This window comes from Variovorax sp. GW458-11-26-14-LB1, assembly GCF_059423965.1.
On record NZ_JBWKYW010000013.1, the window covers coordinates 1 to 115343 of the forward strand.

A 115343-nucleotide genomic window follows, 5' to 3' on the forward strand; every position below is an offset into this window, starting at 1 on the left:
CGCCCCATGCCCGCCCTCGCCCTGATGTTCAACGCCTTCGTGTGGGGCGTGTCCTGGATTCCCTTTCGCCAGATCGCCAGCCACGGCCTGCATCCGCTGTGGACCACCTGCCTGATCTACCTCGTCATCGCCACGGCGATGGGCCTCGTGCGCCGGCACGCCTGGAAGGCCTTCGCCGCGTTCCCGATGCTGGTGGCACTGGGCCTGGCGGCGGGCTTCACCAACGTGGGTTTCAACTGGGCCGTGACGCAGGGCGACGTGGTGCGCGTGGTGCTGCTGTTCTACCTGATGCCGCTGTGGAGCGTGCTGCTGGCCTGGCTGCTGCTGGGCGAGCGGCCCACGGGCGGCGCGCTGATGCGCGTGGCGCTGGCGCTCACGGGCGTGGTGGTGGTGCTGAAGGCGCCGGGCACCGACTGGCCGGTGCCCTCGAGCCTGCCCGACTGGCTGGGCGTGGCGGCGGGCTTCGGCTTTGCCGTGACCAACATCGTGCTGCGCCACCTGCGGCATGCGCCGGGCGAGTCGCGTGCGCTGGCGATGTTCTGGGGTTGCACCGTGGTGGCGGGCGTCGGCGCGGTGAGCGGCACCGCGTTCGGCGGCATCGATTCACCGCTGCTCGCTTCGCCCGGCTGGCTGGGCTGGGCCGCGCTGCTGGGCACGGGCTTCATCGTCGCCAACGTGTGCCTGCAGTACGGCGCGCCCAAGCTGGCGGCCAGCGCGACCTCCGTGATCATGCTGTCGGAAGTGCTGTTCGCCAGCGTCTCGTCGGTGGCGCTGGGCGCGTCCACCATGAACTCGCGCATCCTCGTCGGCGGCGCGCTCATCGTGCTGGGCGCGGTGTGGTCGGCGTTTGCGCGAACCCCGCCCGCGCGCGATGATGGCGTTTCCGCGTCCACCTGAGGAGCTCTCTCCATGACCAGCGTCTACGACTTCCAGGCCACCCGCATCGACGGCAAGCCGGTGAAGCTCTCGACCTTCCGCGGCAAGGTGCTGCTGATCGTCAACACGGCGAGCAATTGCGGCTTCACGCCGCAGTTCGAAGGCCTGGAAGCGCTGCACGAAAAGTACGCCGGCCAGGGCCTCGCGGTGCTGGGCTTTCCCTCCAACCAGTTCGGCGGGCAGGACCCGGGCACCAACGAGGAAATCGGCGCCTTCTGCATGACCAACTACGGCGTGAGCTTCCCGATGATGGAGAAGATCGACGTCAACGGCAGCAACGCGCTGCCGCTGTACCAGTGGCTCACCAAGGAAAAGCCGGGCCTGCTGGGCAGCACGGCCATCAAGTGGAACTTCACCAAGTTCCTGGTCGGGCGCGACGGCGCGGTGCTCAAGCGCTATGCGCCGCTGGACACGCCGGCTTCGCTCACGCGCGACATCGAGGCAGCGCTGGCCGCCGGCTGAATTCAGAAGCGGAAGTCGGCGCTCTTCGGCGCGCCGCCGACCGTCACGGTCTGGCTCTTGGTCTCGCCCGTCGACGTGCTCACGTCGATCACGTAACGCCCCGCCGGCAGGTCGATGAGGCACACCGGGCCGGTGGCGATGAAGGCCATGGCGGCGGACGAATTGGCATCGCCGCCCTTGATCGCGACATTCAGGTTGGCCAGGTAGGCGCCGTCGGCGCGCGCGAACAGCAGCGACAGTGGATGGTTCTTCATGGCGGCGCGCATGGCGTTCGACTCGTCGGAGCCGATGCCGCCGCACACATAGCGCGTGGCGCCGATGCCCTGCCAGGGCGGCAGGGCCGACGGCGGCTGCTGCGCCTGCGCGGCGACGGTGCCTGCGATGCAGGCGGCAGCGAGCAACGCACGGCGCAGCGAAAAAGCAGAAACGAAAGACATGGCACGAACTCCTTGCAGCGTCTTCGGTTCGCCATGATGCGCCCCGAACGCGCGGTGCGCACGTCGGACGGCAACGTGCCCTGCCGTGCGCGCGCGCCCTACCCTGCGGGCGTCTGCAGCGCCGCGTCGAGCAGCTCGACCCAGTGCCGCACGGGCGTGTCGCCGCTGCCGCTTTGCAGGTGCGTGATGCAGCCGATGTTGGCCGAGGCGATGGTCGTGGGCTGCAGCTGCTTCAGGTGGCCGAGCTTGCGGTCGCGCAGCGGGTAGGCCAGCTCGGGCTGCAGCACCGAATACGTGCCGGCCGAGCCGCAGCACAGGTGCGATTCGTTCATGGCCACGCGCACGTCGAAACCGAGCGCGCGCAGGTGCGTCTCGACGCCGCCGCGCAGCTTCTGGCCGTGCTGCAGCGTGCACGGCGGGTGGTAGGCGATCACGCCTTCGGGCGCGCGCACGCGGCCCTGCAATGCGGGCACGAGGTCAGGCAGCAGCTCGCTCAGGTCGCGCGTGAGGGCGCTGATGCGCGCGGCCTTCGCGGCATAGGCCGCGTCGTGCTGCAGCAAGTGGCCGTACTCGCGCACGGTGACGCCGCAGCCCGAGGCGTTCATCACGATCGCCTCCACCTCGCCGCGTTCGACGAAGGGCCACCACGCGTCGATGTTGGCGCGCATCTGCGCCTTGCCGCCGTCCTGGTCGTTGAGGTGGAACTTCACGGCGCCGCAGCAGCCCGCCTTGGACGCGATCACGGCCTGGATGCCGGCCGCGTCGAGCACGCGCGCGGTGGCGCTGTTGATGTTCGGCGCCATCGACGGCTGCACGCAGCCCGCGAGCATCAGCACCTTGCGCGCATGCGTGGCGGTGGGCCAGCGGCCGGCGTCCTGCTTGGCGGGCACCTTGGCTTTCAGTCCTTCGGGCAGCAGCCCGCGCACCGATTGGCCGAGCTTCATCGCGGGGCCGAACAGCGGCGATGGCAGCGACTCCTTCAGCAGCCAGCGCGTGGCCGACTCCATGGCGGGGCGCGGCACTTTCTCGTCGACGATCTTGCGGCCGATGTCGACCAGGTTCCCGTACTGCACGCCGCTCGGGCAGGTGCTCTCGCAGTTGCGGCAGGTCAGGCAGCGGTCCAGGTGCAGCTGCGTGCTGCGCGTGGGCGCATGGCCTTCGAGCACCTGCTTGATGAGGTAGATGCGCCCGCGCGGGCCGTCGAGCTCGTCGCCGAGCAGCTGGTAGGTCGGGCAGGTGGCGGTGCAGAAGCCGCAGTGCACGCACTTGCGCAGGATGGCTTCGGCTTCGCGGCCCGCATCGGTGTCGCGGAATTCGGGGGCTAGTTCGGTTTGCATCGCGGGGTGGTGTCGTTTCTTTTCTTATTGGTCGTCTGCGAAGAGCCGGCCGCGGTCGAAGACCCCGTGCGGGTCGAACTCCTGCATCAGCGCGCGATGGATGCGTGCCACCGGCGCGCTCAATGCATCGAAGCGCGGCACGTTGCAGTCGGCCGCTTGCGCTGCGGGCACACGGAACAGCGTGGCATGGCCACCGGCTGCCTGCGCAGCCTCGCGCAGGCGCGCGGCCTGCGCGGGCGGCGCGAGGTACCAGCGCTGCCCGCCGTGCCATTCGACCAGCGGCGCGGCGCAGCCCTCGATGGCGATCACCGGCGCGGTCTGCGGCACCGACAGGCGCCACAGCGCCAGCGCACCGTCGGCATCGAGCGCGAACCACGGCATGCGCTGGTCGCGCAGCGCGGCCCAGCCGGCGGCGGCGCGCACCGGGTCCTGGCGCTCGCCGCCGAGCTGCGTGCAGGCGGCTTCGACGGCCGCCACGGCGCCGCGCAGCCGCAGGCGCAGCACACCCGCGCCAGGCGCGTGTTCGAACCAGCTGCTCGCGTTCAGCGGCAGCGGGCGTCCGCCCCACTCGTTGAGCAGGCGCAGCGCATCGGCCTGGCTGCAGGCGAAGGCGAGCGTGGCCTCGGCGGGCGCCACGGGCAGCACCTTGAGGCTCACTTCGGCGATCACGCCCAGCGTGCCGAGCGAACCGGCCAGCACGCGCGAGACGTCGTAGCCGGCGACGTTCTTCATCACCTGGCCGCCGAAGCTCAGCATCTCGGCGCGGCCGTTGATGAGCGTGGTGCCGAGCACGTAGTCGCGCACCGCGCCCACGCTGGCGCGCGACGGGCCGCTGAGGCCGGCAGCGACCATGCCGCCCACCGTGCCGCCATCGGCAAAACACGGCGGCTCGAACGGCAGGCACTGGCCCTGTTCGGCGAGCGCGGCTTCGAGCTCGGCCAGTGGCGTGCCGGCACGCACGGTGACGACCAGTTCACTCGGCTCGTAGCTCGTGATGCCGCCGAGCGCGCGCAGGTCGAGCAGCTCGCCGCGCGGTGGCTGGCCGTAGAAATCCTTGGTGCCGCCACCGCGCAGGCGCAGCGGCGTGGCATCGGCCGCGGCGGCGCGCACGCGCTCGACGACCTGCTGGAGGGCGGTATCCGTGTTCATGAAGCTCTCAGAATCTCGGCAGGTCAGGATGCGCCAGCCGGCCGCCGCGCACCACTTCCTTGCCGTACTCGGCGCAGCGCTGCAGCGTGGGAATCACCTTGCCGGGGTTGAGCAGCCCGGCGGGGTCGAAGGCGCGCTTGATGCCGAACATCTGCTCGTTCTCGGCCGCGGTGAACTGCACGCACATGCTGTTGAGCTTTTCGACACCCACGCCGTGCTCGCCCGACACGGTGCCGCCCATGGCGACGCTGGTCTCGAGGATGTCGGCGCCGAACAGCTCGCAGCGGTGCAGCTCGTCGGGGTCGTTGGCATCGAACAGCACCAGCGGGTGCAGGTTGCCGTCGCCTGCGTGGAACACGTTGCAGCAGCGCAGGTTGTATTTTTTCTCCATCTCCTGGATCGCCAGCAGGATGTCGGCGAGCCGCTTGCGCGGGATGGTGGAGTCCAGGCACATGTAGTCGGGGCTGATGCGGCCCGACGCCGGAAAGGCGTTCTTGCGGCCGCTCCAGAACTTCATGCGCTCGTCTTCGCTGGTGCTCACGGCGATGGCGGTGGCGCCGCAGCCACGCAGCACGTCGGTCATGCGGCCGATTTCTTCCTCGACCTCTTCCGGCGTGCCGTCCGATTCGCACAGCAGGATGGCGGCAGCGTCGAGGTCGTAGCCCGCGTGCACGAAGTCTTCGACGGCGGCGGTCATGGGCTTGTCCATCATCTCCAGGCCGGCCGGGATGATGCCTGCGGCAATCACCGCCGCGACCGCGTCGCCGGCTTTGCGCACGTCGTCGAAGCTGGCCATGATGCAGCGCGCCAGCTGCGGCTTGGGCACGAGTTTCACCGTGACCTCGGTGGTCACGGCCAGCATGCCTTCGCTGCCGATGGCCAGCGCGAGCAGGTCGAGCCCCGGCGCATCGAGCGCCTCGCCGCCGAACTCGATCGCTTCGCCCTCGGCCGTGAAGCCGCGCACGCGCAGCACGTTGTGCAGCGTGAGGCCGTACTTCAGACAGTGCACGCCGCCCGAGTTTTCGGCCACGTTGCCGCCGATGGTGCAGGCGATCTGGCTCGACGGGTCGGGCGCGTAGTACAGGTTGAAGGGCGCGGCGGCCTCGCTGATGGCGAGGTTGCGCACGCCGCACTGCACGACGGCCGTGCGGCTCACGGGGTCGACCTTCAGGATGCGGTTGAACTTGGCCAGCGACAGCGTCACGCCCAGCGCGTGCGGCATGGCGCCGCCCGAGAGCCCGGTGCCGGCGCCGCGCGCCACCACGGGCACGGCCAGCGCATGGCAGGCGCGCAGCACGGCGGCCACCTGCGCCTCGGTCTCGGGCAGGGCCACCACCAGCGGACGCTGGCGGTAGGCCGTGAGGCCGTCGCACTCGTAGGGCGTGGTGTCTTCGGCGTGCCAGATGAGCGCATGCGCGGGCAGGTGCGCCTGCAGCGCCCGCACCACCTGCGCCTGGCGCTCCGCCTTCGACAGCTGCGTGTGCTGGTCGGTCGTGACGGGAGCATTCATGGCGGGAACAACTTTCAGCGGACGACCATCAGGGTGAATGGCCACACATAGGCCTGCAGCGTCACGTACAGGCCGACCAGCGAGGCCAGCGCGATCGAGTGGAAGAACACGTAGCGCAGGATGTCGCCTTCGTGATTGAACCACCGCGTGGCGGTGGAGGCCACCACGATCGACTGGGCGTCGATCATCTTACCCATCACGCCGCCCGAGCTGTTGGCCGCGCCCATGAGGTTGGGCGCCAGGCCCAGCTGCTCGGCCGCGACCTTCTGCATGCCGCCGAACAGCACGTTCGAGGCCGTGTCGGAGCCGGTCATGGCCACGCCGATCCAGCCCATGAGCGTGCCGAAGAAAGGATAGAACACGCCGGTGTTGGCGAACGCCAGGCCCAGCGTGGTGTCGGTGCCCGAGTAGCGCGTGAGCGTGCCCAGCGCGAGCATCAGCACGATGGTCATGAGCGAGTAGCGCACCATCCAGAGCGTGCGCACGAAGGTGCGCACGATCTCGACCGGGTTGTACTTCATGAACAGCGCGCTCACGATCGCCGACAAGAGGATGCCGGTGCCCGTGGCCGACAGCAGGTTCAGCACGTACACCGCGCCTTCCTTCGTGGGCGCGGTGACCACCGGCGGCATCTTCTCGATCAGGTTGTGCAGCCCGCCCATCGGGAACGAGGGCGCGAAGACGCCGTTGAGCGCGGTCTTCACCGACGGCAGGCCCCAGATGAACACGAACACCGAAAGAATCACCCAGGGCATCCATGCGCGCACCAGCGCCTCGCGGCTGTGCACGACGATGGCGGCCGGCGGCTTGGCCTCGTGCGCGCTCACGTCCTTGCCGCGCAGCGAGGGCGAGCGCCACACGTTCTTCGGCTGCCACACGCGCAGGAACAGCACCAGGCTGGCCATCGACACGATGGCCGCGATGATGTCGACCAGCTCGGGGCCGATGAAGTTCGACACCAGGTACTGCGGCACCGCGAACGACACCCCCGTGACCAGGATGGCGGGCCACACTTCCATCATCGCCTTGCGTCCGGCGAAGGCCCAGACCAGCCAGAACGGCACCAGCAGCGAGAAGAACGGCAGCTGGCGCCCGATCATCGCGGTGACTTCCATCAGGTCGTAGCCGTGCACCTTGGCCAGCGTGATCACCGGCGTGCCGAGCGCGCCGAAGGCCACCGGCGCGGTGTTGGCGATCAGCGAGAGGCCCGAGGCGGCCAGCGGCGAGAAGCCCAGCCCGATCAGGATGCCGGCCGTGACCGCCACCGGCGTGCCGAAGCCCGCCGCGCCCTCGAAGAACGCGCCGAAGCAGAAGGCGATCAGCAGGAGCTGGATGCGGCGGTCTTCGGTGATGCCCGAGAGCGAGTCCTGCAGCACCTTGAAGCTGCCGTTCTGTTCGGCCAGCTGCTGCAGGAAGATGATGTTCAGCACGATCCAGCCGATCGGCAGCAGGCCCGTGAAGCCGCCGAAGAGCGCGGCGCGCCCGGCCATCTCGGCCGGCATGCCGTAGGCGAACACGGCGACGGCCAGCGCCGCCAGCAGGCCCAGGCCGGCGGCGATGTGGGCCTTGATGTGGAAGAAGCCGAGGCACGCAAGCATCACCACCACCGGGATCGCGGCGAGCGCGGTGGAAATGATCATGTTGCCGAACGGGTCGTAGATCTGCTGCCAGGTCATGCGTTGTCTCCGGGGAGGCTGTTGTTGTGCCCCGCACTCTAGGGAGAAGCGCGCCGTCCGGATTGAAGGTTTTTTGCCCGGACCTTGATAAAAATTTGTCGGGCCGGCGTGTCGGTCAGTGCAGCGTCTGAACGATCCAGTCGACGAAGGCCGCGCATTCCCAGCGCTCCAGCGTGCCCGGCTGCCAGCAGATGTAGTGGCGGTGCGGCGAGGGCACGGGCCGTTCCGACAGCGCCACCAGCCGGCCCGATTCGAACCAGGCGGCGCCCAGCTTCTGTCGCACCAGCGCCACGCCGAAGCCGCTGGCGGCTGCGTCGTAGACCAGGCCCAGGTCGTTGAACTGCGCGCCCAGGTGCGGCTCGGGCTGGTCGATGCCGCAGCTCGCGAACCAGGTGCCCCAGGGCTCGAGCGGGCTGCGGATCAGCCGGGCGCTGGCGATTTCGGCCGCGGTGCGAAAGCCGTCGAAGGGCCCGAACTCGTTGAGGTAGCTCGGGCTGCAGGCGGGCACCACGTCCTCGGCGATGAGCAGGCGGTGCTCGCAGTCGGCGTACGCGCCGATGCCGTAGCGCACCTGCAGGTCGGTCTGCTCGGCGGTGACATCGAGCAGCGGGATCGACACATGCAGCGCCAGCTCGATGTCGGGGTAGATGTTGCGAAAGAGCTCCAGCCGCGGCATCAAAAACTGGCGGCTGAAGGTCGGCGTGACGGCCACGCTCAGGCGCGGTGCGCGCAGCGCCGCGTCACGGCTGCCCGGCGTGGCCTGCTGCAGCGCGGCCAAGCCGACGCGCACGTTCGCCAGGTAGGCCGCGCCGTCGGCCGTGAGGCTGAAGTCGCTGCGCCCGAAGAGCTTGAAGCCCACGTGCGCCTCGAGCTGGCGGATGCGGTGGCTCACGGCGCTGGCCGTCACGCACAGCTCGTCGGCCGCGCGGCCCGCATGCCGCAGGCGCGCGACGGCCTCGAAGGTCAGCAGGCATTGGATCGGGGGGATGTGGTGCAGGGCCATCCTCGGCAGCGGCCCGACTCAGTCTTCGAAGAAATTCACCGGCAGGCCCGGCGTGTCGACGCGCATCGAGAGCACGGTGCCCGAGGCCGGGCGCTGCACCAGCTCGTCGGCCGGGCGGCCCTTGCGCCCGCTGGTGACGAACAGGGTGCGCAGGTCGTCGCCGCCGAAGCAGGGCATGGTCGGGCACTGCACGGGCACCGCGATGGCCGCCACGCGCTCGCCCGTGGGCGCAAAGCGCAGCAGCTGCGCGCCTTCGAACATCGCGACCCAGTAGTGGCCGGCGGCGTCGACGGTGGCGCCGTCGGGGCGGCCGTCGTAATGCGTGGGCGTGCTGGGTACCCAGCCCGCGGGCTTGGGGTCGAACTGCTGGAACACGCGCGCATGCGACAGCGTGTTGGCCTCGGCGTCCCAGTCCCAGGCGCGCACCACGTGCGCGGCGGTGTCGGCCCAGTACAGGGTGCGGTTGTCGGGCGAGAACGCCAGGCCATTGGCGGTGGTGACGTGCTCCAGCATCGACGTGATGGTGGGCGAGACGTCTCCCGGGCGTGCGTCGAAGCAGTAGAGCGCGGCGTTGGCGCGGTCCTTGGCCTCGTTGAGCGAGCCGGCCCAGAAGCGGCCGAGCGCGTCGCACTTGCCGTCGTTGAAGCGCATGGTGCGCACGTCGTGCTCCGCGCGCGCCATCGCGACGAGGCTGCCGCCCCACTCGCGGGCCCGGTAGATGCCGTCGCGCAGCGCGATCACGAGGCCGCCGCTGCGTGCCGGCGCCATGCAGCCGGGCTCGGTGGGCAAGGCCCATCGCTCGACCGTGGCCGTGGGCGAACCGATCTCGCCGCGCGTGCGCAGCACAGCGCGGCCCGGGATGTCGAGCCAGTAGAGCGCGCGTTCGTGCGGATGCCAGAACGGCGATTCACCCAGTTCGCAGAGGCTGTCTTCGATGGAGGTCCACATGGTGGGGCGATTGTGCCCCCGGCCATGCGGGCCGCGGGCAAAAAAAAGCCCGCTGACGCCGAAGCGCTCGCGGGCTGAACATCCAAAGGAGACTCGCCTGAAAAAACCGGGCGTCGTTGTTCTTCTTTGTATCGAAAAAGGGGGTGGTGATCTTGGAGGAGCGGGGGCCGGCGCCGTGCCGGGCCACCCGCTGTCTGTGTGCGAATCAGCGGTTGTAGGCCGTTTCGCCGTGCGAGGAGATGTCGAGGCCTTCGCGCTCTTCTTCTTCCGACACACGCAGGCCGAGGGTCAGGTCGGCGATCTTGTAGGCGATGAACGCGACCACGCCGGACCACACGATGGTGAACAGCACGCTCTTGACCTGGATCCAGACCTGCGCGCCCATCGAGAAGGTGTCGGGGGTCAGGCCGCCGGTGCCGCCCAGGCCCTTGGCGGCGAACACGCCGGTCAGGATGGCACCCAGGATGCCGCCCACGCCGTGCACGCCGAACACGTCGAACGCGTCGTCCGCGCCGAGCATGCGCTTGAGACCGCCCACGCCCCACAGGCAGACCAGGCCGGCCAGCAGGCCCATCACGATCGAGCCCATCGGGCCGACGAAACCGGCGGCGGGCGTGACGGCCACGAGGCCGGCCACGGCACCGGATGCGGCGCCCAGCATCGAGGCCTTGCCCTTGTGCAGGCTCTCACCCAGGATCCACGACAGGGCCGCGGCGGCGGTGGCGAGCACCGTGTTCACGAAGGCCAGGCCGGCGGCGGCGTTGGCCGCACCTGCCGAGCCGGCGTTGAAGCCGAACCAGCCGACCCACAGCAGCGAAGCGCCGACCATGGTGAGCGTGAGCGAGTGCGGCGTGAAGGCTTCCTTGCCGTAGCCCACGCGCTTGCCGACCATGTAGGCACCGACCAGGCCGGCGATACCGGCGTTGATGTGCACCACGGTGCCGCCGGCGAAGTCGAGCGCGCCGTCCTTGCCCAGCAGGCCGCCGCCCCACACGATGTGGGCCATGGGCACGTAGCTGAAGGTGAACCAGATCACCGAGAACAGCAGCACGGCCGAGAACTTGGCGCGTTCTGCAAAGGCGCCGACGATCAGCGCCACGGTGATGGCCGCGAAGGTGCCCTGGAAGGCGAAGAACACGTATTCGGGAATCGTGGTCAGCGCGCCGAAGGTCTCCTGCGTGATGCCCTTCATGAAGATCTTGTCGAAGCTTCCGAAGAAGTTGCCGTCGCCCGTGAAGGCCAGGCTGTAGCCGTAGATGGCCCACAGCAGGCTGATGAGCGAGAAGATCACGAAGACCTGCATCAGCACCGACAGCATGTTCTTGGAACGGCCCAGGCCGCCGTAGAACAGCGCCAGGCCGGGGATGGTCATCAGGATCACGAGCAGGGTCGAGGTGAGCATCCAGGCGGTGTCGCCGGAGTCGACCTTGGGCGCGGGGGCGGCAGCCGGTGCGGCGGGCGCGGCCTCGGCGGCTGCGGGTGCTGCAGCCGCGGGAGCCGCTGCAGGCGCGGGTGCAGCAGCAGCAGGTGCCGATGCAGCCGGTGCCTCAGGGGTGGCGGCGGGTGCCTGGGCCAGCGCCGAAGTACCGGCGGCGAAGACGCTCAAACCGAGCGCAAGAGAGACAAGAAGTTTTTTCATAGTCGTTGTTCTTTCGGGCCAGGACTCGATCAGAGGGCTTCGCGGCCCGTTTCGCCGGTGCGGATGCGCACGACCTGCTCGAGGTTGTAGACAAAGATCTTGCCGTCGCCGATCTTCCCGGTGCGCGCGGCGCCTTCCACGGCCTCGATCACGCGGTCGACCAGCTCGTCGGAGATGGCCGCCTCGATCTTCACCTTGGGCAGGAAGTCGACCACGTACTCGGCGCCGCGGTACAGCTCGGTGTGGCCCTTCTGGCGACCGAAGCCCTTCACTTCCGTGACGGTGATGCCCTGCACGCCGATGGCCGAGAGCGCTTCGCGCACCTCGTCGAGCTTGAACGGTTTGATGATGGCTGTGACCAGCTTCATGATGAGTTGCTCCTTCTGGATGGATGAAAGGCGGCGCGGCAACGTGGGCCGCGCCTGGTTGTTGTGTCGATTACAGCGTCTTCGTCAGCGTGAGGATGAAGCGTGCCTTGTTGGGCGAGTAGTAGGTGGTGCCGAAGGTGCCGAAGTCGGGGATCTCGATACCCGGGTAGGCCACGACCTGGTAGTTGGACTTCTTGTTGGCGCCCTGCACCGAGCCGGTGAGCGTCAGGCCGCTGCCGAAGTCGTAGGTGGCGCCGATGTTGTAGTCCACGTAGCTCTTGTAGCCCAGGCTGCGGATGTCGCTGGACATGTTGGTGAAGCCGACGGCGGCCTTGAGCGTGACCTTGGGCACGATCTCCTTGCTGTAGGCCAGGTTCAGGTAGCCGGTGTTGCGGCCCTTCAGGCCCGAGCCGGTCTTGGCACCGGCGTAGCCGAAGTAGTCCTTGGACACGGTGTGCGAGTACTTGGCCGTGAACGAGCCGAAGCTGTCGTTGGCGTAGGTGGCGCCCACGTACAGCTCGGTGGTGTTGCCCACCGAGTTGCCCGGGTAGATGTAGGTGAGCGCACCCACGTCCATGTCGACCGGGCCGGCCTTGAACTTGTAGCCGCCGTACAGGTCGCTCTCGATGCTGTTGCCCTTGAGCCAGTTGACGCTGGAGTTCCAGTTGCCGACGTAGAAGCCGCTGTCGCCGAAGGCGTAGTCGAAGCCGCCCTGGATGGCGGGCTTGAAGCCCTTGGTCTTGGCGTAGTCGTTCTTGCCGATCATGTCCTGGTCCTGGCCGCGGAACTTGTAGTTCGTGGTCAGCGAGACATTGCCCGTGAGCAGGGGCGCGGGCGCCGGTGCGGCGGCGTCGGCGGCCTGGGCCATGGCGGCGCCCGAGGCGGTCAGTGCAGTGGCCAGAACGATCAACGCCTGGGCGGCGGTACGGTGCGTCATCAGGGAACTCCTCGCAAGTGTGTTGTTGGACCTGAGCACCCTCAAAGCAGGGAGCGTGCCAAACTGCACGAATACCGCCCCGGCCAGAGGGCGCAGGTGTCCGGCGATGAGCGCCAAATCGTTACAAGCCCTGTTTCCGGCAGTTGCACACGCTTGCACGCTGCACGGTCCTGGGCTTGCACGTCGCAGGCGCACCAACTTGGGGAGAGGGAGAAAAATGAGTCTGTCTTTGGTGCAAAGCCGCGCCTTGCTCGGCCTGGAGGCCGCCGCCGTCACGGTCGAGGTGCATCTGGCGAACGGCCTGCCGAGCTTCACGCTGGTCGGGCTGGCCGAGACCGAGGTCAAGGAGGCGCGCGAGCGCGTGCGCTCGGCGATCCAGAACGCCGGGCTCGAATTTCCGACCAACAAGAAGATCGTGGTCAATCTGGCGCCCGCCGACCTGCCGAAGGATTCGGGCCGCTTCGACCTGCCCATCGCGCTGGGCATCCTCGCGGCCAGCGGGCAGATCGAGAACGCCCGCCTCGCCGGCCACGAGTTCGCCGGCGAGCTGTCGCTGTCGGGCGAACTGCGGCCCGTGCGCGGCGCGCTCGCGATGGCCGTGGCCACCTACACGCAAGGCACGGCCGTGCGGCTGGTGCTGCCCCTGGACAGCGCCCAGGAGGCCGCGCTGGTGCCCGGTGCGCAGGTGTACGGCGCCCGGCACCTGCTCGACGTGGTGCGCCAGTTCGTCGCCGGCGGCGGCGGGCCCGTCGACGCGACCGACGACGGCTGGACCCGCGTGCGCGCCGCGCCCGGCGACGGCGCCCCGCGCTATGCCGACCTGGCCGACGTCAAGGGCCACACGGGCGCCAAGCGCGCGCTCGAGATCGCCGCAGCCGGCGGCCACAGCCTGCTGATGGTGGGCGAGCCGGGCTCGGGCAAGTCGATGCTGGCGCACCGCTTCGCCGGCCTGCTGCCGCCGATGAACGTGGACGAGGCACTGGAAAGCGCAGCCATCGCCAGCCTCGACGGCCGGCTGGCGCCCGAGCGCTGGATGAGCCGCCCGACAGCCACGCCGCACCACACGGCGAGCGCGGTGGCGTTGGTGGGCGGCGGCTGTAAGCGCGGTCGAAAAACGCGAACGCATTTAAATAAATGCGAATCTGCGGCTTCTTCAGGATTTAAATGAGAACAGCCTCGGAAGAGGCCTCCAAAACTGGGCCCAGGCTCTGTATGAACATACAGATTCGAGTGCTCTAGAGTGGCCTTCCGGCTGCGCTAGCGAAGGACTGAGGGAAGCTCGCGGCGGAGCAAAGCCGCTAGCTTGTGATCTGGAAATCTATCCACTGCCGCCTTCCACACGCGACTTGCCTCTTCCGGCTCTCTGGCGTTCCAATGCACGCCGCCCATGTTGAACCACGCCGATGCGCAGTCGGGATTCAACGCGATGCACCGCAAGTAGGCATCGATCGACTCGCGAATGCGCCCCAATTTCTCATAGGCTACTGCGACCTGGTACCAACTCAGATCATCCGGTTGAATCGTCTCAGCTTGTGGCAACAGAAGCGGCAAGCTCTCCTCGGGGCGATCGAGAAAATTCAGCGCCGTGCCGAGGCAGTAGCCATAGTGCCCGCCCGCGAGTTCATATGCGACCCGGAAGCACCGCTGCGCCTCCTCCCAGTTTTCGTCTTCCTGCGCCCAGTGCCCCAGACGATCCCACAGGAGGGCGGCGGCCTCGCCCTGCAGATGCCGGATACCGGTCTCGAATTCAGTCTTGAACGCGAGATAGGTCATGTCTGCTGCTCGACCTTCCGACCGGAGGTACAGCTTGCTCAACAACCGCTCTCCCACTCCGCGGGGACAGTTCGGATGCACCGTTAGATATCGGTCCCAGAAAGGGATACTCAGCCTTGCGTTCTCCGGTGCGGAGCGCCCAAAGCTGGCGACTTGCCGAGCACACCATGGCCAAATCCAAGCCTCGTTTCCCGCATCGCCGAGCAGCATATTGGTTTCACGAAATGCCGCCCTTGCATCGCCCAGGTTGAATAGGACATTTATTCGCCAACCCATTACCGATGTCTGTTTTCCGAGCGTACCTTCGGCAAAGACCACCTGATCGAAGTGTGCGAGCGCCTCTTCATACTCTCCATTTCCAAGGCAATGATGTCCTAGGGCGCAATGCGCTTCTGGAAGTTGGGGGTTGTGTCGCAGGGCCACGCGGAAGGACACGGCAGCCTTTTCTCGATAGTTGAGCTTCTCGTAGCTGGAACCGAGGTTCTTGTAGCACTGCGCGAGCAGCGTCGTATCTTGGTCGGGAATCAAGTGCTCAAGCGCAGTCTCATATGCCTTGGCGGCTTCCTCGTCGCGGCCAAGCGCAGAAAATCCGTTTCCTATGTGTAGTGAATACTCCCGCTCTGAAAGCGGCCAGCATCGATCTGGGATGCAAAGAGTGAAATTCCATCCTCGATGCGGGCTACATTGCAACTCAATCCCGCCATACCGAGATTTATCTCGGCCATGTAGCAGTAGATCATCGCTTCATGATCCCGAAGGACGGCCGCGAACTTCTCAAACGCGGCGCTGATCACATCATTCGCATCGCGGTGATACAGCTTTCTAAGCATTGCATCGGCCTGCACAACACTTTCCGGAACATGCAGGTCTGGACGGATCGCTTTCACGATGCCGGGCAGATCCTGGGGACGCGCGATTGTTTGTGCGATCCGCGCGTCTCGAGATGACGCCGCCCCCGCCCTTGCCAAAGCTGCAAGAGACTTCAGGCGTTCATAAGTCAGGATCTCCGAAAAAACCACCGTGAGCGTTTGCTGCTGAGTCCAACTCTTCCCGCTGTGCTCGTATTGACGCAATACGGCATCGGCGAAGCAGAACCGCAACGTGTCGGTCGGAACGTGATAGCAGACGAAGAAGGAATAGGGCTGCGCCAGCAGATAGTTGAGATTGAACCGTTGGATCTCGACACTGATCGAACCGTCCGCGTTTGGTGCCCCTTCCGTTCCCTTCAACTGGACATGGCTCCTGACATTGGTTGCACACTCGCGATCGACGACCTCGATCTGACAGTCAGCCCCATAGTCCTCTCGATCCGGAGCCTGCAAGACAAAGTCGCTGGAATTCGATAGCAACTTCTCGAATGCGGCTACAGCTTTGCTTCCCGTTGCATGGTTCTTGTGACGTTTTGGTAGATCGTCGAAATGTTCCATCTTCTTCCGCCAGAGCACTGAGTACAGATGCATGGTACTTCGGCGACCATGCAGCAGTGCTTTGGCGATGTGATGGATCTGGTGCTTTTCAGGAGAGCCCCAGCGAATCCTGAGAGCCGCTTTACTCCGCCAGGATGCGCCTCTTGAACTCGCCCAAAACCCAGGCCGCAATCTCCTGAGGGCTCAACTCGTCGGCCAGCGCGTTCAACTCGTCCGTCGTCCAATAGGCGATCGTCGCACCCGTGTCTCGGTTTACCTCGGAAGGCATGGGAGAAGTCCAGCAGGGCTCGAATAGCATTCTCCCAACTTGCTCGATGGCCGGCTCCCTGGCCCCCAAGAGCTGCGCCACCACCTCCACGCTGATCTGACCTTCCGGGAACTCGGCGACACCCAGGGCCGCACATCGCATGACGCCTCCCGTCGCCCGGTATTCGACGATCGTGGAGAGCCAAACCCAAAGGTCAGACCACGACGCGACACCGGCCGGTGCCGGTACTGCCATGCGACGTGAAACCTCACCATCCTCGAACGGACAGAACTCCCACCCGGGCAGGCAGGCGGGCAACGCTTGGCGCAAGGCGGCCAAGAATGACGGCTCAAGTCTGCGTTCATCACTGTCACTCTGAGCTCCCATGATCTCCGCCGGCGGCAGTCCTGCAGCGTCCGAGGGACCGATCGCATAGAGATCCGCGTCCTCACCTTCGGCAGCGGACCGATTGGCGTGAAAAGACGCATGCGACGTTCGGTGAATCGAGGTTCTCTTGAGATACGGAAAGGGATCCCCGTCGTCATCGTCGCTATACACCTCGAGCGCCACCTGGCTTCTGTCCGCCCATTGGTTCACGATCTTCGGCTTCTTCTCCTTCTTCTCACCTGGCCCGCGCTCCTTGCGCTCCCCCGACACCGGTGGCCGAGTCCGCAGCAGACCATCATCGATGCTGTAGTTCAGGCGCTCGAAGGGATGAGGGTAGGTGCACCTGATCAGGCGCAACGCAACGAAGGTTCGTTGCCCAGGCGTATCCAGCCAGAGCCCGTCGACGGTGAGGTTCGTCTTGCCCGTGAAGGGAAAGCCCATCCGAGGCTGCCAGTCGGTCTTGTTCAGCCTGGCGATGCGCCCGCCTTTGACCAATGTGAAGAATGCCTTCTTGGCCTCGTCGTCCAGTGCGATGCGTGCAACCGTCGGCGCAGCCGCCGCCGGCATCCCCATCCCCAGAACAACGTTCGCCGCATTGCTGACCCGGCTGATGTACGCGGCGTGATAGAGCCTCTGCTCAGCATCGCCACCCGACATGACGCCCTCGAGTACCGATCCGGTCGCGCCGAAGTAGAAGCGAAACAACTCCAAGCTCGGCACGACCAGCACGGTGTCGGGATCGACCTGGACACGGGCGACCCAGGACCGCGTGTGTTCGTTGTGGGCGTTGAACGCATTGAAGGGAAGGATGTACGAGATCGACTCTCCCGCAGGCGAATACGGGAGACCCGAAGGCAGGACCTCGGAGGTTTGTTCGTCGACGGCCATTTCCTTGAAGAGCATGCGCGTCAACGGCGCCGACTCGACACGAACTCCATCCTTCCAGACCTCCCCGAGACGAATGTGCGGTAGGACCGCGATCGGGATTTCGATCTCCTGGCGCTCGTCGCTACTGCGCAGCATCCATCCCAGACCGGGACGCCAGAGCGAGCATGACACTTTCAGTGTGCGTTGCTCGGGCCCGAACTGCAGTGAGTTGCCGACGTTGCCAAACCAATCGATGCGAAGCGCGGCGCCGCCCTGACGTGCCAGTCCGTCGAAAACATCCATCATCCCCCCTACGTTTCCCTCTATTGGGTCGATGGTAGCCGCGCTTGGTGTTGCAACATCGGCCTTTCCAGACCACCCGACTTGAACGAGCATGAGTACGACAAAGGCTTCGCAACCAATGCACAGACTGCAGGCAACTTTGTCTGGGCACAAACACGAGCTACTCGCAGCTTTTGCGCGCTCTGCCGCTCACAAGCTACCGGCCTCCAAGGGGAGGCTCCGCGAAAACGCAGTCAGTCGTTTCCTTGCAACCTGGATACCGAGGCGGTTTTCTCCAGTGTCGAATGTCTTCGCAACGGACCCGCTGCTGGGAGAGTTTGAGAGCGAGCTGGATCTCGTTCTGCACGACTCACATGATGGTGCTTGCTGGCCTCTCGACAACGATCAAGAGAACTCCATCGTGACGTGGAACGACGTCAAGGTCGTTTTCGAGGTCAAGTCGACGCTCGATGAGAAAACTTGGACGAACGCTTGCAGCGTCATGACGAGACTTGCGGCATGGGTAGGAACGGATAACGCCAACCCGCATCCCTTGCCCCTTCGAGTCCTGTTCTGCTTTCGCACAGACGATGCTTTCGCTCATACCTTCCATGAGCACTGCGTCTATGGATCAATTCGCTCCATACCATTCGATGCAATCGTTCTTCTTGATCAAGGTGCAACGTTTGGACCACGCTTGGAGGAGCTCGAAGTCGGACTGCGATACGGCCTTGTCCCAAGCCAAGTCGCCAATGATGGTCCTTCCCAAGACAAGCTGCTGATGCGGCAACTCATAGAAACACGCATCCCTCACAAATTTCGTTCTTGCGGCGAAACCCCGGAGGAAGGTTTGATGGCGCTTGCAGCACTGGCGTCGCTCGCTTGCTCGGGGGAAGAAATTACGAAGTCGCTGCTCTCGGCGCTGCGCGAAACACGCTACAACCCGATTTTCTAGCCGCCCGCGTTCCCAGCCTAAAACACCGGGCTTGGCGCAAGCCCGAAGTTCTTGCGAACGAGGTTCCAGTCGATGCTGGGCTCCCGAGGCTCGGGCTTTGCAACGAGGCGAGTACGCGCCCTCAGGCAGGCGCACAGATAGGAATCGGCTTCCTCCACGGAGAGCATGCTGACAACAGCCTCGAGCATCGCCGCCTTGCTCCATCCACTCACCCCGCGCGCCACGCCCCCTTGTTTGAGCTTCGCCGCCAACTCCTCCCGGCAAAGCAGAGAGCACATGGCATGAACGCTGCGATCGGGATTGAGCCCCGCGGCTCGAGCCTGATGCAACTGCAGATCAGTGCGACGGCCCGTCGGCAGCATGACGCCCCACCACGCCGGCACCAAGTCGAGCACCGCATCGAGGTGAGCAGGCACTGTGACGATGTTCACCCTGGCGAATACTTTGCCATAGCCAGCGATTTGGCGAGGCAGGCGCGTCAGGCGGTCAGCGCCAGCCTTGATCTCGTAGCCCACGAGCTCTTCTCCAGCCGCAGCAAGGTCCGCCCGCACCGTGTTGCCTGGTAGGCAGAACTCGTCCACGACCAAAGCATCAGCGGCGATCAGCCCGCTTCGCTTCAAGAGCGTCCGCAGCTGGCAGTCCGAGGCGACGGACCACGTATCCAGCGGCAGTCCCATGTACGAAGAGCAGAGGTAGTTCATTCATGCACTATGCAATAATATTTGCATGACCGTCAATGTTGCACTCCGACAAATCGAGAACTACATGGCTGAGCACAATCTCACCCAGATTGAGCTTTCTCGAATGACAGGAATTCCTCAACCGACGCTCAGCCGGGCATTGCGCTCCCCACGCCGACTCACGAATACGCACAGGCGTCTATGCAGATATGCAAATATCACGCTAAGCGTAGACGATCCAGACTCGACAGCGAGCAAGAGATTGCAGCAGACCATTGCCGATGTCTGGGACGGCACCGAGCGCCACGCCGATGCGCTCATCCGGCTGCTGCGGGCCGCCTCCGATATCTCGAGCGCATCAAGGGGCTAGACGCCGGGCCAACGTTCGGGACGCGCGATGTCGCTGAAGCAGACGCCGCCTTGGCCGAGCTGGACAGCCTGGTTGGACAAACGGCCCCGAGGAGAACACCATCGCCGGCTGATCACCCCTCAGGGAGCCAACGAGAGAGCGGCCCGAGCCGCAGTCAGAACGGGCGGGGGCCAATGTCGACATGTCGGAGATCGAAGAGCAGCTCTCGCTCTGGCCATTTCACTTCAAACCACTTGAAGACGAGCTGCTGAGCATCTGGCTTATCCGTCTGGCTCACACGCATGGCTACAAGGTGGAGCAGTTGTGCACCATGCTGCTCGGCCGCGGTCGCCGGCTGTGGAACTCGGACGTCGACAAGTTTCAGCCCCCGCTCCTGAGGGATGCACTCAAACGAGTGACCGGCATCACCGATGCCCAACTGGATGCGGCGAGCCTGCACTCCTTCGAAGGGTACATCTCCGACTACTTCAACGCGCAAGGCGGCAGCTGCTGGATCGTGCCCCTTCACATCTACCACCGAAGCCGCAAGAGTCCAGGCCTGAGCTATTGCCCCGCCTGCCTGGCCAGCGATGGCGTGCCGTACTTTCGCCGTGCCTGGCGCCTGTCCTTCATGACGGTCTGCCCGCGCCATGGGGTGCAGTTGTTGGACGCCTGCCCCGAGTGCGCGGCGCCGCTCGCGCCACATCGCGTGGACATCGGGCCCGACGGTTTCATGCCTGGGCCGGACCGGATCGTGTACTGCCCGACGTGTGGGCATGATCTGCGCAAGGCAGCACCAGGCGCAGCTCAGCCCCTCCTGATGGATTGGACGACACGGCTTCTTGCCGCAAGCCGCGAGGGCTACATTGGCTGGGGCTCGCGCGACGACATGCACTCGATCTTGTTCTTCAACGGCTTGCGCAGACTGGTCGCCGCAATCAGGAAACGGGTGGCGCATGCCGAGGGGGGCGGGTCGCAACCGAGAAATTTTGACTTCCTTACCGTCGTGCAACGACGCGAGACAATGGCCCACGTCGCGGCCGCCATCGCGCAAGGACCTGAAGGACTGCAGGCCTACGCCCGCACGCACGGCATCAATCTCAGTGATGTTCTGCACTCAGGGACACAGCTCCCATTTTGGTTGGCCGAGGCGCTGATTCCGATCACGCGCGCCCAACACCCCAAGCGATCAAAGGAAGAAGTCACCGAGATCGCCCGCGTCGCCCGCAACCTGAGCAGCACGCCGCTGACGCAGACACAGATATGCCTGAAGTTCGGGGTAAACGTGGATGACGAACGCGCGGATGGCTTGCGCCATTTCGTCAGCGACGATGCATACAGGCTGCTGATGGCGAGTGTTGATCGCAGGATTTCCCTGGAACGAAAGCCACAGGAGCGGATGGCGCTCCTACAGGACAAGGTGGTTCTCGCGCTGATGCGGGTGATGGGGTGGCCAGCCAGGCGGATCTGCCGACTCACGATCAGCGAGTTCGCGACGCTACTGCCACGGCCAGAAGAGACGTGGCCCGTAGACCTTGCGACGCCCCCTCTCGACGTCGCGTCCGTCTGCTCGCACTCGTGGTGGTTCGTCGAGTCGATTCGGCCGCACATTCCTGGCGCCCAGGCCTCGGATCGCCTTGTTGTCTCTCCCACGACCGGAAGGCCACTGGGCGGGAATGCGATGTGGCTGCGCTTTCATCGCGCCGTTGCGGAAGCGTCTCTCACGGCGGAGATTCCGGATCTCGTTGCGTTCAAAAGGCGCGCTCACCAAGCGATCAGCTCCACTCGTGGATCAGGATAGGAGCCACGCTGAATACGGCATCCGTCGTGCAGAACTCAACTGCAACCCCCTCGGTTTCTTGCTCCTATTGAACAGCGCTTCATGGACAGTTTGGCATCACCGGGTTCAGGTATTTCCAACGCGTCCCCAGGCTTCAGAAATACAGCAACTTGGGACACGCATGTCCAGAGCGAGACTACTTCGACCGTCTTTCGGCTCCAGCAGTTTGGACTGGCCCGTACACTCTTTCAAAATAGGAATGGGGACGAGGAAACAGCCCAATCGGCAGTTCAGGGGAGATGCCTCGACCTCTAGCGGTAACAACATCAACTAGTTGAGGGCGATCAATGGCGACGAAAGCCAGGGCACAAACAATCAAGGATGAGGTTTTCCAAAGGCTGCACGCCATCCGAAGCCGGAGCACTTCCTATTCGTTTCGCTTCGTGCAAGCTGCACTGAAGGACGCCGGCATGCCCTCTGCGACCGGCTGGCACCCTCTCTTAAACAAGTACGAGGGCTTGGACTATGCGGATCCCGCAGCGGACTGGCCCACGAGACTGGCAGCGCTCGATGAGTTGTATGCCCATTCGTACTTGGTTGGAACCACGGCCGTCTGGACGTTTGAAGGCGATGCTGCGGACATTCAAGCGATCCTTGCCAATCCGGCGGCGTTGTTTGATCGAGACTCCCCTTTCCACGCGCCATTTCCGTTCCCGGTTTCCGAAGACGTCTTGGAGAAGCAGCCGTTCGAAGTGAAGCTCGTCGCCGCGCAAAAATTGGGCCGTGATGACGTGGCAATCATCGGTTGCGGCAGGAGGGCATATCGAGAGCGGGAGCAGTACGACGCATCCGATCTGGACGACGCCTTTGACGTCTTGGGGCGATTTGAGGAAATCATCGTCGTGCGCGCCGGATGGACCCAGGCGTTCGATCGATGGGTTTTCAGACCCCGAAGCGGGCGCGTCGAACTCCATGTGGACTTGTGCTGCCCGCTCAATGCAGACGAGCTCGAACAGCTGCAGGTTCGGCATGTCGACCTTCTGAAGGCGAAGGCACATGCGGCAGCCGGCTTGACACTTGATTGGCTGAACAAGCCCAGAAATTTGTTTCCCTATATTCGAAAACTGTATAACGCGAAGGATGGCTTCGTGCTCGCGCTCGGACATGCGACTGGGACCAAGTCCATCAAGGAAGAGCGAATGAGAGGGCAACGCCTTGACCTACGCGACGAGCTTTTCCACAAGCACGGGATCAAGGCAATCAAGGGGACTGAGGCGTACTCGATCAAGAAAGGTTGGCCGGTACGGATAGGAAAGAATGTGCCTTCTGTCTATATTCCAGGGCACTTCTCCAACGCAGGAGCTCCCAATGCTGCCGTTCGGCGTGCGATCATCGAGAACTGTGCCTCCCTCGCAGACTTTGAACTGGTCATCAAGAAATTGACGTAACGCAAAGTGGATAAGGCGACGCTTTTTGAACGGATGAAGTCGGATCTCGAAGAAGATCCAGGGCTTCTGCGCGCCTGCGATGCCGTCGTTCGTCACCTGGAGCTTCAACCCGTTGACGCACTGCAGTTCATCACATTCGGCACCCTAAGCCATGCCGCAGGCATGGCTGACCCTTACGATGCCCTGCCAGTTGCGCAATACCTCTCAAGCGCGCGGGCTCATTTGCTGGACCGATGCTTCCTCTTGATCGTTGGTGATGATGAGTTCGACATATCTGAAGAGGAGGTCGAAACTGCTCGCAAAGAGCGGGTTTTGTACCACCCCGACTTGGGCGAACCCATCCCCAACTTCGAGCAATCCCTGCTCGTGTATTTCACTGTCAGCGATGACGGCAAAGAAATCGTGGGGAAAGCTCGTTGACACGCATCGGGTCTCTGACGATTTCGCAACTGGAGCAGCTTGGGGATTTGCGCCCCGATCTCGCGCTAATGGGAAAGCGCCTCATGGTCACATCCTATGAGCGCTTTGTGGAAGTGCTTCACGAGGATCTTGATGCATGCATCCGCTACATCGAAGAAGATCCCAAAATTCGGCTGAAGGATGGGGAGGATCGGTTGACGTCTGAGCTCATCGGAATGCTTCGCAGCAGGGGCTACGATGCATCACATGACGAGACCATCGGAGGTCACTCTGACATCGTGGTGCGCCACTATTCCCAGTACCTCTGGGTCGGTGAAGCGAAGATCCATGGTTCGTATCCCTACCTGACGGAAGGCTTCAACCAGTTAACCACGCGTTATCTGCGAGGCACGCCCAACGCGGACCAAGGCGCGCTGCTGATCTACATCCGCAATATGAACGTGGCGTCGGTCGTGTCTAAATGGAAAGAGACAGTACAGGGGTTTGGGCTGGACGCGTACGCCGAACAAGAATGTCCTGTCCGCCAAGAACTGGGCTTCTATCACACGCAGACGCACATTGGCTCCGGCCGACAGGTCAAGATTCGCCACATTGGAATCGACCTGCACTGGGACCCCACCACGTAGCGGGCCCGCGGGGGCAAGCGAATGGCGATCACGCTGTCGTTCTGTGGCGCAAACTCATGTGGCACTCGCGCGTTTCAAAGTGTGTTGCAATCGCGCTTCGAAAGGCGTTAAGCCACGGCAGCAAGGCTTGACCGGTTGGCCACGCCGTGGCCAAATCGAGGCACCATGATTCAGAGCAAAAACGCCACATCCGCGACGAAGAAGCCCGCTTCTTCCGCCAAGGTGATCTATCTTCCGCGTCAGGTGGAGAAGGCCGCGGACGAGTTGCGTCGGACAATTGAGGACGCCTGCAGTACTTTCGAGACTGCAATGGGCAATGGCGACAAGGACTACCTGCGGGCCCTGCACATACAAGCAAAGTATGGCCAGGGCGGAAACACCGCCCGGACTGCGAAGGTGCTTTTCGAGAAGTACCGCTCACGCTTTCGCAATGGATCGGAAATCGATCCCTCGAAGATCAAGCCCGTGCTCAAGTTCGTCCAGCGAAACGAGGAGTGGAGCGACCTGTTCTATGCGACCCGCTCGATGTGGTCGATGCCCTATAACAAAGGATATGGGCGCCGTCTTCGTTTCGTCGTCTTCGATGAGCATCACGAGGCCGTGATCGGCATCATTGGCCTTCAGTCACCGCCGGCAGATCTCGCAGCGCGGGACGGCCTCTGGAACTACCCCGAGGAAGAAAAGCTGGCGCTGGTTAACTGCACGCTGGATGCATATGCCGTGGGAGCCGTCCCTCCGTACTCTTTTCTGCTTGGAGGCAAGTTGTGCGCTGGCATGATTTCTTCGGATGCAGTACGCCAAGCCTATTGGCGGCAATACGCAGGTAAGAAGACTCGCATGCTGGACAAGCATATCCAACAGCCACTGGCTGCTGTTACGACAACCAGCGCGTTCGGCCGTAGTTCACAGTACAACCGACTGAAGTACAAGGATCGCTTACTGGCCGAACCTATCGGCTACACGATGGGCTTCGGCACTATTCATCTGGAGCACCTGTACCCCGAACTCTGCTCTTACTTGAAGATGGTCAACGAGTTCACGCAAGGCGGTTTCGGCAATGGCCCGAAGGTGCGCTGGCAGAACATCTGCCGAGCCTTGGTGAGGCTGGGATTGCCGAACACATTGCTTCAGCATGGTGTCAGGCGCGAGGTGTTCCTCTACCGACTTGTCGATCAACTCGACGAGGGCATGGGCGGCAAGGGGTTCGGATCGCCCTTCTCGCTGCCCGAAGCGGATTTCGCCGAATTTTGGCGTGAGCGTTGGGCGGTTCCACGCGCGCAACGCTTTCCAGAATGGAACCAAGGGGAAGACGTCGAACTCCTCAGGCAGACGCTGGCCAGTGCGATTCCAACGCCCCCCGTCACTCCCGCTTAGGCGCTGGCGATTTGCGTGAGCGCGTACTGCGTTGCCTTGGGCAGGTTTTGCCGGACAAGTAGTTCATTGATCTCGACAAGCAACGCAGTTCCTCCGTTCGGGAAAACTCCGTCCACCAGGCGCGGAACCTGGGCGTCTTCCAACGGATTCGCGACCGACAAGATGACAGGCTTGCCTGTCGCGCTTGTCACCAGGATGGGCTGGCGGTGCGGCTTGAGCTGATCGTCCACGAGGTCGCCAAGCAGAACCGGAGCCAAATAGGGCTTGTCATGGCGCAGCAGATCAGTAAACAGCGAGTCGGTCGCACTCGAGATTCGACGCGCCTCGAATGGCCTGAGCTTCCCTTCAAGCAGGTACTCCAAGAGAGCGATGCCAGTGAAGCGGTCCAGAGCACCATGATCCAGACGGTTTCGGAAACTGCGCAAGCACCGATAGCACGACAAGTCGCAATGCTCCGCGCACGATTTCATGATTTCAAGGGCCTTTTCGAAAAGCGCGCGCCCCTTCGCCGCCGCAGCGCCGGAGAAGCCCGCACCGCCAGGCAGCGTGTCGTAGAGAAAGAGCTCGGCTTCCAAGCCTTCATTGCCTAGCGGGGTGACTGCGGGGCGGTACTCGGCCAGAATCTCGCCGGGTTCGATGCCCAGCAAGTCAGTCGCGGCTCGCGCGAGTGCCTCGCTCACCGTGCGCAGGGCGACACGCGTGATCGACTCAGCGGCATACAGGCGGATCGGATCCTCAAGGCGGAAGGAAAACAGAGCCACATCGGTCATGAAATCGGTGCCCAGCACGACGTTCCTGGATGTCGCATTTCCTTTGCACATCTGATCGGCAGGATCGGGATAGGGCTTCGAGTGCTCGTTCGCGTGCGTCAGCGGGCTATTGGGGGTCGTCGCGGCTTCGATGCGCCCGCACCGCGCGCAGTAGGAGTACCCGAGCTGACTGGGACCAGTGTTGGACACCAGCAGGTGTGTTCGAAGCGTTAGGTGACGAATGCGCGGGGACTGCACCACCCACCTGGAATCATCGGGACTCTCCATGATCAACTTGGCCCGGGTGGCGTAGCTGGTCTCGGGAATATCATCCGGGGAAGTCACCTCCGGCTCGGTAACCGGGTGAGCGAATCCTGTGGGGCGCATCCAGTAGCGTGCTGGTCCCAGGGTCTGGGGGCCCTGGCAAGCGGGGCAGTCCATTACGTCGTCGCGGCTAAGCCCGGTGTTCACCGGCTGTGTACGGGCGAAGCCGCAGCGCGTGCACTCCACATGCAGTTTTCTGTTTTGCCATTGTTCGAAGCGATCATCGGGCATCGCGGTATAGATCGCCTTCGAGGTGTAGCACTTGCCGGCGATCCAGACCTGCTTGCCAGGCGCATATTGAGTCAATGCCACTGCCAGTCCCTGAGCCGGCGCGAACTTGAGCTTGGGTCGCCTCTTGCGCAAGGTGCCCTCGGCATCGAACACATGGAACGTGGCGACGTCGGTCGGGAATGCGTAGCGGGGCAGCACCCCCTTGTAGAGCAGAGTGTCGAGCAATGAGTTGGGGTTGAGCGGGTTAACTGGCGTTTCGTCGTCCACTTCCGCCTGCATCTCGGATTGCCCTGCATCATCTTCGTCGGTGGCTTGAGCCACTGCGCCGATGAGCGGGGCGCGTGTATCTGCGGCCTCCTGGATCGCTGCTTTGATCGCATCAACGCAGTCACTGATCATCTCTTCCAAGAGCCCTTGCCGATCTTGCTGGGACAGCTCGACGGGAATCCATGAGTCGACACGAGCTCGCAAAGCCTCTGCGTTGGCCTTCAGCCAGGCCTCGAGATCAACATTGCTGAGAATGCTTTGTGGCTGGAGGAAATCTCCCACCGTGCCCAGAACGGAGAACAGGTTACCGTTGCTACTGCCCTGTGAATTCGGCGGAATCTTTGCCTGATGGTAGGACTGCAAAAGAAAGGCGCGGATGTGGCGGCGGACAATTTCCGGGTTATCAACGCTCAACGTCGGATCAACCACCTCGCCGGAAATCATCTGCGCCGGCCTTGAGAAGAAGTGCTCGTCGTGGGTATCCGAGCCGCCGAAGGCCACCACGGTCGCGATCGCGCTGGCCCGCCGGCCAGCTCGACCGGCTCGCTGCTGGTAATTTGCGCGGCTAGGCGGCATGTTGCGCAGCGCGACACCGGAGAGTTGGCCGATGTCGATCCCCACTTCCATCGTCGTGGTGCTGGAGAGCACGTCGACCGCCGTAGGGGCAGACCGAGCGTTGCGCACGGGGATGTCGACATCCTGGAAGAGCAACTCGTTTTCCTCTGCCTTGGAAAACACATCGTCGTTCTCCGCAGAATTGAGCTGTGCCGTGTGCTCTGCCGCAATGATCGAGACCGGCGCTTGCGGCTCGGGCTGCAAGGCCGCCAGCACTGCATTGCGGTAGTAGCCCTTGCGCTTCATGAAGACATCATCCGCGTTGGGATCGAGCTCGAAGACCCTCGCATGGCCGCAGTCGAGACATACAGGCAACAGCCTGACGGGCCTGTGCACCGACTTGCAATCAGAGCAGCGCACCCATTTCCCGCCGAGCTCGAGTGAGAGACGACGTCCCTCCAACTGATATCTGCCGGCCTCCATCTTCGATGTAAACAGCTCGAGCAGCTTGGGCAGCCATTTTTCCTTGAAGGACTTCCTTGCTGCGGTTGATCCCAGCCTGCGCTCGAAGCGCTGGAATTTCCCTGTTCTTGAGGTGATGCGCACCTTCTTGTCCGGGTGGATCAGGTACCAGCGCGACGGCATACAGCGAAGCCCAAATCCAGCACCACTCCACTCCCTGAGCCATGCTCTCGCGAGTTCCAGGCGATCCTGCGCTGTCTCCGTGATACCCGCAATGTTCGGCAACGCCTCGACGCCGGCGCGCCTGTCTTGGTGCTCCACGATGGACGCAAAAGCCAATGCCTCGAGGCCGAGCAACCGGTCTCGCATCGTAGTCATCAGGTCGGCCAGGAACGCCTCTGGCGGCTCGCCGGGGACAAGCTGAACACACAACGCTCGCAGTTCGTCATCCGAAACATCCACGCCAGGCTTGACGACGTTGTCCACTTCGATGAAGTCCTGCAGCTTTTCTTGCGCGGTCACTTCCGGTCGAAACCGAACGCCCAGCTCGCTCGCCGCAATCAATACGGCGACGTACAAGTGGTCCAGCGACAAGGCGAGCTTCGGGATTTGGGCAAGGCGCGTCCATCCGCGCACCAGCAGGGGCCTCAATGTGTCTCGGGCCGAGTACATCTGCAGGTTGGGCGCGAGGCGGGCCGCAACCTGCCGTGAATCGGAAAAGGCAAGGACCTTGCGCCCCCGCAGCGGAGCGAAGCTCGTCGCGGGCTGCGGACCGGGGGGCTGTACTTGGATCTGGCGACTGACGAGGACCTGGAAAGGCTGATCGCCCTTGGTCTCATGGTCTTGCACCGAAGAGCGCCCTTGGTAGCTCTTGCGCTCACAGACGCCGCACTGATGGAAGATCCCCGCTGAGGCGAAATATCCCCCACTGTTGCCGTCGTCGTCGTCATCGTCCTGAACGGCCTGTGCGACACGATGTGGCGGCAGGTAGACCTCCCGCTCACGTTGGTTCTTTAACGATGAATTGATCTGACCAGTCGTCAGATCGAAGCAGGCCACCTCTGCAAGTTCCGAGCTGCTCGGCTTAGTCAGCAAGATGTCGAGAGCATCGAGTTCTTCGACTTGGTCCTGAGACATCCGAAGAGGCGCCCCCGCCTCGCTCCAGATGACAGATGGGTTTTCGACGTTGTTGCAATAGCCGCGCGCGTAGGCGCTGCCGCAAACCCGACATGTGAAGAGCTCGAGGACCCGTGCATTGCAGGCAGCGCACAAGTCTCGTGGTTGGGTATAGAGCTTGCCAACGGTTCCCCTGAGCGATTCATGGATGCCCGTGCAATTCGGATCCATGCATGCCCACAGTCCTCGTAGCCCGCGGAAGAAATTGTGGACGCGGCATGGCAAGAGACTGGGGTCGTCGGGCCTCCGCCGCGCACTAGTCGCCAGTGCTGCCAGATTGGTCAGCGCCAGATCCGCGACAGGCTTGGGTGAACTGGGGAAGACCTGCACACCGAGGTCTTCGACCGGCTGTGCATCGCCCATGGTCTTGTTCACCAGTGCGATCAGGGGTGCAAAGTCGTGTAGGGCATCAAACAGCGATCGATCGATGTGCGCAGGATCTTGTGGTACGGATCGAGCTTCGAGAAAGGGCGCCACGGATTGCGCACGCCTTGTGGCTTCCTCAGAATAGAAACCACTCATGTCGAGACCGGCCAGGAGGAGAGCCTGTTCCGCGCTACCTTGTGCGCCGTTGGGACGCATGAGCAAGTCCCCTTCGATCACGGTGAACGACTCGGGTGGCGCACCCGTCAGTTCTGACGCGAATGCAGGCGCGTAAGCCGCGTTCTCGAAACTGGCGGTCGCGCAAATCACCTGAAAGCGCTCGATCGGGATATCCAGACGATCTCGAAGCCGCCGCAACAGTAGCCCGACCTCTGCTCCTGCGGCGCCACGGTACAGATGCGATTCGTCGAGGATCAGAAGAAATTTCTCGTTCGGATTGGCTGCAAGTCGTTCTTTGGACTGGTCGAAGATCGTCCGCTCGATGGGGCGCATCAGCATGTATTCGAGCATCGAGTAGTTCGTCACGAGCAGATCCGGAGCCGCGATCTGTGATTCATGTCGCGTAAGCAACTCGGAATCCTCGGGCAATGTCACGGCTCGGATGAAGTTGTCGTCGGCGTCTTTCCAGCGGCCTCCTTTCGATCCCTTGTACCAGCGCGCGAGATCCGGTTTGGCTGGCCACTTGCCGCGACTCGCGAGGTCCTCGATCATCTGGGCGGCGGCGGCCGCACCTTCGTCGTTGCTGTTCGCCCGCTCCAGTGCCCCCACATAGAAGTCACCGAACTGCTTGAGCTTCGCCTGATCTTTTCGCTGGAGCCGTACCCCCGCATAGGGTGTACGGCTCGTGTATCGCGCGAAGCGCGGTGGCCTGCCCGCCATATCCATAAATGTCTTCACGAGCCTCGGATCTCCAAAGATCCCTCGCAGTCGCCCGAGTTGGTCGTTAACCAAGGCGTTCATGGGATACAGGATCATTGCCCGCATGCCACTTTGCGTCTTGAACGCATCTGGATTGGACCCGGCTTCCTGAGCAAGCATCCCTAGTATCGGCATTAGAAATGACTCGGTCTTGCCCGAACCAGTTCCAGTCATGATGAGTAGGTTCTTGCCCTTGACCAAAGTCTCCTCGATGGCCTTGCTCTGATGGGTGTATGGCGGGTCGTAGAGGAGGTGCTTGCCTTTGGACGTGGGTTGCGAAAGCTTCTCGAACAAGGCGCTCGCGGCCTGGGATAGTCCATTGATCTCGTGAAACTTTCTTCCTGTCTGGTACCGGGGTGTGGACTCCAGAAACGGCGACTGATGAATGACGCCGATCTCCTCAAGCAGCGCGCGGCGCTGTTTGAGCAATGCGGGATCGCCAATATGGTAGGTCGCCTCGATGTACTCAATGAGTGCCTCACGCAATTCGGAAGCCACACCATGGATCGTCTTTGTCATTGAATGTCCTCTGAGTTTTGTTGAGGGGCGTACCAAAAGTGATCTTTCAGGAAAGACTCTTCTTGCCGCAACTGTGAAGCTGGCAGCCAAAAGGAAAAGCCACTCGGACCACTTTTTCCGTTACGGCTTCCCAGAAGAGTCAACCTGCGCCGCGCCGCCATGGGCAAAGGGAAATGGACGTCAAGGTAAGCACCTTCGCCATCTGGATCGATCCGCGTTCGCATGGCCGCCGGAAATCCTTGCCTCGCATCAATTGCCAGTTGGATTTGCCATGCGATATCGCATGCTCTGGCTGCTTGCTCTGGCAGTGGCAGCAATAGGCTGCGCTGCACCTGGCCCTCCTGGAGTTCGCACAAGTACCAGAGCGGCGCTCCGTATGGGTGGGGATGACGTCCGATAAAGGTCCCGGTCTCATCCTTGGGCGATGTCCAGCGTTGGCGATAGGTCAACGCGGTGGCTGTGGCATGACGAAGAATGGAGATTTCCGGTAACTCCCCTTTGACACCGTCTTGCTGCAGGCGCTTTGTCATACGTCCAATAAACTTGTCTGGCGCCTCGGCGTGATGCGGGATCAGCCACGCCGCGTCGCTGATCTGCCGAAGCCCCAGTCCATGCAGTACATCGACAAGTGGTGCCGCGTCGGGTGCGTCGATGTAGCGAGTTGCCCCCAGGTGGTGCACCTGCGCAAGTACTTCGCCGGGGAGAAAAACGGCGTCGTCCGGTGCCACACCAAATACATAGATGCGACCGTCCGCTCTTCTGACAAAGCTGGGCGGTGCGCAAAAAAGCCAAGTGGGATGGTCCTCGGCACCGACCGCAGTAACCTTGGAAAACTCGATTAGATCTCCCGAGATCATCAGGTCCTCGATAGAAATCTCCACCTGATCTGCGACGTCCGCCCATGTTTCCGGGTAAAGCGTCAACGAGCGAACTGCAGCCCGGGCAAGGGCAAACTTCGGACATGGGCACATGAATCCGCTCAGGCGTCTGACGACAGCGGCAACGGTTGCCTCCACTTCGCCCTCGAAAGTCGACGGCCGCAAATGAAGATCACGCTTCAGGCGTTGGAATACCTCCATCTCGCTTGCGCGGACGGCGCGGGCAGTCATCCTTGCACCCTCGCATATTCGCGTTCATGTTCTCGACATAGCAACAGCAGCCGCGCACCGCGCACTAGCACTGCGAAGATATCCGCGCTGGCCCCCACCGGGTGTAGATCGCCATCAAGCAAGAGAGCTGGATTGAATGCGAGCAGCCATGCGGTGCGCACGGCTGCCAAGTCCTGCGAGACGCGAAAGCCCATGGATTTTTCCCGGTGAATGTTCTCGAGCGCCTCATCGGAGATGTTGGCCGCAGCATTGCACGCTCGCCCAAGGCCCACCGCATACGAGATCGGCTGGGCAACTGCGGCATCCAGCAAGTCCCAGCTATCTGGAGTCGCGTTACTCGCCAGACGCTTTTCCGCTTTCGCCCAGGGTACGCCGCACACGACTGCGATCAACTGATCGTGGATGTGATCGAGCACGCGCGCGCGCTTCATGCGCGATATCGCACCACACGTACGAGCGCTCGCCCAGAGCGCATAGGCGTCGACCAGTTTCTTGTCGTCTTTGCACTGCCTCATCGCTTGCTCGTCCAACTGCACACCGAACCAGTCGAATCCCTTCCCCACACTGGTGGAAGACACAACGGCCGCATAGCTACGGCCCTCGGCATGGGCGACGAAAAGGCCGTCTGCCTTTTTGGTGTCGATGCCGATGCGGGCTTGAGCAGGGTCTACTGAGGCTCGCTTTATCGGCTGCGAGAAAGAGAGCCGCTCGACATGCAGCGGCTTGTCGAAGCCGTCATTGATGAGTCGAAGCGTGGCGGAAATCCTCGAGACCGACATACCCCAACGAAGAGGCTCTGGGTGGTGCAGAAGAGCGACCCTATGTTCCCCGAGGTCCTCGGCATCGACGCGGATATAGCCCCCCGCAGCTTCCAGATAGGTTTGCTCGTCCGAGGATCGATTCAGAAACGTGCTGAGCTTCTCATCCCAAAGCTCGGCGGTCACCGGCAAACGCTCATTTTGAACAATGGCGTGAGAGGACAGTATTTCGTTTGACGCATCCGTGAGGACAAGCGTGCAGGTCGCACGTCGTGCCTGATCCCCGATCACCGTCAGGACAATTTTCCCTCTTAGCAGGTCATCAATGGTCGGCGCAGGCGGGTGCACGTCCACGATCATCGCGTTGATACCGAGCTTGCCAGGCATCCAGGCAGTCGGCGGACGGATATACAAACTCAGCTCAATGCTTCGTTCGGTCTGGAAATGCGAGCCAGTACGCGTGGCGATAGATACGCGAGTCGCGATGGCGACCTTGTGCCGCCCCACGGATAGCCCGTCGAGCATGAAGCTCATACTGAGCGCTTCGCGGTCGCACGCGAAGGTCTGGATCTCGCCGTCGTCGATCGCGAGCTGGTAGGCATCGAACTCGTGGTCGCGGGTGATCGTAAAGCAAGGTGTTTCGCTGGTGAGCCATACACCGAGTCCATCTTCTCCCCATTGACGCGGAAGCAGGCCGAGAGGAGAGACCCGAAGGCTCGAATGAAAGGAAATTCCTGCTTGCAAGAGAGCCGTCTTCTGCGCCTCTGCAATGACCGCGCCTAGTCTCAGCTCGACGCAACTCATACCCGCGCAATGCAGCGGAACAGCCGGCCCTAATTTTTCGATCAACGAGGGCTCTCGCGCTGCTACCAGGTAGCTCTCGCCCGGAATGACATGAGTCGTTGCGATGTTTCTGGCAGTTCCGTCCTCGTTCAATCGGAAGAGCCAGACCTTTGCGGGCCACATCTGGCATTCGGGGTTAACGATTCGGTCGAAAAGCGTGTCCGAGCCATCGAAATTCAGAACACATTGCCTTTGGGCGGGCCAGTTCAAGAGGGTGTACTGCATCCCGCGAGAGGACAACAGCGTGCGCCCCAAGAAAAGGGCAGGACCATGCGCTGGCACCGAATACCGGACCCGCTCCAAGTGGGGCCTCAGCTCCGGCTGCGAATCAACCAAAGGTTGGAATGATGGAACGCAAAGCACCGCGTGCCATTCAGCCGATGCAGTGCGTCGTAGTTCGATGGTTGGTCGAAGCAATACCCCCTGTCGATCAGTGACCGCAACTACACCCGGGTCTGGCGTAGCAGTGTGCGAGAGCGTCTGCGCCCAGTAGTTCTGCTTGATCCCCGGCAGCTGAAATTGCAGCTTCGCATACTGTTTCCGCGCATCGCTGAGCCACGCTCTCGCGTTCCCGCGTGAGTTCAAATCTGCGGTGATTCTCCGCAAGGTCGAGGGATAGATTGACGTCTGACCACCATCATCGCCTTGCAGCAAGGTATGCACGAGTCTACCGACCAGGTCATGTTGCTGCAGCAGAAACCGGAATCTCGATGTTGAGACGTAGGAGTGCTGGGCGATCAGCTTGCCGGTAGCCTCCGGAGGAAGGTGGACAACAGTCCTAAGCTGATAACGTATGTTGTAGATCGACTGCGCAAGCTGTTCCTGCAGGTCGCGAGGAAGCAAAGCGTTCGCGATTGGCCATGCAATGTACTTATAGTGTTTGGCCCATTCACCCTGCGGTCTGACTCCAGAAAACTCTGCGCAAAAAGCCCTGAACCAGTCACGTAGACGTTTTCGATTTCCCCAGAGCTCCCAGTTGGCCGTTCGCTGAGCAAATGAGTGCCAGTACTCCTGCCCATCGAAGTTGTACCCCTGCTCCGCGGCATGCACGACCCATGAGACCTTGAATTCGGCGACCATACCGCGTTTGCCGAGGCTCTTTCCGAGCTGCGCCGACAGAGTCTTGACCTCTTCAGGGTCGAGACAATGCTCCAAGGCAAAAAGCCGATGCCCATCCGCGGCTTTGGAATCGGCGAGTTGAGAGAAATGAGCTCGAAGTCGTTTTTCGAACAAGTCAAGCAGTTCACTCATGGCGAGATCCTGCGACGTCGAAAAAGCTCTCGGAACTTCTCAAGTCCAGAGTCGAAGTCTCCAAAAGCTGCCGCCAGCCCAAGTGGCAACTGCATTTAGCGTGTGCCCATAGGGTCAGCACGAATACCGCTTCTGCTTCGTGTTTTCTCCGCCCTCATGCGGATCGAGCTTCCCTTTTCCACCGCTCCTCCCTGCTTTCGCTACGCGTATCGGTAACAGCGCCATGCCCTAATTCAGCACGCCTTCTATTTTTGTATCAGAATTTAACTGGACATAGGTGCACTCTGGCACGGTGTTTGTACGAATTTTTTCACCAGGTCCTGACATTTCGCGAAATTGCAGCGTGTCCGTCGTCAGCAGTTCGCTTCGGTCGTCCTTGTCTTTCGACTGATCACGAGATCGGTGGGCCTCTTCTTTTTCGGCGTTGTGTGAGTGAGTCTCCCGTTGGAGAAGGGCCCATCACATAGGGCGTAGCAGGCAGTAGCTCCATACCGTCTGCAAGTGCCTACGCGAGGCTGGACGACTTCCAACTACACGATGCTCCTGCACTCCGCCTCCCGCGCGCGCTTTTCTGCGATCCACTCGTTCAGGATCTCGTCGGTGATGGCCTCGGTTTTGCTCCGGATGGCTCGAACTGCGCATTCGCGGATCATGGCTGCCGTACCTCCAATCTGTTGCCCACTTTCGCCGTAGATAAGCGCGGCCAGTTCCGATCTATGGAGATTCGAAGCCGACCGCAAGGGCAGCGTGGCCTCGAACCACGCCAGCAGTTTCTGGTAAGCGGAATCGTTCTCCCATGACGCCAGTGGCCACTCTGGAAAACGTCCAATGAGTTCTTCATCGGTAGATAGGGCCTGTCGCGCGGCGGCAGTGCCGGCGAGCACCAGTGAGATCTGAGTCTCATTGCTGATGTACTTGATGAGGTTCATGATGTACGACGTCTTCTTGGAGGCGCCCGCCAGCATCTGGTGCACCTCGTCGATCATTAGGATCCTGGTCTCGACCTTCTCGAGAGCGTCGACTAGCCGCGGGATCTTCTCCACCGGGGTCATGCTGCGGCGGGGAATGATCCCCAACTGAAGCAACGCTTTGTCGAGCAGAATCGCCTCGAACGGCCCGGGTGGTGCTTGCAGATAGAACGCCGGCACATGAATCGCATCGCCGTCGGGACGGACGTTCGCCGGATGCAACCTTCGAAACTTTTGAAGGAGTTCGGTCTTTCCCGAATCGGTCGCACCGAGGATCAGGAGATTGGGCGGGCGAAACACCTTCGGGCGCGTCATCAGGTCCTCCATCTCCGCCAGAATCGCCTTGACGCGCGCAGGCTCATAGAACGAAGTCTTTCGGATGTGGTGGATGCGAGCCTCATCAGAGGCATTGAGCAGTTCAATTGCGGCATCCGAGAGGATGCGCTTCGCGGGTTCAGTCATATGCGCTCCCAAGTTCTGACAGGAGATCGTCGCCGGGCACATACTCCGGCTCCACGGGTACACATGGTTCAGCGGCTGTGCTTCGCGAGCGCTCAGGCGGTGGCACAAAGGCCTTTGCGGCATTCTTTTTCTGATCGACCTCAGCATGGCGGAGTCGCTGCGCTGTGCGCCGTGCGGACGCCTTCGACTTCTGCGCATCGAGCACGATCTTGCGCATGTGCTCGATGGCCTTGAAGATCAACGGCTCGTTAGTCGTCGGCTTGCCTTTATCCTGCAGGCTGCGCTTGGCAGCCTTGACCTGCCACAAAGTGGTCGGTGGCCGGGTCATGTCGCGATAGGGCACCTCGATGTAGACCTTGCGCCGGTCGTCCTCGTGCCGATCGTCATAGAGCCAGATCTTGCTCAGATCCCGTGGGTTGAAGCGGCAGATGAATTGTCGCGCCCGTCCGTCGGGCCCGGTTGTCCCGATGAGCGCGCGAATCCGGTTGGAGAACCAGTCAATGCTCCAGTTGCGGATGCCGTTTCGCTGGACCGTCCCCTTGAAGAACGGAAGCAGGTCCAGTCGCAGCCTCTCGACATTTTCGATTGCCGGCGGAAGTCCCAGAGGAGGCAGCCCATTCATTCCTTCGAGGTGGAACTTCTCCCACTTGTAGTGGGGAGACATATCGTTCTCGTTGCCCCTGTGCTTGCCCTGATGGTAGATGCCCAGCACATAGAGCGTGAACCACCGCTCCAACTCTCCAAGCGTCATGACGGCATGACCTTCCGAGTCGTAGTTCACCTTGTCATGTACGCTGGAGAAAGTCGTGCCTGGGACCTCTTCATGGATCTTTTTCATGAAGGTGCGAAAGGCTCGCTCGACGTGACCTCCGTAGCGCGCCTTTCCCTTGGGGCGCAGTTCCGGCACGATGTCGTACTCTGCGCAGGCATGCTGCAGCATGTGCCCACGGAATTCTGCCGCGTTGTCGGTGTGAATCTTGCGCATGAGGCCACGGCACGGCCAGGTGAATTCCGGCGGGATATTCTTTTCCTTGAGCCAGTCATCCTTCGGTAGGATGGACAGGAGCAAACACTGTCCCGTGGCATAGGCTCCAGGTCGCTCCAGAGAAATCGCAAATCCGAGAATCATCTTGGTGCATACGTCGATCGCGATCGTGAGATATGCACGCCCGATCGGCTTTCGCTCCTCATCGTCGACCAGGATCGCATCCATTGGCGTGTGGTCCATCTGCACCACCGCCAGGGGATAGTCCGCGTTGGGAAACGATCCCATCTGAGGAAGGAGCTTCTCGTCAGCACGCTTTTTCCCGTACCGGCGTGTCTCGACCACCGCAGGATCGAGTTGGTCAATGCGGGTGCGCAGGGATGAGATATGCGGCACGTGCAAGCCTCGCGCCAAGCAAACCATCTTGACTTCGCGAGAAACCGAGGCCACAGACTTGCGGTTCTCTGTCAGGTAGTGCTTGTCGATGCACTCGTCCATCACGGCGAGGACCTCGGCATCGAGCCGGCTTTTTCCTGCATCTTCACGCTGCGGCCGCAGCAGGCACGAGAGCCTTTGCGACTTCTTGTACTTTTCAATCCAGCGATAGATCGTCGAATGGTGTCGCTTCATCACCTTGGCCGTCTTCTGCACTTCCTTGAGCGTGCGTTCGGCCTCGGGCAGCTCCAGCAGGTACTTGATGTTTCGATAGATCTCTCCCGCCCGCTCCCACTTGGAGGGGTCGATCGACACGAGATCGATCTTGCGGTCGCGCCCGATGTGTCGCATGGGTCGCACCTCATTCAGGTGCTTGGTGACGTAATCACCCTCTCTGGTCTCGAGTACCAGATGCTCCAGGTCAACGTAGTCGACTACCTCGAGGACATCTTTTCCCAGAAGGACCCGCGTTCCAATCGGCGTTCGAAACTCGGCGACTGCGCTCATGTCAAGCTTCCTCGGCCGGAAGCCAGAACAAGGTGTTCAGGCGAATGGCCTGGGCGATATCGAACTGGATACGCTTGCGCGCCACAAGGCACCACCAGGTCCAGATGATCGCGCTTCGACGCGAAGCCGTCGGGCGCAGGTGGTCGGTGACCATGGCCAACGACGCACGCTGAAGGTGTGCAAGCGCGCCAAGGACCGGAGCGACCTCGTGCTCGTACATCGTCGCGTGCCGGTACGACCAAAGAAAGCGGATGTTGTCCAGCTCCGGGCCGCGAATCGCATGCTCATCCAGCACCATCCAATCCCACCCGCGGGATTCGCAGTACGACTTCGCAGCCCTGAATTTGCGTCGCAAACGCCGCCATTGCGTTGCCAGTTCATCCCGGTACTTGATCTCGCACAGAAGGGGGCGACGCACAGGCACACCGTTGCGTGAAACGAAGGAGGTCAGCACGTCCGGCGTATAGGGGATTCGGATACCCGGCGCGACCTCGTACTCCAGCGTCAGCGGCTGGGTGACGAACCATTCGACCTCGGACTCCCAGGCCATGCGCATCAGAAAGTCGCGCTCGAGCGCTGACTCGTACCCCTGTCCGTTCAATTTCCCCGTCATGCTGATGTCGGAGATGGGAATACGCCGCGATGGCTGGGGTGGTTGCATGACGAACTGCGTTGATTGAAGACCTCGCTAAAGGATCGCAAATCAACAGCTCAGTCCGCTAGGTTGACGGCATGCGCATCTGTAAGGATTTGCTTCATGCGCTGAGCGTGTTGAGGCTTCGGCCTTCGCTTCACCGGCTGGTCACCTACATCGGGGCCCGGCTCTTGGCATTGACGTGCAGTAAAGCTGCGTCGGGCAGCGACCGTCAGCCGGCGGAGCAAGTTCGCCCCCGTGTCCACAGCGCGGCAGAAGTCCGAGCGCGCTCTCGGTGGTGGCTCCAGCGGATAGCCGGCGCGCCTTTACTTGGTACGTGCTGAGCCGTCCAGGTACTTGAAGAACTCAGATGGCTTCATTTCCAGGCCCGTCACGATCCGCATGATGTTCGTTAGCGACAGATTGCGTTCGCCTCGCTCGACACCGCCCATGTAGCTGCGGTCAATGCCGATGTGATCGGCAAATGCTTCCTGTGAATAGCCTCGAGCCTTACGTTCGGCGCGCACCCCGGCACCAAAGACCTCCTGGGGATTCTGTGCGACCGCTCGCGTCTTCGTAGTCATCCCGCGATATTCGGAGTACGCGGCCTAAAGCACTACGGACAATAGGTACGCGGACTTTTAGAACGCGGACTATAAGTATCTTTTTGATATGATTTTTACCGCCGCTTCCGGGCCGAGGCGCTGAGGCGCGCAGACTCACCGGAAGATTCATCGCGATGGATACGGGGCCGCCCCCGCAACAGGAATATCCGACCATGACACTCCCGCTGCTGCTGGTGCTCGCAGTCGCACTGGTTCTCTTCTACTGGGCCTGGATCGCATCGCCTCGTGCGATCCAGAGCGGGCGAGAGCAGATGTTGCGGGAACAAGGGCAGGCATCCGGTGCTACCTTCTTCCCGGTCGATCCTCGCCGAATGCTGGGCGATTGGGACGGGACCTGCATCCTGTTCGATCCCGATGCCCGCAAGGCCTGCATCGTCAGTCGCGGAAAGAGGGCTCAGACGGTCGACTTCGACTACTTCCAGACCTGGCAGCTCAAGTGGACCGAATATCCCGGGAATCCGGTGTTTCGCTTTCAGCACGTCCACTTGCTCTTCGAGACCAGCGACTTCGATCGTCCGACGATCCGGGTCGCCGTGCCCTCCAGGTCCGATGGCGAGGCCTGGAACGCCAAGCTCTCGATCCTGATGCCCTGAATGCGCTGCTGAAGAAATGGGCCTACCGATGTGAAGCTGCTCATCCTCTCGGACCTGCACCTCGAGCTCGGCACCTTTCTCGCCCCGAAGGTCGACTGCGACGTCGTGATCCTTGCCGGTGACATCTCCGTGCCCGGCTCCAAGGCCATGCGCTGGGCCCGGCGGGAGGAGAGCTTCGGAGAGACGGTCCCGATCATTCTTGTCCCAGGCAATCACGAGTTCTTTGAGGGCGTGCTGCAAACTACGCTCAAGGAAATGGCGCTCACCGCGAGGTCTTGCAACGTGTACCTCCTGGCGCCCGGCGAGGCTGTGATCGCCGGCGTCCGGTTTCTGGGCTGCACGCTGTGGACGGACTTCGAACTGCCGATCCAGACCAAGACAGGGTTGCTGGTAGACACCAAGCGGGCCATGAAGGCGGCCAAAGTCCATCTCAACGACTACTCATCGATCCGGTGGATCGAGGCGAAGGATTTCTCCGACGCACCGGCGGTAGCAGCCAAGTCAAAAAAGCGCCGCCTGGCACCCGAAGACACGCGGGCGCTCCACCAGAGTGACCGCGCCTGGCTGGCCCAGAAGCTGGCCGAGCCCTTCGATGGTCCGACAGTGGTCGTGACCCATCACGCCCCGCATCGGAGCTCTCTCGCGCCGTGCTACCAGTCCGACTGGCTGTCCGCGTCCTTTGTGAGCGAGCTCCCAAGCTCCTTCTTCGATGTGCCCTCCCTCTGGGTTCACGGCCACCTCCACGCGAGCCTGAATTACGAAATCGGCAACTGCCGAGTGGTGTGCAACCCCCGGGGGTACTTGCGGCATGGCCGTGACCAGGAGAACACGCAGTTCAACCCCGAGCTCGTGGTGGAGCTATGAGCGACATCCAGCCATCTACCCGCACGATCCAGCAAGTGTTGGCTGCCGCGACTGTGGTCGCGGGTGGGGACCTTGAGGCGGCCATCCTCTGGTACAGGAACGAGCCACTCGCGCCGTTTGACAACGGGACCGCCGAGTCGCTGGTAGCCGAGGGGCGAGCTGCCGATGTGCTCAATCTCCTTGAGTCCTTCCAGGTGGGGTTTGTTGGATGACGAAGCCCTGCACTAGCCGTCTATCCATGGCCGAAGCGACGCTGACCCATGATGCCTCCGGCCGCACGGGCGATTCCAGCGATCTGCTGTTCCTGGATGTCGATGGTGTTCTTCATCCTGTCGGCGTGAACTACTCGTTCAGCAGCAGATTCTTCAGCCATTTGCCGCGGCTGGAAGAGCTTCTTCGAGAGTTCGACTCTATCGACGTCGTCATCTCGTCGGATTGGCGACTGGCCGAGAGCATCGAACAGCTGCAGCGCTATTTCAGTGCTGACATCCAGCATCGGATCATCGGAGCGACGCCGCAGATTGCCCCCCATGTAGTGCTCCACCACCGGCGTCAGTCGGAAATCCAGGCCTGGCTCGACGGGAATGCCCGCGGCGGCGCGGAATGGGTCGCGCTTGACGATTGGCCCTCGAGCTTCGAAGCGGGCTTTGCGCGGCTCGTGCTCACCGATCCCACGCGGGCATTCGATCAGGACTGCTTCCAGGAGCTGCGCTCGCACTTCCTGCGGTTCGCGGCTGGACGATGAACCACCATCGACATGTGAAATGAAACCGCTCATCTCGTCGGACCTCCATGCGCGATCCGAGCACAACCAGTCGAAGCCCAAGCTGATGTTCTTCGGCGACCCGCACGGCGATCTCGATCCGGTGATCGCCGCGGTCGAGCGTTCTCATCCTGAGGCGATCGTGCTGCTGGGTGACATCCAGGCACGCCGACCTCTGCACGTCGAACTGAGGCCAATCCTGGATCTCACCGAGATCTGGTTCATCCCCGGGAACCACGACACGGACTCCGACGCCGACTACGACAATCTGTGGGGATCGGAGCTCGCCACCCGCAACCTGCACGGGCGGATCGTCCAGATCGCCGGGTTCAAGGTCGCGGGCCTGGGCGGCATCTTCCGCAGCAAGATCTGGGACCCGCGGCGGCCGATCGATGAGGCGGCGTTCCAATCGAGCGACGCCATGCGCCGCGCCATGAAGCGCGAGGAACGGTGGCGCGACGGCATCTCCCGCAAGCACCGATCCTCCATCTTCCCGGATGAGTACCAGCGGTTGCTGCGCAGCGGACCCGCCGACATCCTGGTGACGCACGAGGCACCGACAGCGCACCCACATGGCTGGCAGGCGATCGACGAGCTCGCCGAGGCGCTCGGCGTCCAACTGGTGGTCCATGGTCACCATCATCAGAACATCGACTACCTTGCCGAGGGCTTGATGACCGCAGCTGCACCGTTTCGCGTCTTCGCGGTCGACATGGGCTCGCACCTGGCGTGGCCACCTGCTCCCCAGGACGGAACAGAGTCGGAAGTTCTTCCACAAGATTTGCTGGAACTCGCCACTCAGGTCTTCGGTGCTGGGGCGCAGGCTTGGCTAGACAAACCTCACGAGTTGTTTGATGGTCAGACGCCAGCCGCGTTCGCTGCCAACGGTGGCTCGGACAAGGTGCGATCGATGCTCAACGCCATCCAGTATGGCGGTGTCGTATGAGGCCTGATGAGCATGGACTGTGAGGCCCGGAGTGATCCTGTTTCTCGACTTTGACGGCGTGCTTCATCCCGAAGGGGAGGATCACACCCTCAACGGTGGCGTCGACTTCTGCTTCCTGCCCCGCCTGGAGGCGCTGCTGCGCGAGTTTCCCCACGTGAAGATCGTGATCAGTTCATCCTGGCGCGAGCAGCTTCTCTATGAGACCTTGCTGAAGCCGTTCTCCAGCGACCTCCGCGCCCGGATTCTTGGAGCCACGCCTCATTCGGGCTTTGGCCTCCCGTCGCCGTACAGAAAGCGTGAAGGAGAGATCCTCGCCTGGCCCAGATCCATGATGCGGTTGACGAGCCCTGGGTCGCGCTCGACGATGCCTACTGGCAGTTCGATTGCTGCAAGGACCATCTGGTGGTGTGCGGCTCGTTCACCGGCTTCGACGACAAGGCCAGCGCCGAGCTTCGCGCGCGCTTTGAAGGGGCATGTCAATGAAAGTACTGGTCCTCTCCGACATTCACCTCGAGTTCGCACCCTTCGAGCCGGTGCCTGATCTTGAGTTCGATGCTGTCATCCTCGCCGGCGACATTCATTCGCCAGCGAAGCGCGCCGTCCAATGGGCGGCGGATCGCTTTCGTGGCAAGCCGGTGATTTATCTGCTTGGAAATCACGAGTACTACGACGGTCGAACTGACACGACACTGGCCGAAGCGCGCCGTGAGGCCGAAGGAAGCAATGTCCATCTACTCGACGGTGACGAGCTGGTGGTCGACGGTGTGCGCTTTCTCGGTGGGACGCTGTGGACCGATTTCGCGCTCGCCATCGAGACCCCTGAAGGGCCGGTCAGCGATGTCGGGCGCGCCATGAAGATGGCGACCAATCTGCTGAACGACTACGCGCTGATCCGCACGGTCGACGAGGCGGCAGAGCCCGATACCTGGCGCTACAAGCAAGGAAGAAAGCTTCAAGCAGCCGACACGCTTCGCATTCATCAGGCGCAGCGCGCGTGGCTGCGAGACAGGCTTGCGGAACCATTCGTCGGACCGACAGTTGTCGTGACGCACCACGCGCCTCATCGCGGCTCACTGGCGCAGCGCTACGCCGCTGACTGGTCCTCAGGCGCCTTCGTCACCGAGCTCCCGGGAACCTTCTTTGATGTGCCCGTACTCTGGGTGCATGGGCACACGCATCAGCAGTTCGACTATCGAGTCCGCTCTTGCCGAATCGTGTGCAATCCGCGCGGCTATGTGAACTGGAGCGGCAGGATCGAGAACAAGGCGTTCGATCCTGCCCTGATCATCGACGTGAAACCCTCCGCCATTGAAGCAGTTCGTGGGGTTATCCAATCATGACTAGGGGTGCGTCCAGAATGACGCGTCTGACCTCGCAGGCAACCGATCTGCTGCCTGCGAAATCAACGTCCGTCTGGACCGTGGCAATCGGATCGAAGGAGCTCAAGAAAGAAGACTTCGTCAGTCTTTTCAAGAAAGATCCCCTCGAACACGTCGGACTAGTCAAACACGGAGTGCCCGCACTCTTGATCGAGTTGGTAGCCGGTGAAATGGGCGTGTCGAAAGACAAGCTGCTCGCCATTCTTGGCCTGCCGCGCGCGACCATTCATAGAAAGGCCAGGAAGAATCAGCCTTTGTCGACCGAAGAGTCGTCCAGGGTGCTGGGAATCAGTCGCCTCATTGGGCAGACACAAGCCATGGTCGAGACATCCGGAAATCCCGATGGCTTCGATGCAGCAGCATGGATGGCTCAGTGGCTCGATCAGCCCCTATCCGCTCTCGGTGGGCGACGACCAGCGGAGCTGATGGACACCGCAGAGGGGCAGGCCATCGTATCGAACATGCTCTCCCGTACCCAGAGTGGCGCCTACGCATAACGTCAGCGCTATGGAGTCTCGGAACTGATACTGCCGATCTCACCGCCGATGACATGACAGGCAAACGCGCCGAGATCACAAGTGCTCAGCCAGGGCGAACAGTTCCTCCAGCAGCGGCCCGACTCGCGCCAAGCGCTCCTGGCATCGTTCGGCGAGTGGGCGAGGCACAGTTCGATCGCTCGAATTCTGTCTTCATATGAATACCTGAACTACCTCCTGGTAGCCCAATTTTTTATTCGCCTCCCTCGGGTCAGAGATCGATGGAATCCAACAGTCGCTCTTTTAAATGTTGAACACCTCAACTTCGGGGGGCTCGCCTGACAGAACGCTTAGGCAACTATTTTGGCTCGCGACAAAGTACTCGAAAACGCCCTGCCCCTTCTCCCGCGTAAAACCCTGACGAGTAGTCTCAAGATCAAACCAGCCATTCTTCTTTATCAAGAAGAGCCAACCATTTAACGCACTGCAGGCGGGCCAAAACTCGAGCAAATCCCCCTCATCGAGCAGCCTAAAACCCACGACCCAGGGAAACCGCACGATTGCAACTTTCTTGTCCTCACCGGAAAGTAATGTTACGGCGAGCTTGCCCCACTCAAACCTCACATCGGAAATATTCACAACCGATTGAAATGTGTGAGCATTCTCAATAGCCTCGGCATCAACGCTTGGCATTGATCTCTCTCCTTACTTCAGTTCCGCGGATAGCGAATCTTATCCAGTGGTTTGCCCCGAGGATTTTGTATCTCAATCGTGGGAACGTTGCCCGATCCTTCTGAACTTCCCGGCCGAACGATCGTTCTTCCACCATCTGACGCTACCCCAACGCGAACCCCGTTCCCCTTATCGCTTACGCCATCGCCGTTGGGAAAAAGCTTGTCAAAGTCATCATTTGCATCGCCAACGGGATCATCCGATGGCTTGTCCCAAATCCTGGGGCCTCCTCCAATTCGGTCTCCACCAGTTGCGCCTGGGATTGGGGCTTCTCGTGTCCCGTTACCTGCCCCGTCGCCACCATCCGAAAACATCCGGTCCCTCACCCAATCAACGGCTCGCCCGCAAGACCGGGCGATGCCATTCACTGCATTTCGGCAGCCAGCGGACAACGAACAGCCGACACCGAGAACACCAGCCCCCACAGGTGCCAAGATCTGAGCGACTTGTCCGCGTGGGTCCACGTATTTCAGCGGATTTCCGTCTACGTAGCCGAACCTGCTCCATCCTCCATCCAACCCGATCGGATCCGGCTGGCTGTATCGTCCCGTTCTGCTGTCGTAGCTGCGGAAGTAGTTATAGAACAGCCCACTCTCTGCATCCGCATACTGCCCCGGGTAGCGCAGGTTGAAGACGATTTCGGCCGCTGATGTGCTGCCCGTGCTGGGCATGGTCTCCGGCCCGGTAAACCGCTTCGCAGCCGTCGTCGGCATCTCCTCGCCGAACGCGCTGTAGCGCCATTGCCAGACTGGCTGACCCGCGTCATTGCTCAATCGTCTGGGGGTGTTCAGATGGTCGCTATGCACTGCATGCTTCGCGCCGTTGAGCACGGTCGCGACCGGCAACGGACCATTCACCGTGGGCAGATAGATGTATTGGCTCTGTCCCGAGCTTTGCGCGCCACCGCTGCCCACTTCCGCGATCAGCGTTCCTTGCTCGTCGTACACGTAGGCGTAACCAAGTTGCTCCGCCTCGCTGGTCGCCGGACTCCAGAGCTTTGTGAAGAAGGCGACCAACCCGCTCCAGAAGCCCGGGTCGGTCTCGTCGCCCTGCGCCGGCGGGAACTGTGGTTCGGTCTTGAAGACACGCTGGCCCAGCGCGTTGTGGGCATAGCGCGTCGTGGGACTGCTGTCGGTGGCGCCTGTGGTGGCAGTGCTCAACCGCCCCTCGGCGTCATAGCCATACGTACGCAATCCATCGCCCGTGAGATCGCCGTTGGCGTTGTAGCCGTAAGTGACCGTGGTATTGCTGGCGCCGTTGATGGTCTGGCTGAAGCCCGCGAGGCGGTTGCTGCCGCCGAGCACCGTGTAGTTCCGTCCGGTTGTCTGGCCGTTGCCCACCCGAGTGCTGCTGGTCCGGTTGCCGTTCGCGTCGTAGCCGAAGCTGGCGGTGTCGGTCGCCCCAGACGTCGCGTCGAAGCCGGTGATGCGACCAGTACTGTCGTACCCCACGCTCCAAGTGACGCCGCCGCCGACGATCGTGTCATGGGTGGGATCAGTGTCCGCCGGCCCATACAGGTACTGTGTCAGACCCGAGATGCGGCCAGCGGCGTCATACACATAGCTGGTGGTCTCTGTGGCGATAAGCCGCCCGGCCGTGTCGTAGCTACGGCTGGCCGCGAGCTGTGGGCTGCTGGTAGTGAAGGCCCAGGTCCAACCCGTCGCCTGGCCGAGCGGATTCCAGGTGATGTTGGTGACCAGTGGATTGCCATTCCAGCTCAGACTGTTGATGCGGCCCGTCGTATCGTACTGGTAGCCGAGGCTGGCCCCATTGGGGTAGCCGACTCCCGCCAGTGTGCCGCTGGGGTTGTAGCTGTAGCTAACCTGCTGAACGCTGCCGTTGGCCAGGGTCTGCTTTTTGAGGATGACGCGGCCGAAGGCATCCCGGGTGTATTCGGTGGTGCCGCTGCGATCGATGATCTCCGACAGGTAGCCCTTGCTGTTCGCCGTCAGGTCGTAGCGTAGGGTTGTGGTCTTTGCATCGGCGAAGACCAGGCTGGTCGGTCGCCCCAGCGCATCGCGAACGATGCTGGTTGCCTGGCCCAGAGCGTCAGTGACCTGGCTGGGCAATCCCAGACTGTCGTACTGACGACTGCGGGCGCCGCTGTCCGCACTGGCTTCGGTGGTGACATTGCCCAAGGCGTCCCGGCCGTAGGTTGTCGCCACACCCTTGAAATCCTGGGCCGCAGTGATCGCGTCGAGGGCGTTATAGCTCTGCGTTGCGGTGGCATTGGCTGCATCCGTGATCGTCTTGACCCGGCGCAATCCATCCAGGCCGTACTGTGTGCTCTGGTTCAGGCCATTGGTCTCGGCGATCAGATCTCCATTGGCGTCATGGCTGAAGCTTCTGACCTGGTTCGCCCCTTCCGTCAACGTCGCGACGCGGTTGAGCTTGTTGATGGTGCGCGCGGTCGTCCATGCCACCGCACTGGAGCCGTTGAGGATCTGCTCGGTCAGCCGGTTTCCAGCCGAATCGAGTGTGTAGACACCGCTCTCGCCCCGGTTGTTACTCCATCCCGTCAAGCGCTGGGCAGCGTCATAGGTGTAGCTGGTGACCAGTCCTGCAGGCAGCGAGATCGTCGCGAGCGTGCCCGCGGGGTGGTAGGTGAAAGTCGTGGTCTGCGCGGGAGCGCTGCCTACGGTGCGCGACAACAAGCGATCGAACGCATCCCACACGAAGGTGGTGACCCGACCGTTCGGCTCCGTCTGGTTCGTGAGTCGGTTGGCGGCATCGTAGGTATAGGCCGTGACATGGCCCAACGCATTGGTCGCACTCAACACGTTCCCGCGTGTGTCGTACGCGTAGGTCGTGACCGCCCCATTGGGTTCGGTGTGTGTCTGCACCAGCCCTTCGGTCGTGTAGGTCCGCTGGCTCGTGCGCGCCACGCCCGATGTGCCGCCCGTGTCCGTCACCGTTTCCGTGAGCAGCTTGCCGACCGTGTCGTAGGTGTAGGTCGCATCCTTGCCAGCCTGGCTGACCAGCGTTGGTACTGGCAGCGTGGCATCCCAGGTCGTGGCGATGGCCCGCTGCTCGGGCGTACCGAAGGCCTCCGTGCGAGACGCTTCCAAGCCTCGCGTGTTGTAGGTGAAGTTGGTGACGCTGCCGGTCGCGTTGGTCTGGCTCGACAGCAAGCCGCGGCTGTCGTAGGTGAACGACGAGTTGCTGGCCGGGCAGCCCGGTGCGGGCTCCCCCTGGATCTGCGAGATGCGCTTGACGCCGTTGACGATGACGTAGTGGTACGTCGTCGCGCGCCCGACCGAATCGGTCACGGTGGTCGTACCGTTGGCGTTGTAGGCCACCTGCGTGAGTTCGGCATTGCCCGCGTGCGTGGTGCTGATCGCACGGCCCAAGGTGTCGTAGGCGTAGGTGGCGTAGCGCGCACCAGATTCATCCGTCACGCCCGTGAGAAAGCGCGAATGCGTGGTGTTCTCGTAGTGGTAGGTGCGGGTCTTAACGTCCGCACCCGCCGTCTTGACGGCGGACACAAGCCGGTTCTGCGCGTCGTAGTTGTAAGCAACGCTGAAGTTGGGCGTGGTCAGCGAACGGGGCTGAAGGTGCGCATCCTCGGTGAAGCTCAAGCTGTTTCCGAAGCCGTCCGCCACGGTGACCGCACCATTGGCACCGTAGGTCAGTGTGTGTGCCCAACCATAGGGGTGGGTCTGCTTGGTCAGCCGTCCGCTGGCGTTGAACTCGTACTGCGTGTTGTCCGGGTCGACATAGCGCCAGCCCGTGCCGTTCTGCGACAGCGTGCCCAACTCATCGGGATCGGGCGTGATGGTCGATCCGCTGCGCGCGAATGGTGACTCCCGGCCATTGGCGTGCAGCAGCACGACCTCGCTGGCACTGATCCGCAGACGCGTGGCGTACGAATACCGCCAGTAGCCATCCGCGCTGTTGAAGACACGCGCGAACCTGAGCGGGTAATGCGTGGAAGCGCTGCGGAAGTCTTCTTCCTCCTGCACCTTGATGCCCATCGCGAAGTTGATGGGATTGCCTGCGCACGACTGCGGCCCGTTGCGTTCGGTGCCATCTCCCTTGTTCTTGCGCGGCGCGAGATCGGTCGTGTCGTAGTAGACCGTCATGTAGTCCGAGGCACCGCATCCACCGACACTGCCGGAAACCGCGAGGTAGTTCGGTCCGGGGCGCAGCGTCACGGGAACGCCGCGCCCTTGGAGGAACGATACGGCGGCAGTGAAAGAACCGGAATAGTTGAAGAAGGACGAGCCATTCAACGTTGCGGTCACCGTGCCGGCATCGCCTGTGGTGGCATCGCCTCCGCCGGTGCCGTACACCGTGATGTTGGGTGAGGTGACCTTCGCGCCCTTGGCCGGCGAAGTGAAGTTCAAGGAGCATCCGGCCTGCGCCCATCCGGAGGCGCCCAGCAATGTAAGCGCCGATGCGCTGTAGAGCGCGAAGCGCTTGATTCGGGCACGCAGTCGGCTGCCGTGCACGGCATCAACGTCGAAAGTCATGTCGATTTCCCTCGCTAACTCTTTTGAATTAGGTGCATTGCCTGAAGGTGGCAATTGCTGGAATCGAGCGTAACTACATGGCGCTAAACGTCTCTACATGTAATTCCAATGTCCTTTCAGATTTCCCGTGATTGAAGGAAAAAAGACTTACCCATCATCAAGAAAACAACTACAAGGCAATCAACTTAATGAAAATGGATTCGGGCATCAAGTTCAAGACACGCCGATGGGGCACCCAGCGCTTTCAGTGAAAGCCAAGAATCGAGGGCTCGAGATGCTCTCTCATCGAGAAGAAGCAGAAAGCGTTCAACCAATGCTTTCGCACCTTGAGCCACCGGATCTCCAGCCCTGGCGCCGTTTTTTTCAGGCTGCTCCGCTGTCCAGTTCGTCGTTGCCATCTCCAGCCCCCGTCCTTCAAACCGTGTTCAGGTCGCACAGCGGAAGTAAGGATTTCCAGCAGGCCTCGCCTTCGAGACGGCCTCCTTGCGCCGCCATATGGGGCCTGGGCTTTCCCTTCGCCGATCATCAACGCGGACGCAAGCACCGTTTGATCGAAGTGGGCCTTCGAGACCGCTACGCGACCGGCTAAAGTCGGCCAGAACCGGAAATTCAATAGATGACCTCGATTCCCTTTTATCTGAAGTCTGATGTAGAGAGGCTGCACTCGACATCCCTTACGCGCGATTCATGAAGTGTTCGCCCCGACGCCGGACTGCGCCACCACAACTATTCGCCAGTCTTACGCTCAAGTGCGATCGAGCGAAATTCACCCGGCTCACCTGACTTTCGACACAACCCGCGACTCTGGCTCATCTCGTCATAGGGGCTAACAAACGACGCCGTTTGTATGCACGCAACACGTGCGAACGGGGCCGTAGATTCTGTTCAATGGCGAAGCAGATCGGAACCCCTGAAATTTGCAACCCCGGTGGACGTGGCAAGCCCAGAACGCCATTGATGAAGCTTGCGGGCCAGCATCGGCATTTCAGCCTCTGCTGCTGCGAACCCGGCCTCCTTTGCAATCCGTCGCGCTTCGACACTTGTGCCCTGTGAAGCGTCGACGGCCGGTGCGATCTGTACGTCCGCCTCGGCGAGCTCTCGCCGACCGATGATGCAACTTTGAACTTGCGTGACCTGCACCATGATCGTCAGCATGCCCGTTCCAGGGTAGCTGGGGCCATTGCAATAGACGTCGACCGCAATGACGATATCCGCCCCAAGTGCACGGGCGAATCGCACCGGAACCAGGCTGGCAATGCCTCCATCGATCAGCGTTCCCTTGCCGTAGGCCATCGGGACAACCACACCTGGAACAGAAGCCGAGGCGCGGATCGCGGAACCGACGTCTCCGCGATCTATGAGGACCGCGGTTCCGCTCGGGAGTTCTGTCGCGACGGCTGCGAAGCGGATAGGCATGTCTTCGATGGAAGAGACACGCACCACGCTGCTTACCCATTTTGCAAGCGCGTTACCGCGAATGAAGCCTCGGCGATCTAGCGTCCAGTCCAGGAGATTGGACAACTCGAGCTTGCTTGCCGCTCGATCGATCTCTTCGGCGGAAAGACCGCTTGCATAGGCAGCGCCAACCACCGCCCCGGCGGAAGTTCCAACGACGATATCCGGCCTGATATCGCCCTTCTCGAGCGCCTGAAGAACGCCGACATGGGCGAACCCCCGGATGCCGCCACCGCCCAGTACCAGTGCCACGCGCGGTCCGGGTCGCCCGGAGGCCATAGGCGCTTCCGATCTCGCCACATCCGCCAGCGCTTTCACTCGTCCCGCTTCAACGCTGATGACCGGTGCTGTTTGGCAGCCTGCCGAGGAGACCGCCAAAGCCGCGATCAGAATCGCAGGCCACTGAAGTCTGCGAATCAAGATCTCTCTCCTTTGTTCGGCTCTGGGACAGGGAACACGATCTTGATGGCGAATCCTCGCCCCTCGATTCCGTCTCCAGTCTCAATCGTTGCGCCATGCATTTGCGCGATGCTGACCACGAAGGTCGGCGTGCCGACCGCGGTGCGGCCCAACTCGGCCGAGGTGACTTCGGCACGGCATTCGAGCCGCGCCTGGCGGATCGGCCGGAACGGCTCGATGCCCGAAGCCACTACGCTGCCCACCGTGCCGGTGCGCGTCGAGATCACGCCGTCGTCGGGCTCCAGCACCTGCGTGTTGCGGCCGCACACCTGCTGCGCCGCCAACACCGCTTCGGCCACCTCGACGCGCGCCTTGGTGGTCTGCTCGGTGGTCTGGTACCGGTTGATCTGCTGCTGGCTCCGGGCGCCGGTCGCCTGCAGCGTGCGGGCGCGCGCGGCATTGCCGGCGGCGTCGACGGGGACTTGGCTTCGGCCAGCGAGGCGAGCGACTTGCATGCGCTCATGCGCACGACCGCATGCTTTATTGCGTTTCTTCGCTAGTGCAAGCGGAAATCGTGTAGTGGTCATCGTCGGAAAGGATTGCTTTCACCTCGGGGCGCGCGGAAAGATGCCGGAGCAGACCGATGTCGTTCACGGTAGAGAGCAACACCGCAGATTTGTCGAAGGTCGCGGCGGCAACTGGCGTGTATCGGGATGCATTCATTGAGATGGCGCCAGCTCCCACAAGTGCATATCCGAGCTTCATGAAGGCTGCATTGAGCTTGTAGAGGCCGGCGCTGTAGTCCCGATCATTGGGACTTATTGCATAGCTCGTGTAGATGCCGTCATGGGCCAGCCAGGAAAGGTACAGCGCGTTGCTCGACTCCACAAAAGCCCGCTCATTGAGCCCATAGCGCTGGATAAGATCGGAAAGTCGTCGCGTCGCCTTATACGCAGTCATGGGTGAGAGCTTGCGCAGGTCCTTTGCGTCCAGCCAGAAGAAGCCATCGCCTGCGTATATGGACAGCACCGACTCCAACTTCAGTGGTTGCCCTTCGAACAAGGTATATGGCCGATCGTGAGAGACGACGAAGTCGTTCAGCTCACGATCGAAGAGGATGTCAATCTCTACACCTTTCGCTCCCCGGTTGAAGGCCGTCTGCACACTCCGCAAGCTGTTTTCACCGCCGGCTGCCGCAAAGCCGCGATGCCCCCAAACCTTCTTGCATGTGGGAAAAGGAAACTCAGGCGCCTCGGATGCTGCGCACTGATAGAGCGCATCACTCAACAGCAAAAGTATTCCGAGCAGAACGAACGGGAGGGCCAGAAGCCATCGCAACCGACTGCGCCAGGTTAGTGCGCCGAGCGTAGGTTTCTGTGGGCCTGCGCGGAAAGATGTGTGGTGTGGGTCAAGGGGCATGACATGCCGGCCTCGCTGTGGGCTCCGTTGTCTAGCTGCTCGCCGCAAGATGAATCGCGGCACGGATGCGTGGGTAGGTACCGCAACGGCAGATGTTGCCGCTCATCGCCTCATCAATCTCCGCGTCGCTCGGCTTCGGAATCTTTTTAAGGAGCGCGCAGGCCGACATCAACTGTCCGCTCTGACAGTAGCCGCACTGCACCACGTCGAGTCGCGTCCAGGCTTGGCGCAGCGCATCGATCTGCGCCCCCCGCACACCTTCGATGGTTGACACTGCATGGCCCTGCGCGGCCGATACCGGTGTCACGCACGAGCGCACCGCCTCACCATCGAGCATCACGGTGCATGCGCCGCACAGAGCCTTGCCGCACCCAAATTTGGTGCCTGTCATGTGCAACTCGCCGCGCAGAACCCAAAGCAGCGGTGTGTCGGGTTCCGCCTTGATCGTCGTGGCCTTGCCGTTTACTTGGAGTGTGGTGGTCATTGGAATCCTCTGTTCTTGGGTTCGTCGGAGCCGTTTGGCATCGCCTTGATGCTTCGTGAGGCTTCTGGCGGTGAATTCGGTGTGTCCTTGGGGCCGTTCACAGCAATCGCAATGGGAGTGTGCGTAGCCTCTGCCCGGTGAGCACAAACAGCGCATTGGCTACGGCTGGGGCCACCGGCGGCGTACCTGGCTCGCCTGCTCCGGTGGGCGGCTCGGTGCTCGGCATGAGCTTGATCTCGATTTCCGGGCACTCGTTCATGCGCAGCAGCGGGTAATCATGAAAGTTGCTCTGCTGCACTTGCCCGCGCTCGATGCTGATCTCGCCGTAAAGAGCGGCGGACAGGCCGAAGACGATTGCGCTTTCCATTTGTTGACGAACCAGATTCGGATTGACTGCCGTGCCGCAGTCGACCACGCAGTACACCTTGCGAACCCGGATCTGTTTGTCGGGTGTCACGGCCACCTCGGCCACCTGTGCGACCACGCTGCCGAAGCTTCGATGCAGAGCCAATCCACGCGCGCGACGAGTGCCGTCGGCCTCGGGCGGCAACGGATTACCCCACCCCGCGAGCTCAGCCACGCTTGTCAATACGCGAAGGTGCCGCTCTTCGGAGGGGCCTGCGAGCAGAGATTTTCGAAATTCAACCGCGTCCTGACCCGAGGCATGCGCGCATTCGTCGACGAAGCTCTCGGTAAAAAAGCCATTTTGCGAATGATTGACCGAACGCCAGACACCAACCGGGACGGCGGATTCCATGGTGCGGTGCGAAACGCGCGCATTGGCGACCCGGTACGCAGTGGTCGCAGTTCCTTCCGCCGCTGCACTCATGAAGCCCGGAGCGCCCAAGCTCGAACCCGCCGTGTCGACTTGCCAAGCCACCAGATGTCCCTGGGAGTCAAAACCCGCTTTGCTGCGTGCCACGTAGGCTGGGCGGTAGTAGTCGTGCGTCATATCCTGCTCGCGCGACCACATCAGTTGCACCGGCACGCCATCGGTTTCGCGAGCCAATGCTGCCGCCTGGAAAGCGAAGTCTGCCAAGTAGCGCCGCCCGAAACCGCCGCCCAGGTATGTGAGCCTGATGTCAACCTTCGACGCATCAATGCCCAATACCTTCGCGATGCCATCGCGGAACAAGCCGGGCCCCTGCAGGCCGGTCCAAACGGTGGCAGCGCCGTTCTTCAGTTGAACGGTACAGTTCATCGGCTCCATGGTCGCATGCGCCAAAAAGGGCACGCGGTACTCGGCCTCGATTGTCTTCACGGCCGAGTCCATCGCTGCCTTCACGTCACCCGCCTCGAGGTGTACGTCGGCCTTTCCGTCGGCAGCGTTCAGACTTTGCGACAGCGCATCGATGAGCCCGCGGCTCGACACGCTCGCGGCCGAGCCGTGGTCCCATTCGATGGTCACCTTCTCCAGGGCTCGCATCGCGTGCCACGGTGTGTCGGCAATCACCGCCACCGCACCAGCCGTTATGCCGCCCGAGCCCACTCCTCCCCCGACGGGTTCGAGTTTCACCACCTTGTGTACGCCCGGCAATCCGCGCGCGACCGTATCGTCGAAACGCGCGACTCGACCACCGATCGTTGGGCACATCGTGAGGCTCGCGTAGAGCAGTCCGTCGGGCGGTAGCGCATCGACCCCGAACACGGCAGAGCCATCGAGTTTGCCCGCCGTGTCGATGCGGTGCATGGGCTGCCCGATCAGTCGAAACTGCGATGGTCTCTTCAAAATGACCGAAGTGGGCAATGCCATCGTGGCCGCCCGTGCGGCAAGCTCCCCGAAAGTTGCACTGCGGCCCGAGGCCGAATGCGACACGCGACCATCTGCAACCTCGCATTCCGCCGCCTGCACGTTCCACGCCGCAGCCGCCGAAGCTACAAGCATTGCGCGGGCCGACGCTCCCGCTTCGCGCAGTGGCATCCACTGATCGGCGATGCCCGATGAACCACCACTGCCCCACAGTCCGGGAATCTCGCGCAGCAGTTTGCTCGCCATATGGCGAGTTCCCCGTTTCACAGGACCGTTATCGTCCGGCTTGAACATCGCCAGGCCGTCGAGGATCACTGCCTGGTTGTTGTAGATCGGGTCGTAGCCTGCCTGTTCGAGCTGTACTTGTCCAAGGTTGGCATCCATCTCGTCGGCCAGCAGCATCGCCAAGCCCGTATGGATTCCTTGGCCCATCTCGGCCGCGGCCATCATCAGTGTCACTGTGTTGTCCGGCGACACCTTGACCCATCCATTGAGAGCGACTTGACCAGGTGTCGTGGTTGGTAATGGCTCATCCCCCATCAACCGTGGCCGCATGGGTGAGGCGGACCAGGCAACGACAAGCCCGCTGATCGCGGCGACTGTGCCGAGGACGAAGTGGCGACGTTTCAGTTTGGGCATAGGCAGAGCTCCGAGAAGGATCGGGCGTGATAGAAGGGAATTGGAAGGTGCAGCGACGAGAGCCGGGATGCCAAGGCGATCTCGCCATCGAAACGGTGCCTCGTACTTTTGCGTCGAGTTGACTGACTGGGGGTGTCCTGCCCGCTATCGACGATTGCGATACGGCTGGCAGTCGCGTTTGACGGGTCGCAGAGATGACGCCACAGCCCCGGCAAACCCAGCCAGGAGTCGTTCGACAGGCCACTGGACGAGCATTGCTGACGCCTCACAGTCAACGCAGTCACTTCCAAGATCAGGTTTCCTTGAAGCCGACAAGATGAGACAGGTCGACATCCGCAGAGAAGTTGGTCGAGATGCTCACCTCTTTCCATTCGGCATCGGACCTTTGCCGCGCGCCTTCGGTCAGGCCGACCCAATGCAAGGCATCGCTGCCCAGCAAGAGATGGGTCGGGAGGACATCGAGACCGGCGAGATCGACCACGACCTTGGCAACACGTGCAGGATCCCCCATCTCATGGCCGGAGATGTTCTTCAGCGCGTCCAGAACCTTCCCCACACTTGCCTGGTACTCAGGCAACAGTTCGGGCAAAGCGCTGCTGGCGATGGTGCTCCACTCGGTACGCAATCCGCCCGGCTCAACGGCGCTCACCTTGATTCCGAGTGCCTCCACTTCCAAGGCCAACGCCTCTGTAAAGCCGCCCACAGCCCACTTCGCGGCGGTGTAGGCAGTCATCGCGGGAATCGCCGAGCGTCCCGCGGAAGACGAGATGTTGATGATGTGACCAGAGCGCTGCTTGCGCATCACCGGCAGGGTGGCGTGGGTGAGGTTGACCACACCGTAGAAATTGACGTCGATCTGAGCACGGAAATCGGCAAGGCTGATCTGCTCGAAGGGGGAAGCTTGGCCGAAGCCTGCGTTGTTGACCAGGACGTCCAGCCGGCCGAAGGTGCGAACCGTGAAGTCAACCGCTGCCTCGGCCGCATCCGCGTCCGGCACATCAAGCGCGAAGGTGCGCAGATTGCCACCGTGCGTCTTTTCCAATGCGGCGAGCCGTCCGGGGCTCCGTGCAGCGGCGACGACACGGTCGCCTGCGGCAAGGGCTGCTTCGACGATGGAGCGGCCGAGGCCGCGGGCCGCGCCCGTAACAAGCCAGATTCTTGACATTGCGGGGATTCCTTGAGTGAGTGGTCCGGTTTGAAAAATGGATCGGCAAGAGCCCAGCCTGGGGTGTCGCTCAGTGGCCTCCATGGGGGTGATCGAGAACAACACCACAAGGTAAGTTAAGTGACTCACCATAATTTACGACAGAGTCAAATGGATGTCAAGGCGAGCGACTTACCTTATATTTATGGGGTTATGTGTTAACCAAGGATTGCCGGCGCGGCAAGATGACGATGCAGATGTGCGAAGGGACCTACCATCAGCGGGTCAAGGAGGAAAAAAGACAGGCGGCCGTGCAAGCGGCGACAGACCTCTTCCTCGAACAGGGGTACGAACGCACCTCATTGCAGCAGGTGGCCAAACGTGCCGGAGTCTCGACGGCAACGCTCTTCAAGCGATACCCCACGAAGGCGGCGTTGCTTGAGGCGATCGTCGACGAGTTCTGGAATGTCAGGAATACGCGTGAAGAAGAGGTGCCCTACGGCAACCCACGTGTTGTTCTGACTGGGCTGGGTATGGCCTACGCCCAGCGCCTTCGCGCGCCGGAAATGATCGCCATCTACCGCCTGATCATCGCGGAGACGCTCCATTTCCCGGGCTTAGGCAAGATGCTGTTCGACAACGGCGAAGGCCACTTCGTTGGATGGCTGAGCGACTATCTCGCTGCAGAGGTCAAAGCCGGAGTTCTGGTCGTGCCAGATGCTCTTGCCGCGTCCCGGAGTTTTCTTGCGACGATTGCCGGTCAGGTTTTCTGGCCGGAACTCGTTCTACCTGGAAGTGGCGGTACCGAGGCGGAAGTCTCGGCCCTCATTGACCGGACCGTCACGGCGATGCTGACTCTTTATGCGCGGACTGACTAGTAAACGCTTTTCCGATACCTATCATCGTTGTTGATTCCCGTGAAGTCCTGAACCGGCGGGTATCTGGAACGCATCGAGGCCGCGGGCCTGGTGTTTGTCGGCCCCGGGCTGCGCGTGTCACCGCCATGAGGGTCGGCGCAAACCGCGCCCCAGAGATGCCGCCGACCACACCAGTTACGGCTCCGATCATCGCACCGGCCTCCTTGCCGATGTCACGTGAAGTGGTCCGCGGTGCTGGAGGTGCTTGTCGCAGGCGCAGACAAGTGCGTGGTCGGATGAAGACGAGTCCGAACACGCCGGGCTGGTGACCAATACCGAGTTCCCCAGCAGCACCTCCTGCTCGGGGAAGCACAGCCGGGGTAGCTAAGCATGGCTCAGAACGGCCAAGCAGGGTTGGGAGCAGTCATGTCGACGCGCACGACGGTGCTGTGATCGTTGGTGACGCGATTGGCATAGAAACGTGGCGTCTCCTTGGTGAACCCGTAGCTTTGGACTTGGGCAGCCGCCTCCGGGGAGTAGCGCACGCCCCACAGGTCGAACATCGCACGCTGATCTCTCTGCGTGATCCAGGACAACGCGATCAACAGATTGTCGTTGCCGTTGACCGAGGGCCGGCTCGCATAGGTGCTGTAGCCAAGGCGATCCTTGTACGTAGCCCAGTCGCCCTTTTCGAACTGGCGCTGATGCAGGTACAGCAGCGTGAAAAGATCCCAGCCACGCGCCGGGTCACCAGTGCGCTCCTCCCAGTAGTGAACCCACTGCATGTAGAAGGCCATGCGCTCCCCGTTCTGCACTGCATAGGCGTCGGAGCCCCAGATGCGCGTGTAGGCGCCTTCGACCTTGTCGCCCTCAGCGCTCGCGGCCTTGATCATGTCGAAGGCCGAGCGGTACTTGACCCGAGTGTCGTCGTTGTTTTCGCCCAACTCCCTGTAGATGCGCCACTTCTTGTGCAGCGGGAACATGTTGTTCGACACCTCGCCGCTGCGACCGGCGTACACGTTGAGCATGCCCTTCTGCAGGTTGTGCCCCAGTTCATGGCTCTCGCCCCAGCCGCGGGGTCCGACGCCCCAGCTCTGGTCGTAGGGGTTGCCCGAGCAGCCGGCGCCGCAGGCGGCGTAGGCATCTGCGTTGATGTGCTGCACGCCCGGTCCCTTGTGCCAGGTTTCGCTGGTGCAGTCCCACTGGAGGCCGGTGCACAAGGCCTGCACCGCAGCAGGCAGGTTCTTGCCCGCGAGGCGGAAGCCGGCAAATCCATAGGCGTCCTCGAAGAACAGGTCGCGCAACTCCGAGATGTAGCGGACCAGATCGCTGCTGTAGCCACCGGCCTGCAGCGCGGCCTTCATCTTGTCGACCCGCGTGTGGATCTCGACGCCGGCGAGCTTGATTTCCGCCCAGTCGAATTCCCCTGCGTTCAGCGCCGCGACGAAAGCCCGGGAGTCCCCGCCGTGCGTCAGGTCCAGGAAGGGGTGCTGCGCCACCCCCCGCAGTCTCAAGCGCACCATCGCGCCAGCCTGCGCGCCGCTGTACGAGAGCTGCAGCGTGCCGCCGTAAGGGCTGGTCACCTGTAGCGGCCGGTTGACGGTGAGTGCCATCGCTGGGCTCGCCAGGAATCGCGGGCGATCGTACGAGGTCCACATGCGCGTCGAACCGCTGCGCTGGGTGTTCAGGCGCAACGCAACGCTTGCCCCACCGGCCTCCAGCAATTCGACGGTGAGCGCCTTTCCAGGCATGGTGAAACGACCGATCGCGGTAAATCCGCTTTCCGCCGCCAGCGTCAACTCGACGATCTCGTCGCTCGATGAAACCGCAAGCCGCGCCGACCGACTGCCCATGAAGCTGCCCAGGTCCGGTTGCGCCGTCCCTGTGGAACGCACATACGCGACCAAGCTGTCGGCCACAGCGGCCTGCTGAAACGCCTGCGGCTGACGAGCCTTGTCGAGCGGATAGCGGATCTGCTGTCGCACGACATCAGCCCACATCGCGACAAGGCGCAGCACCAGCGTGTCCGGCGTTGCGAACAAGCCGCGACCATTGCCTGTAAACGTGTCAATCTGCGAGCGCAGACTGCTCGCCGGGTCCAGCAACTCGACGACCAGACCAGGAACACCATCGCAGTCGTCGCCAGAACACTTGCTCCAGTCGTAATCGGTGCGCCACGAGTTTGCTGCCATCTTGCCCAGGAGCGGGAGCACCGCATCGAACTGCCCCAGCAACTGCTGATTCGCCGAAGCGCTGCGGCCGGCGGCCACCGAGTCCTGCGCGAAGTAGTTGCCGGAATAGCCGCCCGACCTGAGTCCCATGCCGGCCAGCATCTGTTGTCCCGACTCGCTCACGGCCCATCCGTTGGTATGAAGGTAAAGCACGGGCTTGCCGGCTTCGAGCATGGCCCGGATGCGCACTCCGAGATCGGAGTTCGGCGAAACACCGGACCCGACAATCAGCAACTGCACTGCCTGAATACACTCCGGCGTCGCGATGAAGTCGCAGGCCGCGCTGCTCGCCCGCACACCCGCTTTGGCCAGACCTGCGGCTGCTCGCCGGTTGTCGACGCCAGCCAGCCCGACCAGAAGCGTATCGGGCAGCACTGCATCCGCGTCCCCCCGCACCAGCCAGCTCAGCAGGCGCTTGAAGACTGGCGCGTGCGCCAGGTTGCCGTTGCTTTCGAACTGGGCCAACACATCGGTGCCATAGCCCGCACTGCGACCGCCGCCCACCGTGCTGAGGCTGGCGAGCAACTGCCCCTTGTCTCCGACCACGAGCGGCTGAGCCGTTTCGGCCGACACCGGCATGATCGATTGGCTACTTCGGCCGACCTGGTACTCGCTGCTCGCATTCCTATAGAGGCTTTCGCTTCGCTCACGTTGCGCGTCGGCAATCTGCTCGGCGGTCTTGCGCGCGCACTGTGCCAGCGGTGCGGCATCTCTCAACTCCCCGGCATTGCCCGTCTGCACAGCCTTGTCGATTTCGGGTGCGCAGAACGAAGGCACCACCACGGGCGAGTCGGGCCCTTCGGGCGGAAGCGGGATGGGATCTGGTGGGCGAGAGACATCCGGCGGCGCGTCCGTTCGAGGGGACGGTCCCTGCGCGACGTTTGGCAGGATGCCCTGTCCGCCCCCATCACTGCCGCCGCAACCGGCCATAAGAAATCCACAGAGCGCAATCGCGCTCCAACGCCACAAATGAAGTCTCATCGTTCGAAGATATTGAGAGTTGGAAAATATGAAGCGCTGCAAAAGAGACCTGCTTGAAGACGAAGCGGAAAAGCGCAGCTATCCGCCGCTCTGCCCCGTCCGGCCAAGAGGTCGCGCGCCAGGCACGACCGCGCTCAAGGCGGCGACGCCGCTCGTTTCAACGGATGGATGTCCCTCTAGAAATCGTTTTTCTAGTTCTGAAACCGGGAACTCCTCAGAACCCGGTTCGCCATCAGCCACTGGCCTTTCGCTAACGACAGCGCCTGATGCGCTGGCACTCTGCCTCGACAGACAGGGTCGCCAAGATAATTGAACGCTCGCGAACAAGGTGAAAAGATTTGAGAAGTTCTCGGGAATCTCGGGATTCCTCAAATGAAAGTATGCAGGTCCAGACTCTCGCGTTGCGAGCACGCGACCAATCGCAGCGGCAAATGGGCAACTCCGCTCCATCAGAGATGCGTGCGAGTTCGCGATCCGGTGCATGCTGATGGCATTGCGCATGCGCCGGCGTTAATCCTCCCTAGATCTTGATGCCCGTGGTCCGGATGAGCTTGCCGAAGTACTCGTGGTCGCGCTGCATCGCCTGCGCGAACTCCGGTGCATCCATGTAGGCGAAGCCGAGGTTGAGCTTGTCCAGGCCCTGGCGCAGCGCAGGGTCGTCGGCCGTTTTGCGCGCCACCTGGCGCAACACTTCCACCACGGCGGGCGGCGTTGCTTTGTGCACCGCCAGGCCGCGCCAGGTCCCCAATGCCAGGTCGATCTTGCGTTCCTTGAACGTCGGCACGTTGCCGAAGGCCGGGATGCGCTGGTCGGCCATGATGCCGAGCATCTTGAGCTTGCCGCCCAGCACGTGCGGGCCGACTTCGGCCGGGCTCACGTCCAGCGCGTCGATGTGCCCGCCCAGCAATGCCACGACGGCGGGTGCCGCGCCCGAGTACGGGACATGGTTGAACTTGATGCCCGTCTTCTCTTCGAGCCCGATGGCCGAGAGGTGGTAGACCGAACCGCTGCCGGCGTTGCCGATCTTCATCTCGCCGGCCTTGGCCTTCGCTGCTTCAAGAAATTCCTCGAGCGTGTTCCACGGTGCATCAGCACGCACGGTGATGGCCGCGGGGTCGGCGTTGAGCCGGGCCACGGGCTGGAAGTTCGTGTAGTCGAACTTTGCAAGCCCCAGGTTCGGCAAGGTGGTGACTTCGGCGATCACCATGCAGACCTTGTAGCCGTCCGAGCGGCCGTTGAGCACGTCGCTCATGCCGATGACGCCGCTGGCCCCGGGCTTGTTGTTCACGATGAAGGGCTGGGGCAGGTGCTTCTTCGCCACTTCGGCGAAGACGCGCGCCAAAGCGTCGGTGCCGCCACCCGCCGATGCAGGAACGATGATCTCGATGGGCTTGCTCGGGTAGTCGTTGTTAGCGAAGGCCAACCACGGCAGCGGCAATGCGGCCAGGCCCAAGCCCTGGACGATGCGCCGGCGGTTGTGGCCCTGCGGCTTGCCGGTTGCGGTGGTCTCTTGTGTCTCGCGTTCGATGCTCATGTCTGTCTCCGTCATTTGAATTTGTTGTTTCTCTTCGGCATCCATCGGGAATTGCCGTTCGTGCGTTGTTCGCGTTGTGTGGGGCCGACCTCCCTTCTTCAAGTCGAAGGCCTTGCCCGTGCCGCCAGGGCCTCGCTGCGCGCGGTCATGCCTGTCATGACCAGCACCAGCATGGCGCCCAGGAAGAGGCAGGCGGCCAGGAAGAACATCGGCGCGATCGTGCTGCCGGTGGCGTCCTTGACCCAGGGCACTGCGTTCTGCGCGATGAAGCCGCCGAGGTTGCCGACGGCATTGATGGCCGCAAGCCCGGCCGCCGCGCCGGCGCCCTTGAGAAAGCGCGAGGGCAGGCTCCAGAACACAGGCTGGCCCGCGAAGATGCCGGCCGCCGCCAGGCACAGGAACATGAACTGCAGCGCGTGGTTCCGCAGCAATGCCGACAGCAGCAGGCAGGCCACGCCGAAGAGCGCGGGGCCGACGATGTAGGGCGTCTTCGACTTCGCCTTTGCAGCAGCCCGCGGAACGGTGTACAGGCCGATCGCCACCAGCACCCAGGGAATGATGTTGAGGAATCCGTTCGCCGTGTTGCCGACGCCGAAGCTCTTCACCACGGTCGGCAGCCAGTAGCTCAGGCCGTAGGCGGACAAGGGAAACGCGATGAAGCACAGCGCCATGAGCAGCACGCGCGGGGCGACGAGGGCCCGCAGCGCATGGCTTGCCGATTCGTCCATGCCCACCTGCTCGCTGGCGAGCTTGGCGCCCAGCCACGCCTTCTCGTCGGCCGCGAGGAACGACGCACGCTGCGGGTTGTCGGGCAGGTAGAAGAACGTGACGACACCCATCACGACCGCGGGAATGCCGGTCACGATGAACACCCATTCCCAGCCCGCCAGGCCGTGCAGCCCGTCGAGGTCGAGCAGCATCCCGCCGAGCGGGCCGCCGATGGCATTGGCCAGCGCGCTGAAGATCATGAACAGGCCGACCATCGTTCCGCGGTGGGCCGATGGATACCAGAGCGTCAGCAGGTAGAGCACGCCCGGGAAGAAGCCGGCCTCGCAGGCGCCCAGCAGGAAGCGGAGGATGTAGAACATCGTCGCGTTCTGCGTGAACGCGAGCGCCACGGTCACGATGCCCCACGAGACGAGGATGCGCGCGAACCACTTGCTCGCGCCGACCTTCGCAAGGATCAGGTTGCTGGGCACCTCGAAGAGAAAGTAGCCGATGAAGAACAGCGACGCCCCCAGGCCGTAGGCGGACTCGCTCATGCCGAGCGCATCGACCATCTGCAGCTTGGCGAAGCTGACGTTCTGGCGGTCGATGTAGGCAATGAGGTAGAGCAGTCCCAGGAACGGAATCAGCCGCCACGAGATTTTTCGGATCAATTGTTTTTCCACGATCATCTGTCTCTCCTTTTTTTGCGTGTCTCTTGCTTGTTTCTTGCGTGTCTCTTGTTCCAGCGCGCACGGCTCCGCCCAGGCCTGAAGGCCTGTGCCCCGCGAACCCGGCCGTTGCCGGATCGGCGAGAAGCGCTACACGAAATTTCTCTGGTAGGTGTCTTCGAGCAGCTTCGTGGCTGCGCGCGCCGCGGCCTCGGGCTTGCGTTGCTCGATCGCCCGTGCGATGTCGGCGTGCATGGCCATGGAGTGGTCCATGCCGCCGAACTTTTCAAATGTCTTCGGAACGCTCACCATCAGCGCGGCCCTGATCACCGAGGCCACCGGCATCAGGAAGCGGTTGTGCGCCGCCGCGATCACCTGCAGGTGAAAGTCGACGTCCGCTTCCATGGCGCGTTGGGGGTTGTCGTGGCCTTCGCCCATTGCATGCAGCGCGGTGCGGATGCGCTGGATGTCTTCGGGCGTGGCGCGCTGCGCCGCGAGCTTGGCCGCCATCGGCTCGATGGACAGGCGTATCTCGAACAGTTCCTGCATCAGCGTGCCGGGCTCTTCGGTTTCGCCGTGCCAGGCGATCACCATGGGGTCGAGCGTGTTCCAGTGGTCCGGCGTGCGCACGCGCGTCCCGATGCGCTGCTTCGCTTCCACGAAGCCATTGCTCGAGAGCAGCGCGAAGGCTTCGCGCAGCGTGGTGCGGCTGACTTGCAGTTCGGACAGCAGGTCGAGCTCCTTGGGCAGCGTGTCGCCGGGCTTCAGTTCGCCCTGCAGGATGCGGCGGCCGATCCGTCCGGCAATCTGCGCCGGCAGGCCGCGCTCCAGGTCCCGGGCGCCAGCGTCGTTCGATAGATTCATGGTGATCTTTCCTGGGGGCCACCGAGCGGGCCCAATGCCTTGGCGAAACGCGCGACCATGGCTTCGCCGGCCGCGACGGGGCGCAAGGCAGGCGCCCGGTCGTGGATGTCGATGCCCGCGCGTGCGCCGAACAGGCGCTTGCCGTAGCACAGGAGATTCTCGATGCCCTGCATGCCGAACACGGCCGCCGGCAGCATGGCCTGGTACGCGCGCTCGGCGGCGGCCTCGTCGCCACGGCGAAACGCCTCGTAGGCATGGACCGCATGGTCGATGCAATCGGGCGCCAGGATCATGCCGCGGCATCCCGCGCGCAGGTTGTCGACCAGCTCCAGTCCGCCACGGCCGTTGAAGACCGGCACCCGGCCCCCGGTCCGTTCGATGAGACCGGCGATCTCGACCACCGGCCCTTCGCCCTTGATGAGCTGGATGTTCGGATGCTGCGAAACCAGCTCGCGGATCTCGTCCGCCGTGAGGCCGCGGCCGAAGAAGGCGGGCGCATTCTGGACCGCCACAGGCAACGTGGTCGCCGCCGCGACGCGGCCGAAAAAGCGGATGTACTCGGCCGCGCCGAAAGCGCCGGCGGCGGGCGGCTGCAGGATCACCCAGTCGGCGCGCGCGCGCTCGGCATGCCGCACCTGCGCGACCTGCTCGGCCACCGACGAACCGAAGATGGTGAAGGCCAGCGGCACCCGGCCGGCCGTGTCTTCGGCGACCCAGTCCATCACCGTGCGGCGCTCGGCCTCGGTCAGCTTGGCCACCTCGGTCGCGAGTCCGAGCGCGGCCATGCCGTGCACGCCGCTGGCCAGGCAGGTCCGCACCTGTTGCCGCATGGCGGCGCGGTCGAGTTTTTCTTCGGCGTCGAACAGCGCATAGACGATCGCGTGGATGCCGTGGAACGTGTCGGGTGTGAAGGCGGGCATGCGCGACCTCAGTGGCTTTCGCGAGGAATGGCGTGGCCCCGGCAACCGATCAGGAAGTCGAGGTCCGCGCCGCGGTCGGCCTGAATGACACGCTCGACATACAGGCTCTGGTAGCCGCCCTTCATGGCCGGCACCGGTGCCACCCAGGCGGCGCGGCGCTCGGCCAGCTCGGCATCGCTCACGTCAAGGTGCAGGCGCCTGGCCTCGACGTCGAGCTCGATCATGTCGCCGTTGCGCACCAGCGCCAGCGGGCCGCCCACCGCGGCTTCGGGTGCGACGTGCAGCACCACGGTTCCATACGCGGTGCCCGACATGCGGGCATCGGAGATGCGGATCATGTCGCGCACACCCTGCTGCAGCAGCTTTTGCGGGAGCGCCATGTTGCCGACCTCGGCCATGCCGGGGTAGCCCTTGGGACCGCAGTTCTTCAGCACCATGATGCAGTGCGCGTCGATGTCCAGCGCGGGGTCGTCGATGACGGCCTTGTAGTGGTCGATGTCCTCGAACACCACCGCGCGGCCGCGGTGCTTCATGAGCCCCGGCGAGGCGGCCGAGGGTTTCAGGATGGCGCCGTCGGGCGCCAGGTTGCCGCGCAGCACGGCCATGCCGCCTTGCGGCGTCAGCGCCTTGTCGCGTGGGCGGATCACTTCGGTGTCGTGGTTGCGCGCGTCGGCGATGTTCTCGCGAACCGGCTTGCCGGTAACCGTCAGCGCGTCGAGGTCGAGCAGGTCGGCCATTTCTTTCATGACCGCGGGAATGCCACCGGCGTAGCAGAAGTCTTCCATCAGGAAACGGCCCGACGGCATCAGGTCCACGATGGTCGGCACGTCGCGGCCGAAACGGTCCCAGTCGTCCAGCGTCAGCGGCGTGCCGATGCGCCCCGCGATGGCCAGCAGGTGCACCACCGCGTTGGTCGATCCGCCGATGGCGCCGTTGACGCGGATGGCGTTGATGAACGCCTCTTTCCTGAGGATGGCCGAGAGCCGCAGGTCTTCGTCGACCATCTCGACGATGCGCCGGCCGGTCATGCGGGCGAGGCGGTTGCGGTGCGCATCGACCGCCGGGTAAGCGGCATTGCCGGGCAGCGCGATGCCCAGGGCTTCGACCATCGATGCCATCGTGGAGGCCGTGCCCATGGTCATGCAGCTTCCCGGCGAGCGCGACATCGCGCTTTCGGCATCGGCGAAATCCTGCGCGCTCATGACACCGGCGCGCACGTCTTCGGAAAACTTCCACACGTCGGTGCCCGAGCCGATGGTGCGGCCCTGAAAGCGGCCGTTGAGCATCGGCCCGCCGGAGATGACGATGGAGGGCAGGTCGCACGAGGCCGCGCCCATGACGAGCGAAGGCGTGGTCTTGTCGCAGCCGGCCATCAGCACCACGCCGTCCATCGGGTTGCCGCGAATCGCTTCTTCCACATCCATCGACGCCAGGTTGCGAAACAGCATCGCGGTCGGGCGCAGGTTGGATTCGCCGCACGAGAACACCGGAAACTCCAGCGGCAAGCCGCCCGCTTCGAGGACGCCGGCCTTGATGTGCTCGACCAGGCCGCGGAAATGCGCGTTGCAGGGCGTGAACTCGGAGAAGGTGTTGCAGATGCCGATCACCGGCCGCCCGTCGAAGGCATCGTCCGGCAGGCCGTTGTTCTTCATCCAGCTTCGATGGATGAAGGCGTCCTTGCCCGTGCCACCGAACCAGTGCTGCGATCGTCTTTTCTTCACTCGCTCTTGCTCCAAAACATTCCGGGAAACGGCAGCGCAGGGCTGCCATTAATAAGTAATATTATCGGAGTTATTTGGCGAATGAGCCTAGGGAATCACCGGATATGGCGGGCTGCGAAGTTGCAAAACCCCACTCGCTGCATCGAGCCTCGCCCGATGCCACTGGCGCCACGCCCTCGGGCGCCTTTACCCGTATCGGTTGAGCCGTCGAGGAACTTGTCACCCCCAAAGACTCCTCCTTGAGGAGACAGCGACACAGTGAAGGCATGCGCTGTCATGGGATCCGAAAACTAAGTTGCTGGGCCGAATCGAAATGCGGGGCACATCCTCTCTCAATTGACTTTGAGTGCAGTCGCCTTGAGCGGGTCCGTTCGCATTTACTGGCAGCAGATTCGTCCCCATTCGCATTTTTCGACGTTGCTTACAGCGGCTCGCCGCCGCGGCCGGGCGAGATCTCGCGCGCGCACCACGGCGTTCTGTTTTTGGACGAGTTCCCCGAGTTCACGCGCGCCGCGCTCGAAGCGCTGCGCGAGCCGCTGGAGACCGGCACCATCACGATCACCCGCGCCGCCCGGCGCGCGGAGTTCCCGGCCCGCTTCCAGCTCATCGCCGCGATGAACCCCTGCCCCTGCGGCTACCTCGGCTCCACGCTCAAGCCCTGCCGCTGCACGCCCGAGCGCGTCGCGCGCTACCAGGGCAAGCTCAGCGGCCCGCTGCTGGACCGCATCGACCTGCACATCGAGGTGGCGGCCGTGTCGGCGCCGCAGCTGCTCGATGCGCCGGCGGGTGAATCGACCGACAGCATCCGCGCGCGCGTGGTGGGCGCGCGCGATCGCGCGCTGCAACGCCAGGGCCATGCGAACCAGGCGCTGCAGGGGCGAGCGATCGACACGCACGCCATGCTCGACAACGCCGCGCGCCAGCTGCTGCAGCAGGCGGCCGCGCGGCTGGGCTGGTCGGCGCGCAGCACGCACCGCGCGCTGAAGGTGGCGCGCACCATCGCCGACCTCGCGGGGCAGGACGCCGTGCAGGCGGCGCATGTGGCGGAGGCGGTGCAGTACCGCCGCGCATTGCGCACCGGCACGCCCTGACCCGCTGCCCTCTTACTTGAACTCGTGGCTCACCACCGGTGCGGACTTGCTGTCCTGCACCGTCACGCGCTGGCGGTAGGCCGTGAGGTCGCCGTTGCGCACCTCGATCGTGTAGATGCCCGGGCGCAGCGGCAGCGACTTGAGCGGCGGGCTCACGCCGCGGTCGGCGCCGTCGACGAAGACCTGGCCCCAGGGCCGGATGTTGAACTGCACGCGGCCCATGCCGGGTGCCGCGGCCGGCGGCGGTGGCGGGGCCGGCGATGCGCCCGCGATCACGGTCGGCACGGGGTTGGTGCTGCCCGCGGCGGGCGGCGGCGGTGACTGCCGGTTGAGCTGGGCGATGGCGTTGCGCGCCTCGCGTGCATGCAGGCCGCGGCGGTGGCGCCGCAGGTAGGCCTCGTAGCCTTCGCGGGTGTTCTCGGCCTGGGCCAGGTTCCAGTCTTCCACCTCGGCGACCACGGCGGGGTCGGGGGGCGGCGGCGCTTCGGCTTGGGCCGGTTGTGCAGGCTGCGCGGGCGGCGCCTCGGGCTCGGCCGGGGGCGCCGCAGGTGGCGTGGGCGCGGCGGCGATGGGCACGTTGTCGAGCGGGCTCAGCGGGGCGCTGGCCGATGCAGCGGGCGCGGACGCCGGCGGGGCCTCTGAGGTCGCGCCGGCCGGCGGCATCGCGGCCGGGGGCGCGCCCGGATCGGACATCGGCGTGCCCGGCGGCGGCGCGGCCGCGATCATCGGATCGGACGGCGCCTTGGCCGTCAGCCGCCAGCCGATCCAGCCGCCGACCGCGAACAGCGCCAGCACCAGCGCGCCGACGAGGAACCACGGCGGGCGCTTCGATGGCTTCTTCGGGCGTGCGACAGGCGGCGGCGCAGGCGGCGGTGGTGCCTGCACGCGCGCGGTCGCCGCTTCCACGGGCACGGGCTGCACCTCGGGCGCGGGCGGTGGCGCTTCCTCCACCGGCTCCGGCGCAGGCGGCTCCTGCGGCACGGGCGCCGCGACGGGCACGGCAGCAGCAACCACCGCCGCCGCCGGCGCCGCCCGGTCCACCACGTACAGATCGCCCAGCTTCACCAGCCCCAGCTCCGCCGCAAAGGCCGCCACCGTCTGCGTGCGGTCCTTGCTGTGCACGGCCAGCGTGTGGTCGACCGCGGCGCAGAAGGCCGGGCTCAGGTCGTCGCGGTCCATCGACGACAGCGGCACGTAGGCGTCCTGCACGCTGCGTACCACGGCCGAGGGCGGCGGATGGCCGGTCACCGCGCGGTACAGCACGGCGCCCAGCGCATAAAGGTCGGTCCACGCGCCCTGCAGCAGCGTGTTGTCGTCGGCGTACTGCTCGATCGGCGAGTAGCCCGACTTCACCATCACCGCGACCTCGTCGACCAGATCGGCGATCGACTTGCGCGCGGCGCCGAAGTCCAGCAGCACCGGGCGGTCGTCCTGCTGCTGGATGAAGATGTTGTCGGGCGCGATGTCGCGGTGGAAGCACTGGCTGTGGTGCAGCGTGTCGAGCGCGCCCAGCAGCGGCCCCAGCATGCCCAACAGCCAGGGCTCGGTCAGCGTGCCCGGCTCGCTCTCGGCCAGCTGGCGCAGCGTGCGGCCCTTGTAGAGCTGGATCGCCATGTAGGCGGTGGAGTTGGCCTCCCAGAAGCGATGCACCCGCACCAGCGCCGGATGGCTGAACTGCGCCAGCGTGCGCGCCTCGTTGATGAAGCTGCGCAGCCCCGCCGCGAAGGTGGCGGTGAGGCGCTCGGAGCGCACGTGCACGCTGTTGTCGCCCACGCGGCGCGCGAGCATCGAGGGCATGTATTCCTTGACCGCCACCTCGCGCTGCAGCGAGTGGTCGTAGGCGCGGTAGACGATGCCGAAGCCGCCCTCGCCGATGACTTCGAGCAGCTCGAACTCGTCGAGCCGGTGGCCCGTGCCGAGGGGATGGGGGCGCTCCTCCTGCGGGTCGGGCGTCGCGCTAGGGCTGGCGGGCGTCGTCATGGGGTGTCTCTTCTTCCTGCGGGTGGGTCGGGCGCGTCATGCCCACGGCACGTGGCCTTGCGAAAACAACTGGGAAAACAGCGGCGTGTTGAGCCCGCCGCCGTGCGCCGCGGTGCGCAGCGGCGAGCCGTCGGCCTGGTTGGTCCACCAGTAGCTGGTGCCGCCGAAGGGGTCGAAGCACAGCGGCAGCTCGGGCCAGCCCAGGCGCTGCTGCGCGCTCGCGCCGCGCGCCCCGTTGGCCGGGCCGGCGGCCGCGCCGAGGATCGAGAGGATGTCGTCCGAGCCGCCGCTGGCGGTGCGAAAGCCCGTGCGGCCCGCGGCCAGCACCTGGCCGTCGAAGAGGTCGGGCGCCACGCCGTGGCGGATGGCCTGCAGCAGCGCGCTGCCGCACTGCCAGTACCACGCGGCCGAGCCTTCGAGCAGCGCGGGGTGGTAGCGCGCCGCGTCCACCTGCAGCGCCACGCAGGCCGGGTAGTAGCGGCCCACGCGGTCGCAGCTGGGCGCGATGCAGCCCAACTGGACTGCGTTCACGCCGTGCGTCGCGGGGATGGCGAAGTTCCAGACCGGGGCCACCGCGTAGTGGCGCGTCATGGCGTCGGGCCAGCGCTTGAAGCTGCCGAGGCCGTTCTGCATCCAGCGGTCCCACCAGGCCTGCAGTTCGCGCGGCATGCGGCGGTAGAGAAAGTCGCCGGCCGACGGCAGCTTGCCGTACCAGCCGATCTGCTCGTCGAGCGGCGACCAGGCGTGCGGGGGAGGCGTCATCCTAGGATTTCCCGGGGCAGGAGAAGCTGTTCATCTGCGACAGCCGCAGCGGGTTGTAGACGCTGTTGGCCGTCACCGCGAGCACCACCTTCTTGCCTTGCAGGTCGAAGGTCGCGTTGAACGACTCGGGCGTGCGCCCCGACGAGATCGAGGCCTTGTCGAACAGCCGGTGCAGCGCCCACGGCCCCTCGGTCACGATGCCGCCGGCCGGCGTGCCGTTGGCCACCGTGACCTGCAACCGCACCTGGTTGCTGTTGCGCGGGCCGGGCCACTTGATGCTGCTGGGCGCCTGCGGGCCGTGGGCGTAGCGCACCGTCTGGCCGTCGATGTCCAGCGTGAACTGCGTGAGCGTGGCGTCCATGTCCTCGGGCCGGATGTCGAGCGTGAACGAGGGCGTGCGCCCGCCCGCCATGCCCGTGAAGAACACGTCGCGGATCGCCTGCGCCTTCTGGAACGCATCGAGGTACGCCGAGCGCCCCGACGCGCTGCCGTCGACACCGCGCTTGAAGGTCCACGGGTTGACCGAGGTGTCGACCTGCGAGGCGAGGTTCTTTTGAAAGAAGTCGTCCATCATCCCGCCGGGCGCGAACAGCTGCGCGAAGTCGCCCGCCGCCACGTCGCGGTTGGAGCCGCGCGCGAACGGGTAGCGCCCCGCGATCGCCTGGCTGCAGAACTGCCCGATGGTCGCGGCCGCGTTCTGCCCGATGTTCTGCCGCGTCACCGCCGCGGCCTTCGACGACGCGGTGGCCGACAGGTCGTTCAGCATGCCCTGGAACGGCACCGGCAGGCGCCCTGCTTCGGCCTGCAGCTTGGTCACGGCGTCGCCGGGCGGCGGGATGTTGCCGCTGCGCAGCGCGGTGTCGGTGGCGGTGAGGAAGGTGTACAGCTCGTTGATGAGCGCGGCCGTCTGGTCCAGCGGCGTCTGGCCGCCGGCCTTGGGCGCGGTCACCATGCGCCGCAGCGGCGCGAAGTGGTTGTCGACCAGCGACTCGGGCCGGTCGGGCGCGGTGTTGCGGCGCTGGCTGCCGTCGGGCTGGCCGATGAGCTGCTCGATGCGCTCGCGCGTGCTGGTCACGCGGTTCTGCGCCTGGTCGAGCAGGCTGCGCGTGGCCTCGTCGTGGTTGCGCAGCAGGTCGGTCTCGCGCGCCGCGCCGCGAATGAGGCGCGACATCGGCGACTCGCCGGTCGACAGCACGCGCGTCATCTGGATGCTCTGCAGCAGCGACTTGCTCTCGGCCAGCCGGATGTCGGCCAGGTACTCGTCCCAGGTGCGGATGTAGTCGCTGAGGTACAGGCGCCGCACTTCGCGCAGCAGCAGCTCGCGCGAGGTGATGTCGGCGATGCCCGGCGCGCGGATCTGCAGCACCCAGCGGTCTTCCTGCTCCAGCGCCAGCGTGGTCTCGGCCATGCGCTTGTCGAAGATGTCCCAGTAGCCGCGGTAGGTGAACAGCGTGGGAATGCCGTCGGTCAGCGGCTTGCCGCTGGCGCGCCGCACCACCAGCGCCGACTCCGCACCGCCCGCCTCGGCGATGGTGAAGGCATTGGGCGCGCTGGTCTGCAAGAGGATGCGGCGCAGCCGCGCGTACGAGCGCTGCGCCAGCGGCACGCCGGCCAGGCGCTCGCGCGTCTGTGCGATGAGCTTGTCGTCCTTGGTGAAGGGCGAGCTCACGACGCGGTCGGCGAACAGCGTCTTCAGGTGCGCTTCGAGGTTCGTGCGCTGCTCGCGCGTGAGCGAGGCGCCGATCTTGCGGTCGACGTCGGTCAGCAGCCAGGCCTGCAAGAAGTCGGCGTCGTAGCGCTCGGGGTCGTACAGCATGAGGTAGGCCTTGAGCGCCTCGTAGCTGTATTCGGCGTCAAGCTTCGCGGCTTCGCGCAGCGACTGCTCCACGCGCTGCGCGGCCTGCGGCAGCAGCACGGTTTCGAGCGCGCGCTGGTACACGCCGTCGGTGGCGGCCTGCAGCTTCTCGCCCTGGTAGAGCCCGAAGCGGTAGCCCACGGGCGGATCGCCGATGTCGAACTCGGCCGATTTCGGCAGGTCGCGCAGGCGGTCGAGGATGAGCAGCGAGCTCGCGATGTCGCCGCTCGAATCGACCACCGTCGGCAGCTCGCCGCGCGCGGCGGCCTTGTTGAAGGCCTTGGCGTTGCCGTCGACCTCGGCCACGTAGGCCTTGTTGTGGCGCCAGCTGTTGGCCCACGCGCCCAGCAGCACCACCGCGAGCACGCCGACCAGCGCGTAGCCCGCCAGGTCGATGGCACGGCGCCGGCGGTACCAGCGCAGGTTGGTGCCGGCCACGCCCGCGTCGCGGAAGATCACCTGCTGCAGCAGCTCTTTCAGGAAGTAGCTCTTGCCCGGGCCCGGCGGCGGTGCGGGCGGCGCGTTCACCTGCAGGTAGCGCTTGATGGCGCCCATCACGCGGTCGAAGGCCGTGCCCTCCTGCGTGCCGCTGGTGAAGTACACGCCGCGCAGCAGCGGCGCCACCTCGAACTTCGACGGGTTGAACACGTCGGCCAGGAAGGTGCCCAGGATGTCCTCGAAGCTCGCGAACTGCTGCGGCAGCAGGTAGGCCTGCGCGCGCCGCATCGGGTCGGGCTCGGTGGCCATCAGCTCGGGCAGACGCTCGTCCAGGCGCTGGTGCAGCAGCTTGTATTCCTGGTGGAAGCGCTCGCGCAGGTCGGCCTTGGCCGGGTCGGCGGGGTTGCCTTCGATGGGGAAGGTGAAGCCCCACACCTGCTGGCGCTCGGCGCGGCCCAGAGAGCCGAAGTACTCGTTGAAGCCGGCCAGCAGGTCGGTCTTGGTGACCAGCACGTACACCGGGAAGTTGATGCCCAGGTCGTTGCGCAGCTCGAGCAGCCGCTTGCGCAGCGCCATGGCGTGGCGCGCGCGCTGCGCGTCGTCGGCCAGCGGCAGGTCGGCGATGCTGATGGTGAGGATCGCGCCGTTGATCGGCTGGCGCGGCCGGAACTTCTTGAGCAGCTCGATGAAGCCCTTCCACTCGCCCTCGTCGGTCTCGCGGTGGCTCTCGTGCGTGGTGTAGCGCCCGGCCGTGTCGATGAGCACGGCCTCGTTGGTGAACCACCAGTCGCAGTTGCGCGTGCCGCCGATGCCGCGCACCGCGGCCTTGCCGAGCTGGTCGGCGAGCGGAAAGTCGAGGTCGGAGTTGACCAGCGCCGTGGTCTTGCCCGAGCCCGGCGCGCCGATGAAGATGTACCAGGGCAGCTGGTAGAGGTACTGCCGGTCGAACAGCGCGAAGCGCCCCGCCGCCTTGCCGCCGGGGCCCGGGCCGAAGCGCATGTTCTTCAGCACCGCGGTGGCGTCGGCGAAGCCGCTGTGCAGCTCCTTGATCTCGGGCGCCTCTTCGGGCTTGGCCTCCTTCGCCTTGGGCGACGGCGTGCGCAGCTGGTGCAGCAGCTGCGCGTTCAGGCGGCGCTCGCGCCACTTGCGGTAGGCCACGCGCACCAGCCACACGCCGAACATCAGCGCGATGACCACGATGCGCACGAACTCGCCTTCGAGCGGCCGGTAGCGGCCCACGGCGATCACCGGGCCGATGACCCAGATCAGGAACGCGAGCGCGACCAGCCCGAAGAAGACCCAGAGGTCGCGGCTGACGAGAAAGCGGAAGAGCGCGCGCAGCATCAGCGGGTTCCTCCTTGTGGTTGTTGCTGCCGGGGTTGCGGCGCAGACCCCGGCACGGGCACGCCCGCCACCGGCGCCACCAGCAGCGTCACCTCGACGCGCCGGTTGCGCGCGCGGTTGGCCGCCGAGTCGTTGGGCACCAGCGGATCGGCGTCACCGCGGCCTTCGGCGCGCAGCCGCTCGGGCCGGCTCAGGCGCGTGGCGATCATGGCCTTCACCGCATCGGCGCGCGCCTGCGAGAGCTGCCAGTTGGACGGGAAGCGCACGCTGCGGATCGGCTGGTCGTCGCTGAAGCCGCTGACCAGCACGTTGCCTTCCACCGCGTTGAGCGCGTCGGCCACGCGCGCGAGCACCGGCGCGTAGCGGTCGAGCACGCGATCTGAGCCCGAGGCGAACAGGCCGTCGCCGCGCAGCACCACCACGCTGCGGTCGGCCTCGTCGCGCACCGTGAGCAGGCCGTCGCGGATCTCGGGCTCGAGAAAGCGCTGCAGGCGCGGCTGCGCCGCGGGCACCGCCACCGCGCGCTGCGTCTGCGGCAGGCGCACCGCGTTCACGGCCGAGAAGGCGCCATCGGAATGGCCCGCGAGGTTGAAGGTGAGCACCGCGAACACCAGCACCAGCAGCACCGCCGCCACCGCGCCCACGGCCCACACCGGCAGCCAGTGGCGCGTGCGGCGCACGGGCGCGCTCGCGTCCTGCCAGTGCGGCGACAGCGGCGCAGCGATTTCGCCGCGCGCCTGCCGGATGATCTGCAGCAGCCGCTGCTTGAGCGTCTCCAGCTGAGAGCGGCCGTTGTCGATGACGCGAAAGCGCCCCTCGAAGCCCATCGCCAGGCAGAAGTAGATGAGCTCGATGAGGTGCAGGTGCTGCTGCGGGTTTTGCACCAGGCGCGACAGCAGCTGGAAGAACTTCTCGCCGCCCCAGGTCTCGTTGTGGAACATCACGAGCAGGCTCTGCGACGACCAGATGCTGCCGCCCCACGGCGTGAGCGCCGCGGCCTCGTCGACCGCGGTGCACAGGCAGTAGCGCGCGCCGATGATCACTTCGGGCGCGATGCCGGCCTGCTGCGCGCGCGTCTCAAAACGCCGCACTTCGTCGACCAGGTGTTCGCGCAGTTGCGCGGGCGACGGGTGGTGGCCGGTGGCGCGGATCTGCGGGATCAGGTCGAGCAGCGGGTTGGCCGCCGCCACCAGCGGGTTGTTGCCCGCCAGCGCCGTGTCGCCCGCATGCGGGCGCCGCGCGTCGTGCCACGCGGTGAAGGCATCGGGCTGGGGTTGCTGTTGTGGTTGCGACCCCGGTCCGCTGTGCGTGGTCGCGCCGCCGCCCGGATTGGGCGGCACGAAGCCACCCGGGCCGACGGCCATGTCATTGGCACCGTTCATAGGGTCCCTCACGGACGGATGGCCCAGAACTCCATGGCGAGCCCCGGAAAGTCGCCGGCCAGGTGCATGGCGACGCCGCCCGATTTCTCGAGCTGGCGCCACATGTCGCCGCCCTTGTCGAGTTCGAAGTAGTGGTAGCCCGCGTGGTACGGGATCTGGCGCGGCGCCACCGGCAGCGAGCGCACGACCACGCCGGGCAGCTGCAGCTGCACGAGGTCGCGGATGCGCTCGACCGAGCCGATCTTGACCTGCGTCGGGAAGCGCTGTTGCACGGCATCGGCCGGCAGGTCGGCATGCACCGCGAGCACGAAGGCCGCGTTGCGCACCAGCACCGGGTCGGGCATGCGGCCCACGCGCACGCCGTGGCTGCGCTCTTCGAGTTCGATGGCGATGGCGCTCTGCTCGAGCACCGCCGACAGCGAACGCCGCAGCTCCTCCATCAACGGGCGGATGCTCTCGTTGAGGTTGTCGTGGTCGTACACCGGCCACACCACCGGACGGCGCGTGGGCGAGGTGTGCGTGGCCAGGTCGCAGGCCAGCTTGAGCCAGTCGACGAACAGCGTCTCGGGATGCACCTGCACCGCCTGCTGCGCATGCCAGGTGAGTGCGAGGTAGCGGTTGACCAGCTCCAGCAGCAGGAAGTCGGAGACCTCGCTCACGCCGCCGCGCCCCGGCTGCGACAGCCGCGAGGCCAGCGCTTCGGAGCGCTGCGTGAGCAGGCCGTGCAGCTCGGCCGTCATGCTGCGCAGCATCGGGTGCGCCGAGGCATCGAGCACCGGCGGGATGTAGTTGGCATCGACCACCAGCTTGTGGTCGGTGCGCCGCTCGATCACGCGCACCGCGCCGATGGCCTGCCACTCGGCCGTGAGCGACGACGCGCGCGCCAGCCGCAGGCGCGGCTTCGCCAGCTGCAGCACCGCGGGGCCGAGCGCCACCGCGTTGCCGTCGGCCACTTCGCGCTCGACCACGCCGAAGCGCGCGGCCGAGCCTTCGTCTTCCGAGAAGATCACCTCTTCGCTGCCGGGCCTGCGCAGCGGCAGTGCGAGCACGATGAGTTCGTCGGTGAGGTCGGTGGGCACGTCGAAGGGCATGGGTGCGTCTTCGAGGCCGAACGAGAACGGCGTGCCGTCGGGCAGCACGCCCGCGCCGCCGAGCAGCGACACGCGCCCGAGCGCAAAGGCATCGCGGTCGATGTCCAGGTGCAGCCATCCCCAGTAGGCACCCTGCATGCCCGCAGTGCGGCGAGTGACGTACTGCTCGACATAGCGCTCCATCTGCTGGAAGTGCTGGGGCCGCAGGTACATGCCTTCGGACCACACCACGCGATTCGCCAATGCCTGAGATTGGGCGCCCTGACCGGCTGCGCCCGCGTTGCGAACTGTCACCAAAGAACCTCCTGGAGTGCTCACACGGAGGCGGGAAATGCGCTGTACAGCGGCTCCCCGCTCGATCTTCTTTCGCGTCTGATGCTACACGGCGCCTCTTGCGTTTTGCATGCCTTTTCAGAGGCGAATGCGCCGCACTTTCGTATTAGCGCGCGTTGAAACTTAACGACTTGGTAGCAGTTCGAGGCCGCTCTTGCGCACCGCGATGCGCACGCTCTGCTCGCTCGGCGAAAACTGCCACACCTTGTAAAGATTCGTTTGTTTCGGCTCCTTCAACGGCAACACGATGCGCCACCGCGCCGCTTCCAGCTTGCGATAGCCGGCGATGACGCCGATGGCGCGCGAGTCGAGTCCGGCCTCGCGCTTGAACACGCGTTCCTCGCCGCTGCGCAAGATGGCCTGGTCCGCGTTCACGAGCTCGGTCATGAGCGTCTCGCGGTCGCGGTCCTGCAGCGCGAAGTAGTCTGCCGTTTCAAAGTTGCCGGAAGATTTCAGTTCGAAGACCTTCACGAGAATCGGTGCGGCCTGGCCGCGACCATCGGGATTCACGCCGTCGTCGATGCGCACGGTGATGGCATACGGCGTGGGCATCGACTTCGCTGTCGATGCGCAACCAGCGAGGCCTGCGAGCAACGGCGATGTGGCCAATGCGCCTTGAATCAAGGTCCGTCGATGCATGAGATCTCCCTGAAAGCTTCGCGATCTATATTATCGAAACCATGCACGCGCACGGTGTGCATTGCGTGCTGTTGCATCGTGATGCAACAGCACGCCCTCTCTCACGCATTGCCTCTCGCGAAGTAGGAGAAAAGATTGAAGTCTCGCCTGCCTGTTCTGTCTTTTGCCTTCATGCTTGCGCTGTTGAGCGGCTGCCAGAGCACCCCGGATGCCTCACAGCAACCCGAACGCCTGAGCCAGCAAGTGGCACGCACCACGCTCGAACGCGCGCAGCAGGCCTACGATGCGGGCGACTACGCCAAGGCCATCTCCACCTTGAAGAGCGGCGGCGTGTCGGTGTTCGACGGGGCCGAGCCCGCGACGCGGCTGGCCGCACTCAAGCTCGAAGCCTTCAGCTACTGCGTGAACAACCAGATCGCGGAATGCCGCACGCAATTCCGCAAGCTCCTCGATGTGTTCCCGAGCTTCGACCTGAATGTCGCGGAACGCACCCACCCCGTGTGGGGCCCCGCGTTCGAGGCCGCGAAGAAGATGAAGCGCGGATGACACGCGGCCGGCCACGGCCACGGCCGCGCCCGAGCACGCTCGCGCCCACCGCGACGAACATGGAGATGCCATGCGCTGGACAGTGATTGAACACGGCGGCATGCCCGTGGCCTCGGGGCCTTCGGCGCTGCTCGCAGCCCCGGGCGGCACCATCGGCCGCAGCCCCGACAACCACCTCGTGCTGCCCGACGAACACCGGCAGATCTCGCGCCTGCAGGCCACCGTGCGCTTCGACGACGACGGCGCCGCCGTGGTGCGCAACATGAGCGCGGTGCTGCCCATCAGCGTGAACGGACGCACGCTGCGCCACGAAGAAGAATCGCGCGTCGCGTTGGGCGACCGCGTGACCATCGGCAGCTACGTGCTCGAAGCCGCGAGTGCAAGCCAGGCCCCACCGCCTGCGATCGCCGAGGCGCCCATCACCGAGCCGCTCACGGAGCCACCGGCCGCACCGATCACCGAGCCGTCGCTGTCGCAGTTGGTGTCTGCTCCGCCTGTGGCATCGAACCTCGCATCGGCCCCGTCGATCAGCGCGCTGCTGCCCACTGCAGCACCGGCCTCCGATGTCTTCGCGGACCTGTTCGGCGAAGGCGCGCTGCCCCTGGGCGATGCACCGCCCGAGAAGACGGTCGTGATGCCGACCTTCGCGCCGGCGCCGATGAATGCGCCGGCCCCTGCGCCCTTGCCTGCACCACCGCCACCACCGTTCTCTTCCACTGCTGCAGCGCCTTCCACGACCACGCAGGTCTCCGCGCAGATGCCGTCGGCCGCCGACTGGGACGCCATCCTCGCGAACGCGCCGCGCCGTGCCGACGATGCGGCGGCGCCCATGCCCGACCCGCTGGCGCACGAGCCCTTCGCCCTGCCCTCGCAGGCGCAGCGCAACCCCGTCGATCCGCTCGCCGGGCTGGACCCGCAGGCGACGCAGGGGCTGTCGGACCTCGCGCTCAAGCGCAGCATGGACCCGCTCTCCTTCTTCGCCGAAGACCGCGATGCGCCCTCGCCGCTGTCCGACCCGCGCCCCACGGCGCTGACGCAAGACAACCCGCTCGACGACGTGCACCCGGCCATGGACCTGATCGCACGACCGCCTGCCGCGTCGTCGGGCCACAGCCTCGCGAACCATGCGCGCGAGATGACGTCGCAGTTCAATCCGCCGCAGCCGGTGGCAGTCACGCCATCGGTCGCAGTGCCGGAGCCTGTGGAAGAGGCTGCGCCTGTTGAAGAGGAGCCCGTTGTTGTCGCAGCGCCGGAGATTCCCGTCGCACCGGCGGTTCCTGAAGAAGCGCCGCCTGCCTTGCCAATCGCGGCAGTCGCTGCGCCAGTGCCGACTTCACCACCCGCCCCCTCCTCCGACGACGACCTGTTCAAGGCGTTCCTCGAAGGCGCCGGCGTACCCGAGATCGCAGGCCAGCAGCCGCTCGATGCCGAAGCCATGCGCCACCTCGGCCGGCTGATGCGCGCCTTCACCGACGGCACCATCGAGCTGCTGTCGTCGCGCGCGATGCTCAAGCGCGAGGTGCGCGCCGAGATCACCATGATCGTGGACGAAGAGAACAACCCCTTCAAGATCTTGCCCAACGGCCGCGCCGTGCTGATGCAGATGTTCGGCGCGCGCATGCCCGGCTTTCTCACGCCCGAGGCCGCCGTGCACGATGCGCTGGGCGACCTGCAGTCGCACCAGCTCGGCATGGTGGCCGGCATGCGCGCCGCGCTGCTCACGCTGCTGCACCGCTTCGACCCGGGCGGTCTCGACAAGGCCACGCCGCACGACGGCGGGCTCGGCGAGAAGTTGCTGCCCGGCGGTCGCGAAGCGCGGCTGTGGCGCCAGCTGAAGCAGCTGCACGCCCACACCACCGCCGCCGTCGAGGACGACTTCCAGGCCGTCTTCGGCCGCGCCTTCCAGCAGGCCTACGACCGCGAGATGGAACGCTTGAAGGAGGCGCGCCGTGCTTGAAGCCACCCACGCCTTCGCCGTGCCCATCTCGACCTCGCAGTTCTCGTGCGTGGGCGAGCGCAGCGGCAACCAGGACGCCATTGGCTACCACCTGGACGAACGCAACGCCTGCTTCGTCGTGAGCGACGGCGTCGGCGGCCACGCGGGCGGCGAGCTGGCCTCGCGCATCGTGGTCGACACGGCGCTCAACACTTTTGTCGACCACCCGTCCGTCGCCGCCGACGACATCCGCCACGCGGTGAAGGAGGCCAACGACGCCGTGCTCGCCAAGCAGCGCGAGCTGGCCGACCAGAGCCGAATGAGCGCGACCATCGTCTCGCTGTTCGTCGACCGCGCCACCGGCGAAGCCTGCTGGGCCCACGTCGGCGACAGCCGCCTCTACTGGTTCCGCCGCGGCGCGCTGATGCAGCGCACCGAAGACCACAGCCTGTCGGAACGCTCGGGCGAAGCCGCCGCGGGCCAGGGTGCCAACGGCGGCGAGCGCCTGGTGAAGAGCAACCTGCTGTACCGCGCGCTCGGTGCGCGCGCGACGGCGGAGACCTCGGTGTCGACGCCGCAGCGGCTGGCCGATGGCGATGCCTTCCTGCTGTGCACCGATGGGCTCTGGCAGCTCATCTCGCAGCAGGTGATGGAGCGCTCGCTGCAGCTGGCCGACAGCGCGGAAGAATGGCTCGCGCTGCTGCGCCGCGCGGCCGAGGCCAAGGCCGACAAGTCGCGCGACAACTACTCGGCGCTGGCGGTGTGGGTGGGGTCGCCGCAGCAGGTGACGCTGGCGGGGCCGGCCTGAATCGACGCGCCCTCAGGGCGCCAGCATCAGCACCTTGAACTGGCTCGGCACGATGCGCATGCCGACGATGTTGCAACGGTTCTGCACCGTGATGCTGGTGACCCGCGTGGCCGGCGTCCCCTTGAGAAGCACGGTGAACGCGCCTGTCACATGACGCGATTGCTGCATGAACGTCTGCGACACGACGCCGCCCAATGCCCCGGGCTGATCCCCCAGGGTGATGGGCGTGGTCGTCGCCATGTTGTGTGCCGGCATCGCCATGAAGAGGATGTTCCAGGCATTCGGAACAGCCATCGGCCCCATGGCCATGTTCGGGTATGGAATGGGCACCGGCGACTTGCAGACGTCGGGGAAGGCCATGTCCATTCCCATGAGCTGACAGTTGGCAAACATCTGGTAGTTCCTCTCTCAGCCCATGTGGATCTGGGCCGCGTCCACCTTCACCAGCTCCTGACCGGTGACCACCGTGTGGTGGCCATGAATGCGCACCGTCTCGCTGGCCTTGTAGTCCATGTGGCCCGCACGCACCTGGTCGACTTCATCCGTCAGGCGCAGCGTCTGACGCGCCATCTGCACGATGCGATCGGCCACGGTCTCGAATACCTTGCCGACCAGCCGGACGCTGCCGGCCGCGGCCTGCACGGAGCGCGTCACCAGCCGCAATTCACCGATGTCGCACTCGCCCTCTTCGGTCTTGAGCACGAAGCGCTTGTCTGCGCGAAGGCTGAGCTCCGAGGCACTCGCGATGGTCACCCGGCCATTGCCGGTAGCCGCGAAGGTGACGTCGCCCGCCGCCTCGATGCAGCTTGACGACGCATCGGCCTGCTCGATCACGGCGATCAGGTAGGCCCGCGCGCTGTCGGGACCGGACACCAGCACGGTATCGCCGCAGGCCGGTTTGAGCAGGCAGCTCGCCGCGCGCCGGCAAACCCAGGCAGCACCCTGCTCGTCGTCGACGGTGACACGTCCATCCGGCAGCAATGCGGCGACCACCCCCTGGAAGTGAACCGGAGCCGTCAGCTTCGAGGCTTTGCGCAGTGAAACGACTGACATGAAAATCTCCTTGTTTCGATGAGTCAACAGTGGAACGGACAGGCTTGGCGGCATCAGCGCGGCACACGGATCATCTCTTGAGCCTTGAACAGCTCCGGATCGTTTTCGATGATGCCGCCGCCTCCCGAGAAACGCGCCTCTGCGCGCGCGGCCCGATGAAAGCGGGTGCGCAGAAAACGTGCATTGCGCAGATCCGCGTGATGAAGTTCGGCGTAGGAAAAATCAGCGTCCTGCAGGTCCGCGTCGCGAAAGCTGGCCCCCCTGGCCTGCGCGCGATGGAACACGCTCAGCGGCAGGCGCGAGCGGCTGAAATCGGCGCCTTCGAGTTGGGCGTCGGCCCAGATCGACTGATCGAAGATGGCATCGCTGCAATTCGCTTCACGCAGATCGGCCTCCGGGAACATCGTCTGGGCGGCATCCGCACCGCTGAAGTTCGCCTTGGTCAGCGTGGCGCCCTTGAAGTTGCTCTGGGTCAGCACGGCGCCGCTGAAATCGACACCTGCCATCGCGCTGTCGGTGAACTGGCAGCGCAGGAAGCTGGTGTGCGCCAAGCGCTGGCCTTCGAGATTGCACTCCATCAGGATCGAGCCATCGCATTGGGTCTGGGCGAACGCCACCGTGCGCAGATCCATGCGATAGAACATCAGGTGCAGCAGCTTCGCGCCACGGCAATCGAGCTGGTCGACCCGTGATTCGGTGACGACGATCTGATCGCAAATGCCGGGCTTCAACACCGCATGCCCGAGTTCGCATCTGACAAAAGCCACGCGCTCCATTTGCGCCTTCGCGAAATCCGCGTGAGCCAGCGAAGATTCGAAGAAGTTGGTGTCCAGCATGAACGCGCGGCCGAGTTGCGCGGCCTCCAACCGGCACCGAAACACGCGCACGTCTTTCAAGCTGGCCGCCGACAGGTCGGCTTGATCGAAGTTGCATTGCGCCAGCGAACTGTCGTCGAGGCAGGCGCCATGCAGATTCGTCCCGCTCAGGTCGACGTGCTCCATCTGTGCCCCCGACAAGTCGACGCCGCTGAGGTCCTGACCCGCGAGACTCGCTCTGACCACCGGTTCGCCATGCCGAATCTTGTCCAGAAGTTCTTCGACTGTCATCGAACGGGTTCAGTCCTGCGTGCGGGCAAGGTCTTGGCGCCTTGGGTGTAGGCGCCGGTGAAGGTGGTCGAGCCGTCCATGGCGGCCTGCGACACGTCGGCGCGAAACAAATTGGCGTCCTGCAGGCTGGCAAAGCGCAGGTCGGCCTTGGAAAGATTGGCGTCGATGAGGTTGGCGCCGCGCAACGAGGCTTCGCGCAAGTCCGCGCGAATGAACAGGCTCTCGCCGGCATGCAATCCCTCCAGCCGCGCGCGCCGCAGGTCGCACTCGGAGAAGTCGCAGCCGTCAAGGCGTGCCCTCGCGAGGTCGGCGCCAACCAGTATGGCGCCGCGCAGGCCGCACTGCTTGAGCGAAGCGGCGCAGAACACGGCCTGCACCAGGCTGCAGCCATGGACGAAGGAACAGGTGACGAGGCTGGCCTCGGTGAAGTCGACCCCCTCCTGCGCATCGACGGTGACGAAAGCACAGGCGTTCAGCGCGGCGCGGACGAAGGATATCCCCTTGAAGCTGCACTCGATCCAGCTCACCTGCTTGAACGCGGCGTTGTCGAAAGCCATGTCTTCCAGTGCCAGCTTGACCATCGCCATCTGCTCCCAGTGCGAGCCGCGCGCATCGCAACGCACCCATTCGCTCTCGAACAGATCGGCTTGGTTGAACGCGGCCTTCGCCAGCACGCAGGAACGAAAAATGGTCTTGTTGCAACGCGTCTGCACGAAGCTTGCACCCGTGAAGTTCGCGCCTTCGCATTGCGCGCCACCCAGATTGGCCTCGTCCAGCCGCGCATCGGTGAGCGAAGCCCGGACCAGCCGCGCCCGCGCAAGCACCGCGCGCGTGAAGTTGCAGCCATCGAGCCGCGCGTCGCTGAAGTCGACGTCTTCGAGGTTCGCTTCCGTGAAGTCGGCACCGCGCAGATCCAGGCCCGAGAGGTTGGCGCCGACGAAGCTCATGCCTGCGAAACGACGCTCACCGCTGGCTGCGGCCTCAAGACGCCGACGCAGCCGCCTGGAGCGCAGGCTGCTGGCCGGCGGCGCCGGCTCGAGCAGGTGTGCGCCGTGGAGGTGCCCCATGCGCGCGCTGCGCCCGGCCTGCTCGCGCAGCCGTGCGCTTTCGGCGGCCTCGTCGGGTGTGAGGGGTGTTCGGCGCTCGCGCGCCGCGTCTTCCTCGAGGCGCGCGAGGTCACGCAGCAGGCGGTCCGGGTCGAATCGGCGCTGCACGGGCTTGCCGGTCCGCGCCGTGACCTCGGTCATGGCCTTGTCGATGCTCGCCTGGATCTCCCCCGACAGCTTGCGCGGATCCATCTGCGACAGCGGCGGGATATCGATATCGGGTTGGATGGCAGCGGGCATCCCCTGTGCGACGGCCTTGGCGCGGTCCTCGGCGCCGCGGGCAAGGGCCGCCTGGCGCATCTGCTCGAGGGCTTGATCGGCCTTCTCGGCGAAGTCGGGCAGATCGTCCATGGAGGCAGGTGGCTGCAAATCCGGTTCGGACAGGGGCGGCAGATGCTGCTCGGGATCCAGGCCCTGCGCCAGCAGTCGGGCGCGCAGGCGTTCGTGCTCGCGCCGCCGGCCTGCGTGCAGGTTGCGCACCAGCGGAAGCGAGGCGATATCGGGCATCTGGTCGCCTGCCCATGGCCCCATGATCGCCTTGGGGACCAGGTCGCTGTCGCGCAGGACCAGCACCGCCTTGGCTGGATCGATGCGCTGCTGCAGCACCTGCTGGTAGTGGGCGAGCGGCCGCGGCTGATCGCGCAACTCGAGCGCGGGCATGATGTGCTTGACGTCGGCCGCGTCACCTTCCGCGATGGGCGATGCACCGTGCCAGACCAGGATGACGCGCTCGGCGTGCGGGAAAAACCAGGCCGTGCTCAGGCGCAGCGAAATTTCCGACAGCGCGCCACCGTCTTTCTGAAAGCTGGCGAAGCAGCGCGCCTGCCAATCGGGCAGCTGGCCGCGCATCACCGGCTGCCGAGGGTGCATGTTCCACAGTTCGTAGGCGGCGCCCGGCGGCAGTTCGCGATGGCCGGGCAGGCGTTGGTCGGCAGGTGCGGCATTGAAGTAGCGCCAGTCCATGTCCTCGGCGAAACCCGGGTAGTCGTGCTGCAGCCATTGCTGGTCGTAGGCGCGCCCCATCAGCGCGAGCCGCTGCGGCCGATCGGGTGGTATGGCGCCGAAACCCGCAGGCACGATGCGCCGCCCGGGTGTGTCCTGACGCGCGCCGGGCAACTCGACATGGGGAAGCCGGCGCGTATGGACGCCGTTGATCGTTTCATCGAAGCTGCCGATGCCTTCCGGGTTGTCGGGCTCGCCCGGGCCGCCATAGGCATGTGCCCAATCCAGCCTCAGGCGTTCGAAAGGCTGGGCAGGCGTCGCGCGGCCGTCAAGCCAGTAGCGATCACCACTCACCAGCACTGACTTGGCCTGGCCATGGAAGACGGCCTGGGCCGCGCACAGTGTCTTGTCGTCCTGATGCGCCGTGTACGCATAGCCGCTGACCAGCCACTCCGGCTCGATCTTGGGCACGCCCAGGTCCAGCACGTTGCCGGGCCCGATCTCGTCGGCCGCCAGCTTCCAGAGATCCTGGTCGGGCATCAGCAAGGGCTCGGGCGCCAGGCTGGCCATCGCGAAGACCGAGACGCCCAGCAGGTCTTGCCGCTGCCGTCGGAAGGGCCGCGTGAGGATGCTCAGGCGAAAAGGCTTGATGGTCTTCATGGGGGCAGCGGACCTGCTTCAGCGCATCGGCTGGTCGATGGCGACCTCGCGCGATACCGGGTCGAAGCGCAGCTTCACGGAGCGCCCCGGTGCGAAGTCGGCGAGCTTCACCGGGCTGATCGGGGCGACCAGTTCGGTCTCGTAGGCAGGCAATGCGCCCTCAGGCTGTACCTGGAGCTTGAGCCGCACGAGGATATAGATGCGCTCGACCCGCATGCCCGTGTCATGGCTCTCGAGCACCATCGCTACGGCCGGCTGGCCCGTACGAAGCACTCGCTCGGCGCGATCCGTCCCCATCACGTGGCGGTTAACCACACTCTGCTGATGCATCACGCGAAAGACATGGCGCTTGGCCAGCGTGATCAGCACGAATGCCAGCAGCGCGACGACAGCGATGGGGACAATCAGATGCCAGTACTTGGTGAACCACACAGCGAAAAGATCCAACACGCGCCCCAGGCTCAGAGATAGACGGTGATGCCTCTGGGGTTCACCTTGACTTGGGACAAGTCGACTTTTATCGCCTTGTTGTCCGCCGTGTACACCGTCTGGGTGGTGGTGAAGAGGCCGACCGCACCGCTGGCGGAATACACGTCGAATTTGTTGATGGCGCCCGTGAGCGAGTAGGCGTTGAACCCCAGGTTCAGGCCGGCAACGCTGGCCACCACCCCATTCACGAACACGGCAGCGCCATTGATGCTCACGTTGACCCCGTTGATCCCCATGTTGAAGCCCTTGAAGGCAATGCCCCAGTCCGTGAAGGTCACCTTCTTGGCCGACTTGTCCTCCACATGAGGTGCATCCAGGATGATCTTGGTCGGCGACTTGATCGTGATGTCTGCCTTGGTGCTTTCCAGGCGCATCGGGCCATCCGTTGTCGCTGTCAACGACGTGTCCGCATGCACCTTTTGCGCTCCCTTGACGAGATAGTCCTCGTCGCCCTTGACCGTCACCTTCTTCCCCTTGGTTTCTTCGGTATACAGACCGAGCACCGTGGTGTTCTGCGGGCCATCAATGTCTTCCTTGAGCGACGTCCCGATGATTCGCTCTTCCCCCTTGTCTACCGTGTCCTTGCGCTTGCCGGTGACATGGATGGTCTGATTCCCGATGACATCGACCTGCTGGTTGCCGCCATCCACCTTGATGAACTGGTCGCCGCTATTGACGGTGATCTTCTGCGGCCCGCCCTTGTTGACCGTCAAGGTGTGCGGGCCGTTGATCGTCTCCTCCAGCGAGGTGTCGCCGGTGTACGTGTCGGCCCCGTCGATGAAGGTGGTGCGCTCCCCCTCCACCGTGTGCATCTCGTTGTTCTCCACCTCGACCGTCATATCCTTCTGCGCATGGAGCTTGATCGACTCGCTCCCCGGGTCGTCGTCGATGATGAAGTGGTTGGCCAGCTCGCCATCGCCCTTGATGGTGCGGCTGATGAACCCGCTGACCGTCGCCTTCGCCGGCAATTCCAGCGGCGGCATCTGGTCGGCGTTGTAGACACGCCCGATGATGATCGGCCGGTCGGGGCAACCGGCGATGAAGTCGACGATCACCTCCTGCCCCACGCGCGGATGGTTCACCGCGCCGAAGTTGGAGCCCGCCCACGCGCTGGACACGCGCACCCAGCACGAGCTGTCTTCGTTGCGCTGGCCGTAGCGGTCCCAGCGGAACTGCACCTTCACGCGGCCGTACTTGTCGATCCAGATGTCTTCGCCGGGCGGCCCGACCACGGTGGCGGTCTGCGGGCCCTGGGTGCTCGGCACGCGCGTGATGCGGCGCGCGCGGAACGGGAACGAGGTGGGCTGCACGCCGAAGTGAAAGCTGTACTCGCCCGGCATGCCGCCGCTGGCGTAGCCGCCTTCGCGCAGGCTGTACATCACCGAGACGACGAGGTACTCGCGGTTGTCCTCGTTGCGCGGTGCGTTCTGCATGGTGAAGCGGTAGCCGGGCGCCATGCCGCGCACGTTGGTGTGGCCGGTGTCGACCTCGGCCTGGGCCTGCGCCTCCTCAAGGCGGATGCGCGCGTAGTGCTCGCCCTGTCCCGCATCGCTGTAGCCGCCCATCCACTCGTACATCTCGTAGCGGCCGTGGTCGTTGCCGCGCGGCTGGCTGCGCGTGTTGAGCAGGTCGGCCCTGGGCTTCTTGAAGTCGAAGTCGTCGACCACGTAGGTGCCGGGACGGATCTCTTCGGTGACTTCCCACTGGTCGATCACTTCGCGGCCGGGGTCGGTGGCGCGGTCGCTCGCGAGGTAGCCGATCTTCGGATAGCCGGGCAGCGTCTCGTGCGCGCTCATGTCGTCGGCCAGCACCAGCGTGTGCTGGTTCTTGTCGTGCTTGAAGTAGTAGTAGATGCCCTCGTGCTCCATGAGGCGGCTCACGAAGGCGAAGTCGGTCTCCTGGTACTGCACGCAGTACTCCCACTGGCGGTACGAGGCGCTGAGCTTCTTCTCGAAGGCGAAGCCGTACTCGCCCAGCACGTCTTCGAGGATCTCGACCACCGACTTGTTCTGGAAGATCTTGCAGTCGCTGGTGCGCGTGAGGTACCACAGCCACGGCCGCACCGAGGCGCGGTACACGGTGTAGCGCGAGGAGCCGCCCTCGCGCCCGATCATGGTGAAGCGCGTGATCTGGCCGTTGAGGTAGCGCGGAGTGCCGCTCAGCGTCTGTATCTCGAGCGCGAGCGGCTTGCCGAGCAGGCCCTTCATGTCGACCGAGGTGTTCGGGCTCAGCAGGTCGACCTCGAACTCGAACAGCTGCGACAGCCCTTCGCTGCCGTGCATCGAGCGAAACAGCAGCTGTTCTTCTCCGAGCGGGGTGTGGGCTTTGACGACTCTGTCCATGCGGCTCTCCCTTGGGTCTACGCGGGGCGTTCTGAAAACTCGTACTGGAAGTCGTCGCCCGCCGCGCCCAGCTGCACGCCGGCGAGCTTGCGCGCACTGACGGTGGCGCCGATGACTTCCTCGCTCAGCCGGGGCAGGATGGTGTGCGTGAGGATCGCGTCGATCATCCGGCCACCCGACTCTATGGCCGTGCAGCGGCGTGCGACAAGCGCGACGGCGCTGTCGTTGTAAGCCAATGCAATGCCGTGGTTGGCCTGCAGGCGCGCCGCGATGCGGTCCAGCTGCAGGCGAATGATCCGGTGCAGTGCGTCGGCCTGCAGCGGGTAATAAGGCACGACCACCAGCCGCCCGAGCAGCGCGGGCGCGAACACTTTCAGCAGCGGCTCGCGCAGCGCGGCGGCCAGCGGCTCGGGGTCGGGGCGCAGGGTCGGGTCTTCGCACAGCTGCATGACGAGGTCGGTGCCGACGTTCGACGTCATGATGATCACGGTGTTGCGGAAGTCGATGTGCCGGCCTTCGCCGTCTTCCATCCAGCCCTTGTCGAAGACCTGGAAGAAGATCTCGTGCACGTCGGGGTGCGCCTTCTCGATCTCGTCGAGCAGCACCACGCTGTAGGGCCGCCGGCGCACGGCTTCGGTGAGCACGCCGCCTTCGCCATAACCCACGTAGCCGGGCGGCGCGCCCTTGAGCGTGGAGACGGTGTGCGACTCCTGGAACTCGCTCATGTTGATGGTGACGAGGTTCTGCTCGCCACCGTACAGCGCCTCCGACAGCGCGAGCGCGGTCTCGGTCTTGCCCACGCCCGAGGGGCCGCACAGCAGGAACACGCCGACGGGCTTGTTGGGGTTGTCCAGGCGCGCACGCGCGGTGCGGATGCGCCGCGAGATGGTCTCCAGCGCATCGGGCTGCGCGACCACGCGGGCCGACAAAATCTCGCCCAGGCGCAGCACCGACTGCGCGTCGTCGCGCACCATGCGGCCGATGGGAATGCCGGTCCAGTCGGCGACCACGGTGGCGACGGCCTGCGCATCGACGGCCGCGAGGATGAGCGGTGTCTCGCCTTGCAGCTTCACGAGCTGGTCTTGTGCTTCGTTGAGTTCGGCGCGGATGGCCTCGGGTGTTCGCTCGGGCTCGGCAGGCGGTTCTTCTTCGCGGTCATCCTCCGCTTCAGATTGCACCGGCACCGCCGCAGGCGACAGCAGCTTGCGCAACGCGACGATGCGCTCGACCAGCGCCGCTTCTTCCACGCGACGCTGCTCCAGCAGTTCGAGTTCAGCCTGCGCGGCAGCCACCTGCGCCGCGATGTCTTCCACGCGCTGGTGCTCGCCGACCCCGATCGCCGCCTCGCGCCCCGCGATGCCCGACTCGATGCCCAGCACCTCGATGCGCCGCTTCAGATCTTCGAGCGCCGCCGGCAGCGCATGCTGGCTCAGCGCCACGCGCGCGCACGCGGTGTCGAGCAGGCTCACGGCCTTGTCGGGCAACTGCCGCGCGGGAATGTAGCGGTGCGACAGGCTCACGGCCGCTTCGAGCGCGGCATCGAGGATGAGCACGCCGTGGTGCTTCTCCAGTTCGGCCGAGATGCCGCGCAGCATGACCACGGCCTTGGGCTCGGTCGGCTCGTGCACCTGGATGGTCTGGAAGCGCCGCGTGAGCGCCGGGTCTTTCTCGATGTACTTCTTGTACTCCGACCACGTCGTGGCACCGATGGTGCGCAGCCGGCCGCGCGCGAGCGCGGGCTTGAGCAGGTTGGCCGCGTCGCCGGTGCCGGCCGTGCCACCCGCGCCGACCAGCGTGTGCACTTCGTCGACGAACAGCACGATGGGCTTGGGGCTTTTCTCGACCTCGTCGATCACCTGGCGCAAGCGCTGTTCGAACTCGCCCTTCACGCCCGCGCCGGCCTGCAGCAGCGTGGGGTCGAGCACCCACAGCGACACGTCCTTCAGCGAAGGCGGCACGTCGCCGGCCGCGAGGCGCGAGGCCAGGCCTTCGACCACGGCCGTCTTGCCGACGCCGGCCTCGCCGGTGAGCAGCGGGTTGTTCTGGCGGCGGCGCATGAGGATGTCGACGATCTGGCGGATCTCGTCGTCGCGGCCGTACACGGGGTCGAGCTCGCCGGCGCGCGCCTTGGCCGTGAGGTCGCTCGCGTACTTGGCAAGCGCCGAGCCGCCGGCGGCGGGGGCATCGCCCTGGTGCTGCGCCACCGGTGCGCCACCGCCCGCCTCCGACGCGGCGTCGTAGTCGTCTTCCGGCGAGCCTTCGGTCCACGCGGCAAGCTGCGCGACCAGCACGTCGGGCACGAGCTTGTCGAACTCGCGCGAGATGCCCGAGAGCACCTGGCGCAGGCCCGGCGTCTTCACGATGCCCGCGAGCAGGTAGGCGCCGCGGATTGAGGTGGCTTCGAAGCGCAGGCTGGCGTACACCCACGCACGCTCGACCGCGTTGTCGACGTGCTCGGAGATGTCACTGATCGACGTGGCGCCGTGCGGCAGGCGGTCGAGCGCGCGCACGAGGTCCTGCTCGACCGCATCGAGGTTGAGCCCGGCGCGCTTGATGATGCGCAGCAGGTCGCTGTCCTGCAGTTGCAGGATCTGGTGCAGCCAGTGCACGAGCTCCACGTAGGCATTGCCGCGCAGCTTGGCGAAGGCGGTGGCGGTCTCCAATGCCTTGTAGAGCATCGGATTCAACTTGGAGAACAGAGAGACGCGGCGGATGTCGGTCATGAGGGAGCCGGTGCGTTGCGGGAAAAGAGCGCCTCGGGCTGGAACACCATGTCGCCGGCGTCGGTGTCGGACAGGCGGGTGCCGAGCCAGCTGCCCCAGCCCAGGCGCTCGTCGCTGCTCAGCCGCATGCCGCGCGCCTCGGGCTTGCTGAGCACCAGCCGCAGCTCCCAGGCGAATTCGATGCCGACGTACTGGCGCACCCAGTCGACCACCTGCTGCAGCCGTGGGCTGCCGGGCAGGAACTCGCGGAACTGCTGCTGCGACAGCGGGCCGAGTTCGAGCCTGAACTTGCCCTGCGCATCGCGCACCGCCAGGCCGATGGTCGCGCCGCTGCCCAGCCGGTGGTTGCGCCCGAGCTGGCCGATGCGGCTGACCTGGCGCTCGTCGATGTACACCCAGTCGCTCACGAACTCGACCACGCGCACGGGCACGTCGAAGTACAGGCGAAGAATCTGAATCAGCCCTTCGGGGTTGCGCGTCTGGCGCACCAGGTGCCCCGCCATGTGCGTGCGCGCGTGGTCGGCGATGCGGTCGCGCGCCTTCAGGCCGGGCTGCCCCATGTTCATGAGGCTGGCCACGTAGTCGACGAAGCGGTGGCCGTCGGTGCGGTCCAGGCTGTTGACCGACTGTGCATCGGCCCAGGCGCGGTAGAACAGCAGGATCAGCCGGTGATGGAACAGGTCGGCGAACGCGCTGAGCGTGTTGTCGGCGTGGTGGCGTTTGCGCTCGCGTGCGTACTCGGTCAGGTGCAGCGGCAGCGGGCCGTTGGGACCGAAGAGACCAAAGCCGTAGATCGAGATGCGCGGCGCGCCGTCTTCGTCCACCTCGACGCCCGACACGTTCGACGGCGCGAAGGCCATCGAGGGCTCCTGCCCCAGCCGCAGCGGCTCGTCGCGCGGGCGCGGCGCGCGGCCCAGCAGCGGGTGGCCGCCTTGCGCATCGAGCCGACGCAGCAGCATGAACAGGTCGTGCTCGAAGGGCTGCTCGACGAGCCGGGCCCACAGCGCGGGGTCGGCCTCGGGCACGCCGCGGCGCGGCGGGGCTTTCGCCTTCGCGTGCGCCGGGCTGCGCGCCTCGACGGCCGCCTCGTCGCGCGCCTCGGCCTCTGCCGGCAGCGTCTGCAGCATGGCGTCGTCGGTGAGGCCGGTCGTGCTCATACGGTGGGGCGGCGTCCCACGCGCGGGGTCCAGCGCGCAATTTCGCCGCGCTGCAGGCTGGACAGCGCGAACTCGGTGAAGGCGTTGAGCGACACGTGCCGGCTGAAGAACTGCTCCAGCACGGCGCCGAACAGGTACGGGCTCGTGCCCGAGAACGCGACCTCGTCGATCTGCAGCGCAATCTCCACGCCGCGCCCGAACACGATCGGCCCCGGCTCGGGCAGGCGACGGAACACCGGCGCCAGCGCCATCGAGCGCACGCCCTGGATCTGCCGGCGCACGGCCGGGTCGGCGAGGTTGCCGTACAGGTCGAGCATCTCGCGCAGCGCGGCGGCGCCCTGCGTGGCATCGACGTCGGTCAGGCTCAGGTAGTTCAGGCCCAGGTGGCTGATGAGGCGCCAGGTGAGCGCGCCCTCGGCCAGCGCCGGGTACGGCCGCGACGGCCCGCGCAGGATGCGCACGCCGCGCACCGGTGCCGACACGCGCAGCGTGAAGTCCGATTCGAGCCCGGTGGGCAGCAGCAGCGGCAGGTCGCGGTTGGTGCACAGCGCGTCGATGGTGATGTGGCGCAGGCTGTGCGGGAACGGCGCGTCGTGCTGGTCGACCAGCGACACGTACACCTCGCTGCCGGTGTAGCTGGTGCGCGTGCCCTGCGCGCGTGCGCGGTCGGACACCAGGCGCGGCTCGCGGCGCAGCGAGAAGTAGGCGCCGAAGTCGCCGTCGTCGGACGCGAACGAACCGAGGAAGGGCCGGAACTCGCGCTCTTCCGAGCCGTTGGCCATGTGGCCCGTGACGCGCTCGACGGTGAAGATCTCGAAGTCGCGCGGGCGCGTGCGGTCGATCACCGCATGGTGCTCGTGCTGGCCCGGCCCGACCGGGATGCGGTCGCTGCGGCGCGGCACGAGGTTGATGATGGGCGTGCAGAACAGCGAGAAGTGCCTGACATCGACCAGCCGCTCCAGATCGGCGTCGGCGCGGTCGAGCAGGATCACGATCTCCATCGTGGTGCCGCCGATGGCCGAGGCCGCCGCGCGCAGGTGCTTCACGCTGACGAACAGGTAGCGCTCGGGAAAGGCGAAGTACTCGTGCAGCAGCCGGTAGCCCTGGAACGAACGCGCGTCGTAGGGCAGCAGCGACTGCTCGGGGTCGAAGCCCTCGTGGCGGATCGCCTCGTCGCCCAGCGGCACGATGCGCGCCGTGCTGCCGGGGCCGGCACGGCACACGGTGGCCACGCTGTGGTGGGCCACCAGTTCGAGCACGCGCAGCGCATGCAGCTCGGCGCCCGAGAGAAAGAACTCGAGCCGATCCAGCGGCATCTCGGAGAAGCGCGCGCCGCCCACGGCTTCGAGCTTGATGGTGATCGCGCTCTTCGCCTGGCGCGCCGCCATCGGCAGCGCATGCGCGATCTCGGCCGGCACCGGGCCGAGGCTCGCCTCGGCAATCTTGATGGGCCACAGCGTGACGGCATGGCCCGTGCGGAACTCGCAGGCCGTCTGCTCGCCCTTGATCATGCGGCCGCGCAGGAGCGTGTGGCGCGGCAGCTCGTAGCCCGCCTTCAGCGAGCCTTCGTTGAGGTTGCCGTCGATCTGCACCACGGCCATCGCGGGCAGCGGCGCGAGGAAGTTGGGGTACACCACTTCGAGCAGGCGCTGCGAGAAGCGCGGAAACTCCGCGTCCATCTTGAGCTGGATGCGCGCCGTGAGAAAGCTGAAGCCTTCGAGCAGGCGCTCCACGTACGGGTCGCTGACCTCGATGCCGCGCATGCCCAGGCGGCCCGCGATCTTGGGGTAGCGCTGCGCGAACTCGGCCCCGAGCTCGTGCATGTAGGTGAGTTCGCGGTTGTAGTAGTCGAGGAGCTTGGCGTCCATCACAGCCCTCCTGTCGGCCGCAGCACCATGTGCCCGCTTTCAAGGTCCAGCTCCGAACGCAGGATGAATTCGATCGGGTACGGCACCGACCACAGCGTGCCGCGGATCTCCAGTGCGAGCAGGTTGTGGTGCTCCAGGTCGGTCGCATCGGTCACGCAGCGCACGTCGATGCTGTCTTTCATGATGCGCGGCTCGAAGTCGATGATGGCCGCGCGGATGGCCGCTTCGACATCGGCGAAGTCGACCTCCGACATGCGCCCGCCGGCCCAGCCGCGCACGCCGTAGTTCACCACCGAGCCGCGCGCGCGCGGCATGCCGTTGATGCGGTGCTCGGCGCCGAAGTTGGTGGTGTTGAGCAGCCACTGCAGGTCGCGCAGCACCGAGTCGCGCAGCAGCTTGCCGCTCATGAGGAAGGCGCCCGCGCGCTCCTGGCCGTTCTGCGGCGCCTTGTCGGTGAGGCGGTCGAGCAGCACGGGCTGCAGGCGGTCGCGCGCGACGCTTTCCTGGGCGTCGCCGTCGATGTCGGTAGTGACGGCGGGGGTCACGGGACCGCGCCTTCCGTCGCTGCGGCGAACTCGATGCGCCGCAGGTCGAGCAGCGAATGGTCACCGGCCTCGCTGATCAGCGTGCGCTGGCCGATGCCCGCGAATTGGTCGTCGCCCGCGAGCGGCTGCCAGTCGGTGCGGCGGCCCAGCGCGGTCTCGTCGTCGAGGCTGTCGAGCGCGCCCGGGTAGCGCACCGGCACGAGGCCGTTGAGGCCGCGCCCGTCGTGCAGCTCGATCTCGGCCGGCGCCCACAGCAGGTCGACCAGATGTTGCGGGCGCGAGAACTTGATGCGGCGCACCGCCGGCAGCGGCAGCCACGCATAGCCCGAGGGCGTGAACAGTTCGAGCACGGCGCCGATGCGCGCGTCGCCGTCGCACAGCCAGGCGAAGTCGCTGTGCGCCGCGGGCTCGCCGTCGAGCGCCTGCACGGCCCGCGCATCGGAGCGGTCGACGGTGGTCAGCGTGCCCTGCAGCGCCGGCGCCGCATCGCGCGCGGCTTCGCGCAGCGCGGCGGCCTCGTCGGCACGTTCGGCGGGCAAGACGGCGGCGCCGAGCAGCTGCTCGACCCAGTCGGCATTGCCCGAGACGATGGCCGGCGTGCGTCCGCCGCCGGCCCAGAAGTCGCTGCGCTCGCGCTCGCCCCGCAGGGCCATCGCGCAGGTGACGCTGGCCGGCGTGAAGGTGGGGTCGAGCTTGGTCGCGAGCTTGAGCTGGTCTTCGGCCCGCTGCCATTCGCCGCGCAGCGCGAGGAAGTGGCACAGGGCAAGGCGCAGGCCGGCATTCTGGGGACTGGCGCGGATCTGCCGCTGTACCCATTCGGTGTGCTCGGCCACGGAGCGCTCGCCCAGCACTGCAAACCCATCGCCCATGAAACTTCCCCGTTGACTGGCTGAAAGGTGAAAGGCGGCGCGCCGCGAAGGGGCGCCGCGAGAGACAGACAAACGGCTGTGGACCGCCGGCGGGGGCTGCATGGCCCTGAAGGCCACGGCCCCGCCGCGCAACAAGGAAATCAGGCTTCCTTGTTTTCCTTGATGTTCCAGCCCAGCACCGTCTCGGCGCCCTTGCCGCCCTTGTCGGTCTGTTCCCAGTACTGCTGTTTCACCTTCGCGGCCTGGAAGGCGTACTGCACGAGCACCGCATCGCCGCCCTGCTCGGCCGTGTACTGCACCGAGGTGACGAGCACCTCTTCGAGCGTGACGCGCGTGTATTCGATCTGCGAGCCGCCGGCCTTGCACACGGCCACTTCGACCTTGCTCAGGTGCTTGCCGCTCGCGCAGTTCTTCAGCACGGAAGGCGCCGCCTTGTCGATGCGCGCGAGCACCTGCAGGTCGTTGAAGCTGGCCTTGCCCACGCCACCGCCACCGCCGCTGACCATGTTGCCAGGCTGCGTCGCTCCCCATGCAAACGACTTGATGTCGGTCCAGTCCTTGTGGTTGGAGTCCTTGGACTCGCCGTTTGCACCCTCGACGCGCATGAACATGTCTACTGCCATGATTGACCCCCAAAAGTTATCGATGAATTGCCCGGTAGCGGGACAGTGGAATTAGCTGCTGTCCTTCTTGTTGGACGGCAGCTTCGAAACCAGCCGCAACGACACCGTCAGCCCCTCGAGCTGGTAGTGCGGCCGGAGAAAAAACTTGGCGGCGTAGTAGCCGGGGTTGTCCTCGATGGCTTCCACCTGGACCTCGGCCGCCGCCAGCGGCTTCATCGCCTTCGTGTCCTGCGACGAGGTGCCGGGGCTGCCGTCGACGTAGTTCATGATCCAGTCGTTGAGCCAGCGCTCCATGTCCTCGCGCTCGCGGAACGAACCGATCTTGTCGCGCACGATGCACTTCAGGTAGTGCGCGAAACGGCAGCAGGCGAACAGGTACGGCAGGCGCGCCGCCAGGTTGGCGTTGGCCGTGGCATCGGCGTCGTAGTACTCGGCCGGCTGCTGCAGCGACTGCGCGCCGATGAAGGCCGCGAAGTCGGAGTTCTTGCGGTGCACCAGCGGCATGAAGCCGTTCTTGGCGAGCTCGGCCTCGCGCCGGTCGCTGATGGCGATCTCGGTCGGGCACTTCATGTCCACGCCGCCGTCGTCGGTCGGGAAGGTGTGCGTGGGCAGGTTCTCGACCGCGCCGCCCGACTCCACGCCGCGGATCGAGGTGCACCAGCCGAACTGCTTGAACGAGCGGTTGATGTTCACGCCCATCGCATAGGCCGAGTTGGCCCAGGTGTAGCGCGTGTGCAGCGCCGAGTCGGTTTCTTCCTCGAACTCGAACTCGTCGACCGGGTTGGTGCGCGCACCGTAGGGCAGGCGCGCCAGGAAGCGCGGCATGGCCAGGCCGATGTAGCGCGCATCTTCCGAATCGCGCAGCGAGCGCCACGCGGTGTGCTCGGTGTTCTGGAAGATCTTGGTCAGGTCGCGCGGGTTCGACAGCTCCTGCCACGAGTCCATCTGCATCACGGTGGGCGAGGCGCCGGCGATGAAGGGGCAGTGCGCGGCGGCGGCGATCTTGGCCATCTCGCCGAGCATCTCGACGTCGGGCGGGCTGTGGTCGAAGTGGAAGTCGCCGATCAGCGCGCCGAAAGGCTCGCCGCCGAACTGGCCGTACTCGGCCTCGTAGATCTTCTTGAACATCGGGCTCTGGTCCCAGCCGATGCCCTTGTGGCGCTTGAGCGAGCGCGCCACTTCGCGCTTCGATGCGCACATGACGCGGATCTTCAGCTGCTCGTCGGTCTCGGTGTTGTTCACGAGGTAGTGCAGGCCGCGCCATGCACCTTCGAGCTGCTGGAAGTCTTCGTGATGCAGGATCTGGTTGATCTGCTCCGACAGCTTGCGGTCGATCTCCGTGATGATGGCCTGCACGCTGCGGTAGGCGTCGTTCGAGATGGTGACGGTGTTCTCGAGCGCCTGCACGGCCAGCGTCTTGACGGCGTTCTCCACCGCCTCGCGCGCCTGCTCGGTCTTGGGCTTGAACTCGCGCTGCAGGAGGTCGGAGAACTCGTTGGGCTCGAGCGCTTCGACGGTGGCGGTGCGGGCGCGTGCGCCTTGCTGGGATGCGGTGCTCATGGTGCGGTCCTGTCGTCGGCTTGCTTGGCTGCGGCATCGGCGGCCGCCTGCGCGACCGCGGGGTTGGGCGCGGATGCCAGCGACTTGAGCAGCGCCGGGTTCTGCAGCGCCTGCGCAATGAGTTGCTCGGCGCCGTTCTTGCCGTCCATGTACGAGAGCAGGTTCGACAGCTCGGTGCGCGCCTCGAGCAGCTGCTGCAGCGCATCGACCTGCCGTGCAATGCGCGCGGGCGAGAAGTCGTCCATGCTGTCGAAGGTGATGTCCACGTTCATCTGGCCTTCGCCGGTGAGCGTGTTGGGCACCTGGAACGCGACGCGCGGCTTGATCGACTTCATGCGCTCGTCGAAGTTGTCGATGTCCACCGCCATGAACTCGCGCTCCGCGAGGTCGGGCATCGGATCGGTCTGCTTGCCGGCGAGATCGGCAATGACGCCCATCACGAAAGGCAGCTGGATCTTGCGTTCGCTGCCGTAGATCTCGACGTCGTACTCGATCTGCACGCGCGGCGCCCGGTTGCGCGCGATGAACTTCTGACCACTGTTCCTGACACGGTTGTCTGCCATAAGCGTCCTCTTGAAACTGAATGCATGGGTCGTACCGGTCGACCGGTGCCGGCGCGTTGTTCCTGCTCGCCGGCAGCAACGGCCGCTAGGGCAATGCGGCGTCGCCGTTCAACGGGCGGCCGGCAAGGCTTTCTATCTTTTGCAATCCCTCGGGCACGAGCTCTTCGATGATCTGGAAGAAGTTGAGGTCCATCAGCCGCTGGGCCCTGCGGATCAGCATGGGTGCCGGATGGCTCGGTTCCGTTCGTTCCAGGAACTCGCATGCTTTTTCCAACAACACTTGCACATCTTCACGAGCCGATATTTCAATCTCTTGAATACGCAGCGGGCGCACTGCAGCCTGCGTGGCCGCTGCAACGTGCGCTGCGGGTGCGTGCACGTGCGCCGCACCGCTTGTGTCTTCTGCACCGCCCACTGCCGACGCCTGCGGCACTTCGCTGTGCGGCTGCTCCGGCAGCAACTGGCCCACGGTGCGCAGCGACCGTTCGAGCCGTGAAAAATCGGGCGCCCAACTCTGGCCCAGCGCGCGCTCGCAGGTCTCGCGGATGCGCTGCAGCAGTGCCAGAGCCTCACGCAGGGCCACGACCGGCGCCGCCGCCTTGTCGTGTGCACGGCGTGCGGCCTCGCGCAGGCGCCCCACGCCGCCGGGGTAGTCCACCTGGTCGCTCTTGCTCGAATCGAGCAGCGCCTCGACCTGCCGCAGGCTCATCGCCGTGCCACCGTCTTCGAGCAGCCGCGCATCGCGCACGCTGCGTCCGAGCCCTTCGGCTTCGGCCAGTGCGGCCAGCGCATTCATGCGCGGCAGCGGGTCTTCGTTCGTGCCATCGACGACGCGCGGATGCACGTCGTTCCAGAAAGTCTGCAGCACCGCATCGACCTGGCGCAGCCCGTCGACATAGCCGGGCAGGCCGCGGCTTTCGGTCCATGCGAGCGTGAGCGGCACCAGCACGCGCAGGTCGCGCGTGCGTACGCACAGCTGCCGTGCGATGCGGTCTACGCGCGCCCAGTCGGGCGGCTCGGCGGGAATGATGGTGTCGCCGAACTGCTGCTCGCGCTTGCCCGTGGCCGCCTGTTGGAGCGCCATGAAATCGGCGTCGTATTCCAGATCTTCACCACAGGGAAGCGGGCCCTCGACGGGCGTCTGCAACAGATCGATCTCATTCGGCAGCAACCACGACTCCCTTGATTTATCCACTCGCGATGGTAGTCATCTTGAGGGTAAGAAGAGGCATGGTCAACCGCAACAGAATGCAAAGTGCAGCCTCTGAATTCCAAAGGAGTACATCTGCTTTTAAAGTGCAGAAGTACGGGCTACAGCAGCCGACGCGACGCGAGGTTGCGCATCAACGCACCGAGGCCGAAAGACCACCGCGGCGCCTGGTCTGCATGCACGACGCGGTTGTTCAACGCACCCAATTCAGGGGCCGCGATGCGCACATGGTCGCCCACCACGTGCGTGAATCCTTGCCCCGGTCCGTGACGGTCTTGTGTCGGCGCGAACATCGTGCCCAGAAACAACATGAAACCGTCTGGGTAGGCGTGGTGGCGGTTGAGTGTCTGTGCCACGAGGTCGAGCGGATCGCGGCTGATCTTCGCGAGCGAGCTCGAACCTTCGAGCGTGAAGCCCTCGGGGCCCGTCACGTTCAACGCGACCGTGATGCGACGCACATCGGCGATGCCGAAGTGCGCATCGAACAGACGGATGAACGGCCCGATGGCGCACGAGGCGTTGTTGTCCTTGGCCTTGCCCAGCAGCAGTGCGCTGCGGCCTTCGAAGTCGCGCAGGTTGACGTCGTTGCCGAGCGCGGCGCCCAGCGTCTCGCCGCGGCTGTTCACCGCGAGCACGACCTCGGGCTCGGGGTTGTTCCAGGCCGAGTCCGCGTGGATGCCCACGTCGGCGCCCGTGCCCACGGCCGCGAGCACCGGTGCCTTGGTGAAGACCTCGGCGTCGGGGCCGATGCCGACCTCGAGGTACTGCGACCACATGCCTTGCGCGATGAGCACGTCCTTCACCTTCATCGCTTCGGGCGAGCCCGGCACGATGTCGGCGAGGTTGTCGCCCAGCACATCGCCGATGGCCGCGCGCGTGGCCTCGGCGCGCGAGGCATCGCCGCGTGCCTGTTCTTCGATCACGCGTTCGAGCAGGCTGGCGACGAAGGTCACGCCGCTGGCCTTCACGACCTGCAGGTCGCAAGGGGCGAGCAGCCAGGCCTGGTTGTTGTCGCGCGTGCTTTCGTCACTGTTGGCGAGCACGGCATCGAGTGCGGCGATGCGCGGCGCGGTGCCACTCTGCAGTGCCGCGCGCACGGCTTCGGCCGGCGAGCCCTGGCCTTCGAGCAGGTCGCTCATGGTGGGCGCGAGCGTCGACAGGTCGTGCAGGCCATCGCCCTGCACGGCCACCAGCACCGGGCCCACGCCGGGTTGCCAGAGACGGCCGACAAGGGTGGCGCGCTCGGCGTCGCGGGGCAGGCTGGAAGCGGTCGAAAGGTCCAAAGGCATGGTGGGGTGTCTCCGTGAATAAGGTCTGCGCGCCATCGTAGCCGCGGGCCCGCGGCCACGCCCGCTGCGGGTCAGTGGCCCGGCGTGGCCCGCACGCGCGCCACCTCGGCGGGCAGGTTCGCCCACGGCGCTTCCTGCGGCGCGAAACGTGCGCGCATGTAGCCGGCGAGGTCGGCGATCTGGCGGTCGTCGAGCGCCTCGCGGAACGCGGGCATGAAGCCGATGTCGCGGTGCGCGGGTGCGCGCACGCCGTCGAGGATGGTGCGCAGCAGGTTGTCGGGCCGTGTGCTCGTGAGGCTGCTGTTGAGTGCGAGCGGCGTGTTCACGCCCAGCAGCGTGGGGCCGTCGCCGTCGTGGTGGCATGACGCGCAGGCGCTGTCGAACATGCGCTGCGCGGGGCCGAGCAGCTGGCCTTGCGTGCGCGCGGCGTTGTCGATGGCCTGCTGCGCAAGCGCTTGCGGTTGCGCGACCGGCGCGGGGTTGAACGAGCCGAGGTAGACGGCCATGGCGCGCACGTCGGCGTCGGGCACCTGCGCGAGTTCGCGCACCACCTCGGCCATCGGGCCGCCCGCGATGCCGTGGCGCGGCGAGTGGCCGTTGCGCAGGTAGCGGTAGAGCGCGTCGGTGTCCCACGGCACGGCGGCCTTCGACAGCTGCGTGAGCGCGGGCGCCTCCCAGCCATCGACCATCGCGCCCGAGAGGAACGCGCTGCCGCCCTGCTCCGCGCCGAGCGCGTTGCGCGGCGTGTGGCAGGCGCCGCAATGGCCCAGGCCGTTGACGAGGTAGGCACCGCGGTTCCACTCGGCGCTCTGCGTGGGCACGGGCGGAAGCGGCGCGGGGTCGTGGAACAGCGCGTTCCAGCCGGCCATCAGCGGGCGCAGGTTGAACGGGAACTTGAGTTCGGACTTGGGCGTTGGTGCGCGCACCGCCGGCATCGACATGAAGTAGGCATAGAGCGCCTGCAGGTCGTCATCGCTGGTCTTCGCGAAGGCGGTGTAGGGGAACGCGGGGTACAGGTGGTGGCCGTCGCGCGAGACACCTTCGCGCATCGCGCGCTGGAAGGCGCTGAACGACCAGCGGCCCAGGCCCGTCTCGGCATCGGGCGTGAGGTTGGTGGTGTAGAGCGTGCCGAAGGGCGTGTCCATCGCGCGGCCACCGGCGTTGGGTGCGCCGCCCGGTGCGGTGTGGCACACGGCGCAATCGCCGAGCGCGGCGAGCACGCGGCCGCGTTCGATGGTGGACTCGCTGTAGACCGGCGCGCTGAGCGACACCGGCGCGATGGCCGCGCGCCAGCCGAGCAGGCCGGCGATGACGCCGAGGCCGCCGATGAAGAGCGCGGCGCCGGTGGCCCACAGGCCCTTGCGGCGCGGCCACAGGGCGTCCCGCACGCCTGCGCTTGAGGCAGCTGAGGAAGAGGGTCCGGCGGCATCGCCCTTCGCGTGGCCATCGCCCTGGCCCGGAGGCGGTGGCAGCGAACCCCGGTTCAATTCCGCCAGCACCGTCTCCGGCGTGAACGGCGGCGAGCGGAAGCGCACGCCCGTCGCATCGAAGATCGCATTCGCGATCGCCGCCGTGCCCGGCACCGACGACGACTCGCCCGCACCCAGCGACGGCTCGCCGGGGCGCGGCATGTGCATGACCTCGATCACCGGCACGTCGCGGAAATTGAGGATCGGGTAGCTGCCCCACTCGCGGCTCGCGACCACGCCCGAAGGCAGCACGCCCGGCAACTGCGCACCGCCCGTTGCAGCGCCCTGCTGCGGCGCGAACTGCACCTGCTCCTTGAGCGCGCGGCTGGTGGTCTGGATCACGTTGCCGTGCACCTGGTGCTCGACGCCCGCCGGGTTGACCAGCAGCCCCGCGTCGTGCCCCACCACCACGCGGCGCACATGCACCTCGCCGGTCTTCTGGTTGACCTCGACATCGGCCACCCACGCGGCCCATGCCGCGCCGAAGCCCGGCCACTTGCTGTGGATGTAGCGCGCGTACGCAAAGCCCTGGCCGAAGAGGATGTCGCCGCCTTCGCCGAGCCCGCCGTCGGCGTTCTCCTGCGGCCCGGTGCGCATGCGCCAGCCGGCCTTCTGCGCGGTGGCCTGCACGAGTTCGACCGCGCGCGGGTCGTCCAGGTGCCGCAGGCGGAACTGCACGGGGTCGACGCCGGCGGCGGTCGCCAGCTCGTCGATGTACGACTCGTGCGCGAACGAACTCGGCAGCGCCGACACGCCGCGCAGCCACGAGGCGCGCACGATCGGCGCCATGTCGTTGACCTTCACGCGCAGGTTGTCGTAGCTGTAGGGCGGTCGCGCGGTGCGGTCGCCCATCTCGTAGGCCTGCGCCACGGGCTCGACCGTGCGCGTGAGCAGCAGCGCCAGCGTGGGCGCACCGTTCGACGGATAGGAGGTTTCGAAGTCGTAGGCCGCGACGCGGCCGTCGGCCATGAGCCCGCCGTCGATCTCCATGAGCTGCGCGGCGCCCTTGGGCTCCCACGCATGCTCCTGCTCGCGCGAGAGCTGCACGCGCACCGGCGTGCCCACGGCGCGCGCGAGCAGCGCGGCATCGGCCGCCACGTCGTCGGCACCGTTGCGGCCGTAGCAGCCCGCGGTCTCCATGCGCACCACGTCGACCTGCACGTCGTCCACGCCCATGAGCTTGGCCAGATCGGCGCGCAGCACGTGCGGGTTCTGCGAGCCGGCCCAGCAGCGCAGCTGCATGCCGCTGCCATCGGCCGGCTGCCAGTCGGCCAGCGCGCACGACGGACCGATGGACGCGTGCATCTGGTAGGGCCACACATAGGTGCGCTGCATCGGCTGCGCGGCGGCGGCCATGGCGCCGTCGACATCGCCTTCGTCGACCAGCAGGCGCTGCGTCGAGGGGTTGTCGCGCAGGGCCTGTGCCACATCGCGCAGGTCGGGCATGCCGGGCCAGGGTTTCCAGGTCACGCGCAGTTCGCGCATCGCCTGTTCGGCGTGTTCTTCGCGCTCGGCGACGATGCCGACGAAGTCGCGCACCACGACCACGGCACGGATGCCGGGGATGTGGGCGATCGACGCTTCGTCGACCGCTTCGAGCGTGTTGCCGATGAACTCGCCGTGGTCCGCGCCCGCGTAAGGCGGGCGCACCACGCGGCCGTGCAGCATGCCGGGCACGCGCATGTCGTGCACGAACACGAGGTCGCCCGCGAGCTTGGCCGGGATGTCGACGCGCGCCTGGCGCGTGCCGACGAGGCGGTAGTCGGCCGGGTTCTTGGGGGTGGCATCGAGGTCCAGCCGCAGCACCGTGCGCTGGTGCGCCACGAGGTCCGCGTAGTTGATGTGACGGTCCGGCGCCTCGACCACGCGCACCACGCCGTTGCGCACCTGCAGCGCATCGACGGCCACGCCCAGCCGTTCGGCCGCGCGCGCGAGCAGCCACGCGCGTGCCTGCGCCGCGGCCAGCCGCAGCGGCTGCGCGTGGATCTGGATCGACGCGCTCGCGATGGTCGCGCCCTGGTTGGGCGCGCGCGCGGTGTCGCCGAGCATCATGCGCACGCAGGGCATGCCGAGGTCGAGCTCCTCGGCCACGATCTGCGCGAGCGCGGTCTGGATGCCGGTGCCCAGGTCGACGTGGCCGTTGAGCGCCGAGACGCTGCCGTCGTCCCACAGCGCGAGCAGCACCTCGTCGCCTTCGCTGGGGTGGCTGGCGATGAAGGCGGGCTGGCCCTTGGCGGGCGGCGGCGGGGGCGGTGCCTCGCGCACCACCAGCAGCACGCCATCGGCGGCGAGGAACTCCGCGCGCGTCTGCGGCAGGTCGGCGCGGCGCGTCATGCGGCGGGGGCGTCCGGCGGGGCTGCGCGCAGGCGCACGGCGGCGCGCTGCACGGCGTCGAGGATCTCGATGTGCGTGCCGCAGCGGCACAGGTTGCCCGAAAGCTCGCTGCGGATGCGCGCCTCGCTCGCATCGGGGTCGCGCGCCAGCAGCGCCGCGGCCTGCATCACCATGCCGTTGAGGCAGTAGCCGCACTGCGCGGCCTGCGCGTCTTCGAAGGCGGCCTGCACCGGGTGCCAGCGCCCGCGCATGCCGAGCCCTTCGAGCGTGGTGATGTGGCGCCCCGCCACACCGTGCGCCGGAATCACGCAGGACCGCGCGGCCACGCCGTCGACATGCACCGTGCAGGCACCGCACTGCCCGAGCCCGCAGCCGTACTTGGGCCCGTTGAGCCCGAGGTCGTTGCGCAGCAGGTGCAGCAGCGAGGCTTCGCGCGGCACGCCGGCGAGCGCGTGCGCCCGGCCGTTGACCTGCAGGTGCAGCGGCTCAGCGCCGCAACTGGCCGTCACGGGTGTACATCTCCAGGTCCACGAAGGTCGAGCCGTTGTGGTTCTTCGCGCTGTAGTCGACGGGAAAGTCGCCGAAGCGCGTGCTGCCGATGCTCTCGAGCCCGGCGATGAAGCTGTCGCGCGTGAGCGCCTTGCCCGCGCGGCGCAGGCCCTCGGCCATCACGCGCGCGACGATGTAGCCCTCGAGCGCGGTGTAGCTGTCGATCTTCTGGCCGAACTCGGTGCGGTCGCGCTGGTAGTCGGCCACGATGGGCACGCGCTGCGCACCGGGCGGCGGCACGATGCTGGCCGTGACCAGCCCGGCGAGCTTGCCGTCCAGCCGCTTGGCCGAACCCGCCGCGTCGGTGATGCCGACCGACAGCGTGTACAGCGGCGCGGCCGCGCCGCTCGCGCGGTAGTCGCGGATGAAGACCTCGGTCATGCGCCCGGCCATGATCATCACGACGGCGCCGGGGCGGCCTTCGGCGAGCCCGCCGATCACCTGCTTGGCGTCTTCGGCTGCGATGGCCATGGGCAGCGTCTGCACCACCTTCACCTTGTACTCGGCGGCCAGCTGCTCGCAGGTGGCGAGGTTCGACTTGCCGAAGGCGCTGTCCTGGTAGACCACGGCGATCGACTGGATGCCCAGCGTCGAGAGGTGGCTGATGATCTTGCGCAGCTCCAGGTCGTAGCCCGCGCGCACGTGGAACAGGTAGCGGTTGGTCTTGGTGCGAAACGACGTGGTGCCCACCAGCGGCGCGAACATCGGCACGCCGGCCTTCTCGGCCAGCGGCATGGCGGCCGCGAGGTTGCCGGTGGCGACGTAGCCGGTGAGCGCGAAGACCTTGTCCTCGTCGATCAGCTTGGCCGTGTTGGCAGCCGTCTTCGCGGGCTCGTAGGCGTCGTCGTAGGTGACGAGTTCGATCTTGCGGCCGTGGATGCCGCCCGACTTGTTGACGCGGTCGAAGTACATCTGGATGCCCGCGCGGTAGTCGACGCCGAAGTCTTTCGCCGGGCCGCTGAACACGGCCGACTGGCCGATGCGGATGGTGCTGTCGGTCACGCCGTTGTCCGCGCGCGCCGGCCGCAGCAGGCCGGGGCCGAGCGCCAGGGCCGCGCCGCCCGCCACCAGGGTGCGCCTTGAAATCGAAAGCTTCATGCGTCGTCTGTCTCTTTGTTGTTGTCGTCGGAGGGGTGTTGCCGCGGCGGCGCCGCGGACTTCTTCGTCGTCAGCCGGCCTGGATGTCGCCGGACTGGATGCGCTTGACGCCCTTGGCCATCATCTGTTTCCAGGCGGCGGCCAGCGAGCCGTTGAGGTCGATGCCGCGCGTGGCGTCTTCGATCACGTAGGCCTCGAAGCCGGCCTTGCGCGCGTCCATCGCGGTCCAGGCCACGCAGAAGTCGGTGGCCAGGCCCGTGACGAACACGGTCTTGATGCCGCGCGCCTTGAGGTAGCCGGCCAGGCCGGTGGCCGTCTTGTGGTCGGCCTCCTCGAAGGCGGAGTAGCTGTCCATGTCCTTGTGGAAGCCCTTGCGGATGATGAGCTGCGCGGTCGGCACCTTGAGCTCCTTGCCGAGCGCGGCGTCGTCGGTGCCCTGCACGCAGTGGTCGGGCCACAGCACCTGCGTGCCGTAATTGAGCTTGGTGGTCTCGAAGGGCTTCTTGCCGCTGTAGGTGCTGGCGAACGAGGCATGGCCCGCCGTGTGCCAGTCCTGCGTGACGACGATGTTCTGGAACGCGGGCGCCAGCGCGTTGATGACCGGGATCACTTCGTTGCCACCCTTCACCGCGAGCGTGCCGCCGTCGAGGAAGCAGTTCTGCACATCGACCACGATCAGCGCGGCTTTCCCACCGGGCTTGATCTTGCCGGCCGCGAAAGCGGACGAGAGACCGAAACTGCCGAGGCTGCCGACGAGCCCAAGGGCAGCGGCGGACTTCAAGACGGTTCTGCGATGCATGGTGTGGACTCCGGTGGTTGAGGAAAGGAAACGGTCAGACGCTGAGGTAGGCCCTGCGCACTTCTTCGTTCGCGGCCAACTCGGCCATCGTGGCGTGATAGCGGATCTGCCCCTTCTCGAGCACGTAGGCGCGGTCGGAGACCAGCTCGGCGAAGTGCATGTTCTGCTCCGACAGCAGGATGCTCACGCCCTGCGCCTTGAGCTCGAGGATCATGTTCGCCATCTGCTCGACGATGACCGGGGCCACGCCCTCGGAGGGCTCGTCGAGCAGCACGAGATAAGGGTTGCCCATCAGCGTGCGCGCCACGGTGAGCATCTGCTGCTCGCCACCGCTCATGCGGCCACCGGGGCGGTTCGGCATTTCGCCGAGGTTGGGGAACAGCTGGAACAGGCGCTCGGGCGTCCACAGCGGCGCGGCCGTGCCGTCGGCCCACTGGCGCGCGGGCTGCTTGCCGACCTCGAGGTTTTCCATCACCGTGAGGTCGGTGAACACGCGCCGGTCTTCGGGCACGAAGCCCAGGCCCAGGCGCGCCGCGTGGTGCGGCTCGCTCTTCGAAATGTCGTGGCCCAGGAAACGCACGGCGCCGCGGCGCTTGGTGAGCATGCCGATGAGCGTCTTGAGCGTGGTCGACTTGCCCGCGCCGTTGCGGCCCATGAGCGCGACGACTTCGCCGCGCCGCACTTCGAGGTCGACGTCGTAGAGGATCTGCGCGGCGCCATACCAGGCGCACAAGGCCTTGGCTTCCAGAAGCGGTTCATGCGTGCTCATGCGGCAACTCCCAATGCGGCGGCCTTTTCGGCAATCTTCTCGAAGGTCTTGCCGCTGCCGAAGTACACCTCCTGCACCTTCGGGTGGTCGCGGATCTCCAGCGGCTTGCCCTGCGCGATGAGGCGCCCGCGCGCCAGCACGATCATGCGGTCGGCGTACGCGAACACCACGTCCATGCTGTGCTCGGTGAAGAGCACGGCCATGCCGCGCTGGATGACGAGGTCCTTGGTGAGCGCCATGAGCGAGTTGCGCTCCTGGGGCGCCATGCCGGCGGTGGGCTCGTCCATGAGCAGCAGCTTGGGCGAGTTGGCCATCGCAATGGCGAGTTCGACGCGCTTCACGTCGCCGTAGGCCAGCACGCTGCAGGGCCGGTCGGCCTGCGCCTTCATGCCGACCTGGTCGAGCAGCGCCAGTGCTTCGTCGCGCTTGTGGTCGGCCGCGCGGCGCCACATCGAGAACAGCTTGTGGTCGTGCGAGAGCAAGGCCATCTGCACGTTCTCGACCACGGTGAGCGAGGCGAAGGTTTCGGCGATCTGGAAGGTACGGCCCACGCCCTTGCGCCAGATCTCGCGCGGCTTGCGGCCCACGAGTTCGTGGCCGTCGAGCGTGATCGAGCCCTGGTCGGCCTTGAGCTGGCCGTTCACCATGTTGAAGGTGGTCGACTTGCCGGCGCCGTTGGGGCCGATGAGCGCCAGCAGCTCGCCGGGCGGCAGCTCGAAGCTGATGCCGTCCACGGCCTTCACGCCGCCGAACGATTTGCCGAGGTTGGTGACTTTGAGGAGGCTCATGCCTTCACCTCCTTGAGCTTGGCGTCTGCTTCATCATGCTTCGGTGCGCGCCAGCGATCGACGAGCTGTTTGATCGACCCTGCAATGCCCTGCGGGAACAGCAGCACCAGGATCAGGATGATGGCGCCGAGCATCGCGCGCCAGTAGTCGGTGTTGCGCGCCACCGTGTCGTGCAGCCAGGTGAAGGTGACGGCGCCGACCACCGGCCCCGCCAGGGTCTGGATGCCGCCCAGCAGCACCATCACGAGGCCGTCGACCGACTTGCCGACCGACAGGCTCTCGGGCGAGATGCTGCCCTTGGAGAACGCATAGAGCGCGCCGGCCAGGCCGGCCACGGTGCCCGCGATGACGAAGGCGGCCCACTGCATGCGCTTGACGTCGATGCCGATGGCGTCGGCGCGCAGCACCGAGTCGCGGCCCGCGCGCAGCGCATAGCCGAAGGGCGAGAACAGCACGCGGCGCAGCCACCACACGCCCGCGCCCACAAGCACCAGCGTGAGCCAGTAGTACACCTGCTTGTTCGACAGCCACTCCGAGGGCCACACGCCGGTCAGGCCGTTGCTGCCGCCCGTGAAGCTGTCCCACTGGTAGGTGACGGCCCAGGTGATCTGCGCGAAGGCCAGCGTGAGCATCGCCAGGTACACGCCCGACAGCCGCACGGCGAACCAGCCGTAGACGAAGGCGCCGAGCGCGGCCACCAGCGGCGCGACCACCAGCGCCAGTTCCATCGGCAGGTGCAGCGCGCGCACCAGCAGCGCCGCGCCGTAGGCCCCGAGGCCGAAGTAGGCCGCGTGGCCGAAGGAGTGCATGCCGGCCGGCCCCATGATGAAGTGCAGGCTGGTGGCGAACAGCGCGGCGATCAGCAGGTCGATCATCAGCACCGTGGTGTAGGGCGAACCGGCCGTCAGCAGCGGCAGCGCGGCCAGCACCAGCGCCAGCCCTGCGGCGGCCACGATGTAGGCGGTGCTCGGGCGGCGCAGCGGTTCTTCCTGCATGCCCACGTAGCGGCTCGGCGCCTGCGGCCGGCCGAACAGACCCCAGGGGCGCCACACCAGCACGATGGCCATCACGAGGAAGTCGACCATCAGCGTGAGCTTGGAGAACGACACGTCGATGCCAAAGATCTGCACCACGCCCAGCCAGATGCACACGGCCTTGATCTCGGCGATGAGCAGCGCAGCCACGTAGGCGCCGGGCAGCGAGCCCATGCCGCCGACCACGACGACGACGAAGGCGGCGCCGATGGTGTTCAGGTCCATCTCGAGCGTGGCGGGTTCGCGCGGCAGTTGCAGCGCCCCGCCCAGGCCCGCGAGCAGCGCGCCGAGCGCGAACACGGCAGTGAAGAGCCAGGCCTGGTTGACGCCCAGCGCGCTGACCATCTCGCGGTCTTGCGTGGCGGCGCGCACCAGCGTACCGAAGCGCGTGCGCGTGAGCAGCAGCCACACGAGGCCGAGCACCAGCGGGCCGACGACGATCAGGAACAGGTCGTAGGAAGGAAACTGGCGCCCGAGGATTTCGACCGAGCCCTTCAGGCCCGGTGCGCGCGGGCCGAGCAGTTCGTCAGGCCCCCAGAGCCACAGCACCGCGTCCTTGATGACCAGCACCAGCGCGAAGGTGGCGAGCAGCTGGAACAGCTCGGGCGCCTTGTAGATGCGGCGCAGCAGCAGCACCTCGATGAGCGCACCCAGCACGCCCACCGCGAGCGCGGCGATCAAAAGCGCCGGCCAGAAGCCCACGCTCGGGCCGAGCTTCTCGACGAGCGTGTACGCGACGTAGATGCCCACCATGAAAAAAGATCCATGGGCGAAGTTGACGATGCGCGTCACGCCGAAGATCAACGAGAGGCCGGCCGCCACCAAGAACAGCGAAGACGCGCCGGCCAACCCGTTGAGCAACTGAACAACGAAGCCTGAAAAGCTCATGAGGGACCCTGAGGAAACTGGAGACACCGCGCCCCGCCGCGCTCAAGAAGCGGCGGCGGACGCGTTGCAGGAGCCGTGCGGTCAGTCCGCAGGGCGCATCTTTTTCACTTCGTCGTCGGTGGGTTGGAACTTGGCACCGTCGAGGTACACGTAGTCGACCATCACGCCCTTGCCGCCGTCGTTCTTGGTCTTGCCGACGTACGCGCCCATGGTGGACTGGTTGTCCTGCGCGCGGTAGCTGATCTTGCCGAAGGGCGTGTCGACCTGCAGGCCCTTGAAGGCGGCCACGAGCTTCTCGGTGTCGGTGCTGCCGGCCTTCTTCACGCCGGCCGCGATCGAGTAGATGGCGCTGTAGCCCACCACCGAGCCCAGGCGCGGGTAGTCCTTGAACTTGGCCTGGTAGGCGTCGTTGAAGGCCTTGTGCTCGGCGGTCTTCACGCCGTACCAGGGGTAGCCGGTGACGACCCAGCCGTTGGGCGCTTCGTCCTTCAGCGGGTCGAGGTACTCGGGCTCGCCGGTCAGCACGCTCACGACCTCACGGTCCTTGAAGAGGCCGCGCGTGTTGCCTTCGCGCACGAACTTGGACAGGTCGGCGCCGAACAGCACGTTGAAGATGGCGTCGGGCTTGGCATCGGCCAGGGCCTGCACCACGCTGCCCGCATCGACCTTGCCCAGCGGCGGCGCCTGCTCGGCGACGAACTCGACGTCGGGCTGGATCGCCTTGAGCAGCGTCTTGAAGGTGGCGACCGACGACTGGCCATACTCGTAGTTGGGGTACACGATGGCCCAGCGCTTCTTCTTGAGCTTGGCGGCCTCGGGCACCAGCATCGCGACCTGCATGTAGGTCGAGGGGCGCAGGCGGTAGGTGTACTTGTTGCCGTTGCTCCAGACGATCTTGTCGGTGAGCGGCTCGGCGGCGAGGTAGAAGAATTTTTTCTGCTTGGCGAAGTCGGTCAGCGCCAGGCCGGTGTTCGACAGGAAGGCGCCGGCCAGCACGTCGACCTTCTCGCGCGAGATGAGCTCTTCGGCCACGCGCACGGCGTCGCCGGGGTTGGCGTTGTCGTCGCGGCTGATGAGCTCCAGCTTCTTGCCGTTGACGCCGCCCTTGGCGTTGATCTCGTCGACCGCCAGTTCCATGCCCTTCTTGTAGGGCTCGAGGAAGGCGGGCTGCGCCTTGTAGCTGTTGATTTCGCCGATCTTGATCACGCCCTGCGCATGCGCGGGGACGAGGGCAGTGGCCAGCGTGACGACGGAAGCGGCGCAGAAGGCAAGGCGCAATGGATTCATCGGGAAGCTCCTAGAAGTTCGAACAGAAAACACGATGCGGGTGACGATGCAATGACAGGTCAGCGAAGACCGTCTTCGCCCTTGATCTCGCTGGCCTGCAGGCCGCCGACGCGCGGCAGCGGGCGGCCGCTGTCGGTGACGGCCACGGCCACGACGATCTCGTTGGCGCGGGGCGCATCAGCCACGCGGGCCTCGACGGCGTCGAAGTGGCTGCGCACGAAGGCGGCGTCCTTGTGGCCCAGCGGCACGTCGATGGCGGTGCCCAGCGTGCCCTGCTTCTTGGCCGAGGGCACGAGTGCGGCGCCCTTCTCGACCGCCACGCGCAGCGGCGCGCCCAGCTTGGGATGCAGGATGGCGGCGGCATGCTCCAGCTCGCCGCGCTCGCCGACGATGGCGGCCTTGCCGTAGCTCTGCGCCTGGCCGGGCTCGATGCCCAGCGCCTTCACGGCCTTCTGGCCCAGCAGCGCGCCGAGCTCTTCACCGATGGCGATGAGCTCGTCGAGGTTCTCGCTGTAGCGGCCGGCGTAGGGGTTCTCGATGACGGCGATGGCGACGGCGCGGCGCGTGGGCGGCGTCACGTCCTGGCCCATTTCCTTGCGGGTTTCATCGACTTGGATGACGAGCTTGCGGATGTTGGCGGTCATGTCTGTGTGTTCCTTGTCTTGTCTCTTGTCTTGTGCGGTCAGCGCAGGCCGTCCCACTTGCTGATGTCCTTGGCGAGCAGGCCGCCGACGCGCGCATGCACGCGGTAGCCGGTGCTCATCGCGAGGATGAAGACGATCTCGTCGGCCATCGGCGCGCCGGGCACGCGCACCTCGATGGCGTCGAACTGGCCGCGCACGTAGCTGGCGTTGATGTTGGTGAGCGGCACGTCGAGCGCGGCGCCGGGCGGACCGACCTTCTTGGTCGAGGGCACGATCGACAGCGCGTTGCCGGGCTGGCCGGTTTTCTCTTCGGCCTTGCCCGCGGTGTAGGCGGCGCGGCTGCCCTTCCAGCCGAGCAGCTCGCGCATCGCGTAGCCGCCGGGCACGTGCCACAGCGCGCCGTGCTCCAGCTCACCGTCGGCGCCGACGATGGCGCCCTTGCCGTAGGTGGCGATCTGCTCCAGCGGCACGTCCATGGCGGCGTGCAGCTGGTGCGCCATGTCGACGCCCACGGGGTCGAGCAGCGCCATCATCGGCAGGATGTCGGGCTCGTAGCGGCCCGCGAAAGGATTGGTCAGCACCGCGCCGATGGCACCGCGCACCAGCGGGGTTTCGGCACGCGGTCCGAACTCGTGGTGGATGTACTCGACATGGGTGAAGACGCGACGGATTTCGATCATGAAAAAGAACCTTGCTTTTCGTTAAGCAAATACTGAACCAACTGCTTCGGGCAGCGCGATGTCCAGCGACTTCGAGCATAAGGGTTCCACCCGCCGCCACTGCCCCTGGCAAACGAGCAGAACGGCCCACACGAGCCCCCTTTTCTGCAGCGCGCGGGCGCACGCCGCGCCCGCATCGAGTGCATGGTGCACCTGCGCGGGCGCCAGCGGCGGCACGTCGACGGTGACGAGGGTGTCGCCGAGGTCGCTGTCGTCCTTGCATTCGCTGGCGGGCAGGCGCTGGATGGCGGCGTCGGCCACGTCGACGGCGTTGGCGATCACGGTGGCGGCGGCGTCGGCCTGCGCCGCGGTGGCGGCCAACACCGTCACGCTGTCGGCGATGCCCAGCGAGAAACTGCGCCCGCGCCAGCCGCTGGTGGCGACGCCGCGCACCGGCTGGTCGGCGTGCAGCGCGAACTGGCCGTCGGTGGTCAGCATGCCGCTGTCGCGCCAGTCGAAGCGCGCGAGGTCGGCAAACAAGCCCGCGCGCGCCGTGTGGCCGGGCGCGAGGTGCAGCGCGATGTCGCCGCCGTTGTTGATCCAGGCGCGCTCGATGCCGGGCCGGTCGTAGAAGGCGATGAGTTCCTGCGCCACGCTGCCGGCCACGGCCGCCATCGGCGTGAGGAACAACGGCGAAAACGCATCGCAGGCGTCCCACATGCGCCGCGCCACCACGCCACGCGGGCGCTGGCGTGCGGCCACGGGCAGGCGCAGCTGCGGCAGCTCGCGCACGAGTTCGTCGAGCACATGGCCGAAGCGTGCCCAGGCCGCGTCGTGTGCGGCCGCGACGGCGTACGGGTCGCCGTGTGCTTCGGCCACGATGTCGATCGGGCCGTGGTTGAAATGCCAGCGGCCCGCGTCGAGCGCCGTGCGTTGGGCGGACATGGTTTCAGCCCAGCATGGGGGCGTGGCCGAGCGGCCACGGGTTGGCATCGTCGATGACGAGCCATTGGCGCGCCAGCGGTGCGCCGTCTTCCTGCCACGCACCGCGTGCGAGCGCCTGCTCGAGCGGGAAGATGTGTTCGACGTGCCCGCCGAGCGCTTCGTAGTCGGCGCGCCGCATGCTGAACTCGATGGGCGCGACGATGGCCGGCGTGGGCACGGTGCCGAAGCTGTTGTCGGGCATGCGCATGACGTCGGCCATCACGGTGATGCCGCCGCCGGGCCACACATAGGCCGGCGCGCCGCCGCAGGTGACGTTGACCAGCGCGCGCTTGATGGCGCGCGTGAGCAGCACCGGGTTCTCGGTGACGCCCGCGCGCAGGCTGCCGCCGGCGCCGCCGAGGAACAGCACGGTGCACAGCGAGGGCTCGCAGTTCTCGCCGATGCGATCGACGATGCGGCGCACCTCGGGCGGCATGGGCTGCTCGATGGGCTTGAGCGCCTCGTCGAGCACGTACCACTGCGCGTGCTCGCCGGTGGTGGAGGTCATGAGCAGGCGCAGGCCGGGGCGGGCCACGCCCTCTTCCCAGCCTT

At 65.2% G+C, this 115343-nt stretch carries 90 protein-coding genes and 3 pseudogenes (1 of these 93 running past the window's edge); 23 read left to right on the plus strand and 70 right to left on the minus strand.

Annotated elements, in window-relative coordinates:
- The first annotated feature begins 6 nt into the window (after positions 1 to 6).
- Together AC07YS_RS11180 and AC07YS_RS11185 are read left to right on the plus strand one after the other, a co-directional pair.
- On the plus strand, positions 7 to 897 hold the full coding sequence (locus AC07YS_RS11180; protein WP_062476897.1) for a DMT family transporter: 891 nt from the start codon (positions 7 to 9) through the stop codon (positions 895 to 897).
- A gap of 12 nt (positions 898 to 909) precedes the next feature.
- Positions 910 to 1398, plus strand: a complete 489-nt coding sequence (locus tag AC07YS_RS11185; protein ID WP_070063522.1) for a glutathione peroxidase — start codon at positions 910 to 912, stop codon at positions 1396 to 1398.
- A gap of 2 nt (positions 1399 to 1400) precedes the next feature.
- Here AC07YS_RS11185 and AC07YS_RS11190 read toward each other — a convergent pair whose 3' ends face one another.
- The 10 genes from AC07YS_RS11190 to AC07YS_RS11235 form a co-directional block, all read right to left on the minus strand.
- A complete protein-coding gene (locus AC07YS_RS11190) occupies positions 1401 to 1835 on the minus strand; it encodes a carboxypeptidase regulatory-like domain-containing protein (RefSeq protein WP_495267921.1) in 435 nt (144 codons plus the stop codon).
- Between the two features lie 98 nt (positions 1836 to 1933).
- Positions 1934 to 3172: a glycolate oxidase subunit GlcF gene (gene glcF / locus AC07YS_RS11195; RefSeq protein ID WP_495267920.1), complete on the minus strand. Its 1239-nt coding sequence runs from the start codon at positions 3170 to 3172 to the stop codon at positions 1934 to 1936.
- 24 nt (positions 3173 to 3196) lie between these two features.
- A complete protein-coding gene (glcE, locus tag AC07YS_RS11200; protein ID WP_495267919.1) occupies positions 3197 to 4321 on the minus strand; it encodes a glycolate oxidase subunit GlcE in 1125 nt (374 codons plus the stop codon).
- Positions 4322 to 4328: 7 nt separating this feature from the next.
- On the minus strand, positions 4329 to 5831 hold the full coding sequence (locus AC07YS_RS11205; protein ID WP_495267918.1) for an FAD-linked oxidase C-terminal domain-containing protein: 1503 nt from the start codon (positions 5829 to 5831) through the stop codon (positions 4329 to 4331).
- A 14-nt stretch (positions 5832 to 5845) separates the two neighbouring features.
- Complete coding sequence (locus AC07YS_RS11210) at positions 5846 to 7507, minus strand: L-lactate permease (RefSeq protein WP_095949827.1); 1662 nt, start codon at positions 7505 to 7507, stop codon at positions 5846 to 5848.
- A gap of 115 nt (positions 7508 to 7622) precedes the next feature.
- The gene (locus AC07YS_RS11215; protein ID WP_062482020.1) at positions 7623 to 8510 is read right to left on the minus strand and encodes a LysR substrate-binding domain-containing protein; all 888 of its coding nucleotides are present in this window, start codon (positions 8508 to 8510) and stop codon (positions 7623 to 7625) included.
- Between the two features lie 18 nt (positions 8511 to 8528).
- Positions 8529 to 9458, minus strand: coding sequence for an SMP-30/gluconolactonase/LRE family protein (locus tag AC07YS_RS11220; RefSeq protein WP_307589546.1), 930 nt, complete (start codon positions 9456 to 9458; stop codon positions 8529 to 8531).
- A 205-nt stretch (positions 9459 to 9663) separates the two neighbouring features.
- Positions 9664 to 11097 (minus strand): ammonium transporter, encoded by a 1434-nt coding sequence (locus tag AC07YS_RS11225; protein WP_495267917.1) that lies wholly within the window; start codon positions 11095 to 11097, stop codon positions 9664 to 9666.
- 29 nt (positions 11098 to 11126) lie between these two features.
- Positions 11127 to 11465 (minus strand): P-II family nitrogen regulator, encoded by a 339-nt coding sequence (gene glnK, locus AC07YS_RS11230; protein ID WP_056583732.1) that lies wholly within the window; start codon positions 11463 to 11465, stop codon positions 11127 to 11129.
- A 70-nt stretch (positions 11466 to 11535) separates the two neighbouring features.
- Complete coding sequence (locus AC07YS_RS11235; protein ID WP_095949830.1) at positions 11536 to 12402, minus strand: TorF family putative porin; 867 nt, start codon at positions 12400 to 12402, stop codon at positions 11536 to 11538.
- Positions 12403 to 12619: 217 nt separating this feature from the next.
- Here AC07YS_RS11235 and AC07YS_RS11240 point away from each other — a divergent pair.
- Positions 12620 to 13498 (plus strand): annotated as a pseudogene (locus AC07YS_RS11240) (YifB family Mg chelatase-like AAA ATPase); the annotation flags it as partial.
- A 161-nt stretch (positions 13499 to 13659) separates the two neighbouring features.
- On the opposite strand, the gene AC07YS_RS11245 reads toward AC07YS_RS11240, so the two are convergent.
- From AC07YS_RS11245 to AC07YS_RS11255, 3 genes are all read right to left on the minus strand, one after another.
- Positions 13660 to 14703, minus strand: coding sequence for a tetratricopeptide repeat protein (locus AC07YS_RS11245; protein ID WP_495267916.1), 1044 nt, complete (start codon positions 14701 to 14703; stop codon positions 13660 to 13662).
- A gap of 68 nt (positions 14704 to 14771) precedes the next feature.
- The gene (locus tag AC07YS_RS11250) at positions 14772 to 15602 is read right to left on the minus strand and encodes a DUF4365 domain-containing protein (RefSeq protein WP_495267915.1); all 831 of its coding nucleotides are present in this window, start codon (positions 15600 to 15602) and stop codon (positions 14772 to 14774) included.
- A gap of 121 nt (positions 15603 to 15723) precedes the next feature.
- Positions 15724 to 17406, minus strand: a complete 1683-nt coding sequence (locus AC07YS_RS11255; protein WP_495267914.1) for a hypothetical protein — start codon at positions 17404 to 17406, stop codon at positions 15724 to 15726.
- 118 nt (positions 17407 to 17524) lie between these two features.
- Here AC07YS_RS11255 and AC07YS_RS11260 point away from each other — a divergent pair, with 118 nt between their 5' ends.
- Positions 17525 to 18340 (plus strand): DUF6602 domain-containing protein, encoded by an 816-nt coding sequence (locus AC07YS_RS11260; RefSeq protein WP_495267913.1) that lies wholly within the window; start codon positions 17525 to 17527, stop codon positions 18338 to 18340.
- A 17-nt stretch (positions 18341 to 18357) separates the two neighbouring features.
- On the opposite strand, the gene AC07YS_RS11265 is transcribed toward AC07YS_RS11260, so the two are convergent.
- A complete protein-coding gene (locus AC07YS_RS11265; RefSeq protein WP_495273888.1) occupies positions 18358 to 19017 on the minus strand; it encodes a sce7726 family protein in 660 nt (219 codons plus the stop codon).
- A 49-nt stretch (positions 19018 to 19066) separates the two neighbouring features.
- On the opposite strand from AC07YS_RS11265, the gene AC07YS_RS11270 reads away from it, so the two are divergent.
- From AC07YS_RS11270 to AC07YS_RS11295, 6 genes are all read left to right on the plus strand, one after another.
- Positions 19067 to 19390 carry a helix-turn-helix domain-containing protein gene (locus tag AC07YS_RS11270; protein ID WP_495267911.1) on the plus strand — a complete coding sequence of 108 codons (324 nt, stop codon included), beginning with the start codon at positions 19067 to 19069 and terminating at the stop codon, positions 19388 to 19390.
- A 181-nt stretch (positions 19391 to 19571) separates the two neighbouring features.
- Positions 19572 to 21170: a TniQ family protein gene (locus AC07YS_RS11275; protein WP_495267910.1), complete on the plus strand. Its 1599-nt coding sequence runs from the start codon at positions 19572 to 19574 to the stop codon at positions 21168 to 21170.
- Between the two features lie 326 nt (positions 21171 to 21496).
- On the plus strand, positions 21497 to 22597 hold the full coding sequence (locus AC07YS_RS11280) for a hypothetical protein (RefSeq protein WP_495267909.1): 1101 nt from the start codon (positions 21497 to 21499) through the stop codon (positions 22595 to 22597).
- A 33-nt stretch (positions 22598 to 22630) separates the two neighbouring features.
- Positions 22631 to 23017 (plus strand): hypothetical protein, encoded by a 387-nt coding sequence (locus tag AC07YS_RS11285; RefSeq protein WP_495267908.1) that lies wholly within the window; start codon positions 22631 to 22633, stop codon positions 23015 to 23017.
- Between the two features lie 83 nt (positions 23018 to 23100).
- Positions 23101 to 23643: a hypothetical protein gene (locus AC07YS_RS11290; protein WP_495275711.1), complete on the plus strand. Its 543-nt coding sequence runs from the start codon at positions 23101 to 23103 to the stop codon at positions 23641 to 23643.
- Positions 23644 to 23808: 165 nt separating this feature from the next.
- On the plus strand, positions 23809 to 25017 hold the full coding sequence (locus AC07YS_RS11295) for a Druantia anti-phage system protein DruA (protein ID WP_495267906.1): 1209 nt from the start codon (positions 23809 to 23811) through the stop codon (positions 25015 to 25017).
- Here the strand turns inward: AC07YS_RS11295 and AC07YS_RS11300 are convergent.
- The 7 genes from AC07YS_RS11300 to AC07YS_RS11330 form a co-directional block, all read right to left on the minus strand.
- Positions 25014 to 30602: a DEAD/DEAH box helicase gene (locus AC07YS_RS11300; protein WP_495267905.1), complete on the minus strand. Its 5589-nt coding sequence runs from the start codon at positions 30600 to 30602 to the stop codon at positions 25014 to 25016. The genes AC07YS_RS11295 and AC07YS_RS11300 overlap by 4 nt on opposite strands.
- The gene (locus AC07YS_RS11305) at positions 30599 to 31711 is read right to left on the minus strand and encodes a hypothetical protein (protein ID WP_495267904.1); all 1113 of its coding nucleotides are present in this window, start codon (positions 31709 to 31711) and stop codon (positions 30599 to 30601) included. Before AC07YS_RS11305 ends, AC07YS_RS11300 begins: the two co-directional genes overlap by 4 nt.
- Entirely contained in the window at positions 31708 to 34563 is a 2856-nt protein-coding gene (locus AC07YS_RS11310) for a hypothetical protein (protein WP_495267903.1), read from the minus strand. The genes AC07YS_RS11305 and AC07YS_RS11310 overlap by 4 nt, the downstream gene beginning before the upstream one ends.
- Positions 34564 to 35093: 530 nt before the next feature.
- The gene (locus tag AC07YS_RS11315; protein WP_495267902.1) at positions 35094 to 35993 is read right to left on the minus strand and encodes a TniB family NTP-binding protein; all 900 of its coding nucleotides are present in this window, start codon (positions 35991 to 35993) and stop codon (positions 35094 to 35096) included.
- Positions 35986 to 37920 (minus strand): transposase, encoded by a 1935-nt coding sequence (locus AC07YS_RS11320; protein WP_495267901.1) that lies wholly within the window; start codon positions 37918 to 37920, stop codon positions 35986 to 35988. The genes AC07YS_RS11315 and AC07YS_RS11320 overlap by 8 nt, the downstream gene beginning before the upstream one ends.
- Position 37921: 1 nt before the next feature.
- On the minus strand, positions 37922 to 38581 hold the full coding sequence (locus tag AC07YS_RS11325) for a TnsA endonuclease N-terminal domain-containing protein (protein WP_495267900.1): 660 nt from the start codon (positions 38579 to 38581) through the stop codon (positions 37922 to 37924).
- A 299-nt stretch (positions 38582 to 38880) separates the two neighbouring features.
- Positions 38881 to 39138, minus strand: a complete 258-nt coding sequence (locus AC07YS_RS11330; protein WP_495267899.1) for a helix-turn-helix domain-containing protein — start codon at positions 39136 to 39138, stop codon at positions 38881 to 38883.
- 194 nt (positions 39139 to 39332) lie between these two features.
- Between AC07YS_RS11330 and AC07YS_RS11335 the strand changes: the two genes are divergently transcribed.
- The 8 genes from AC07YS_RS11335 to AC07YS_RS11370 are packed head-to-tail and all read left to right on the plus strand — an operon-like array spanning position 39333 to position 44222.
- Positions 39333 to 39773, plus strand: a complete 441-nt coding sequence (locus AC07YS_RS11335) for a hypothetical protein (protein WP_495267898.1) — start codon at positions 39333 to 39335, stop codon at positions 39771 to 39773.
- Between the two features lie 30 nt (positions 39774 to 39803).
- On the plus strand, positions 39804 to 40637 hold the full coding sequence (locus AC07YS_RS11340; protein WP_495267897.1) for a metallophosphoesterase: 834 nt from the start codon (positions 39804 to 39806) through the stop codon (positions 40635 to 40637).
- On the plus strand, positions 40634 to 40849 hold the full coding sequence (locus AC07YS_RS11345; protein WP_495267896.1) for a hypothetical protein: 216 nt from the start codon (positions 40634 to 40636) through the stop codon (positions 40847 to 40849). The genes AC07YS_RS11340 and AC07YS_RS11345 overlap by 4 nt, the downstream gene beginning before the upstream one ends.
- Before the next feature lie 26 nt (positions 40850 to 40875).
- Positions 40876 to 41382, plus strand: a complete 507-nt coding sequence (locus AC07YS_RS11350) for an HAD domain-containing protein (protein WP_495267895.1) — start codon at positions 40876 to 40878, stop codon at positions 41380 to 41382.
- Between the two features lie 19 nt (positions 41383 to 41401).
- Entirely contained in the window at positions 41402 to 42346 is a 945-nt protein-coding gene (locus AC07YS_RS11355; RefSeq protein WP_495267894.1) for a metallophosphoesterase, read from the plus strand.
- Positions 42347 to 42377: 31 nt separating this feature from the next.
- Positions 42378 to 42887 (plus strand): HAD domain-containing protein, encoded by a 510-nt coding sequence (locus tag AC07YS_RS11360; RefSeq protein WP_495267893.1) that lies wholly within the window; start codon positions 42378 to 42380, stop codon positions 42885 to 42887.
- On the plus strand, positions 42826 to 43686 hold the full coding sequence (locus AC07YS_RS11365; RefSeq protein WP_495267892.1) for a metallophosphoesterase: 861 nt from the start codon (positions 42826 to 42828) through the stop codon (positions 43684 to 43686). The genes AC07YS_RS11360 and AC07YS_RS11365 overlap by 62 nt, the downstream gene beginning before the upstream one ends.
- Positions 43687 to 43703: 17 nt before the next feature.
- Positions 43704 to 44222: an Xre family toxin-antitoxin system antitoxin gene (locus AC07YS_RS11370; protein ID WP_495267891.1), complete on the plus strand. Its 519-nt coding sequence runs from the start codon at positions 43704 to 43706 to the stop codon at positions 44220 to 44222.
- Positions 44223 to 44504: 282 nt separating this feature from the next.
- Here the strand turns inward: AC07YS_RS11370 and AC07YS_RS11375 are convergent, their stop codons facing one another.
- The 9 genes and pseudogenes from AC07YS_RS11375 to AC07YS_RS11415 form a co-directional block, all read right to left on the minus strand.
- A complete protein-coding gene (locus tag AC07YS_RS11375) occupies positions 44505 to 44894 on the minus strand; it encodes a hypothetical protein (RefSeq protein ID WP_495267890.1) in 390 nt (129 codons plus the stop codon).
- Between the two features lie 17 nt (positions 44895 to 44911).
- Positions 44912 to 49405, minus strand: a complete 4494-nt coding sequence (locus tag AC07YS_RS11380; protein ID WP_495267889.1) for an RHS repeat-associated core domain-containing protein — start codon at positions 49403 to 49405, stop codon at positions 44912 to 44914.
- Positions 49406 to 49590: 185 nt separating this feature from the next.
- The gene (locus AC07YS_RS11385) at positions 49591 to 49803 is read right to left on the minus strand and encodes a hypothetical protein (protein ID WP_495267888.1); all 213 of its coding nucleotides are present in this window, start codon (positions 49801 to 49803) and stop codon (positions 49591 to 49593) included.
- 487 nt (positions 49804 to 50290) lie between these two features.
- The gene (locus AC07YS_RS11390) at positions 50291 to 51280 is read right to left on the minus strand and encodes a patatin-like phospholipase family protein (RefSeq protein ID WP_495267887.1); all 990 of its coding nucleotides are present in this window, start codon (positions 51278 to 51280) and stop codon (positions 50291 to 50293) included.
- Positions 51281 to 51372: 92 nt separating this feature from the next.
- A pseudogene (locus AC07YS_RS11395) lies at positions 51373 to 51735 on the minus strand (efflux RND transporter periplasmic adaptor subunit); the annotation flags it as partial.
- 64 nt (positions 51736 to 51799) lie between these two features.
- On the minus strand, positions 51800 to 52546 hold the full coding sequence (locus AC07YS_RS11400; protein ID WP_495267886.1) for a glycerophosphodiester phosphodiesterase: 747 nt from the start codon (positions 52544 to 52546) through the stop codon (positions 51800 to 51802).
- A 163-nt stretch (positions 52547 to 52709) separates the two neighbouring features.
- The gene (locus AC07YS_RS11405; RefSeq protein ID WP_495267885.1) at positions 52710 to 53162 is read right to left on the minus strand and encodes a (2Fe-2S)-binding protein; all 453 of its coding nucleotides are present in this window, start codon (positions 53160 to 53162) and stop codon (positions 52710 to 52712) included.
- Positions 53163 to 53259: 97 nt separating this feature from the next.
- Entirely contained in the window at positions 53260 to 55551 is a 2292-nt protein-coding gene (locus tag AC07YS_RS11410; protein ID WP_495267884.1) for a xanthine dehydrogenase family protein molybdopterin-binding subunit, read from the minus strand.
- Between the two features lie 292 nt (positions 55552 to 55843).
- The gene (locus AC07YS_RS11415) at positions 55844 to 56716 is read right to left on the minus strand and encodes an SDR family NAD(P)-dependent oxidoreductase (protein WP_495267883.1); all 873 of its coding nucleotides are present in this window, start codon (positions 56714 to 56716) and stop codon (positions 55844 to 55846) included.
- Between the two features lie 224 nt (positions 56717 to 56940).
- Between AC07YS_RS11415 and AC07YS_RS11420 the strand changes: the two genes are divergently transcribed.
- Entirely contained in the window at positions 56941 to 57573 is a 633-nt protein-coding gene (locus AC07YS_RS11420; protein WP_495267882.1) for a TetR/AcrR family transcriptional regulator, read from the plus strand.
- A gap of 374 nt (positions 57574 to 57947) precedes the next feature.
- Here the strand turns inward: AC07YS_RS11420 and AC07YS_RS11425 are convergent, their stop codons facing one another.
- From AC07YS_RS11425 to AC07YS_RS11450, 6 genes are all read right to left on the minus strand, one after another.
- Positions 57948 to 60566: an ImpA family metalloprotease gene (locus tag AC07YS_RS11425; RefSeq protein WP_495267881.1), complete on the minus strand. Its 2619-nt coding sequence runs from the start codon at positions 60564 to 60566 to the stop codon at positions 57948 to 57950.
- A gap of 718 nt (positions 60567 to 61284) precedes the next feature.
- Positions 61285 to 62298: a Bug family tripartite tricarboxylate transporter substrate binding protein gene (locus AC07YS_RS11430; protein ID WP_495267880.1), complete on the minus strand. Its 1014-nt coding sequence runs from the start codon at positions 62296 to 62298 to the stop codon at positions 61285 to 61287.
- A 98-nt stretch (positions 62299 to 62396) separates the two neighbouring features.
- Complete coding sequence (locus AC07YS_RS11435; protein ID WP_495267879.1) at positions 62397 to 63695, minus strand: MFS transporter; 1299 nt, start codon at positions 63693 to 63695, stop codon at positions 62397 to 62399.
- A gap of 129 nt (positions 63696 to 63824) precedes the next feature.
- Positions 63825 to 64538, minus strand: a complete 714-nt coding sequence (locus tag AC07YS_RS11440; RefSeq protein ID WP_124459896.1) for a FadR/GntR family transcriptional regulator — start codon at positions 64536 to 64538, stop codon at positions 63825 to 63827.
- Complete coding sequence (locus tag AC07YS_RS11445) at positions 64535 to 65458, minus strand: dihydrodipicolinate synthase family protein (RefSeq protein ID WP_495267878.1); 924 nt, start codon at positions 65456 to 65458, stop codon at positions 64535 to 64537. The genes AC07YS_RS11440 and AC07YS_RS11445 overlap by 4 nt, the downstream gene beginning before the upstream one ends.
- Positions 65459 to 65466: 8 nt before the next feature.
- Entirely contained in the window at positions 65467 to 67179 is a 1713-nt protein-coding gene (locus AC07YS_RS11450; protein ID WP_495267877.1) for an IlvD/Edd family dehydratase, read from the minus strand.
- 428 nt (positions 67180 to 67607) lie between these two features.
- Here AC07YS_RS11450 and AC07YS_RS11455 point away from each other — a divergent pair.
- A pseudogene (locus tag AC07YS_RS11455) lies at positions 67608 to 68270 on the plus strand (ATP-binding protein); the annotation flags it as partial.
- A gap of 12 nt (positions 68271 to 68282) precedes the next feature.
- Here the strand turns inward: AC07YS_RS11455 and AC07YS_RS11460 are convergent.
- The 6 genes from AC07YS_RS11460 to tssJ all read right to left on the minus strand — a co-directional run bounded on the left by AC07YS_RS11460 (position 68283) and on the right by tssJ (position 78094).
- Positions 68283 to 70250 carry a serine/threonine-protein kinase gene (locus tag AC07YS_RS11460; protein WP_495267876.1) on the minus strand — a complete coding sequence of 656 codons (1968 nt, stop codon included), beginning with the start codon at positions 70248 to 70250 and terminating at the stop codon, positions 68283 to 68285.
- Positions 70251 to 70286: 36 nt separating this feature from the next.
- On the minus strand, positions 70287 to 71012 hold the full coding sequence (gene tagF, locus AC07YS_RS11465; protein WP_062473933.1) for a type VI secretion system-associated protein TagF: 726 nt from the start codon (positions 71010 to 71012) through the stop codon (positions 70287 to 70289).
- 1 nt (position 71013) lies between these two features.
- Positions 71014 to 74649: a type VI secretion system membrane subunit TssM gene (tssM, locus tag AC07YS_RS11470; RefSeq protein ID WP_095743177.1), complete on the minus strand. Its 3636-nt coding sequence runs from the start codon at positions 74647 to 74649 to the stop codon at positions 71014 to 71016.
- On the minus strand, positions 74649 to 76031 hold the full coding sequence (locus AC07YS_RS11475; protein WP_495267875.1) for a DotU family type VI secretion system protein: 1383 nt from the start codon (positions 76029 to 76031) through the stop codon (positions 74649 to 74651). Before AC07YS_RS11475 ends, tssM begins: the two co-directional genes overlap by 1 nt.
- Before the next feature lie 8 nt (positions 76032 to 76039).
- Positions 76040 to 77335, minus strand: coding sequence for a type VI secretion system baseplate subunit TssK (tssK, locus tag AC07YS_RS11480; protein WP_235926916.1), 1296 nt, complete (start codon positions 77333 to 77335; stop codon positions 76040 to 76042).
- 243 nt (positions 77336 to 77578) lie between these two features.
- Positions 77579 to 78094 (minus strand): type VI secretion system lipoprotein TssJ, encoded by a 516-nt coding sequence (gene tssJ / locus AC07YS_RS11485; RefSeq protein WP_062473939.1) that lies wholly within the window; start codon positions 78092 to 78094, stop codon positions 77579 to 77581.
- A 171-nt stretch (positions 78095 to 78265) separates the two neighbouring features.
- Between tssJ and AC07YS_RS11490 the strand changes: the two genes are divergently transcribed.
- From AC07YS_RS11490 to AC07YS_RS11500, 3 genes are all read left to right on the plus strand, one after another.
- Positions 78266 to 78640, plus strand: coding sequence for a TssQ family T6SS-associated lipoprotein (locus tag AC07YS_RS11490; RefSeq protein WP_223301458.1), 375 nt, complete (start codon positions 78266 to 78268; stop codon positions 78638 to 78640).
- A gap of 70 nt (positions 78641 to 78710) precedes the next feature.
- Positions 78711 to 80597, plus strand: coding sequence for a type VI secretion system-associated FHA domain protein TagH (tagH, locus tag AC07YS_RS11495; protein WP_495267874.1), 1887 nt, complete (start codon positions 78711 to 78713; stop codon positions 80595 to 80597).
- Positions 80590 to 81384: a PP2C family protein-serine/threonine phosphatase gene (locus AC07YS_RS11500; RefSeq protein ID WP_495267873.1), complete on the plus strand. Its 795-nt coding sequence runs from the start codon at positions 80590 to 80592 to the stop codon at positions 81382 to 81384. The genes tagH and AC07YS_RS11500 overlap by 8 nt, the downstream gene beginning before the upstream one ends.
- A 12-nt stretch (positions 81385 to 81396) precedes the next feature.
- Here the strand turns inward: AC07YS_RS11500 and AC07YS_RS11505 are convergent, their stop codons facing one another.
- The 28 genes from AC07YS_RS11505 to AC07YS_RS11640 all read right to left on the minus strand — a co-directional run.
- Positions 81397 to 81777, minus strand: coding sequence for a DUF4150 domain-containing protein (locus tag AC07YS_RS11505; protein ID WP_492733315.1), 381 nt, complete (start codon positions 81775 to 81777; stop codon positions 81397 to 81399).
- A 15-nt stretch (positions 81778 to 81792) separates the two neighbouring features.
- Positions 81793 to 82437: a DUF3540 domain-containing protein gene (locus tag AC07YS_RS11510; protein WP_495267872.1), complete on the minus strand. Its 645-nt coding sequence runs from the start codon at positions 82435 to 82437 to the stop codon at positions 81793 to 81795.
- A 53-nt stretch (positions 82438 to 82490) separates the two neighbouring features.
- On the minus strand, positions 82491 to 83543 hold the full coding sequence (locus AC07YS_RS11515) for a pentapeptide repeat-containing protein (protein WP_495267871.1): 1053 nt from the start codon (positions 83541 to 83543) through the stop codon (positions 82491 to 82493).
- On the minus strand, positions 83540 to 86251 hold the full coding sequence (locus tag AC07YS_RS11520) for a DUF2169 family type VI secretion system accessory protein (RefSeq protein ID WP_495267870.1): 2712 nt from the start codon (positions 86249 to 86251) through the stop codon (positions 83540 to 83542). Before AC07YS_RS11520 ends, AC07YS_RS11515 begins: the two co-directional genes overlap by 4 nt.
- Before the next feature lie 18 nt (positions 86252 to 86269).
- The gene (locus AC07YS_RS11525; RefSeq protein ID WP_495273712.1) at positions 86270 to 86683 is read right to left on the minus strand and encodes a hypothetical protein; all 414 of its coding nucleotides are present in this window, start codon (positions 86681 to 86683) and stop codon (positions 86270 to 86272) included.
- A 29-nt stretch (positions 86684 to 86712) separates the two neighbouring features.
- A complete protein-coding gene (locus tag AC07YS_RS11530; protein ID WP_495267868.1) occupies positions 86713 to 89082 on the minus strand; it encodes a type VI secretion system Vgr family protein in 2370 nt (789 codons plus the stop codon).
- Between the two features lie 17 nt (positions 89083 to 89099).
- The gene (tssH, locus tag AC07YS_RS11535) at positions 89100 to 91805 is read right to left on the minus strand and encodes a type VI secretion system ATPase TssH (RefSeq protein WP_495267867.1); all 2706 of its coding nucleotides are present in this window, start codon (positions 91803 to 91805) and stop codon (positions 89100 to 89102) included.
- Complete coding sequence (tssG, locus tag AC07YS_RS11540; RefSeq protein ID WP_495267866.1) at positions 91802 to 92962, minus strand: type VI secretion system baseplate subunit TssG; 1161 nt, start codon at positions 92960 to 92962, stop codon at positions 91802 to 91804. The genes tssH and tssG overlap by 4 nt, the downstream gene beginning before the upstream one ends.
- The gene (tssF, locus tag AC07YS_RS11545; protein ID WP_495267865.1) at positions 92959 to 94830 is read right to left on the minus strand and encodes a type VI secretion system baseplate subunit TssF; all 1872 of its coding nucleotides are present in this window, start codon (positions 94828 to 94830) and stop codon (positions 92959 to 92961) included. The genes tssG and tssF overlap by 4 nt, the downstream gene beginning before the upstream one ends.
- Entirely contained in the window at positions 94830 to 95375 is a 546-nt protein-coding gene (gene tssE, locus AC07YS_RS11550; RefSeq protein ID WP_095949841.1) for a type VI secretion system baseplate subunit TssE, read from the minus strand. Before tssE ends, tssF begins: the two co-directional genes overlap by 1 nt.
- Positions 95372 to 96244, minus strand: a complete 873-nt coding sequence (locus AC07YS_RS11555; protein WP_495267864.1) for a type VI secretion system accessory protein TagJ — start codon at positions 96242 to 96244, stop codon at positions 95372 to 95374. The genes tssE and AC07YS_RS11555 overlap by 4 nt, the downstream gene beginning before the upstream one ends.
- Positions 96245 to 96384: 140 nt before the next feature.
- The gene (locus AC07YS_RS11560) at positions 96385 to 96867 is read right to left on the minus strand and encodes an Hcp family type VI secretion system effector (RefSeq protein WP_062473964.1); all 483 of its coding nucleotides are present in this window, start codon (positions 96865 to 96867) and stop codon (positions 96385 to 96387) included.
- Between the two features lie 51 nt (positions 96868 to 96918).
- Positions 96919 to 98427: a type VI secretion system contractile sheath large subunit gene (gene tssC / locus AC07YS_RS11565; RefSeq protein ID WP_056583649.1), complete on the minus strand. Its 1509-nt coding sequence runs from the start codon at positions 98425 to 98427 to the stop codon at positions 96919 to 96921.
- Positions 98424 to 98990: a type VI secretion system contractile sheath small subunit gene (gene tssB, locus AC07YS_RS11570; RefSeq protein WP_447740098.1), complete on the minus strand. Its 567-nt coding sequence runs from the start codon at positions 98988 to 98990 to the stop codon at positions 98424 to 98426. Before tssB ends, tssC begins: the two co-directional genes overlap by 4 nt.
- A gap of 85 nt (positions 98991 to 99075) precedes the next feature.
- Positions 99076 to 100161: a type VI secretion system protein TssA gene (tssA, locus tag AC07YS_RS11575; protein ID WP_492687214.1), complete on the minus strand. Its 1086-nt coding sequence runs from the start codon at positions 100159 to 100161 to the stop codon at positions 99076 to 99078.
- A 140-nt stretch (positions 100162 to 100301) separates the two neighbouring features.
- Positions 100302 to 101489, minus strand: coding sequence for a fumarylacetoacetate hydrolase family protein (locus AC07YS_RS11580; RefSeq protein ID WP_495267863.1), 1188 nt, complete (start codon positions 101487 to 101489; stop codon positions 100302 to 100304).
- Positions 101490 to 101560: 71 nt separating this feature from the next.
- Entirely contained in the window at positions 101561 to 105292 is a 3732-nt protein-coding gene (locus AC07YS_RS11585; protein ID WP_495267862.1) for a molybdopterin cofactor-binding domain-containing protein, read from the minus strand.
- Positions 105289 to 105801 (minus strand): (2Fe-2S)-binding protein, encoded by a 513-nt coding sequence (locus AC07YS_RS11590; protein ID WP_492742299.1) that lies wholly within the window; start codon positions 105799 to 105801, stop codon positions 105289 to 105291. The genes AC07YS_RS11585 and AC07YS_RS11590 overlap by 4 nt, the downstream gene beginning before the upstream one ends.
- Complete coding sequence (locus AC07YS_RS11595; protein WP_495267861.1) at positions 105779 to 106939, minus strand: ABC transporter substrate-binding protein; 1161 nt, start codon at positions 106937 to 106939, stop codon at positions 105779 to 105781. Before AC07YS_RS11595 ends, AC07YS_RS11590 begins: the two co-directional genes overlap by 23 nt.
- Positions 106940 to 107009: 70 nt before the next feature.
- Positions 107010 to 107738 carry a bifunctional nicotinamidase/pyrazinamidase gene (gene pncA, locus AC07YS_RS11600; protein ID WP_495267860.1) on the minus strand — a complete coding sequence of 243 codons (729 nt, stop codon included), beginning with the start codon at positions 107736 to 107738 and terminating at the stop codon, positions 107010 to 107012.
- Positions 107739 to 107772: 34 nt separating this feature from the next.
- Entirely contained in the window at positions 107773 to 108507 is a 735-nt protein-coding gene (locus AC07YS_RS11605) for an ABC transporter ATP-binding protein (protein ID WP_139703387.1), read from the minus strand.
- Positions 108504 to 109295 carry an ABC transporter ATP-binding protein gene (locus AC07YS_RS11610; protein ID WP_447740080.1) on the minus strand — a complete coding sequence of 264 codons (792 nt, stop codon included), beginning with the start codon at positions 109293 to 109295 and terminating at the stop codon, positions 108504 to 108506. Before AC07YS_RS11610 ends, AC07YS_RS11605 begins: the two co-directional genes overlap by 4 nt.
- The gene (locus tag AC07YS_RS11615) at positions 109292 to 111217 is read right to left on the minus strand and encodes an ABC transporter permease (RefSeq protein ID WP_070063549.1); all 1926 of its coding nucleotides are present in this window, start codon (positions 111215 to 111217) and stop codon (positions 109292 to 109294) included. Before AC07YS_RS11615 ends, AC07YS_RS11610 begins: the two co-directional genes overlap by 4 nt.
- 81 nt (positions 111218 to 111298) lie before the next feature.
- The gene (locus AC07YS_RS11620; RefSeq protein WP_062473975.1) at positions 111299 to 112504 is read right to left on the minus strand and encodes an ABC transporter substrate-binding protein; all 1206 of its coding nucleotides are present in this window, start codon (positions 112502 to 112504) and stop codon (positions 111299 to 111301) included.
- Positions 112505 to 112563: 59 nt separating this feature from the next.
- Positions 112564 to 113148, minus strand: a complete 585-nt coding sequence (locus AC07YS_RS11625; protein ID WP_070063550.1) for an amino acid synthesis family protein — start codon at positions 113146 to 113148, stop codon at positions 112564 to 112566.
- Between the two features lie 38 nt (positions 113149 to 113186).
- The gene (locus AC07YS_RS11630; RefSeq protein ID WP_492733290.1) at positions 113187 to 113828 is read right to left on the minus strand and encodes an amino acid synthesis family protein; all 642 of its coding nucleotides are present in this window, start codon (positions 113826 to 113828) and stop codon (positions 113187 to 113189) included.
- Positions 113829 to 113849: 21 nt separating this feature from the next.
- Positions 113850 to 114752 carry a UPF0280 family protein gene (locus AC07YS_RS11635; RefSeq protein ID WP_495267859.1) on the minus strand — a complete coding sequence of 301 codons (903 nt, stop codon included), beginning with the start codon at positions 114750 to 114752 and terminating at the stop codon, positions 113850 to 113852.
- A gap of 4 nt (positions 114753 to 114756) precedes the next feature.
- Positions 114757 to 115343, minus strand: the 3' portion of a protein-coding gene (locus AC07YS_RS11640; RefSeq protein WP_495267858.1) for a 6-hydroxynicotinate reductase. The gene runs 1033 nt beyond the window's last position; only the last 587 of its 1620 coding nucleotides appear in the window; the start codon falls outside the window, past its right edge; it ends in the stop codon at positions 114757 to 114759.

Coding starts and splice junctions, on each gene's coding strand:
- AC07YS_RS11180 (WP_062476897.1), top strand. CDS start 7: ATGCCCGCCCTCGCCCTGATGTTCAACGCCTTCGTGTGGGGCGTGTCC.
- AC07YS_RS11185 (WP_070063522.1), top strand. CDS start 910: ATGACCAGCGTCTACGACTTCCAGGCCACCCGCATCGACGGCAAGCCG.
- AC07YS_RS11190 (WP_495267921.1), bottom strand. CDS start 1,835: ATGTCTTTCGTTTCTGCTTTTTCGCTGCGCCGTGCGTTGCTCGCTGCC.
- glcF (WP_495267920.1), bottom strand. CDS start 3,172: ATGCAAACCGAACTAGCCCCCGAATTCCGCGACACCGATGCGGGCCGC.
- glcE (WP_495267919.1), bottom strand. CDS start 4,321: ATGAACACGGATACCGCCCTCCAGCAGGTCGTCGAGCGCGTGCGCGCC.
- AC07YS_RS11205 (WP_495267918.1), bottom strand. CDS start 5,831: ATGAATGCTCCCGTCACGACCGACCAGCACACGCAGCTGTCGAAGGCG.
- AC07YS_RS11210 (WP_095949827.1), bottom strand. CDS start 7,507: ATGACCTGGCAGCAGATCTACGACCCGTTCGGCAACATGATCATTTCC.
- AC07YS_RS11215 (WP_062482020.1), bottom strand. CDS start 8,510: ATGGCCCTGCACCACATCCCCCCGATCCAATGCCTGCTGACCTTCGAG.
- AC07YS_RS11220 (WP_307589546.1), bottom strand. CDS start 9,458: ATGTGGACCTCCATCGAAGACAGCCTCTGCGAACTGGGTGAATCGCCG.
- AC07YS_RS11225 (WP_495267917.1), bottom strand. CDS start 11,097: ATGAAAAAACTTCTTGTCTCTCTTGCGCTCGGTTTGAGCGTCTTCGCC.
- glnK (WP_056583732.1), bottom strand. CDS start 11,465: ATGAAGCTGGTCACAGCCATCATCAAACCGTTCAAGCTCGACGAGGTG.
- AC07YS_RS11235 (WP_095949830.1), bottom strand. CDS start 12,402: ATGACGCACCGTACCGCCGCCCAGGCGTTGATCGTTCTGGCCACTGCA.
- AC07YS_RS11250 (WP_495267915.1), bottom strand. CDS start 15,602: ATGGAACATTTCGACGATCTACCAAAACGTCACAAGAACCATGCAACG.
- AC07YS_RS11255 (WP_495267914.1), bottom strand. CDS start 17,406: ATGGATGTTTTCGACGGACTGGCACGTCAGGGCGGCGCCGCGCTTCGC.
- AC07YS_RS11260 (WP_495267913.1), top strand. CDS start 17,525: ATGCACAGACTGCAGGCAACTTTGTCTGGGCACAAACACGAGCTACTC.
- AC07YS_RS11265 (WP_495273888.1), bottom strand. CDS start 19,017: ATGGGACTGCCGCTGGATACGTGGTCCGTCGCCTCGGACTGCCAGCTG.
- AC07YS_RS11270 (WP_495267911.1), top strand. CDS start 19,067: ATGACCGTCAATGTTGCACTCCGACAAATCGAGAACTACATGGCTGAG.
- AC07YS_RS11275 (WP_495267910.1), top strand. CDS start 19,572: ATGTCGGAGATCGAAGAGCAGCTCTCGCTCTGGCCATTTCACTTCAAA.
- AC07YS_RS11280 (WP_495267909.1), top strand. CDS start 21,497: ATGGCGACGAAAGCCAGGGCACAAACAATCAAGGATGAGGTTTTCCAA.
- AC07YS_RS11285 (WP_495267908.1), top strand. CDS start 22,631: ATGAAGTCGGATCTCGAAGAAGATCCAGGGCTTCTGCGCGCCTGCGAT.
- AC07YS_RS11290 (WP_495275711.1), top strand. CDS start 23,101: ATGGTCACATCCTATGAGCGCTTTGTGGAAGTGCTTCACGAGGATCTT.
- AC07YS_RS11295 (WP_495267906.1), top strand. CDS start 23,809: ATGATTCAGAGCAAAAACGCCACATCCGCGACGAAGAAGCCCGCTTCT.
- AC07YS_RS11300 (WP_495267905.1), bottom strand. CDS start 30,602: ATGACAAAGACGATCCATGGTGTGGCTTCCGAATTGCGTGAGGCACTC.
- AC07YS_RS11305 (WP_495267904.1), bottom strand. CDS start 31,711: ATGACTGCCCGCGCCGTCCGCGCAAGCGAGATGGAGGTATTCCAACGC.
- AC07YS_RS11310 (WP_495267903.1), bottom strand. CDS start 34,563: ATGAGTGAACTGCTTGACTTGTTCGAAAAACGACTTCGAGCTCATTTC.
- AC07YS_RS11315 (WP_495267902.1), bottom strand. CDS start 35,993: ATGACTGAACCCGCGAAGCGCATCCTCTCGGATGCCGCAATTGAACTG.
- AC07YS_RS11320 (WP_495267901.1), bottom strand. CDS start 37,920: ATGAGCGCAGTCGCCGAGTTTCGAACGCCGATTGGAACGCGGGTCCTT.
- AC07YS_RS11325 (WP_495267900.1), bottom strand. CDS start 38,581: ATGCAACCACCCCAGCCATCGCGGCGTATTCCCATCTCCGACATCAGC.
- AC07YS_RS11330 (WP_495267899.1), bottom strand. CDS start 39,138: ATGACTACGAAGACGCGAGCGGTCGCACAGAATCCCCAGGAGGTCTTT.
- AC07YS_RS11335 (WP_495267898.1), top strand. CDS start 39,333: ATGACACTCCCGCTGCTGCTGGTGCTCGCAGTCGCACTGGTTCTCTTC.
- AC07YS_RS11345 (WP_495267896.1), top strand. CDS start 40,634: ATGAGCGACATCCAGCCATCTACCCGCACGATCCAGCAAGTGTTGGCT.
- AC07YS_RS11350 (WP_495267895.1), top strand. CDS start 40,876: ATGGCCGAAGCGACGCTGACCCATGATGCCTCCGGCCGCACGGGCGAT.
- AC07YS_RS11355 (WP_495267894.1), top strand. CDS start 41,402: ATGAAACCGCTCATCTCGTCGGACCTCCATGCGCGATCCGAGCACAAC.
- AC07YS_RS11365 (WP_495267892.1), top strand. CDS start 42,826: ATGAAAGTACTGGTCCTCTCCGACATTCACCTCGAGTTCGCACCCTTC.
- AC07YS_RS11370 (WP_495267891.1), top strand. CDS start 43,704: ATGACGCGTCTGACCTCGCAGGCAACCGATCTGCTGCCTGCGAAATCA.
- AC07YS_RS11375 (WP_495267890.1), bottom strand. CDS start 44,894: ATGCCAAGCGTTGATGCCGAGGCTATTGAGAATGCTCACACATTTCAA.
- AC07YS_RS11380 (WP_495267889.1), bottom strand. CDS start 49,405: ATGACTTTCGACGTTGATGCCGTGCACGGCAGCCGACTGCGTGCCCGA.
- AC07YS_RS11385 (WP_495267888.1), bottom strand. CDS start 49,803: ATGGCAACGACGAACTGGACAGCGGAGCAGCCTGAAAAAAACGGCGCC.
- AC07YS_RS11405 (WP_495267885.1), bottom strand. CDS start 53,162: ATGACCACCACACTCCAAGTAAACGGCAAGGCCACGACGATCAAGGCG.
- AC07YS_RS11410 (WP_495267884.1), bottom strand. CDS start 55,551: ATGCCCAAACTGAAACGTCGCCACTTCGTCCTCGGCACAGTCGCCGCG.
- AC07YS_RS11415 (WP_495267883.1), bottom strand. CDS start 56,716: ATGTCAAGAATCTGGCTTGTTACGGGCGCGGCCCGCGGCCTCGGCCGC.
- AC07YS_RS11420 (WP_495267882.1), top strand. CDS start 56,941: ATGACGATGCAGATGTGCGAAGGGACCTACCATCAGCGGGTCAAGGAG.
- AC07YS_RS11430 (WP_495267880.1), bottom strand. CDS start 62,298: ATGAGCATCGAACGCGAGACACAAGAGACCACCGCAACCGGCAAGCCG.
- AC07YS_RS11435 (WP_495267879.1), bottom strand. CDS start 63,695: ATGATCGTGGAAAAACAATTGATCCGAAAAATCTCGTGGCGGCTGATT.
- AC07YS_RS11440 (WP_124459896.1), bottom strand. CDS start 64,538: ATGAATCTATCGAACGACGCTGGCGCCCGGGACCTGGAGCGCGGCCTG.
- AC07YS_RS11445 (WP_495267878.1), bottom strand. CDS start 65,458: ATGCCCGCCTTCACACCCGACACGTTCCACGGCATCCACGCGATCGTC.
- AC07YS_RS11460 (WP_495267876.1), bottom strand. CDS start 70,250: ATGACGACGCCCGCCAGCCCTAGCGCGACGCCCGACCCGCAGGAGGAG.
- tagF (WP_062473933.1), bottom strand. CDS start 71,012: ATGACGCCTCCCCCGCACGCCTGGTCGCCGCTCGACGAGCAGATCGGC.
- tssM (WP_095743177.1), bottom strand. CDS start 74,649: ATGCTGCGCGCGCTCTTCCGCTTTCTCGTCAGCCGCGACCTCTGGGTC.
- AC07YS_RS11475 (WP_495267875.1), bottom strand. CDS start 76,031: ATGAACGGTGCCAATGACATGGCCGTCGGCCCGGGTGGCTTCGTGCCG.
- tssK (WP_235926916.1), bottom strand. CDS start 77,335: ATGTACCTGCGGCCCCAGCACTTCCAGCAGATGGAGCGCTATGTCGAG.
- tssJ (WP_062473939.1), bottom strand. CDS start 78,094: ATGCATCGACGGACCTTGATTCAAGGCGCATTGGCCACATCGCCGTTG.
- AC07YS_RS11490 (WP_223301458.1), top strand. CDS start 78,266: ATGCTTGCGCTGTTGAGCGGCTGCCAGAGCACCCCGGATGCCTCACAG.
- tagH (WP_495267874.1), top strand. CDS start 78,711: ATGCGCTGGACAGTGATTGAACACGGCGGCATGCCCGTGGCCTCGGGG.
- AC07YS_RS11505 (WP_492733315.1), bottom strand. CDS start 81,777: ATGTTTGCCAACTGTCAGCTCATGGGAATGGACATGGCCTTCCCCGAC.
- AC07YS_RS11510 (WP_495267872.1), bottom strand. CDS start 82,437: ATGTCAGTCGTTTCACTGCGCAAAGCCTCGAAGCTGACGGCTCCGGTT.
- AC07YS_RS11515 (WP_495267871.1), bottom strand. CDS start 83,543: ATGACAGTCGAAGAACTTCTGGACAAGATTCGGCATGGCGAACCGGTG.
- AC07YS_RS11520 (WP_495267870.1), bottom strand. CDS start 86,251: ATGAAGACCATCAAGCCTTTTCGCCTGAGCATCCTCACGCGGCCCTTC.
- AC07YS_RS11530 (WP_495267868.1), bottom strand. CDS start 89,082: ATGGACAGAGTCGTCAAAGCCCACACCCCGCTCGGAGAAGAACAGCTG.
- tssH (WP_495267867.1), bottom strand. CDS start 91,805: ATGACCGACATCCGCCGCGTCTCTCTGTTCTCCAAGTTGAATCCGATG.
- tssG (WP_495267866.1), bottom strand. CDS start 92,962: ATGAGCACGACCGGCCTCACCGACGACGCCATGCTGCAGACGCTGCCG.
- tssF (WP_495267865.1), bottom strand. CDS start 94,830: ATGGACGCCAAGCTCCTCGACTACTACAACCGCGAACTCACCTACATG.
- AC07YS_RS11555 (WP_495267864.1), bottom strand. CDS start 96,244: ATGGGCGATGGGTTTGCAGTGCTGGGCGAGCGCTCCGTGGCCGAGCAC.
- AC07YS_RS11560 (WP_062473964.1), bottom strand. CDS start 96,867: ATGGCAGTAGACATGTTCATGCGCGTCGAGGGTGCAAACGGCGAGTCC.
- tssC (WP_056583649.1), bottom strand. CDS start 98,427: ATGAGCACCGCATCCCAGCAAGGCGCACGCGCCCGCACCGCCACCGTC.
- tssB (WP_447740098.1), bottom strand. CDS start 98,990: ATGGCAGACAACCGTGTCAGGAACAGTGGTCAGAAGTTCATCGCGCGC.
- AC07YS_RS11580 (WP_495267863.1), bottom strand. CDS start 101,489: ATGCCTTTGGACCTTTCGACCGCTTCCAGCCTGCCCCGCGACGCCGAG.
- AC07YS_RS11585 (WP_495267862.1), bottom strand. CDS start 105,292: ATGACGCGCCGCGCCGACCTGCCGCAGACGCGCGCGGAGTTCCTCGCC.
- AC07YS_RS11595 (WP_495267861.1), bottom strand. CDS start 106,939: ATGAAGCTTTCGATTTCAAGGCGCACCCTGGTGGCGGGCGGCGCGGCC.
- pncA (WP_495267860.1), bottom strand. CDS start 107,738: ATGCATCGCAGAACCGTCTTGAAGTCCGCCGCTGCCCTTGGGCTCGTC.
- AC07YS_RS11605 (WP_139703387.1), bottom strand. CDS start 108,507: ATGAGCACGCATGAACCGCTTCTGGAAGCCAAGGCCTTGTGCGCCTGG.
- AC07YS_RS11610 (WP_447740080.1), bottom strand. CDS start 109,295: ATGAGCCTCCTCAAAGTCACCAACCTCGGCAAATCGTTCGGCGGCGTG.
- AC07YS_RS11615 (WP_070063549.1), bottom strand. CDS start 111,217: ATGAGCTTTTCAGGCTTCGTTGTTCAGTTGCTCAACGGGTTGGCCGGC.
- AC07YS_RS11620 (WP_062473975.1), bottom strand. CDS start 112,504: ATGAATCCATTGCGCCTTGCCTTCTGCGCCGCTTCCGTCGTCACGCTG.
- AC07YS_RS11625 (WP_070063550.1), bottom strand. CDS start 113,148: ATGACCGCCAACATCCGCAAGCTCGTCATCCAAGTCGATGAAACCCGC.
- AC07YS_RS11630 (WP_492733290.1), bottom strand. CDS start 113,828: ATGATCGAAATCCGTCGCGTCTTCACCCATGTCGAGTACATCCACCAC.
- AC07YS_RS11635 (WP_495267859.1), bottom strand. CDS start 114,752: ATGTCCGCCCAACGCACGGCGCTCGACGCGGGCCGCTGGCATTTCAAC.